General features: G+C 74.5%; 101 protein-coding genes, 3 tRNA genes and 1 riboswitch (2 of these 105 running past the window's edge). Of the genes, 43 read left to right on the top strand and 61 right to left on the bottom strand.

What is annotated here, in order from left to right; all coding sequences use genetic code 11:
• A protein-coding gene (locus MT994_RS15695) for a hypothetical protein (RefSeq protein WP_354807004.1) crosses the window boundary here: on the bottom strand, positions 1–3742 show its 5' portion. 296 nt of this gene lie to the left of the window's left edge; only the first 3742 of its 4038 coding nucleotides appear in the window; the start codon lies at positions 3740–3742; its stop codon lies off the left edge, out of view.
• 772 nt (positions 3743–4514) lie between these two features.
• Here MT994_RS15695 and MT994_RS15700 point away from each other — a divergent pair.
• A complete protein-coding gene (locus MT994_RS15700; RefSeq protein ID WP_354807005.1) occupies positions 4515–5582 on the top strand; it encodes a hypothetical protein in 1068 nt (355 codons plus the stop codon).
• 87 nt (positions 5583–5669) lie between these two features.
• On the opposite strand, the gene MT994_RS15705 is transcribed toward MT994_RS15700, so the two are convergent.
• A complete protein-coding gene (locus MT994_RS15705) occupies positions 5670–6266 on the bottom strand; it encodes a PAS and ANTAR domain-containing protein (protein WP_354807007.1) in 597 nt (198 codons plus the stop codon).
• A gap of 338 nt (positions 6267–6604) precedes the next feature.
• Between MT994_RS15705 and arr the strand changes: the two genes are divergently transcribed.
• The 3 genes from arr (at position 6605) to MT994_RS15720 (ending at position 8021) form a co-directional block, all read left to right on the top strand.
• Positions 6605–7015: an NAD(+)--rifampin ADP-ribosyltransferase gene (gene arr, locus MT994_RS15710; RefSeq protein WP_354807008.1), complete on the top strand. Its 411-nt coding sequence runs from the start codon at positions 6605–6607 to the stop codon at positions 7013–7015.
• Between the two features lie 191 nt (positions 7016–7206).
• Positions 7207–7674, top strand: coding sequence for a type II toxin-antitoxin system Phd/YefM family antitoxin (locus tag MT994_RS15715; RefSeq protein WP_354807009.1), 468 nt, complete (start codon positions 7207–7209; stop codon positions 7672–7674).
• Positions 7675–7676: 2 nt separating this feature from the next.
• Positions 7677–8021, top strand: a complete 345-nt coding sequence (locus MT994_RS15720) for a hypothetical protein (RefSeq protein ID WP_354807011.1) — start codon at positions 7677–7679, stop codon at positions 8019–8021.
• A 76-nt stretch (positions 8022–8097) separates the two neighbouring features.
• Here the strand turns inward: MT994_RS15720 and MT994_RS15725 are convergent.
• Positions 8098–8162, bottom strand: a tRNA-Arg gene (locus tag MT994_RS15725).
• A gap of 324 nt (positions 8163–8486) precedes the next feature.
• Here MT994_RS15725 and MT994_RS15730 point away from each other — a divergent pair.
• Positions 8487–10250: an AAA family ATPase gene (locus MT994_RS15730; RefSeq protein WP_354807013.1), complete on the top strand. Its 1764-nt coding sequence runs from the start codon at positions 8487–8489 to the stop codon at positions 10248–10250.
• A 513-nt stretch (positions 10251–10763) separates the two neighbouring features.
• On the opposite strand, the gene MT994_RS15735 is transcribed toward MT994_RS15730, so the two are convergent.
• Positions 10764–11962 (bottom strand): IS3 family transposase gene (locus tag MT994_RS15735; RefSeq protein WP_354807078.1). Its coding sequence is split into 2 segments (ribosomal slippage): positions 10764–11731 and positions 11731–11962, totalling 1200 coding nucleotides; the frame shifts between segments, so codons are not numbered across the junction.
• A gap of 50 nt (positions 11963–12012) precedes the next feature.
• Between MT994_RS15735 and MT994_RS15740 the strand changes: the two genes are divergently transcribed.
• Positions 12013–12522: a hypothetical protein gene (locus MT994_RS15740; RefSeq protein WP_354807014.1), complete on the top strand. Its 510-nt coding sequence runs from the start codon at positions 12013–12015 to the stop codon at positions 12520–12522.
• Positions 12523–12998: 476 nt separating this feature from the next.
• Here the strand turns inward: MT994_RS15740 and MT994_RS15745 are convergent, their stop codons facing one another.
• The 3 genes from MT994_RS15745 to MT994_RS15755 all read right to left on the bottom strand — a co-directional run bounded on the left by MT994_RS15745 (position 12999) and on the right by MT994_RS15755 (position 15503).
• Positions 12999–14126 carry a serine/threonine-protein kinase gene (locus tag MT994_RS15745; RefSeq protein WP_354807015.1) on the bottom strand — a complete coding sequence of 376 codons (1128 nt, stop codon included), beginning with the start codon at positions 14124–14126 and terminating at the stop codon, positions 12999–13001.
• Positions 14113–14586: a hypothetical protein gene (locus MT994_RS15750; protein WP_354807017.1), complete on the bottom strand. Its 474-nt coding sequence runs from the start codon at positions 14584–14586 to the stop codon at positions 14113–14115. The genes MT994_RS15745 and MT994_RS15750 overlap by 14 nt, the downstream gene beginning before the upstream one ends.
• A gap of 844 nt (positions 14587–15430) precedes the next feature.
• Positions 15431–15503, bottom strand: a tRNA-Arg gene (locus MT994_RS15755).
• 104 nt (positions 15504–15607) lie between these two features.
• Between MT994_RS15755 and MT994_RS15760 the strand changes: the two genes are divergently transcribed.
• Positions 15608–16612: a nucleoside hydrolase gene (locus MT994_RS15760; RefSeq protein WP_354807018.1), complete on the top strand. Its 1005-nt coding sequence runs from the start codon at positions 15608–15610 to the stop codon at positions 16610–16612.
• A 58-nt stretch (positions 16613–16670) separates the two neighbouring features.
• Here MT994_RS15760 and MT994_RS15765 read toward each other — a convergent pair whose 3' ends face one another.
• Together MT994_RS15765 and MT994_RS15770 are read right to left on the bottom strand one after the other, a co-directional pair.
• Entirely contained in the window at positions 16671–17219 is a 549-nt protein-coding gene (locus MT994_RS15765) for a dihydrofolate reductase (RefSeq protein ID WP_354807019.1), read from the bottom strand.
• Positions 17219–18013, bottom strand: a complete 795-nt coding sequence (locus MT994_RS15770; protein WP_211933931.1) for a thymidylate synthase — start codon at positions 18011–18013, stop codon at positions 17219–17221. The genes MT994_RS15765 and MT994_RS15770 overlap by 1 nt, the downstream gene beginning before the upstream one ends.
• A 268-nt stretch (positions 18014–18281) precedes the next feature.
• On the opposite strand from MT994_RS15770, the gene MT994_RS15775 reads away from it, so the two are divergent.
• Positions 18282–19703, top strand: a complete 1422-nt coding sequence (locus MT994_RS15775) for an FAD-dependent oxidoreductase (RefSeq protein WP_354807021.1) — start codon at positions 18282–18284, stop codon at positions 19701–19703.
• Between the two features lie 19 nt (positions 19704–19722).
• On the opposite strand, the gene MT994_RS15780 is transcribed toward MT994_RS15775, so the two are convergent.
• A complete protein-coding gene (locus tag MT994_RS15780; RefSeq protein WP_354807022.1) occupies positions 19723–20631 on the bottom strand; it encodes an RNA polymerase sigma-70 factor in 909 nt (302 codons plus the stop codon).
• Between the two features lie 53 nt (positions 20632–20684).
• A complete protein-coding gene (locus MT994_RS15785; protein WP_163188058.1) occupies positions 20685–21428 on the bottom strand; it encodes an SDR family oxidoreductase in 744 nt (247 codons plus the stop codon).
• A gap of 167 nt (positions 21429–21595) precedes the next feature.
• Here MT994_RS15785 and MT994_RS15790 point away from each other — a divergent pair, with 167 nt between their 5' ends.
• Genes MT994_RS15790 through MT994_RS15800 form a run of 3 tightly spaced genes read left to right on the top strand, consistent with a single transcriptional unit; the run spans position 21596 to position 23542 of the window.
• Positions 21596–22114, top strand: a complete 519-nt coding sequence (locus MT994_RS15790; RefSeq protein ID WP_081895945.1) for an OsmC family protein — start codon at positions 21596–21598, stop codon at positions 22112–22114.
• A gap of 22 nt (positions 22115–22136) precedes the next feature.
• A complete protein-coding gene (locus MT994_RS15795; protein ID WP_354807024.1) occupies positions 22137–23054 on the top strand; it encodes a hypothetical protein in 918 nt (305 codons plus the stop codon).
• Positions 23055–23065: 11 nt separating this feature from the next.
• The gene (locus MT994_RS15800; protein WP_051028110.1) at positions 23066–23542 is read left to right on the top strand and encodes an SRPBCC family protein; all 477 of its coding nucleotides are present in this window, start codon (positions 23066–23068) and stop codon (positions 23540–23542) included.
• 109 nt (positions 23543–23651) lie between these two features.
• Here the strand turns inward: MT994_RS15800 and MT994_RS15805 are convergent, their stop codons facing one another.
• Entirely contained in the window at positions 23652–24557 is a 906-nt protein-coding gene (locus MT994_RS15805; RefSeq protein WP_354807025.1) for a PadR family transcriptional regulator, read from the bottom strand.
• Between the two features lie 242 nt (positions 24558–24799).
• Between MT994_RS15805 and ddaH the strand changes: the two genes are divergently transcribed.
• The 5 genes from ddaH (at position 24800) to MT994_RS15830 (ending at position 30498) form a co-directional block, all read left to right on the top strand.
• Complete coding sequence (ddaH, locus tag MT994_RS15810) at positions 24800–25795, top strand: dimethylargininase (RefSeq protein ID WP_354807079.1); 996 nt, start codon at positions 24800–24802, stop codon at positions 25793–25795.
• On the top strand, positions 25792–27096 hold the full coding sequence (gene rocD, locus MT994_RS15815) for an ornithine--oxo-acid transaminase (protein WP_354807026.1): 1305 nt from the start codon (positions 25792–25794) through the stop codon (positions 27094–27096). Before ddaH ends, rocD begins: the two co-directional genes overlap by 4 nt.
• A 10-nt stretch (positions 27097–27106) precedes the next feature.
• Entirely contained in the window at positions 27107–28390 is a 1284-nt protein-coding gene (locus tag MT994_RS15820) for an aminotransferase class I/II-fold pyridoxal phosphate-dependent enzyme (RefSeq protein WP_354807027.1), read from the top strand.
• Between the two features lie 255 nt (positions 28391–28645).
• Positions 28646–29647, top strand: coding sequence for a daunorubicin resistance protein DrrA family ABC transporter ATP-binding protein (locus MT994_RS15825; RefSeq protein ID WP_034651234.1), 1002 nt, complete (start codon positions 28646–28648; stop codon positions 29645–29647).
• A complete protein-coding gene (locus MT994_RS15830; protein WP_051028222.1) occupies positions 29647–30498 on the top strand; it encodes an ABC transporter permease in 852 nt (283 codons plus the stop codon). Before MT994_RS15825 ends, MT994_RS15830 begins: the two co-directional genes overlap by 1 nt.
• A gap of 48 nt (positions 30499–30546) precedes the next feature.
• Here the strand turns inward: MT994_RS15830 and MT994_RS15835 are convergent, their stop codons facing one another.
• From MT994_RS15835 to MT994_RS15845, 3 genes are all read right to left on the bottom strand, one after another.
• Positions 30547–31494: a universal stress protein gene (locus MT994_RS15835; RefSeq protein ID WP_076406209.1), complete on the bottom strand. Its 948-nt coding sequence runs from the start codon at positions 31492–31494 to the stop codon at positions 30547–30549.
• A gap of 184 nt (positions 31495–31678) precedes the next feature.
• A complete protein-coding gene (locus MT994_RS15840; RefSeq protein ID WP_228485067.1) occupies positions 31679–32494 on the bottom strand; it encodes a C40 family peptidase in 816 nt (271 codons plus the stop codon).
• Position 32495: 1 nt separating this feature from the next.
• Positions 32496–32685: riboswitch (cyclic di-AMP (ydaO/yuaA leader) on the bottom strand.
• 137 nt (positions 32686–32822) lie between these two features.
• Positions 32823–33533, bottom strand: coding sequence for a metal-dependent transcriptional regulator (locus tag MT994_RS15845; RefSeq protein WP_021482469.1), 711 nt, complete (start codon positions 33531–33533; stop codon positions 32823–32825).
• Between the two features lie 246 nt (positions 33534–33779).
• Between MT994_RS15845 and serC the strand changes: the two genes are divergently transcribed.
• Positions 33780–34922 carry a phosphoserine transaminase gene (serC, locus tag MT994_RS15850; RefSeq protein ID WP_228485068.1) on the top strand — a complete coding sequence of 381 codons (1143 nt, stop codon included), beginning with the start codon at positions 33780–33782 and terminating at the stop codon, positions 34920–34922.
• Between the two features lie 94 nt (positions 34923–35016).
• Here serC and MT994_RS15855 read toward each other — a convergent pair whose 3' ends face one another.
• The 6 genes from MT994_RS15855 to MT994_RS15880 all read right to left on the bottom strand — a co-directional run bounded on the left by MT994_RS15855 (position 35017) and on the right by MT994_RS15880 (position 42186).
• Complete coding sequence (locus MT994_RS15855; RefSeq protein WP_061268052.1) at positions 35017–36363, bottom strand: MFS transporter; 1347 nt, start codon at positions 36361–36363, stop codon at positions 35017–35019.
• On the bottom strand, positions 36360–36818 hold the full coding sequence (locus MT994_RS15860; RefSeq protein ID WP_021483075.1) for a MarR family transcriptional regulator: 459 nt from the start codon (positions 36816–36818) through the stop codon (positions 36360–36362). The genes MT994_RS15855 and MT994_RS15860 overlap by 4 nt, the downstream gene beginning before the upstream one ends.
• A gap of 158 nt (positions 36819–36976) precedes the next feature.
• The gene (manA, locus tag MT994_RS15865) at positions 36977–38332 is read right to left on the bottom strand and encodes a mannose-6-phosphate isomerase, class I (RefSeq protein ID WP_354807029.1); all 1356 of its coding nucleotides are present in this window, start codon (positions 38330–38332) and stop codon (positions 36977–36979) included.
• 9 nt (positions 38333–38341) lie between these two features.
• Positions 38342–39817, bottom strand: coding sequence for an NCS2 family permease (locus MT994_RS15870; protein ID WP_034651820.1), 1476 nt, complete (start codon positions 39815–39817; stop codon positions 38342–38344).
• A gap of 85 nt (positions 39818–39902) precedes the next feature.
• Positions 39903–40631 carry a hypothetical protein gene (locus MT994_RS15875; RefSeq protein ID WP_354807031.1) on the bottom strand — a complete coding sequence of 243 codons (729 nt, stop codon included), beginning with the start codon at positions 40629–40631 and terminating at the stop codon, positions 39903–39905.
• Between the two features lie 40 nt (positions 40632–40671).
• Positions 40672–42186 carry a sugar transferase gene (locus tag MT994_RS15880; protein WP_354807033.1) on the bottom strand — a complete coding sequence of 505 codons (1515 nt, stop codon included), beginning with the start codon at positions 42184–42186 and terminating at the stop codon, positions 40672–40674.
• Between the two features lie 447 nt (positions 42187–42633).
• On the opposite strand from MT994_RS15880, the gene MT994_RS15885 reads away from it, so the two are divergent.
• Positions 42634–42897 carry a DUF2530 domain-containing protein gene (locus MT994_RS15885; protein ID WP_051028378.1) on the top strand — a complete coding sequence of 88 codons (264 nt, stop codon included), beginning with the start codon at positions 42634–42636 and terminating at the stop codon, positions 42895–42897.
• On the opposite strand, the gene MT994_RS15890 is transcribed toward MT994_RS15885, so the two are convergent.
• The 4 genes from MT994_RS15890 to MT994_RS15905 all read right to left on the bottom strand — a co-directional run bounded on the left by MT994_RS15890 (position 42873) and on the right by MT994_RS15905 (position 48402).
• The gene (locus MT994_RS15890; RefSeq protein WP_354807034.1) at positions 42873–46031 is read right to left on the bottom strand and encodes an ATP-binding protein; all 3159 of its coding nucleotides are present in this window, start codon (positions 46029–46031) and stop codon (positions 42873–42875) included. The genes MT994_RS15885 and MT994_RS15890 overlap by 25 nt on opposite strands.
• Positions 46028–47155, bottom strand: coding sequence for a DUF3027 domain-containing protein (locus tag MT994_RS15895; protein WP_354807036.1), 1128 nt, complete (start codon positions 47153–47155; stop codon positions 46028–46030). Before MT994_RS15895 ends, MT994_RS15890 begins: the two co-directional genes overlap by 4 nt.
• A 2-nt stretch (positions 47156–47157) precedes the next feature.
• Entirely contained in the window at positions 47158–47541 is a 384-nt protein-coding gene (locus MT994_RS15900) for a cold shock domain-containing protein (RefSeq protein WP_034651071.1), read from the bottom strand.
• Positions 47542–47673: 132 nt separating this feature from the next.
• Positions 47674–48402 (bottom strand): TetR/AcrR family transcriptional regulator, encoded by a 729-nt coding sequence (locus MT994_RS15905; RefSeq protein ID WP_354807037.1) that lies wholly within the window; start codon positions 48400–48402, stop codon positions 47674–47676.
• A 119-nt stretch (positions 48403–48521) separates the two neighbouring features.
• Here MT994_RS15905 and MT994_RS15910 point away from each other — a divergent pair, with 119 nt between their 5' ends.
• The 6 genes from MT994_RS15910 to MT994_RS15935 all read left to right on the top strand — a co-directional run bounded on the left by MT994_RS15910 (position 48522) and on the right by MT994_RS15935 (position 58023).
• The gene (locus tag MT994_RS15910; RefSeq protein WP_354807038.1) at positions 48522–49460 is read left to right on the top strand and encodes an NAD-dependent epimerase/dehydratase family protein; all 939 of its coding nucleotides are present in this window, start codon (positions 48522–48524) and stop codon (positions 49458–49460) included.
• A gap of 343 nt (positions 49461–49803) precedes the next feature.
• Positions 49804–50589, top strand: coding sequence for a hypothetical protein (locus MT994_RS15915; RefSeq protein WP_354807039.1), 786 nt, complete (start codon positions 49804–49806; stop codon positions 50587–50589).
• A gap of 115 nt (positions 50590–50704) precedes the next feature.
• Entirely contained in the window at positions 50705–53140 is a 2436-nt protein-coding gene (locus MT994_RS15920) for a helicase-associated domain-containing protein (RefSeq protein ID WP_354807040.1), read from the top strand.
• A 117-nt stretch (positions 53141–53257) separates the two neighbouring features.
• Complete coding sequence (locus tag MT994_RS15925) at positions 53258–54937, top strand: DNA repair helicase XPB (protein ID WP_076406186.1); 1680 nt, start codon at positions 53258–53260, stop codon at positions 54935–54937.
• A 156-nt stretch (positions 54938–55093) separates the two neighbouring features.
• The gene (locus MT994_RS15930) at positions 55094–57139 is read left to right on the top strand and encodes a TPM domain-containing protein (protein ID WP_354807041.1); all 2046 of its coding nucleotides are present in this window, start codon (positions 55094–55096) and stop codon (positions 57137–57139) included.
• Positions 57140–57219: 80 nt separating this feature from the next.
• The gene (locus tag MT994_RS15935; protein ID WP_051028097.1) at positions 57220–58023 is read left to right on the top strand and encodes a PspA/IM30 family protein; all 804 of its coding nucleotides are present in this window, start codon (positions 57220–57222) and stop codon (positions 58021–58023) included.
• 12 nt (positions 58024–58035) lie between these two features.
• Here MT994_RS15935 and MT994_RS15940 read toward each other — a convergent pair whose 3' ends face one another.
• Positions 58036–58794 carry a type 1 glutamine amidotransferase gene (locus MT994_RS15940; RefSeq protein WP_354807081.1) on the bottom strand — a complete coding sequence of 253 codons (759 nt, stop codon included), beginning with the start codon at positions 58792–58794 and terminating at the stop codon, positions 58036–58038.
• Positions 58795–58915: 121 nt separating this feature from the next.
• On the opposite strand from MT994_RS15940, the gene MT994_RS15945 reads away from it, so the two are divergent.
• Positions 58916–59515, top strand: coding sequence for an NYN domain-containing protein (locus MT994_RS15945; RefSeq protein WP_061268040.1), 600 nt, complete (start codon positions 58916–58918; stop codon positions 59513–59515).
• Positions 59516–59540: 25 nt separating this feature from the next.
• Here the strand turns inward: MT994_RS15945 and MT994_RS15950 are convergent, their stop codons facing one another.
• Positions 59541–60770, bottom strand: coding sequence for a winged helix DNA-binding domain-containing protein (locus tag MT994_RS15950; RefSeq protein ID WP_354807042.1), 1230 nt, complete (start codon positions 60768–60770; stop codon positions 59541–59543).
• A 132-nt stretch (positions 60771–60902) separates the two neighbouring features.
• On the opposite strand from MT994_RS15950, the gene MT994_RS15955 reads away from it, so the two are divergent.
• From MT994_RS15955 to MT994_RS15970, 4 genes are all read left to right on the top strand, one after another.
• The gene (locus tag MT994_RS15955; RefSeq protein ID WP_043654159.1) at positions 60903–61640 is read left to right on the top strand and encodes a response regulator transcription factor; all 738 of its coding nucleotides are present in this window, start codon (positions 60903–60905) and stop codon (positions 61638–61640) included.
• A complete protein-coding gene (locus tag MT994_RS15960; RefSeq protein ID WP_354807043.1) occupies positions 61637–63331 on the top strand; it encodes a HAMP domain-containing sensor histidine kinase in 1695 nt (564 codons plus the stop codon). The genes MT994_RS15955 and MT994_RS15960 overlap by 4 nt, the downstream gene beginning before the upstream one ends.
• 233 nt (positions 63332–63564) lie before the next feature.
• Positions 63565–64296 carry a hypothetical protein gene (locus MT994_RS15965; protein WP_021479889.1) on the top strand — a complete coding sequence of 244 codons (732 nt, stop codon included), beginning with the start codon at positions 63565–63567 and terminating at the stop codon, positions 64294–64296.
• 126 nt (positions 64297–64422) lie between these two features.
• Positions 64423–64716: a WXG100 family type VII secretion target gene (locus MT994_RS15970; RefSeq protein WP_021479890.1), complete on the top strand. Its 294-nt coding sequence runs from the start codon at positions 64423–64425 to the stop codon at positions 64714–64716.
• Positions 64717–64824: 108 nt separating this feature from the next.
• Here the strand turns inward: MT994_RS15970 and groL are convergent, their stop codons facing one another.
• The gene (groL, locus tag MT994_RS15975; protein ID WP_031315159.1) at positions 64825–66450 is read right to left on the bottom strand and encodes a chaperonin GroEL; all 1626 of its coding nucleotides are present in this window, start codon (positions 66448–66450) and stop codon (positions 64825–64827) included.
• Positions 66451–66748: 298 nt separating this feature from the next.
• On the opposite strand from groL, the gene MT994_RS15980 reads away from it, so the two are divergent.
• A complete protein-coding gene (locus MT994_RS15980; protein WP_354807045.1) occupies positions 66749–68209 on the top strand; it encodes a glycoside hydrolase family 15 in 1461 nt (486 codons plus the stop codon).
• Between the two features lie 46 nt (positions 68210–68255).
• On the opposite strand, the gene MT994_RS15985 is transcribed toward MT994_RS15980, so the two are convergent.
• The 4 genes from MT994_RS15985 to MT994_RS16000 form a co-directional block, all read right to left on the bottom strand.
• A complete protein-coding gene (locus MT994_RS15985; RefSeq protein WP_354807047.1) occupies positions 68256–69761 on the bottom strand; it encodes an NAD(P)/FAD-dependent oxidoreductase in 1506 nt (501 codons plus the stop codon).
• A 19-nt stretch (positions 69762–69780) separates the two neighbouring features.
• Complete coding sequence (locus tag MT994_RS15990) at positions 69781–69984, bottom strand: cold-shock protein (RefSeq protein ID WP_021482750.1); 204 nt, start codon at positions 69982–69984, stop codon at positions 69781–69783.
• 190 nt (positions 69985–70174) lie between these two features.
• Positions 70175–70822 carry a LytR C-terminal domain-containing protein gene (locus tag MT994_RS15995; RefSeq protein ID WP_061268034.1) on the bottom strand — a complete coding sequence of 216 codons (648 nt, stop codon included), beginning with the start codon at positions 70820–70822 and terminating at the stop codon, positions 70175–70177.
• A 79-nt stretch (positions 70823–70901) separates the two neighbouring features.
• The gene (locus tag MT994_RS16000) at positions 70902–71222 is read right to left on the bottom strand and encodes a DUF3263 domain-containing protein (protein WP_021482752.1); all 321 of its coding nucleotides are present in this window, start codon (positions 71220–71222) and stop codon (positions 70902–70904) included.
• 227 nt (positions 71223–71449) lie between these two features.
• Between MT994_RS16000 and MT994_RS16005 the strand changes: the two genes are divergently transcribed.
• A complete protein-coding gene (locus MT994_RS16005) occupies positions 71450–72109 on the top strand; it encodes a uracil-DNA glycosylase (protein WP_354807083.1) in 660 nt (219 codons plus the stop codon).
• A 174-nt stretch (positions 72110–72283) separates the two neighbouring features.
• Entirely contained in the window at positions 72284–73123 is an 840-nt protein-coding gene (locus MT994_RS16010; RefSeq protein WP_228485439.1) for an SGNH/GDSL hydrolase family protein, read from the top strand.
• Between the two features lie 141 nt (positions 73124–73264).
• Here the strand turns inward: MT994_RS16010 and MT994_RS16015 are convergent.
• From MT994_RS16015 to MT994_RS16030, 4 genes are all read right to left on the bottom strand, one after another.
• Positions 73265–73340 (bottom strand) — tRNA-Thr (locus MT994_RS16015).
• Positions 73341–73457: 117 nt separating this feature from the next.
• Positions 73458–74309: a thioredoxin domain-containing protein gene (locus tag MT994_RS16020; RefSeq protein WP_021483591.1), complete on the bottom strand. Its 852-nt coding sequence runs from the start codon at positions 74307–74309 to the stop codon at positions 73458–73460.
• Between the two features lie 89 nt (positions 74310–74398).
• Entirely contained in the window at positions 74399–74974 is a 576-nt protein-coding gene (locus tag MT994_RS16025) for a hypothetical protein (protein WP_354807048.1), read from the bottom strand.
• 55 nt (positions 74975–75029) lie between these two features.
• Positions 75030–76769: a serine/threonine-protein kinase gene (locus MT994_RS16030; protein WP_211932935.1), complete on the bottom strand. Its 1740-nt coding sequence runs from the start codon at positions 76767–76769 to the stop codon at positions 75030–75032.
• 216 nt (positions 76770–76985) lie between these two features.
• Here MT994_RS16030 and MT994_RS16035 point away from each other — a divergent pair, with 216 nt between their 5' ends.
• The 5 genes from MT994_RS16035 to MT994_RS16055 all read left to right on the top strand — a co-directional run bounded on the left by MT994_RS16035 (position 76986) and on the right by MT994_RS16055 (position 83943).
• The gene (locus MT994_RS16035; protein WP_354807050.1) at positions 76986–78464 is read left to right on the top strand and encodes a trehalose-6-phosphate synthase; all 1479 of its coding nucleotides are present in this window, start codon (positions 76986–76988) and stop codon (positions 78462–78464) included.
• Positions 78461–79315 (top strand): trehalose-phosphatase, encoded by an 855-nt coding sequence (otsB, locus tag MT994_RS16040; RefSeq protein ID WP_354807052.1) that lies wholly within the window; start codon positions 78461–78463, stop codon positions 79313–79315. Before MT994_RS16035 ends, otsB begins: the two co-directional genes overlap by 4 nt.
• Positions 79316–79593: 278 nt before the next feature.
• Positions 79594–80718 (top strand): sn-glycerol-3-phosphate ABC transporter ATP-binding protein UgpC, encoded by a 1125-nt coding sequence (gene ugpC, locus MT994_RS16045; RefSeq protein WP_021483311.1) that lies wholly within the window; start codon positions 79594–79596, stop codon positions 80716–80718.
• A gap of 215 nt (positions 80719–80933) precedes the next feature.
• Positions 80934–82607 carry a discoidin domain-containing protein gene (locus MT994_RS16050; protein ID WP_354807053.1) on the top strand — a complete coding sequence of 558 codons (1674 nt, stop codon included), beginning with the start codon at positions 80934–80936 and terminating at the stop codon, positions 82605–82607.
• Positions 82608–82698: 91 nt separating this feature from the next.
• The gene (locus MT994_RS16055) at positions 82699–83943 is read left to right on the top strand and encodes a DUF4032 domain-containing protein (protein WP_228485440.1); all 1245 of its coding nucleotides are present in this window, start codon (positions 82699–82701) and stop codon (positions 83941–83943) included.
• Between the two features lie 84 nt (positions 83944–84027).
• Here MT994_RS16055 and rlmB read toward each other — a convergent pair whose 3' ends face one another.
• The 3 genes from rlmB to MT994_RS16070 all read right to left on the bottom strand — a co-directional run bounded on the left by rlmB (position 84028) and on the right by MT994_RS16070 (position 88024).
• Positions 84028–85044, bottom strand: a complete 1017-nt coding sequence (rlmB, locus tag MT994_RS16060; RefSeq protein ID WP_354807054.1) for a 23S rRNA (guanosine(2251)-2'-O)-methyltransferase RlmB — start codon at positions 85042–85044, stop codon at positions 84028–84030.
• 207 nt (positions 85045–85251) lie between these two features.
• Positions 85252–86682 (bottom strand): cysteine--tRNA ligase, encoded by a 1431-nt coding sequence (cysS, locus tag MT994_RS16065; RefSeq protein ID WP_061269066.1) that lies wholly within the window; start codon positions 86680–86682, stop codon positions 85252–85254.
• 73 nt (positions 86683–86755) lie between these two features.
• Complete coding sequence (locus MT994_RS16070; protein ID WP_354807055.1) at positions 86756–88024, bottom strand: alanine racemase; 1269 nt, start codon at positions 88022–88024, stop codon at positions 86756–86758.
• Positions 88025–88068: 44 nt separating this feature from the next.
• Here MT994_RS16070 and MT994_RS16075 point away from each other — a divergent pair, with 44 nt between their 5' ends.
• Positions 88069–89478 carry a D-arabinono-1,4-lactone oxidase gene (locus MT994_RS16075; RefSeq protein ID WP_354807056.1) on the top strand — a complete coding sequence of 470 codons (1410 nt, stop codon included), beginning with the start codon at positions 88069–88071 and terminating at the stop codon, positions 89476–89478.
• 46 nt (positions 89479–89524) lie between these two features.
• On the opposite strand, the gene MT994_RS16080 is transcribed toward MT994_RS16075, so the two are convergent.
• A complete protein-coding gene (locus MT994_RS16080; protein ID WP_081599891.1) occupies positions 89525–90163 on the bottom strand; it encodes a TetR family transcriptional regulator in 639 nt (212 codons plus the stop codon).
• 157 nt (positions 90164–90320) lie between these two features.
• Here MT994_RS16080 and MT994_RS16085 point away from each other — a divergent pair, with 157 nt between their 5' ends.
• Positions 90321–90890, top strand: a complete 570-nt coding sequence (locus MT994_RS16085; protein ID WP_354807057.1) for an LpqN/LpqT family lipoprotein — start codon at positions 90321–90323, stop codon at positions 90888–90890.
• A 2-nt stretch (positions 90891–90892) separates the two neighbouring features.
• On the opposite strand, the gene ispF is transcribed toward MT994_RS16085, so the two are convergent.
• The 3 genes from ispF to MT994_RS16100 all read right to left on the bottom strand — a co-directional run bounded on the left by ispF (position 90893) and on the right by MT994_RS16100 (position 92792).
• On the bottom strand, positions 90893–91390 hold the full coding sequence (gene ispF, locus MT994_RS16090; protein WP_354807084.1) for a 2-C-methyl-D-erythritol 2,4-cyclodiphosphate synthase: 498 nt from the start codon (positions 91388–91390) through the stop codon (positions 90893–90895).
• 68 nt (positions 91391–91458) lie between these two features.
• Positions 91459–92205, bottom strand: coding sequence for a 2-C-methyl-D-erythritol 4-phosphate cytidylyltransferase (gene ispD / locus MT994_RS16095; protein WP_354807059.1), 747 nt, complete (start codon positions 92203–92205; stop codon positions 91459–91461).
• 104 nt (positions 92206–92309) lie between these two features.
• Positions 92310–92792 carry a CarD family transcriptional regulator gene (locus tag MT994_RS16100; RefSeq protein ID WP_031315710.1) on the bottom strand — a complete coding sequence of 161 codons (483 nt, stop codon included), beginning with the start codon at positions 92790–92792 and terminating at the stop codon, positions 92310–92312.
• A gap of 421 nt (positions 92793–93213) precedes the next feature.
• Between MT994_RS16100 and MT994_RS16105 the strand changes: the two genes are divergently transcribed.
• Positions 93214–93645 carry a hypothetical protein gene (locus tag MT994_RS16105; RefSeq protein WP_044144199.1) on the top strand — a complete coding sequence of 144 codons (432 nt, stop codon included), beginning with the start codon at positions 93214–93216 and terminating at the stop codon, positions 93643–93645.
• 107 nt (positions 93646–93752) lie between these two features.
• A complete protein-coding gene (locus MT994_RS16110) occupies positions 93753–94280 on the top strand; it encodes a septum formation family protein (RefSeq protein WP_021481982.1) in 528 nt (175 codons plus the stop codon).
• A gap of 96 nt (positions 94281–94376) precedes the next feature.
• On the opposite strand, the gene pstB is transcribed toward MT994_RS16110, so the two are convergent.
• The 6 genes from pstB to MT994_RS16140 all read right to left on the bottom strand — a co-directional run bounded on the left by pstB (position 94377) and on the right by MT994_RS16140 (position 100708).
• A complete protein-coding gene (pstB, locus tag MT994_RS16115) occupies positions 94377–95156 on the bottom strand; it encodes a phosphate ABC transporter ATP-binding protein PstB (protein WP_021481981.1) in 780 nt (259 codons plus the stop codon).
• A 15-nt stretch (positions 95157–95171) separates the two neighbouring features.
• Positions 95172–96155, bottom strand: a complete 984-nt coding sequence (gene pstA / locus MT994_RS16120) for a phosphate ABC transporter permease PstA (protein ID WP_354807060.1) — start codon at positions 96153–96155, stop codon at positions 95172–95174.
• Complete coding sequence (pstC, locus tag MT994_RS16125; RefSeq protein WP_082774769.1) at positions 96155–97180, bottom strand: phosphate ABC transporter permease subunit PstC; 1026 nt, start codon at positions 97178–97180, stop codon at positions 96155–96157. Before pstC ends, pstA begins: the two co-directional genes overlap by 1 nt.
• Positions 97181–97282: 102 nt before the next feature.
• Positions 97283–98422 carry a phosphate ABC transporter substrate-binding protein PstS gene (gene pstS, locus MT994_RS16130; protein ID WP_021483683.1) on the bottom strand — a complete coding sequence of 380 codons (1140 nt, stop codon included), beginning with the start codon at positions 98420–98422 and terminating at the stop codon, positions 97283–97285.
• Between the two features lie 277 nt (positions 98423–98699).
• Positions 98700–99404 carry a response regulator transcription factor gene (locus MT994_RS16135; RefSeq protein ID WP_076406159.1) on the bottom strand — a complete coding sequence of 235 codons (705 nt, stop codon included), beginning with the start codon at positions 99402–99404 and terminating at the stop codon, positions 98700–98702.
• A complete protein-coding gene (locus tag MT994_RS16140) occupies positions 99401–100708 on the bottom strand; it encodes an ATP-binding protein (RefSeq protein WP_354807061.1) in 1308 nt (435 codons plus the stop codon). Before MT994_RS16140 ends, MT994_RS16135 begins: the two co-directional genes overlap by 4 nt.
• Positions 100709–100927: 219 nt before the next feature.
• On the opposite strand from MT994_RS16140, the gene phoU reads away from it, so the two are divergent.
• On the top strand, positions 100928–101611 hold the full coding sequence (gene phoU / locus MT994_RS16145) for a phosphate signaling complex protein PhoU (RefSeq protein WP_354807062.1): 684 nt from the start codon (positions 100928–100930) through the stop codon (positions 101609–101611).
• Positions 101612–101704: 93 nt separating this feature from the next.
• Here the strand turns inward: phoU and MT994_RS16150 are convergent, their stop codons facing one another.
• The gene (locus MT994_RS16150) at positions 101705–102442 is read right to left on the bottom strand and encodes a phosphoglyceromutase (protein WP_021482508.1); all 738 of its coding nucleotides are present in this window, start codon (positions 102440–102442) and stop codon (positions 101705–101707) included.
• Positions 102443–102616: 174 nt separating this feature from the next.
• Here MT994_RS16150 and MT994_RS16155 point away from each other — a divergent pair, with 174 nt between their 5' ends.
• On the top strand, positions 102617–103057 hold the full coding sequence (locus MT994_RS16155) for a nitroreductase family deazaflavin-dependent oxidoreductase (RefSeq protein ID WP_043653402.1): 441 nt from the start codon (positions 102617–102619) through the stop codon (positions 103055–103057).
• A gap of 33 nt (positions 103058–103090) precedes the next feature.
• Here MT994_RS16155 and mshA read toward each other — a convergent pair whose 3' ends face one another.
• From mshA to MT994_RS16210, 11 genes are all read right to left on the bottom strand, one after another.
• Positions 103091–104347, bottom strand: a complete 1257-nt coding sequence (gene mshA / locus MT994_RS16160) for a D-inositol-3-phosphate glycosyltransferase (protein ID WP_354807085.1) — start codon at positions 104345–104347, stop codon at positions 103091–103093.
• A 69-nt stretch (positions 104348–104416) separates the two neighbouring features.
• On the bottom strand, positions 104417–105628 hold the full coding sequence (locus MT994_RS16165; protein ID WP_354807063.1) for a beta-propeller fold lactonase family protein: 1212 nt from the start codon (positions 105626–105628) through the stop codon (positions 104417–104419).
• A gap of 115 nt (positions 105629–105743) precedes the next feature.
• Entirely contained in the window at positions 105744–106085 is a 342-nt protein-coding gene (locus MT994_RS16170) for an Lsr2 family protein (protein WP_021483784.1), read from the bottom strand.
• Between the two features lie 172 nt (positions 106086–106257).
• Positions 106258–106437 carry a hypothetical protein gene (locus MT994_RS16175; RefSeq protein WP_021483783.1) on the bottom strand — a complete coding sequence of 60 codons (180 nt, stop codon included), beginning with the start codon at positions 106435–106437 and terminating at the stop codon, positions 106258–106260.
• Positions 106438–106463: 26 nt separating this feature from the next.
• The gene (gene lysS, locus MT994_RS16180; RefSeq protein WP_082774819.1) at positions 106464–107924 is read right to left on the bottom strand and encodes a lysine--tRNA ligase; all 1461 of its coding nucleotides are present in this window, start codon (positions 107922–107924) and stop codon (positions 106464–106466) included.
• 177 nt (positions 107925–108101) lie between these two features.
• Complete coding sequence (gene nadC, locus MT994_RS16185; protein ID WP_336244633.1) at positions 108102–109082, bottom strand: carboxylating nicotinate-nucleotide diphosphorylase; 981 nt, start codon at positions 109080–109082, stop codon at positions 108102–108104.
• A gap of 168 nt (positions 109083–109250) precedes the next feature.
• Positions 109251–110942 (bottom strand): L-aspartate oxidase, encoded by a 1692-nt coding sequence (locus MT994_RS16190; RefSeq protein WP_354807065.1) that lies wholly within the window; start codon positions 110940–110942, stop codon positions 109251–109253.
• A complete protein-coding gene (gene panD, locus MT994_RS16195; protein WP_354807086.1) occupies positions 110939–111397 on the bottom strand; it encodes an aspartate 1-decarboxylase in 459 nt (152 codons plus the stop codon). The genes MT994_RS16190 and panD overlap by 4 nt, the downstream gene beginning before the upstream one ends.
• Positions 111398–111450: 53 nt before the next feature.
• Positions 111451–112449 carry a pantoate--beta-alanine ligase gene (panC, locus tag MT994_RS16200; protein WP_354807066.1) on the bottom strand — a complete coding sequence of 333 codons (999 nt, stop codon included), beginning with the start codon at positions 112447–112449 and terminating at the stop codon, positions 111451–111453.
• A complete protein-coding gene (locus tag MT994_RS16205; protein ID WP_354807067.1) occupies positions 112446–113471 on the bottom strand; it encodes a DUF2520 domain-containing protein in 1026 nt (341 codons plus the stop codon). The genes panC and MT994_RS16205 overlap by 4 nt, the downstream gene beginning before the upstream one ends.
• A protein-coding gene (locus MT994_RS16210) for a PH domain-containing protein (protein WP_354807068.1) crosses the window boundary here: on the bottom strand, positions 113468–114908 show its 3' portion. The gene runs 98 nt beyond the window's last position; 1441 of the gene's 1539 nt are visible here — the last part of the coding sequence; its start codon lies beyond the right edge, outside the window — the gene reads right to left on this strand; its stop codon occupies positions 113468–113470. The genes MT994_RS16205 and MT994_RS16210 overlap by 4 nt, the downstream gene beginning before the upstream one ends.

The following is a 114908-nucleotide window of genomic DNA, read 5'->3' on the forward strand; positions in this document are numbered from 1 at the left end:
GGAGCTCGCCGGGCAGGTCCGGGTGGCCGACGACGAGCGGGATGCGGTCGCCGTCGCCGATGCCGTAGTCGGTCTCGACGACGAGCCCCGCGCGCCAGAGCCGCTCGGCGAGGTCCAGCACGAGCCGGTCGGGGCTGCCGCCGAGGTCGACGCCGTTGCCCAGCGTGACCTGGTCGGCGGCGCCGCTGCGCTGCTCGGCCAGGTCGAGCACCTCGGCGAGCAGCCGGGCACCCGCGCCGCGCAGTCGCTCGGGGTCGAGGTCGCCCGCCGTGAAGCACGAGACGACGTGGAGACGCCGGCGCGTCGCCCCGACGGCGTCGAGCAGCATGGCCTCGGCGCCCGGGGTGTTGAGGATGCCGAACCGGTGCAGCACGCGGCCGTGCGGGGTCTTCCCGAAGCCGACGGACAGCACGATCGTGTCGCGCACGAGCCCGGCGACGCCGGAGACGTCCGCGACGACGACCGGCTCCGCGCGGGCGCCGGAGAAGAACCCGGCGAGCGCCGGGTTCTGCCGGACCTCGACGAGGAGCGCGTCGCGGATGCGGTCGGCGTGCAGGGGCGTGACGGTGACGATCGCGAGGGACTCGTCCGGCCGGGTGAGCGCGTGCTCGATCGCGACCTCGACGACGCGGTCGACCTCGGCCTGCGTGCTCTCGACCGCGCCGGACGCCGTGTCGGGCATCCCGGCGCCGTCGACGACGTCGAGCTGGACGAGGACCTCCGCGCGCGGCAGCGGCGACGGGCGCAGGACGCCCGCGTAGCCGTGCTCGGCGAGGAACGTGGTGACGAACGGGTCGCGTCGCGAGCCGTCGGCGAGCAGCGCGACGGTGGGCAGGAGCTCGGCGAGCTCGCGGACGGTGTCCGTGGACGCCGCCCGCGGGTCGCCGACGGCGACGACCTGGCGCCCGCGCGCGAGCGCCGACAGCACGAGCTCGACGGGCGTGTGCTCGATCGCGTCGAGCACCACGAGGTCGACGGTGCGGGTCGCCGGCACGAGGTGCGGGACGAGCGTCGGGGTGGCGACGAGCACGGGGCGCAGCCGGCGTAGCACGGCGGGGTGCTGCTCCGCCGTCTCGCGCAGGCTCACGAGCCGGCCCTCGAGCAGCTCGGTGAAGAGGGCCTCCGCCTCGTCGCGGTGCTCGCGCATCGCGGTCCCGAGGTGGTCGCGGACCGCCGCCCGGACGGGCGCCGCGAGGGACGCGACGTGCGCGCGGTCGAGCTCGCGGAACCGGCGCGCGAGCGCGTCGAGGCCCGCGCCGTCCTGCCCGGCGAGCGCCTGGTCCTGCGCGAGGATCTGCTCGAACACCGAGCTCCACCAGGCGAGCTCCAGCTCGGGGCCCACCTCGTCCGCCTCGACGCGGCGTGCCGCGAGGTCGGTGAGGAGCTCGCCGAGGCCGAGGTCGGTGAGCCGGTGCTGGATCGCGGTCCGCGCCGGGAGCGCGTCGAGCGCGGCGGCGTCCTCCGCGAGCGCGTCGAGGCGGGCGGCGAGCGCGTCGAGCGGCATGTCGAGCAGCCCGCCGCCCGCGGGCGTGCCCGCGAGCACCGGCTCCAGCTCCTCGGCGTCGATGCGGACGGCCTCGTGCGTGTCCTCGATGGCCGACAGCCCTTCGGGCAGCACGGGCCAGCCGCCACGGGGGCACTGCTCCTGCCAGACGGCGCGCTGCGCCTGCACCTCGACGAGCGCGGCGTGCAGGTCGGGCACGCGGACGCCCGGCCGCACCATGTCGCGCGCCTGACGACGCAGCCGGCGACGCGCGAACCATCCCATCTCGATCCCGTGCTGCTCGCGCCACTGCTTCGACGCGGTCGCCTCCACCATGTCCTGCGCGGTGCGCTCGAAGATGAGCGGCTGGAACACGTCGAGCGTGCCCCGCATCCCGCCGAGCATGGTGAGCTGGTCGCCCCACTGGCGGAGCGTCGTCGCGGTCGTGAGCCCGGTACGCTCCGCGACCTGCTCGACCTGCGCGCGCAGCTGCGGCAGCGTGTGGGCGCGCAGCCGCTCCACGCGCACGAGGGCGTCGTGCGCCTCCTGCGGCGTGGTGAGCGCCGCGCCGTACCAGGGGGTCGACGTCGCGCGGGCGGTGAAGGCACCGAGCATCGCGGCCTCGCGCAGCTCGGCGGCGACCCGCTCGCGCTGCGGCCCGACGGCGAGCACGACCTCGGTCGTGAGCCGCACCCGCGTGTCCGGCGCCGGACGCTCGGCGGTGAGCCGCGCGAGGGCCTGGAGCGCGTCGTACGCCGACACGCCCCACGGGTCGCGCACGAGGTGCAGCGCCTCGATGTACCCCGCGAGCCGGGCGCGTGCACCGAGCAGGGCGTCGCGCGTGCGCACGAGGTCGTCGTCCTCGACCGGCTCCGGCTCGGTCGCCATCGCGGCGAGCAGCCGGTGGGAGGCGGTCTCGCGCCACGTCGGCTCCGGGGCGACGTCGAGCGCGAGCCCGTCGAGGCCCAGCGCGTCGAGGCGGGCCAGGAGCGCGTCCGCGGCGCGGCGGTGGCCGGGCACGTAGAGGACGTGGCGTCCCGACGCCGCGGCCTCGGCGACGACGGCGGCGAGCGTGCCCGCGACGTCGGACCCGGTGGGGGCGTCGACGAACAGGTGCGAGCCGCTCGCGAGGACGTCGACGACGTGCCGCTGGGACGGGTCGAGGTCGCCCGCGCCGCGCTCGAGCACGGGGTCGGCGTCGCCGACGCGCGGTGCCGGGAGGTCGGCCCGCAGCGCGGCGGCGGACCGCTCGTCCCCGGCGAGCGCCGCGACGACCTCGTGCCGCTCGAGCGCGGGCGCGAGCTCGTCGAGGTCGTCGACCAGCACCTGGCCCGGGTGCACGAACGTCCCGACGAGGACCCGGTGGGTGAGGTCGAAGTCGTCGAGGACCGCCTGCCCGAGGGCCGCGATCCGCCGGGTCGCGTCGCCCGGGTCGAAGCCCGCGCCGGTGAACGTGGACCGTGCCAGCGTCACGGGGTCGAGGAGCGCGCCGTGCGCCCGGAGCGTGCGCGCGAGGAGCGGGTTGATCTCGGCGGTGGGCTCGAGCGTGAGCTCGTAGTCCGTCTCGCCGTCGCCCCGGGGCGTGACGGTGAGCGGGCGCAGCAGGACGGGCGCGCGCACCGTCCGGGGCGCGGGCTCCTCCTCGGGGCCCGGCACGCCGTCGGACGGGTCGCCGGGGCGCGTGAGCAGCGCGTCGGCGGCGTCGGGTGCCGACGCCGCGGGCTCGACGTCCGTCGGGCCGCTCGCGTCGCCGTCGGCGGGCACCACCGTGGGCGGGCGGCCGGCGACGCGGGCGAGCGCCGCGACGTCGTCCTCGGCGAGGGGCGCCGTCGGGCTCTGGGTCCAGGTCGCCACGCCGATCGCGAGGTACGTCGGGGCGACGCCGTAGCGCTGCGCGTGCTCGGCGGCCCGCACGACGACGGCGCGCGCCCGTCGGCGGGCGGCGGGCAGGGAGCCGCCCTCCCGGAAGAGGTTGGACAACCGGGTCGGCCGCCCCGCGAAGAGCTGGGCGACGCCGGAGGGGTGCGCGGCGGTGAGGTCGACGACGGCGTCGCCGAGGAGGGAGACGTCGGCGAGCGACGACCCTCCGGCGAGCTCGACGAGCCCGGCGCGCCAGCGGGCGACCGCCTCGTCGACGAGGTCGGACGTCGTGGGCTCGGGCACGAGCACGGGGCGCGACGACGTCACGTCGGCGGCCTCGGCGTCGGGCCGGTCGGTCCCGCCGGGAGGGGTCGAGGGCAGCCGAGCAGGATCGGCCACGCTCCGGGCGGCTGAGCTGGTGCGGGCTGCGGCATTCACCCTCCGACGCTAACCGTCCGCCTCCCGCCGCTCGACGCGGCGCGCCGGGGAGGTCGCGACCCGCTGCGCCACACGGCGCCGGGCCGCGACCACACCCGGGCGCGGGCCGCCGCGAGAACGACGAACGGCCCCGGATCACGAGAATTCGTGTTCCGAGGCCGTCGTTTCCGGGCAATTCCGAGATGTTCTCCCGGAGAAGTGTGAAACAGCGCGCACCGCGCAGGGGGCAGGCGATGCGCGCTGTCGAGAACTATCTTGCACGGCGCGCAGCCCAGGCGTCAACACGGCCCGGGGCGCTGGACGCACGACCACCGGGCGAGCCGCACAAACGCCTGAGAACGACCTGGACGGGCGTCCACGAGGAGGCGCGGCATTCCGCGGATCCCGGGCTGCCGGGGCGCCGTCTCGGCGTGTGGCGCGGATCACATCACGCCCTGCCGGATGGCCACCGCACGGTCACGACGACCCTCGGCAGGATACGGCCCTCCCCCGCCGTGCGGCACGCAGGAGCGCCCTGCGACCCGGCGGGTGCGGCGTCCGACGACCTGACCGGCGGCGTCACAGGATCTTCCCGGTTCCTCTGAGGGCCGGGCACGGCCCCCGTGAGCGAGGTCCACACGGACGTCCTACCGTGGAAGGACGCCCGTGGCCCGACGCCGGTCCCTGGCGCGCGGCCGTCACGGCCGGTGGCGGCGGGCGGACCAGCCCGCCGACGACCGGAAACCAGCACCACGTGACCACGCCCTCCGAGAACCCCCGCCTCGACCGCGACGCCCCGCGCGTCCCGCGCGACGAGCCCGGCCCCGACGCCGGGCCCACCGCGGGACGCGCCACCGCGGAGCCGGCACCCGAGAAGGAGCGCGAGGCCCCCGCCCGCCTCTCGCTCACCCAGGTCATCGCGAGCGCGCTCGCCGCGGTGAGCACCACCGTGCTCCTGTCCTACTTCGGGACCGCCGGGACGATCATCGGCGCCGGCATCGCCAGCGCGCTGACCGTCGTCGCGAACTACGTCTACACGCGCTCGATCCAGAAGACGCGCGAGCAGCTCGTGCCCGTCGTCGGCAAGGTCGTGCAGGCCACCGCGGGCACGGGCACCACCCGTACCCGCACCACCACGGCGGTCGCGTCGGTGCCCCGCGGTGCCGTCGAGCCCGACGCGCGGGCGGACACCGTCGAGACGGCGGTGGCCACCGCCGTCGGCTCGGCAGGGGCCGACGGCGAGGCGGCCGAGGCGGACGGGGCGGACGACTCCGAGGGTGGCCAGAACCGCTGGCTGCGGCTGATCGACCGGTACGGGCGCGGCCGCGTGCTCACCGTGACGGCGCTCGCGCTGTTCGTCGCCGTGATGGGCGTGGTCCTCGTCGTCGAGCTCGTCCTCGGCAAGCCCCTCGCGGACGCCGTCCGCGGCGTCGAGGGGTCGGGGACGACGATCAGCCACCAGCGGACCCCGAGCACCGAGGACCCGGCGACGCCGGTGCCCAGCGGTCCCTCGCAGGACCCGTCGACCGTCCCGACCCCGGGCCCGAGCCCCTCGCCGTCGACGACGCCGTCCGACGAGCCGTCCACCACGCCCACGCCCACCCCGGAGCCGACCGTGGACCCCACCCCCGACCCGACGACGCCGGTGGAACCCGCCCCGACGCCCTCGCCGGGCCCGGGCGAGGGGGCCGGAGGCGCCGGGGGCACCGGCGGCGGTACCGAGTCCGAGGCGGAGACCGGCACCGGCGACGGGAGCACCGGGACCGCGCCGACGCCGTCGACGCCCGGCAGCGCGCCCGCCCCGACGCCCGCGTCGGCCTAGCCGGACACGGGCGACCCGAGCGCGTCCCCGCGCGAGAGAGCCCCGCACTCCCGTCCGGGAGCGCGGGGCTCTTCTCGTCTGCGGTGCCTACCGCAGGATCGCGTCGACGCGCTCGGCGCAGTCCCCGCCGGCGCGCCCCGCCTCGTCGACGACGACGGAGGCGAGCTCGCGCAGGCGGACGTTCTTGTCGTTCGAGACCTGCTTGAGGCGGGCGAACGCCTCGTCCGCGCTCACGCCGTGCGTGGCGATGAGGATGCCCTTCGCCTGCTCGATCGGGCCGCGGCCCTCAGCGGCCGCGGTGATGTCCCGGCGGGCACGCTCCTGCGCGCGCCCCGCCACCGTCGCCGTGATGTCGACGAAGTAGCCGAGCAGCTCGACGACCTCGCCGGACTCGCGGTCGCGGCGCCCCTGCCCCACGAGGACGACGTACCGCTCGACGCCGTGGGCGTCCATGATGCGGTGGACGCTCGAGAACGGCTCCCCCGTGGCCGCGGCGCGGTCGAGGACCGCACGCACGTGCTCACGGTCGTCGGGATGCTTGTGCGCCAGGACGAGCTCGGTGGTCGGCACCACGTCGCCCGGCTCGAAGCCATGGACCCGGTACGTCTCCGACGACCACCACCAGGTGCCGGTACCCAGGTCGAGGCGATACTGGCCGATCTTCTGTCCGGCTCCGCGGGTCAAGGAATGGTCGATGGCATGGTCGTCCACGGACATGTCGGTGCTCCGTCTTCTCCAGAGGATGAGGAGCCAGGTCCAGACTCAACCCTTCGACCGTACTCCCGAACCGGAGAAGGCGACAGGTGGCGAGCACAGGGAAACGGTTCTTAGGGTGTCCTTGCGGCCGAGGTGCCGCAGGGGGCACCGGCCCGTGAAGAAGTCCGCAGCCGGTGCACCTCTGGCTCGGGCGGCGCTAGGGCCGGACCGGACCGTGGCGCGGCGTAGGACCCCGGAGCATCGGGACCGCACGCGACCGGGACCGACCGCGCGGCCCGAGACACCGTGCTGTCTACGCTGAGCGGATGGACCAGGCGACGGACGAGGGGCCCTTCTTCCACGGGACGAAGGCCGACCTGCAGGCGGGCGACCTGCTGACCGCGGGCTTCCGGTCGAACTACCGGCCCGAGATCGCCATGAACCACGTCTACTTCACCGCGCTCGTCGGCGGAGCCGCGCTCGCCGCCGAACTCGCGGCCGGGGACGCCGCACCACGCGTCTACGAGGTCGAGCCGACCGGCCCGTTCGAGGACGACCCGAACGTCACCGACAAGAAGTTCCCGGGCAACCCCACGCGGTCCTACCGGAGCAGCGCACCCCTGCGGGTGGTCCGCGAGGTCGCCGAGTGGCCGCGGCTCAGCCCCGAGGAGCTCGCGAGCTGGCGCGCGCGCCTCGCGGCCCTGCGGACCGAGGAGCGCGGCGAGATCATCAACTAACGGCTCGGGGTCAGGGCGTGCGTCGGTGCCGAGCCGCGCCGTCGCGCCGCGGACGCCGGACGGGGCTTTGCCCGAGGCTGGGGCCCGAGGCGACGCCACGACGCTGACCGATCCGCTCTCCTTCCACTCCTGGGACCACTCCGTCCCACTCGCCCTTGCCGTTCAGAACTAGTTCTGAAATCATGGCGGGCATGAGTGCCTCCACTGTCGAGCAGCGCGTGAAGTTCTCCGACCTTTCGCGCGACAGCAAGGCCGTCGCCGCGGCAGCCGACCGCGGCCCGGTGACCATCACGCGCCGTGACGGCGACGAGCTCGTCCTCATGCGCAAGACCGAGGCCGACGCAGACCGCGCCGGGCTCGCCCTCGCCGCGCAGATCGTCGCCGTCGCCGTCTCGGACTGGCCCAGCTCGTTCGCGGCCCGTCTTCGGGACCCGTTCCCGTGGATGATCTTCCTCTCGGACGCCGAGCAGGAGGCGTTCGCCGACGAGCTCGTCCGCACCGCTCGCGCGTGCGCATCCGTGGCGCAGTTCGAACCGTTGTCGACGGTCATCCATGCATGGATGTCGACGGCGCAGGCCAAGGCAGCCGGCTGGGACCGCACCGAGTACGTGTGGCTCGACGAGCAGGTCGAGGTCGAGCGCCCCGACGGCGACGAGTGATCGTGCCCAAGGACGTCCAGGTCGAGCGGCCGACGAAACGCACCGAACACCGACTGGTCTTCGCCACCCAGCAGGCGCAGAAGGGCTGGCGCGACCTTCGCGCCACCAAGCTCAACGCACTGGCCGATGCCTGGGACGCCCTGACGCGTGACCCGGTCCGCAACGACCCGACGTGCCATCCGCTGAAGGGCGACCTCGCGACTGTCACCGTCCACGGTGTGGAGCACGTACGACGGCAGTACCAGCTCCCGGGCGGGGCACGACTGTGGTACTACGTGACCTCGGGTGCCCCGGGCACGGTCCACGTGCTCGACGTGCCCACGCACCACCCGAACGCCACGAAGTGACCGCACCGCCACGCGCACCGGGCCTCAGTGCGGGCAGTGTCAGACTCGCCGGACTCTGGACAGCGGTCCTGCTGGGTGCGCCCGGCCAGATTCGAACTGGCGACACCCGCTTTAGGAGCGCGGTGCTCTAGGCCGCGTCGCCGCAGGTCAGGGCACATGTGCTATAGCAGCGGGGGAGGCCTGGGGGAGCCCGAGAAACGCCAGACGTTTCCGCAGGCCACAGGGCAATCTAATACCACGAGTATCGGGTATATACCGCTCTCTACGCCAACACCGCACAACGGGCGATTTTCCTAGAAGCCACATCACGCCCATGTGTCTGCAACCGGCATGGGGTGTCTGGTCATGGTCTGGCAAGCGGGGTGCGCGTGTCGAACGTAAGCGCGTCATCGTCAAGCACGGGGGCACGGGTGAAACACTCTTCGCTGCGCACAGAAGCCACCTCGGTCCTGCTTAAATCACCGCATGGTCGTTCTCGTCGATGCCCCAAGGTTGGAGCTACCGCCGGTCACCATCACCTGGGGTGGCGTCTACCCCGGGAGCGCCAGGGCCGGTGACATGTTCTTCGAACCGGACTGGACCCCGGAAGTTCAGTTCCTGGTCGGGCGCAACGGTAGCGGCAAGACCCGCACAGCCAAGGCGATGACGAGCGCGATGCGCGGAGCGGGGAGAACGGTTCACTACCTGTCCGCCGACAGGCTCGCGGGAATCACCGCGTACTCCCCCGTCTCCACCGGTGTTGGAGCGTCCCCCAGAGAGTACGCAGGGGCGGGAACCGACGACAAGGCGAAGCAGCAGTCGAAGCAGGCCGCCGAGAGCTGGGGCACGGCCAACGACACCCTTCACGTCCTGCGCGAGCAGCCGGACACACTCCTTCGCCTAGCAGCCCTCGTCCGGCGGGCCTTCGGGCGTCGCATACGCCTGGAGGAGAAGTCCGGCTTCTTGGACCCCGTAGTCGAGCTCGACGGGCAGCAGTACAGCCTTCTGCGGGAAGAGGGGCACGGCCTGCGCGAACTGGTCATCCTGCTCACAGCGGTCTATCGCACCGACTGGGAACTGCTCCTAGTGGACGAGCCAGAGCTGCACCTACACCCGTCGCTGTCGCGCCTGTGGCTCCAAGAACTGCAAGCCGAGTGCCGCAGCTCTGGTCGCCGCGCGGTTGTCATCACCCACGAGCCGAGGCTCCTGACCCCGACGACCTGGGACGACATGACCGCGATCTGGGTGACCCAACCCCAGAAGGAGCCGACCAGGCTCGGCGCGAAGGTCCCCGCTGGTCGCAGGGCGGACGTCGAGCAGTCGTTGTCCGAGAACCCGCAGCTCGTCGGCGACCTGGTCTTCAGCCCGCGGCCGGTCCTCGTCGAAGGCGTCGGCGACGTCGCAGCGTTCACAACCACCGCCAGTAGAGTGTGCGCGAGAGAAGAAGCAGCACAGACCGACTTCATCGCCTGCGGTGGGAAGAGCAAGATCCCCCTGTGGTTGCGGATCGCCCGCGATGCAAACCTCGACGTGAGAGTCATCGCAGACCTGGACGCACTGTTCGACATAACCGTCAGGGCGGCCGTTGACCCGCTGCCACTGGTCAGACAGGCGTACGTTGACGCTTTTTATCTCTCCAAGGCGAGCACCTCCAAGGCTCTTCAGCCTGTGACTGAAGCGATCAACCAGGCTCAGCATGTTCCAGCGAACGACACCGAGCGCGCCCGGGCTGCTGCTGCACTCGACAAGCACTCCCCCGGCGGCAGGTGTCTCGATGCTGTCTTGAATGTGTGGCGCGATGCGGGGGTGTGGTTACACCCCAACGGGACCATCGAAGATGCCCTCGGTATGCCCGAGCATGCGAAGAGCGTGAACGAGCTTCGCAATGCGGCGGCAGCATCCGACGCACTGGCGGAAGCGGTCACATGGGCGGTGCATCGCAATGGCGCGGACATCGACCTGTTCGAGCTGTTGACTCTCGAGGTCGAACGTGTCGGCGCAGCGCTCCTCTCCGAGTTGCGGTTCTCAGCAGGGGCCATGTTGGACCGACCCGTCGGACCCACTGCCGCAACTGATGCGCGTCTGGTCTCCGTCGAGCACGTCAAGGACGGTGTTCACCGGCTGACCGTGCGCTCCCCCGCCCTGTACAAGGGCTACTGGGTGGAGATCGACCGGGGCAAGCCCGTCGCAGAGTGGAACCTCAACCCACCGGCACCATCTCCGCATGGTGGTGCTACCGGCGAAGCGTGAACCCGCAGGCACGCGACGCACCACACCCAGGCCACCTCTCCGGGTCTGTGAGCCGAAGGCGATTCGTGCCGCAGACCCGCGCCCTAAACAGGGAAGGCCTCCGCGGCCTTCGGCCTGGGGTGGACGTTACGGAGCTCATGCTAAGCGGCTGGGAGTTGGGGAACAAACCCACTTAGAGCCTGCGGCGAGATTCAGACCGGAGCGTGTTCAGAACCGGACGCGCTCCGGTCGATCAAGCTTCGCGGGATGGCCGGGAGGCACCAAGAGTTGAGTCAATGGGATCGGCTTGGCCCCCGGCACAGGGACGATAGTCACCGTTGGAAAACGCACTGTCATGGGGCGGCCGTTGTAGGCGTCATGGTCGAAAGTGCGGGCTTGATCGAGCACCCACCCCCAGTTCGGTACCTCTACTTGCGGACCAGACGCGCGGACAGCAGTGCCCGTCTTTTGGTCAACTAAGAACCAGCGGACCTTTGAGTCACCCCGGCGTTTCCGGGGACTGGGTTTCATGCGTCAAGCCGCTCCAGCTTGGCGTTGGTGGTGACTGTAGTAGGGCGCTTCGGCTTCGACCGGGGTGAGGTCGTCGATGGATCCGTGGGTGCGCTCGGTGTTGAACCAGTGGACCCAGTCCAGGGTGGCGGCCTCGACGTCGTCGAGGCCCTTCCAGGGGCCTTCGGGGCGGATGAGCTCGGTCTTGTAGAGCCCGATCTGGGACTCGGCCAGGGCGTTGTCGTACGCGTCCCCGACGGACCCGACCGATGCGTCGATGCCGTGGTCGATGAGGCGGTCGGTGAACGCGATCGAGGTGTACTGGCTGCCGGCGTCGGTGTGGTGGACCAGCCCGGACAGGTCCACCACTCCCTCGGTGCGCCGGGTCCACAGCGCCATCTCCAGGCAGTCCAATACCAGGTCGGTCCGCATCGATGTCGCTGCCCGCCAGCCCAGGATCCGGCGGGAGTGGACGTCGAAGACGAACGCGACGTAGACCATGCCCGACCAGGTCGGGACGTAGGTGAAGTCCGCGACCCACAACGTGTTGGGCGCGAACGCGGCGAAGTGCCGGTCGACCAGGTCGGCTGCACGGACCGTGGCCGGCTCCGGTGGCCTCACACGTCGCGCCTTGCCTCGCACCGCCCCGGTGATGCCGAGCTCGCCCATGAGGCGCTCCACGGTGCACCGGGCGATGTCGTGCCCGTCCCTGCGCAGTCGTAGCCACAGCTTCCTGGCGCCCAGGACCTGGCGCTTGGACCACTCCTCGAACACGACCTTTCGCAGCTGCTCATCGCGCACCGCCCGGCGCGAGGGGCAGCGACCTCGAGCCTCGTAGTACGTGGACGGGGCGATCTGGATGCCCTGCTCGCGCAGGACAGCGATGATCGGCTCGACTCCCCAACGCAGACCACCCACGGCGCGATCCTTGTGCGCCTCGATGAACGCCACTACCTGGTCTGTGGCCGGTCGAGCTCGGCCGCGAAGAAAGCCGACGCAGCTTTCAAGATCTCGTTCGCCCGCCGCAGCTCGGCGTTCTCGCGCCGCAACCGCTTGATCTCCGCCGACTCCTCGGACGTGATCCCGGGGCGCTGACCGGCATCGACCTGCCCGCGGCGCACCCACTGCCGCAACGTCTCGGCCGAACCGATCCCGAGCTTGTGCGCGACCTCGCGGATCGCTTCGTACTCCGTGCCGTAGTTCGGCCGCACCTCAGCGACCATCCGCACCGCACGCTCCCGCAACTCCGGCGGGTACTTCGAGGGGACGTGCCATGACCTTCATCCTTCCAAGGAATCAGGTCCCCGGACACGCCGGGGTGACTCACAGCCCCACCGGGGTTGTTCCTGCGTCAGGTGTCATCCCTACTGGCGGTGCGCTCTACGCCCCTTACGTGGGTGCTGATGGGACTATGTGGCTGGCCTTCTGGACCGGGACCCAGTGGCGCAACGACCGCCTGGGCTTCGCCGTCAAGACTGGCACAAGCCCGAGCGCCTACCTCGGAGCCAACGGGCAGATGTTCGTCTCCTACGTGGGCAGCGACGGTGTGCTCAACCTCGGCCAGTGGACGGGCACACAGTGGCGCGGCGACCGCCTAGGTGCTCAAGTGCTTCCCGGCACCAACCTGAGCGCCTACCTCGGAGCCAACGGACAGCACTACATCAACTACGTGGGCAGCGACGGGACCATGTGGCTGGCCTTCTGGACCGGGACCCAGTGGCGCAACGACCGCCTGGGCTTCGCCGTCAAGACTGGCACAAGCCCGAGCGCCTACCTCGGGTGACGCCTCACCTTCCCACCACCAGTCCACATCGAGCACGAGGTTATCGTTGAGGCGCACGGGGGATTGCCGGGGCGCCTCCCCTGTCCTGTTGGACCCTGCCCGTACATTAGGGTCATGCCTATGGGAGGTCTGCCAGATCTCCTGGTCGCCCTCATGGTGGCCGGGGACATCGATGCGCTCGACGCGCGCAACCCACGGTTAGCGCACTGCGCCATCAGCGCGTTAGCCGAGATCGACTCGGAAGCCTCCAGACGCGTGCTCGCACATTTTGATGTCGAGGTCCGGGTTACGCCTAACCCTGATGTCGGAGCCCGAGTGTCCGGTTTGACCGGTGCCACCTGGATCGCAGTCTCCCGAGGGATGCTCGAACCGCACGAGGCTGGTCATGATGCCTGGTTCACGGTGACCGAGTCGGCGCGTGCCCATGTGCACCTCCTGTCGATGTGTCTCGACCCGACTGAGGAGGACATCCTTCGTCACGTCGGGGCGGACTGGGCCTTCGCATCAACGCGTCGGAAGAAGCGGGCAAGGGCTGGGCGGTCACCAGCGTCGAAGCGATCCTTGAGCTGGGCGTAGTTCCGCCAGGGGCCGTTCGGGCGACGCCATCTCGCTGCGGCTTCGAGCTTTCCGGCGTCTCGACCGGACGCCAGTGTGGTGACAGTCACCTCAGTGACGCGCTGCGACTCGCGACGTGCTTCTGGCGGCCAATAGCCGATCCAGACGCCCTCATGGCCGTCGCCCGATGTTCTTGCCCAGTCCACGACCCGCAGGCTCTGAAGAGTGCGGAGCGCATCGGCCGCAGTCCTCGGCCGCTTCTCCGGGTCGACGTTACACATCGCCCGAATCGCGGTTGCGAGCGGCCTTGGAACCCAGAACTCGGGTTCGTACGAGCGGTCGTCAAGAGCCCGTTGCCCAGCGCCAAGGCGGGCGTCTACCGCAACTTCGTCGATGGTCTCGTAGGGGAATCGCCCGTTGAGCATCTCGATCATCATCACACCGACGGCATAGACGTCACCGAGTGCTGTGGTCACCCCCGCCGGGCCCGCTTCGGGTGCTTGGTAGAGGGGTGTGACCATCTGGCTTGACGCTCCGCCCGTAGACGGGTCTATGTACGCCGCACTTCCGAGGTCTGCCAGGCATCCGCGCCGTTTCCCGTCTTCCAGCAGCACGTTCGCAGGTTTGACGTCGCGGTGAACGAGCCCATGGACGGCGTGCATGTGGTGCAGTCCGTCGAGGACGTCGATCGCGATCTGCGTGGCCTGTCTGACGCTAAACCGATGCCCGTCGATCAGTGCCCCATAGACACTGCCCTCTTCGTAGTAGGGCATGACGAACGTGATCGCGCCGAGGCCGGACCATCGTGAGTCTGGGTCCCATTGCGCCTCGTTTACCGTTACGATTCGGTCGTGCCTGATCCTGTTGAGGAGCGCCGGTTCTGACGTTCGAACCGCCGAGTCTGGGGCCCCTATCGTTGCGATGGTCTTCTGGACCATTTCGCACTCGAAGACCTCGTGGTATGCCTTACGACACACCCCTTGGTTACCTTCGCCGATCGTTTGAAGGATGCGGTAGGTCGGGCGGGTCAAGTGGTCACCGAGGAGCATTCGACCCCTCCTGGGCTGCGAGGGCGGCCATGGCAGCGAGGTCCCGCTTACCTTTCCAGTAGGGGCTAAGCGGCTGCGGGAAGACCTTGGGGGCGTGGCTCGCCAGGCTTCCGGCCGACCCGAGGCTCAGTCGCGACTTTACGGACGCACGGCTCACATAGCTGCATGGAATGCTGAGGCGGGCGGCTGCGAGGGAGAGCAACACCTCGCCGGTGATTCGGTCTCGACTCTGCCGGAAGGTGAACTTGCCGTTGCCCTCGGGATCGAGCACGGAAACAGCCTCGGGCTTGAGTTCCTCGAGCACGCGGGTGCAGTCGTCGAGCAGCGCAACGAGCTGCTGTCCTCGCTCCAGACCTTCCCCCGCCACGAGCCGGTGCGGGTCGGAGTCACGAAGTTGTCCGTCCTCGATGACGGCGAGCCAGATTGTTGCGCCTGTCGCGCTGGCACCCAATGTGCGCATGCGCAGGATGCTATCAACATGCAGGCACGTGGATGTGCCGCCGGGACGGCATTCTGGCAAGTTGCTTCTCGATAGCGGCGACATGTTCCAGCTACCTGTGGAGCAGTGGAGCCATGGTCCGTCAGGCGGATCGGGCGGCCAGCGTGTGTCAGGCGCTTGCGGGTTCCGTGCGTGCTGACGCAAGAACCCCCAGCTGATCGAACGTGAGTTCGAGTGGTGGCGTAGGCTCGTGGGGTGGGTGAGCAGGACGACGCGCGGCGGTTGATCCGCCGCAAGGGTGACGACCGTGCTGGTGTGATGGCGTCCGCCCCGCGCCCGGACCAGCTGGAGGACCAGCCCTGGGCGCAGTGCAAGCCCCTGAACTAGGAGTCGCCCGGCAGGGCACCTGTTCGCCCCGTCGGGCGACCCCCCCGTCATCGTCAGACTCCTGTGGGAGACGCACGAGGAGCTATTGCCCACCAGGGCGATCAGATGGACCGATTCCCACGTGATGGTGGTGGTGAAGGCTCTGACTCCGCCGTACAACCAGCACGAGCTGGTGGTGTGGCTGCGGGTGGAGGACGTGTTCCGCACCATCCCGCGCAGACCACCTGCCAGGCCGTGACAGGTCCGCAGACCGCTCCCCCGCACCTCCCCCGACCCCCTGTGCGGTGCCTTGCTGGTGGGTGTTTGACACGCGCACCCGGCTCTCCCCCGGGGGAGGTTTGGGGGAGCCTCAGAAGTAACAAGTTTGTATAAGTGCAGCTCAGAGCGTCGCAGTTTGGAGCAGTTTCCTCCCCCGCCCGGGGAGCCACCAGAGCCAGGGTGTCAACAGAAAGTGCCTGTGACCTGCGGTTTTACTGTGTGCGCCTGGCCAGATTCGAACTGGCGACACCCGCTTTAGGAGAGCGGTGCTCTATCCCCTGAGCTACAGGCGCGTGGCCCCGGGTCAGGGCCGCAGCACAGCCTAGCCGTCACGGGCGCCCGGACGCGAAGCGCGCCGGAAGCCGCTCCGGTCCGGGGGACGCGCGAGGATGGGTCGATGTCCGCTCACGACCCGGCCCCCCTCGTCCCGCCCACCCCCGACTCCCGCACGACCCCGCCCCGCCGGATCGTCCTCGACTGCGACCCCGGCCACGACGACGCGATCGCGCTGCTCCTCGCGCACGGGAGCCCCGCCGTCGACCTGGTCGCGGTGACGACGGTCGCCGGGAACCAGACTCTCGAGAAGGTGACGCGGAACGCGCTCGCCGTCGCGGAGCTCGCGGGGATCGACGTCCCGGTCGCCGCCGGGTGCGACCGTCCGCTCGTCCGGCCCCGGATCGTCGCGCCGGACATCCACGGCGACTCGGGCATGGACGGGCCGGTGCTGCCCGACCCGCGCCGCGCCGTCGACGACCGGCACGCGGTGGACCTCATCATCGAGACGGTCCTGGCGGCCGAGCCGGGCGAGATCACGCTCGTCCCGACGGGCCCGCTGACGAACGTCGCGATGGCCGCGCGCAAGGAGCCGCGGATCGTGCCGCGCGTCCGCGAGGTGGTCCTCATGGGCGGCGGGTACCACGTGGGCAACCGGACGCCGGTCGCGGAGTTCAACGTCCTCGCGGACCCGGAGGCGGCGCACGTCGTGCTCACCGAGGCGTGGCCGGTGACGATGGTGGGTCTCGACCTCACGCACCAGGCCGTCGCGACGGCGGGCGTGCGCGACGGGATCGCCGCGCTCGGCACCGCCCCGGCCCGGTTCGTCGGCGAGCTGCTGGACTTCTACGGCACGACGTACCGCACGGCGCAGGGCTTCCCCTTCCCGCCCGTGCACGACCCGTGCGCGGTCGCGTACGTCGTCGACCCGTCGGTCATGACGACGCGCCGCGCGCCGCTGGACGTCGAGCTGCACGGCGGGCTGACGACCGGCATGACCGTCGCCGACCTGCGCGGCGACGAGCCCGGCCCGGAGGAGTGCCGCACGCAGGTCGCGGTCACCCTCGACCACGGCCGGTTCTGGGACCTCGTGCTGGACGCCCTGCGCCGCGTCGGCGACCCCGCCTGACCGCTGGGTGCGTGATCTCGTCGCGCTCGGACCGTGCGAGCGCGACGAATTCACGCACTCAGCGAGGGGGGCGGGTGTGGGTGACGACGCGGTAGCGCAGACCGGTGGACGACGTCGCCCACTCACCCGCGTTCACGGACCACCCGGCGGGGACCTCGGGGGCGAACGTGTCGCCGTCGACGACGGCGTCGATCTCCGTGACCACGCACCGGTCCGCCTCGGCGACCGTCGCGGCGTAGAGCTGGGCCCCGCCCATGACCCACACCTCGTCGGAGCCGCTCGTCCGGGCCGCGGTGCGCGCGGCCGCGAGCGCCGCGTCGACCGACCCGGCCACGCGCACGGGCGCGCCGCCGTCGCCCTCGGGGCGGCCGCCGTCGGGCACCCACGCCTCCTGGCGCGTGACGACGACGTTGAGGCGCCCCGGCAGGGGCCGGAACCGCGGCGGCAGCGAGTCCCACGTGCGGCGGCCCATGACCACGGGGTGGCCCGACGTGACGCGCCGGAAGTGCGCGAGGTCCTCGGGCAGGTGCCACGGCATGGTGCCGCCCGCGCCGATGACGGGCCGCCCGGCGGCGTCGCGCGCCTGGGCCCAGATCAGTCCGAGCATCAGACCGCGATCGGCGCCTTGATCGTCGGGTGGTGCTGGTACCCGACGACCTCGATGTCCTCGTACTCGTAGGCGTCGATCGAGTCGCGGGGCGCGAGGCGCAGCGTCGGGTACGGGTACGGCTCGCGCGTGAGCTGCTCGCGCACCTGCTCGACGTGGTTGTCATAGATGTGCACGTCGCCGCCGGTCCACACGAAGTCGCCGACCTCGAGGCCGGTCTGCGCGGCGACCATGTGGACGAGCAGCGCGTACGACGCGATGTTGAACGGCACGCCGAGGAAGAGGTCGGCCGAGCGCTGGTAGAGCTGGCACGAGAGCCGGCCGTCGGCCACGTAGAACTGGAAGAACGCGTGGCACGGCGGCAGCGCCATGTCCTCGATCTCCCCGACGTTCCACGCGGAGACGATGTGCCGCCGCGAGTCGGGGTTCGCCTTGATCTGCTCGATCACCTGCGCGACCTGGTCGACGTGGCGGCCGTCCGGCGTCGGCCACGAGCGCCACTGGACGCCGTAGACAGGGCCGAGCTCGCCGTCGGCGTCGGCCCACTCGTCCCAGATGCGCACGCCGCGCTCCTGGAGCCAGCGCACGTTCGAGTCGCCGCGCAGGAACCACAGCAGCTCGTACGCGACCGACTTGAGGTGCACGCGCTTGGTCGTGATCAGGGGGAAGCCCTGCGACAGGTCGAAGCGGAGCTGCCGCCCGAACACGCTGCGCGTGCCCGTCCCGGTGCGGTCGCCCTTGGGCGTCCCGTTCGCCAGGACGTCGCGCAGGAGGTCCTCGTACGGGGTGGGCACGGGCCCGGGCGCGCTGCCCGACGGCGCACGCTCGCACTCGGTCGCCACGGCAAGGGTCGAGGAGGGTGCGTCGGGGGCCACGGTCGCCAGTGTCGGTCGTCGCCACGGGGTGGGTCAAACACCGCGGCCGGCCAGTCCCCACGTCGACGGTCCGCGACCTCGCGGCCTCGCGGTCGGCGTGACGCACGTCATGTCACGCGACGACGTCCGGATCGGTCGGAGGGGTAGGGACGTCGGAGAGGCGCCCACAAGCACCAGGAGGCTCGTGATGGAACGGATCGTCGTCGTCGGCGGGGGCTACGCCGGGTTCACCGTGGCCCGGGAGCTCGAGCAGGACCTGCGGCGCGAGCTGCGGCGCGGCGAGGTCGAGCTCGTCCTGGTCGACCCCCGCCCGTACATGACCTATCAGCCGTTCCTGCCCGAGGTGGTCGCGGGCTCGGTCGAGGCACGCCACGCAGCGGTCTCGCACCGACGCCACCTGCGCCGGACGCGCCTCGTCGACGGCACGGTCACGCGCATCGACCACGCGGACCGCGCGGTCGTCGTGCAGCCCCGGTCCGGTCCGGCGTACCGGCTGCCGTACGGCACCGTGGTCGTCACCGCAGGCGCGGTGACGCGAGTCTTCCCCGTCCCGGGCGTCGCAGAGCACGCGATCGGCCTCAAGCACGTCGAGGAGGCCGTCGCCGTCCGAGACCGCCTGCTCACGTCGTTCGACCGTGCCGCGAGCCTGCCGCGGGGACCGGAGCGCGAGCGCCTGCTCACCGTGACGTTCGTCGGCGGCGGGTTCTCCGGGGTCGAGGGCTTCGCCGAGCTCCTGTCGCTCGCGCACGACCTCCTGCACCTCTACCCCGAGATCGCCGCGCCCGAGGTGCAGTTCCACCTCGTCGAGCGGAGCCCACGGATCCTGCCCGAGGTCACCGACCGCCCCGGCCGCTGGGTGGTCGGCCGGCTCGAGGCCCGCGGGGCGCACGTCCACCTGGGCGCCGGGCTCGAGTCGGCCGAGGGCGGCGTCGTCCGGCTCTCGACCGGGGAGGAGTTCGCCTCGGGCCTCCTCGTGTGGACGGCGGGGAACGCCGCGAACCCCGTCGTCGCGACGCACACCGACCTGCCCGTGGATGCTCGGGGGTACGTCGTCACGCGAGCGGACCTCCGGGTCGGCACCGGCGACGAGCTCGTCCCGGACGCCTGGGCCGCGGGAGACGGGGCAGCCGTGCCGGATCTCTCGACCGCCCGACCGGGTGCGCTCACCGTGCCCAACGCGCAGCACGCCGTGCGGCAGGGGCGACGCCTCGCGCGCAACCTGGTCGCCGTCCGACGTGGGCGCCGGACCCACCCCTACCGGCACGGCAGCCTCGGTGTCGTGGCGACGCTCGGGATCGGGACGGGCCTGTTCGAGTACCGCGGGCTCGTCGTGCGCGGCGCGCTCGCCTGGCTCGCGCACCGCGGGTACCACGTGCTCGCGATCCCCACCTGGGAGCGGAAGGTCCGGGTCCTGGCGGTCTGGCTGACGGCGGCGATCTTCGGACGCGACGTCGTCTCGCTCAGCGCCGTGCAGCGTCCGCGCGCCGCGTTCGTCGCAGGCGTGCCGCGGGCGGACGTCGGCTCCACCGAGGCGAGCACCGCCGGGCACGCCGACGCCGCGGCACGGGCTGCGGCGACGCACGGCGACGAGCCGGCCCGCGTCGCCTGAGGCGGTACGCGGCCGCGCGTCAGCCCACGGCCGCGTAGCCGCCGAGCTTCTCCGGGTTCACCTGGAGATACACGTGCTCGATCCCGCGCGCCGTCACGTCGAGCGACACCAGGGCGAACGGCGCGTCGTCGACGACGACGAGGAGCGCGGGGCGACCGTTCGCCTCGACGACGTGCACCACGGCGTCCGCCCAGTACTTGCGCCACACGTTGTCGAGGAACAGCGACACCCGCGCGAGCCCGACGAGCTCGACGCGCGACGCGTGCACCTTCCCGCCGCCGTCGGGGCGGGCGACCACGTCGTCGGCCAGGTACCGCTCGAAGCGGGCCAGGTCGCCGTCGTGCGCGGCGGCCACGAACTCGTCGAGCAGCCGACGGTGCTCTCCGGGGTCGACCGGGACCGCCGGGCGCGCGCCGAGCCGCTCCCGCGCCCGACGCGCGAGCTGCCGGGCGTTCGCCTCCGTCAGGCCGAGGATCTCCGCGACGCGCCGGTACGGGTAGTCGAACGCCTCGCGGAGCACGTAGACGGCGCGCTCGACCGGCGCGAGCCGTTCGAGGAGCACGAGGGTCGCGATCTCGAGCGCCTCGGCCCGCTCCGCGCCCAGGGCGGGGTCGTCCGAGGTGTCGACGGGCTCGGGGAGCCACGGACCCACGTACGTCTCGCGGCGCGCACGGGCGGACGTCGCGGCGTTGATCGCGAGCCGCGTCACCGTCGTCGTGAGGAACGCCGCCGGGTTCCGCACCACGGACCGGTCCGTGCCCTGCCAGCGGACCCACGCCTCCTGCACGACGTCCTCCGCCTCCGTCGCGCTGCCGAGCATGCGGTAGGCGATGCCGAAGAGCCGGGACCGGACGCTCAGGAACGCGTCGAGAGCCCCCTCGTCCTCCCGGACGACGGGGCTCTCGGGCGTTCGTGGGCCGAGACTCATGCAGCCACGCTACGACGCGGACCAGGCTCGCGCGGCCCTGCCGCACGACGACGTCACGCGACGCGCTCCGCGTGCTGCGCGAAGGTCGTGGCACCTCGCAGGGACTCCCCCCGGGGCACGAGCGCGTCCTCGACGAGCTGCGCCCCGAAGTAGGTCGCCTCCGGGTCCGCGACCACCTCCCGGTCGTCGCCCTGCGCCGCGAGCGCCTCGCGGACGAACTCGTCGAAGCGGAACCGCTCCGGCCCCGCGAGCTCGACGACGTCCGCGAGCGGCACACCCGTCGCGACGTCGGCCACGGTGCGCGCGACGTCCGCCGAGGCGACGGGCTGGAACGCGACGGGCGGGATATGCACCACGCCGTCGACGGTCGCGCCGTCCGCGATGGAGCGCGCGAACTCGAAGAACTGCGTCGCGCGCACGACCGACCACCCGTGCCCGGAAGCACGCACGAGCCGCTCCTGGGCGACCTTGGCCCGCAGATAGCCGGCGTCGGTCCGGTCCGTGCCGACGATCGACAGGACGACGTGGTGCCCGATCCCGGCGCGGGCCTCCGCGTCGAGGAGCGTGCGGGTGGACGTCTCGAAGAACCGCAGGACGTCGTCGTCCGCGAACGACGGCGAGTTCGACACGTCGACGACCACGTCCGAACCCGCGAGCGCCTCGTCGACACCCGCGCCGGACAACGTGTCCACGCCGGTGCTGGGCGCGGCGACGACCACCTCGTGCCCGGCGTCGCGCACGTCCTGCACGACCTGGCTCCCGATCAGCCCGGTGCCTCCGACGACGACGACTCTCATGATGTCTCCTCTCTCCGGCGCGGCGGGTGCCGCGCACCACTCTCACGACCGGACGACCGTCCGCGGTGTGACAGGCACGCGCGCGCGGGAATCGCGCGCGCCCGCCGCACGTTCCCCGGAGGGCGGACGCCCCGACGCCGCGACCCGACGAGTGCGAGGATTCACGCATGACGACGCAGCCTGCCGAGAACACCCTGAGCGCCGCCGACGAGGCCGCGCACGACGTCCCCGCGCCGTCGCCCGCCCCGGCCGACGCGCTGTGGGTCGAGCGCACGGGCACCCGCACGTACACGGGCCGGTCGGCGCGCGGCGCCGAGGTCTCGATCGGCCCGGCGAGCGAGGGTGCGGTGTTCACGCCCGGCGAGCTGCTGAAGATCGCCCTCGCGGCGTGCGCGGGCATGAGCACGGACCGCACGTTCGCCCGCCGCCTCGGCGACGACTACGCCGTGACGATCCACGTCCAGGGCGACAAGCTCCTCGAGGAGGAGCGGTACCCGAAGATCACGGGCACGTACGACATCGACCTCACGTCGCTCGACGACGACGCGCGCGACCGGCTCGTCACCGTCGCCGCGCGAGCGATCGACAAGGCGTGCACGGTAGGACGGACGGTCAAGGCCGGCGCCGAGGTCGAGTACCTGTTCCAGCCGGAGGGTGCCGGCCGCGAGGTCGAGACCCAGGACTGACCGCGGGATGACGGGAGGCGCCATGGCGTACCAGCAGGACCCCTCGAGAAGCCCCGTGCCGCGCGGCGGCGTGCCCGAGTACGGGACCCCGCCCCCGGACGCCGGGCGCAGGGACCTCTCGACGCAGGACGCGGTCGAGTGGTCCGCCTACCGGCCGACACCGCTGCTCGACGCCGCGCTCGACAAGGCGGTGACGATCCCGTCGCACGTCATCCGGGCGCACGTCGACTCGGTGCGCCGTCGCAACCCCGAGGCGAGCCCCGCGCAGATCGTCCGGATCCTCGAGCGCGAGTACCTGCTCGTCATCCAGACGGCGGGCGGCGCCGTCGGCGCGGCAGCCGCCTTCCCCGCGGTCGGGACGGGTGTGGGGATCGCGCTGACGTCGAGCGACGTCGCGACGTTCTTCGCGTCCTCGGCCGCGTTCGCGCTCGCGGTCGCGGACGTGCACGGCATCGCGGTGGACGACGTGGGCCGCCGTCGGGCGCTCCTGCTCGCGACCGTGCTCGGCGAGAAGGGCGCGCGCGACGTCGAGCGCGCGACCCAGGGGTCGGGCCTCGCGTGGGGCAAGGTGCTCCTGACGAGCATGCCCGCCGGGACGCTCGTCAAGGTCAACAAGGCGCTCGGCAACCGGTTCCTGCGCACCCAGCTCGCGAAGCAGTCCGGCCTCGCGCTCGGTCGGCTCGTGCCGTTCGGCGTCGGCGCCGTCGTGGGCGTGGCGGGGGCGCGGGCGCTCGGGCACGGCGTGATCGCCCAGTCGCGGCGCGCGTTCGGGCCGCCGCCGTCGGTGTTCGGCCGGCTCCTCGAGGTCGTGGAGTCGCCCGTGCAGGACGCGCCGCCGCGGCTCGTCCCCGTCCCCGAGGACGCGCAGCCGCGCCGCCGTCGTCGGCTGCTGCCGGGGCGGGGACGGCGCGACCGCTCCCCCGCCCGCGACGCCGAGTGACGACCCGGGGCGTGCGGCGCGTCGCCGTCGCGCGCGAGCTCGACGTCGACGCGTCCGTCGCGTTCGCGTGGGTCGCGGACCCGCGGACCCACCCGCGGTTCATCCCGCTCACCGTGATGACGACCCCGGCGGGCCGGGGCCCCGAGGTGGGCGACCGGTTCACCATGGTGAGCGGCCCGCTCGTCCGACGCACGGGCCGCGGCTTCCCGGACCGCATGGTCGTCGAGTCGCTCGACCGCCCGTCCGTGGCGGCGGGCCGCCCGGGCAGCACGCGGATCCGCAAGCTGGGACCGGCGCTGCTCGGCGACGCGGGCTTCGAGGTCGTGCCGCTCGGCACGGGCCGCTGCCGGGTCGTGTGGTGGGAGGAGGCGTACCTCGCCGGTCCCGTCCCCCGCGGGATCACGGCGCCCCTCGTCGGGGTCGCGCTGCGCGTCATGATGCACGTCTCGCTGCGCCGCCTCGACGCGCGCCTGCGCGCCCGCCGGTAGCCACGAGCGGCCCGGCTGCCGGGCCGCGCCCCGCGGACGCGACGGACCCGGGGCCCCACGGGACCGACCAGCGTCGGTACCGCGCGACCCCGGGTCCGGGGTGGTGGGTTCAGGCCGTCGGCTCGTCCTCCACCGGGGCGTCCTCCACCGAGGTGTCCTCCGTCGGGCTGCCCGACGACGCACGGTCGGTCGAGGTGTCGGGCACGGCCGGGCCCGCGAGGATCAGGTAGAGCTCACGACGCGTGCGCTCGAGGAGCTCCGCGGCGGCCGTCGTCTGCTCGTCGGTGCCGGTGCGGGCGACCTGGTGGACCGCCGCGGCCACGGCCTCGACGCCCGCGCGCAGCTCGCGCCGCGGGCGGCCGCCCCGACCGGCGGCGTCGGCGAACGGGTCGCCCAGCTCGTCGGCGTGCTCCGCGACGTACGCGGTGCCCGCCTCGGTGAGCGTCGCGAGGCGGCGCCCGCCGTCGGCCGAGAGCTCGACGAGCCCCTCGTCCTGGAGCAGGTTCAGGGCCGGGTAGACCGCGCCGGGGCTCGGGCGCCACTGGCCCTCGCTGCGCTCCGCGATCTCCTGGATCACCTGGTACCCGTGCATGGGCTGCTCGGCGAGGAGCAGCAGGACGGCGGCGCGGACGTCGCCGCGGCCGGCGCGCCCGGGGCCGCGACCGCGGCCCCCGTGGCGGCGACCGCCGTGACCGGGACCGAAGCCGGGCCCGCCCGGGCCGAACCCGGGGCCTCCCGGCCCGGGACCGAACCCGCGACGGTCGTCGGCCGGACCGCCGGGGCCGAAGCCCCGGCCGCCGTCGGCCGGTCCGCCGAACCCGCGCCCACCACCGCGGCGGGCTCCGCCGCGGCCACGGGGGCCGTCGCCGCGGAACCAGGCCGCGTCGTCGGGCACGGGCGGGAAGCCGTCGCGACGACGGCGGTCCGGGCGCGGCCCGGGTCGCTCGCCGGACGGCTGGGACATGTTCTGGACGTTCTCCGGGGTCTTGCCCCGGTGCTGGTGTGCGTGGTGCATGAGAGGTGTCTCCTGTACGTGGATGTTCGAGGGCTCCGGGTGATCCGCGGAGCGTGGCGGGCCGGTCCGGCCGCGCGGTCGTCGCGAGCCGCGTCTCGGGCTCAGCGATACGGTAACGATATATCGATAGAATATCGCTGTCAACACCCTTGCTGCTCGCGTGCCGTCCCAGGACGCGCACACCTCCCGGACGTACGCTGACTTCCAGCAGCCAACCGGCAGCCACCAGCAGCACCGGGCGCATCCCCCGTCCGGCACCCCCCCGGGCCGCACCACCCCGGCGGCCCGGCTCCCGCGAGGAGGCGGCGATGCGCCCAGGCCAGTCCCGGCACTACCTGATGTGCCGGCCGACGTACTTCACCGTCAGCTACGAGATCAACCCCTGGATGGACCGGCGCACACCGGTCGACACCGCGCTCGCGGTCGCGCAGTGGGAACGCCTGCGCGACACCTTCCGCGACCTCGGCCACACCGTCGAGACGATCGACCCCGTCCCCGGCCTGCCGGACATGGTCTACGCGGCCAACGGCGCGACCGTCGTCGACGGCCTCGTCTACTCCGCGCGCTTCGCCCACCCCGAGCGCGGGCCCGAGGGACCCGCCTACCTCAAGTGGTTCGCCGACCACGGGTACGTCACCCACCTGGCGGAGCACGTCAACGAGGGCGAGGGCGACCTGCTGCTGGCCGGCGACGTCGTGCTCGCCGGCACCGGTTTCCGCACCGAGCGCGCCGCGCACGCCGAGGCCGCGGCCCTGTGGGGCCGGGAGGTCGTGACGCTCGAGCTCGTGGACCCGCGGTTCTACCACCTGGACACGGCGCTCACCGTGCTGCGCGGCAACGAGGGCACCGCCGGCACCCGCGGGACCGGCGACGCCGTGCACCCCGACGACGGCACCCACCCCGCGCTCACCGGCCCGCCGGCCGTCGACGTCGTCTACCTGCCCGCCGCGTTCTCCCCCGCCGCGCAGGAGGTGCTGCGCGAGCGCTACCCCGACGCGCTCCTCGCGACCGAGGAGGACGCCGCCGTGCTCGGCCTCAACGCGGTGAGCGACGGGACGCACGTCGTGCACTCGCCGCGCGCGGGCCGGCTCGCCGCGGCGCTCCGCGAGCGCGGCTACGAGACGGTCGCGGCGGACACGTCGGAGCTGCTCCGCGGCGGCGGCGGGGCCAAGTGCTGCACGCTCGAGATCCGCGAGCCCGCCGTCCCCGCCCCGGCGCCGACCGGGAGCGCGTCGTGACCGCCCAGGAGGTCCGCGCGTCGGACGGCGGCACGGGCGCGAGCAGCGCCACCGGCCCGCTCGACGGCGACCGGCCCGCTGACGGCACCGGCGGCGGCGCGCTCGCGCACAACTACCACCCGCTGCCCGTCACGGTCGCGAGCGCCGAGGGGTCGTGGGTCACCGACGTGACCGGTCGCCGCTACCTCGACCTCCTCGCGGGGTACTCGGCGCTCAACTTCGGGCACCGGCACCCCGCGCTCGTCGACGCCGCCACGCGCCAGCTCGGCCGCGTCACGCTCACGTCGCGCGCGTTCGACCACGACCTCCTGCACCCGTTCGCCGAGGCGCTCGCGGCGCTCGTCGGGCCGCTCACCACGGGCGGGGCCGACTCCCTCGTCCTCCCGATGAACACGGGCGCGGAGGCCGTCGAGACCGCGATCAAGACGGCGCGCAAGTGGGGCTACGACGTCAAGGGCGTGCCCCCGGGCGAGGCGACGGTCGTCGTCGGCTCCGGGAACTTCCACGGCCGCACGACGACGATCGTGTCGTTCTCCGACGACCCCGACGCCCGGCGCGGGTTCGACCCGTACACGCCGGGGTTCCGGCTCGTGCCGTACGGCGACGTCGACGCGGTCGCCGCCGCGATCGACGACACGACCGTCGCCGTGCTCCTGGAGCCGGTGCAGGGCGAGTCGGGCGTCGTCGTGCCGCCCGACGACTACTGGCCGCGCCTGCGCGCGATCACGACCGCGCGGGACGTGCTCCTCGTGGCCGACGAGATCCAGTCCGGCCTCGGGCGCGCCGGGGCGACGCTCGCGACCGAGACGTGGGGCGTGCGGCCCGACCTCGTGACCCTCGGCAAGGCGCTCGGCGGTGGGATCGTGCCGGTCTCGGCCGTCGTCGGGCGGCGCGACGTGCTCGAGGTGCTCACGCCCGGGACGCACGGCAGCACGTTCGGCGGCAACCCGCTCGCGTGCGCGGTCGGGCTCGCGGTCGTCGATCTGCTGCGCACGGGCGAGCCGCAGCGACGCGCGCGCGAGCTCGGCGCCGGGTTCCAGGACCGGCTCACCGGGCTCGTCGACGCGGGCCTGCTCGACGGCGTCCGCGGCCTCGGCCTGTGGGCGGGCCTCGACCTCGACCCGGCGCGCGGGACGGGCCGCGACCTCTGCGAGGCGCTGCTCGCGCGCGGTGTCCTCGCCAAGGACACGCACGGCTCGACCATCCGCCTCGCTCCCCCGCTCACCATCACAGCCGAGGACCTCGAGACCGGGCTGTCCGCCCTGGAGGACGCCCTGACGGACCTTGCGCGGGGTCGGTAGAGTCCGGAGGGTGACCACGCCCGAGCCCACCGCACCCGGTACCACCACCCTCGCGTCGTCCCTCGACGACCTGCGTCGCGCGTACGCCGACCTGCAGGCGCTGGGGCTGAGGCTCGACCTCACGCGGGGCAAGCCCTCGGCCGAGCAGCTCGACCTCTCCGAGGCCCTGCTCGCGCTCCCGGGCGAGGGCGTGCACACGGACGCCGACGGCACGGACGTGCGCAACTACGGCGGCCTCGACGGGCTGCCCCAGCTCCGGCGCATCTTCGCCGAGCTGCTCGGCGTGCCCGTCGAGCAGCTCCTCGCGGGCGGCAACGCGAGCCTCACGCTCATGTACGACACGCTCGTGTACGCGACGCTCTTCGGCGTCCCCGGGTCCGAGCGCCCGTGGGGCCGCGAGGAGAAGGTCCGCTGGATCTGCCCCGTGCCCGGCTACGACCGCCACTTCTCCGTGTGCGAGGCGCTCGGCATCGAGATGGTCACCGTCCCCATGACGGCGGACGGCCCCGACGCCGCGGCCGTCGCCGCGCTCGTCGCCGACGACCCGACGATCAAGGGCATGTGGGTCGTGCCGACGTACGCGAACCCCGACGGCTCGGTCGTCACGGAGGAGGTCGCGCGGGCGCTCGTGTCCGTGCCCGCCGCCGCCCCCGACTTCCGCATCCTGTGGGACAACGCGTACGCCCTGCACCACCTCACCGACGACGAGGTCCGCAGCGCCGACGCGATCGCGCTCGCCGCCGAGGCCGGCCACCCGGACCGCGTGATCCTCTATGCCTCGACGTCGAAGATCACGTTCGCCGGCGCAGGCGTCGCGTTCCTCGCGTCGTCCCCCGGGAACGTCGCCTGGTACAAGAAGCACTTGTCCGCCCAGTCCATCGGCCCGGACAAGGTCAACCAGCTCCGGCACGCGCTGTTCTTCGGCGACGCCGACGGCGTGCGGGCCCACATGCGCAAGCACCGCGACATCATCGCCCCCAAGTTCGACGCCGTGACGAGCATCCTCGCCGACCGCCTCGGCGGCACGGGCGTGGCGTCGTGGACCGAGCCGAAGGGCGGCTACTTCGTCAGCCTCGAGGTCGTGCCGGGCACCGCGTCGCGCGTCGTCGAGCTCGCGAAGGGCGCCGGCATCGCGCTCACGCCCGCGGGCGCCCCGTTCCCCTACGGCAAGGACCCGGAGGACAAGGTCCTCCGCCTCGCCCCGACCCTCCCCCCGATCGAGGAGGTCCGCGTCGCGATGGACGGCGTCGCGACGTGCGTCCTCCTCGCGGCCGCGGAGCACGCCGCTCGGTAGAGGGCCCCGGACCCCCGCGAGGTAGAGCCTCCGGTCGCGAGAGAGAGCGCCCCGGGTTCTCCCTCGCGGCCGGAGGCTCTACCTCGTTCCGGCGCGTCTCTTCGCTCCTGGTGCATCGCGCTGGTCAGCGTCCCCTTCTCCGGCGCACGATGAGAGGGGTGCGCGACCGATGAGTTCTGCCGGCCCGGGCGGTCGGTGGGTGCGTGGGTGGCCCGGACGCTCCGGGCGGCCCGTCGGCAACGGCCAGGAGGGGACATGACCGAACCTGCACGCGGCGACCTCGCCGTCGAGGCGCGCGGCCTCGTCAAGCACTTCACGACCGGGAAGTCGGTGACCAAGGCGGTCGACGGCATCGACCTCCTCATCCCCGAGGGCACCGTGTTCGGCGTCCTCGGGCCGAACGGCGCGGGGAAGACGACCGCCGTCCGTATGCTCGCGACGCTCCTGCGCCCCGACGCGGGCACGGCGCGGGTCCTCGGCCACGACGTCGTGCACGACGCCGACAAGGTGCGGTCCGTCGTCGGGCTCACCGGGCAGTACGCGTCGGTGGACGAGGACCTCACGGGCACGGAGAACCTCGTCATGCTCGCGCGGCTGTACGGCTTCCTCGGCGGCACGGCACGCGGTCGCTCGGCCGAGCTGCTCGACGCGTTCGGGCTCGGGGACGCCGGCGACCGCCAGGTGAAGACGTACTCCGGCGGTATGCGGCGGCGCATCGACCTCGCGGCGAGCCTCGTCATGAGCCCGCGCGTCATCTTCCTCGACGAGCCGACCACCGGGCTCGACCCGCGCAGCCGCAACCAGGTGTGGGACATCGTGCGCGTGCTCGTCGCCGACGGCGCGACCGTGCTGCTCACGACCCAGTACCTCGAGGAGGCGGACCAGCTCGCCGACCGCATCGCCGTGATCGACCACGGCAAGGTCATCGCGGAGGGCACCGCCACCGAGCTCAAGCGGTCGGTGGGCGAGGGCGCGGTCCACCTGCGCCTCGCCGACGCGACGCAGCGGGGCCGGGCCGCGGAGGTCGTGGGTGCGCTGCTCGGCACGGACATCACGCTCGCGAACGACCCGTACGCGTTCACCGCGCGCGTGCCCGACGACGGCGCGGCGGACGTCGCGCGGATCCTGCCCGCCCTCGGCGACGAGGGGATCGTGGTGCCCGAGTTCACGCTGGGGCAGCCGAGCCTCGACGAGGTCTTCCTCGCGCTCACCGGCCAGCCCATGGACGACGACGAGACGATCGAGGAGGTGGCCTGATGGCCGCGGACCCCACGACCACCGCCGCGGAGCTGCGCGCCCCGGAGGCGAACGCGCTGCGCGCGGCGGTCGCGCTCGACCGGCGGCCGGACCGGCCGTCACCCGTCTCGGCGACCCTGACGTACACCTGGCGCGCGCTGCTGAAGATCAAGCACGTGCCCGAGCAGCTGTTCGACGTCACGGTCTCGCCGATCATCTTCACGCTGATGTTCACGTACCTGTTCGGCGGCGCGCTCGCCGGCGACGTGCAGAGCTACCTGCAGTTCCTGCTGCCCGGCATCCTCGTGCAGGCGGTGCTCTTCACGACGATCTACACGGGCTACACGATGAACACGGACATCAGCAAGGGCGTGTTCGACCGGTTCCGGTCGCTGCCCGTGTGGCGGCCCGCGCCGATCGTCGGCGCGCTGCTCGGCGACACCGTGCGCTACACGATCGCCTCGGTCGTGACCCTCGCGCTCGGCCTCGTGCTGGGCTTCCGCCCGCCGGGCGGCGTCGTCGGCGTGGTCCTGGGGATCGTGCTGCTGCTGGTGTTCGCGTTCGCGCTCAGCTGGGTGTTCACGGCGCTCGGGCTCGTGCTGCGTTCCCCCAACGCCGTCATGGGCACGTCGATGCTCGTGCTCATGCCGCTCACGTTCGCGTCGAACATCTTCGTCGACCCGTCGACGATGCCCGTCGTGCTGCAGCGCTTCGTCGACGTCAACCCGGTCACGCACCTCGTCACCGCGGTGCGCGGGCTCATGGCGGGCGAGCCTGCGACGGAGGGGATCGTGTGGGTCCTCGTGGCGTCCGTCGTCCTCACCGCGATCCTCGCCCCGATCACCATGCGGCTGTACCGCAACCGGAGCTGACCGCGCGCCGGGGCACCACGGGCCGTGGTGCCTCGGCGTGCCGGGGGCTCAGCCCTCCTGGGCCGCCGGTTCGTCGTCCTCGCACTTCTTGGTCACGACCATGACGGGGCACGCGGAGTGGTGCAGCACGGCCTGGCTCGTGGAGCCCAGCAGCAGGCCGCGGAACCCGCCCCGCCCGCGCGAGCCCACGACGATGAGATCGGACGCCGTGGAGAACTCCGTGAGGAGCTCCGCACCCGTGCCGTCGAGCACGATGCGCTTGATCGTCAGCCCGGGGTGCTCCGCCTCGTGGCGGTCGATGATGACGTTCAGCCCCTCGGTGACGTCGGCCAGGACCTGCTCGTGGTCGATCGACGCCGGCAGCCACGCGAGGAGGCCCGCACCGGCACCGACGGGGACGCCGGCGACCGCGACGAGCTCGGCGTCCCAGGCGCGGGCCTGACGGATCGCGTGCCGCAGCGCGATCTCCGCGGACGGCGACCCGTCCACCCCGACGACGATCCGGCGCAGGTCCCGCACCGGCGGCAGCTCCTGCGCGCCGCCCTCGTCGTCCTTCCCGCCCGCGCGGTACGGCACGACGACCGTCGGGCAGTGCGCGTGCGCGGGCAGCGCGGAGGAGACGGTGCCGAGCAGCCGCTCGGTGAAGCCGCCGCGCCCCCGCGTGCCGACGACGACGAGCGCGTGCTCGCGCGACATCTCGACGAGGACCCCCGCGGCGTCGCCGGTCGTGACGGTCGCCGTCGTGCGGACCCCGGCGCCCTCGGCGCGGGCGCGAGCCTCTTCCAGGACGGCGCGCGCGCCCTCCTGGATGGCCGAGTCGTCGAGGGCCGCGTAGCCGCCGTCGAGCGACGCCGCCGTGAACGACGGCAGCGAGTAGGTGCACACGATGTGGAGGGGCCACCCCACGCGCAGCGCGTACGCCGCCGCCCAGTCCAGGGCGTGGAGGCTCGGCGCCGAGCCGTCGACACCGACGAGGACGGATTCCGTGCGGGTCATGAGCGACTCTCCTCTCGACGGCCCGGTGCCATCGGACGACCAACCTAGCCGAGACCAGGCCCGGCCGTCCGTCTGCCACGAGTCACGAACACGTCAAGAATGCCACGAACCCCGCCCGCTCGCGCTGAGTGCGAGCGGACGGGGTTCGTGGCATTGACCGCGGGGGTCCTGATCGGGTGAGCGATCAGGCCACGCGGATGAAGGTGGGGTTCGACTGCCAGATCTGGCGGAACTGGACCGACTTCCCGGGACGCGGGGCGTCGATCATCATGTTGTCGCCCGCGTAGATGGCGATGTGGCCCGGCGTCCAGATGAGGTCACCCGGCTGCGCCTGGTCGCGCGACACCTTGGTGCCGACCGAACCCTGGGCGCCCGACGTGCGCGGCAGGTTGATGCCGACCTGCGCGTAGACGTAGCTGGTGAAGCCCGAGCAGTCGAAGCCGTCGGGGGTGGTGCCGCCGTAGACGTACGGGACGCCCACGTAGCGGGCCGCGATCGAGACGATCGACGAGCCGTAGGCCGACGCCGGGGCGCCGACGGAGGCCTCCTGCTGGGCCGAGGCCTGCGACTCGTCGGACGACGACTGCGTGGACTGGCGCTCCTGCGTGCGGCTCGTCTGCGTGGTGCGGACGGGCTCGGGCTCGGGCTCCGGCTCCGGCTCAGGGGCCGGGGTCACGGTGACCGGGGCCTCCTCGATGGTGAACGCCGCGTCGGCCGCGACGGTCACGGCTGGGGCGGCCTCGAGGGCCTGGCGGGCCTGCGCGGTGAGGGCGCTGAGGTCGACGGCGTTGAGCTTGCCGGACTCGTTGTCGACCGGGGCGGCCGTCGCGGGGGCGGCGGCGCCGATCATCGAGACGATGAGGCCGGAGGACGCGGCGACGACGGCGGTACGACGACCGACGCTCGACATCTGGTCCGATGCGGCCTGGGCGATGGTGCTGAGTGGCGTCACGGGACGCCGCGCCGCGCGGTGGCGGGCGCGAGTCGTGCTCACGGTCACTGTTGCCTCTCCTGGACGCCTGCGAGGTCAGCTGTCGGGTTCGGGTGGAAGAGTCACCCGGCCTGGCGGACCGGAGTCCGTCGGGCTTCACCCCAAGGGCGCTGTCTCCAGCACCCGGAAGTGGGTCCCCCGTCCCTGTCATCGGGTCGTCGTGGGCCTCTCGCGGTGACAGGGTTAGGCGTTCCGCGCGAGGTCTCCGCCAGATGGGTATCCCGACGGAGCAGGACGACCGTACAGGACCCCTCGGCAAAAGTCACGTTCCCATTACGACGGAACACGGCCCCTCGCATCGCCGCAGGTCACGGCGTTTCCCCCGGTGAACGGGCGGCTATCCGCGGGCGACGAAGAGGTGGCGCGCGACGTCGTCGGGCAGGTCGAGGACGACCGGCGCACCCTCTCCCTGCACGGTGACCCCGCCGGCCGGCGCCGGGCGCACCACGAGCGTGCGGCGCGGCAGCACCCCGGCCTGGGCGAACCGCGCGAGGAGCTCGACGTCGACCTGGACCGGCTCGGCGATCCGCTGGAGCACGACGCGCACCTCGCCGCCGCCGAGACCGTGCTGGGCGAGGTGGACGGGGAGCGACACGACGCCGTCGAGGAAGTCGACCTCCTCGAGCTGCTCCCCGAGCTCCGGCAGGCCCGGGATGGGGTTGCCGTACGGGTCGAAGTGCGGGTGGTCGAGCAGCCCGAGGAGCCGCTCCTCGACGAGCTCGCTCATCACGTGCTCCCAGCGGCACGCCTCGGTGTGCACGTACTCCCAGTCGAGCTTGATGACGTCCGTGAGGAGCCGCTCGGCGAGCCGGTGCTTGCGCATGACGCGCGTCGCCTTCTCGTGGCCCGCGGGCGTGAGCTCGAGGTGGCGGTCCCCCGTGACGACGACGAGCCCGTCGCGCTCCATGCGCGCGACCGTCTGCGACACCGTGGGCCCCGAGTGGCCGAGGCGCTCCGCGATGCGCGCGCGCAGCGGGACGATGCCCTCCTCCACGAGCTCGTAGATCGTCTTCAGATACATCTCGGTGGTATCGATCAGATCGGTCACGTCACGCTCCCAGTCGCTCGTCGGCTCGGGGCGCCCGGTCGTCGCTCCACGGGGCGCCTGCCCGCACCGGCGGGCCGCTGGGGGTCAGTCTATGGCGAGCCCGTGACCCGACCGCGGTGTCGTCCAGAGGCACCCGTGGTGCCTGGTGGCCCGCGCCTCCCCGCGGGCCCCGGCGCGGACCCTGCGGTGACGCACGGCCTGTGGACGAGGCTCCCGGGGTGCGCCGCGCGCGCGTAGGGTGACGCCGTGCCCGATCTCGCGAACACCTCGATCACGATCCCCTCGGACCTCCTGCCGGCCGACGGCCGCTTCGGGTCCGGGCCCTCCAAGGTCCGCGCCGCGCAGGTCCGGGCGCTGTCCGACGCCGGCACCTCCCTGCTGGGGACGTCCCACCGGCAGGCGCCCGTCCGGTCGCTCGTGCGCCGCACGCGCGAGGGCCTCGCCACGCTGTTCGCGCTGCCCGACGGCTACGAGGTCGTGCTCGGCAACGGCGGCTCCACGACGTTCTGGGACGTCGCGACGGCGTGCCTCGTCCGCTCGAAGGCGCAGCACGCAGCGTTCGGCGAGTTCGGCGCGAAGTTCGCCGCCGCGACGACCGCCGCACCCTTCCTGGAGCCGTCCCAGGTGATCTCGGCCCCTGCGGGGACCGTCGCGCTCCCGGAGCCCGCCGACGACGTCGACGTGCACGCGTGGCCGCACAACGAGACCTCGACCGGCGCGATGGCGCCCGTGCGCCGCGTCCCCGGCTCGCGCGAGCGCGGCGCGCTCACGCTCGTGGACGCCACGTCCGGCGCGGGCGCGATCCCCGTGGACGTCGCGGAGACCGACGTCTACTACTTCGCGCCGCAGAAGGTCTTCGGGTCGGACGGCGGCCTGTGGCTCGCGCTGTGCTCGCCCGACGCGCTCGCGCGCGCGGACGAGGTCGAGAGCAGCGGCACCCGCTGGCTCCCGGAGTCGCTGTCGCTGCGCACGGCCGCGGCGAACTCGCGCCAGGACCAGACGCTCAACACGCCCGCGATCGCGACGCTCGTCATGCTCGCGGAGCAGGTGGAGTGGCTCCTGGGCAACGGGGGCCTGGAGTGGGCCGCCGCCCGGTCCGCCGAGTCGGCCGCGCACCTCTACGGGTGGGCGGACTCGCGCGAGTGGGCGACGCCCTTCGTCGCGAACCCGGCGGAGCGGTCGACGGTCGTCGGCACGATCGACCTGGACGACGCGATCGACGCGACGACCGTCGTCGCCGCGCTGCGCGAGAACGGCGTGCTCGACGTCTTCCCGTACCGCAAGCTCGGCCGCAACCAGCTGCGCGTCGCCATGTTCCCGGCGATCGAGCCCGACGACGTCCGCGCCCTCACCGCGTGCGTGGACCACGTCGTCGACCACCTCGGCTGACGAGCGCGCCCGAGGTCCGCGCCCAGCACGAGGCCGGTGCCGCCCGGGAGACCGGGGCGGCACCGGCCTCGTGGCTCGGGCGGGAGTGGCGGCGTCAGGCCGCCCGGGCGGCCTCCTGCGCGTCCTCGGCCTCGATCCGCCGCCGCGCCTCGGCGCGTGCGGAGCGGTCGGTCGGGGTCCCGGCGTCGAGGTAGCGCACCACGAGGTGCGGGCGCTGCAGGACGCGGTACCGGACCTCGAGGTGCCAGTTGCGCACGGCCCAGACGGCGGCGCCCACCGCGACGAGCGCGGCGGTGATCGACCCGACGCCGATCGCCCAGCGCGGGCCCCACGCCTCGGCGATCCAGCCGACGAGCGGGGAGCCGACGGGCGTCGCACCGAGGAACACGATCATGTAGAGCGACATGACGCGCCCGCGCATGACGGGGTCCACGGACATCTGGATGGTCGAGTTGGCTGCGGTCATCATGGTGAGCGACGCGAGCCCCACGGGGATGCACGCGACGGCGAAGCTCGCGTACGTGGGCATGAGCGCCATGACCCCCGTGGCGACGGCGAACCCGAACGCGGACCCGATGACGAGCCGGACGCGCGGGCGCTCCCGGCGCGCGGCGAGCAGGGCCCCGGTGAGCGACCCGATCGCGAGGATGGACCCGAGGATCCCGTACTCCCCCGGCCCCATGCCGAACTCGACCTTCGCCATCATCGCGGACGTGAGCTGGAAGTTGAGCCCGAACGTCGACACGACGCCGACGACCACCATGATGACGATGATGTCCGTCCGTCCGCGCACGTACCGGATGCCCTCGCGGATCTGACCCTTCTCGCGCGGCGCGCTGGGCAGCACGTGGAGCTCGCGCGTGCGCATGTACAGCAGCGCGAGGATGGTCGCCCCGAAGGTCACGCCGTTGATGATGAACAGCCAGCCGGAACCGACGGCGGCGATGAGCAGCCCGGCGACGCCCGGGCCCACGAGGCGCGCCGCGTTGAACGACGCGCTGTTGAGCCCGACGGCGTTGGAGAGCTTGTCGGCGGGCACCATCTCGGCGACGAACGTCTGGCGCACGGGGTTGTCGAACGCCGAGACGACGCCGAGCAGGCCGGCGAACACGTAGACGTGCCACAGCTCGACGTTCCCGGACAGCACGAGCGCGCCGAGACCGAGCGCGAGCAGTCCCATCGCGCCCTGGGTGGCCATGAGGAGCCGACGGCGTGGCAGCCGGTCGGCGAGCAGGCCCGCCCACGCGGACAGGGCGAGCACGGGCGCGAACTGCAGCGCGGTGACGACGCCGACGGCGACGCCGGAGTTGTCGGTGAGGTCGCTGAGGACGAGCCAGTCCTGCGCGACGCGCTGCATCCAGGTGCCGACGTTCGCGACGAGCGCGGCGCCGAACCAGACGCGGTAGTTGTAGTACTGGAGGGAGGAGAACGTGGTGCTCATCGGGCGGCGATCCGGGTCAACAGCTCACTGGCGCGGGCCAAGGTCTCTCTTTCGTCAGGGGTGAGGGAGGACAGCTGCTGCGTGAGCCACGCGTCCCGGCGGCGCCGCGTCTCCTTGACCTCGCGCACGCCGGCGTCCGTGAGGCGCACGACGACCTGACGGCGGTCGCTCGCGTGCTCCCCCTTCTCGACGAGACCCATCTCGACGAGAGCGTTGACGGCGCGGGTCATCGACGGCGGCCGGACGCGCTCGTGCTCCGCGAGCTCGCTGGGCGACATGGCGCCGTGCTTGTGCAGGACGGTGAGGACGCCGAACCGCCCCTCGGGGAGGTCCGCCTCGCCGCGCTGGGCACGCAGCCGCCGGGAGATCCGGGTGAGCGCGACCCGCAGGTCGCCGCCGAGCGTCGCGGGCCGGTACTGGTTCCGGGTAGGAGCAGTGAGGTCCGCAGCAGGCATGATAGTTACCCTAACTCATTACCCTAGGTAAGGAAAGAGGTGCAGGTCACGTCCAGGGGCGCGCCGGAGAGGCACCACGCCTGGGCGCGGGCAGCGCCTCGGCAGGTGCCTGTCGCCCCTGCGGCGAGGACGCGAGGGCGGTCTGCCCGGCGGTCGGGTCAGGGCACGTAGGCGACGACGACGTCACCCTCGCCGTCCACGACGACGGCCCCCGTGCCGTGCGGGACGAACACGGACTGCCCGCGGACGAGCCGCGTCCCGGGCTCGGCCCCGGCGCCCGCGCGGGCGGCCGCGAGCGTCACCGCACCGTCCAGGCACAGCACGACGCGCGGACCGGCGGCGGGCAGCGGCACCGCGCCCGCGACCCGGCCGGCCCGGAGGGCGAACTCCGCGACGGGCGGGCGGTAGGCGACGAGGCCGGTGCCGTCGTCGACCAGCCGCGGTCGCGCGGCCGGACCGGGCGTGCACGTGGCGCACTCGAGCAGGGCGTCGACGTCGACGAGCTTGCTCGTCAGCCCGGCCCGCAGCACGTTGTCGGAGCTCGCCATGATCTCGACGGCGCACCCGGACAGGTACGCGTGCACGTGCCCCGACGGGACGAACATCGACTCCCCGGGCTCCAGGGTGACGCGGTTGAGCATGAGGGACACGACGGCGCCCGGGTCGCCCGGGTGCTGCTCCGCGAGCGCGAGGACGGTCGCGTCGGCGCGGCGCGACGTGCGCCGGCCCCCCGGCGCGGGCACCGCCGGCTCGCGCTCGGCCCGGGCGCGGACGGACGCGACGGTCAGCGCGAGGTCGGCCGCGACGTCGGGCTCCGCGCGGGCGTGGAGCGCGAGGGTGAACGCCTCCCGGACGCCCGCCTCGGTGGGGCGGGCGCGCAGGGTGTCGCGCATCCGTCCGGCGAGCGCGCCGTCGAGCCCGTCGAGCAGCTCGAGGATGCGCGCGGGTCGGCGGAACCCGGAGAGGCCCTCGAAGCGGGAGACCGCCACGACCATCTCGGGCTTGTGCTGGTCGTCGTGGAAGCTGCGCAGCGGCGAGTCGCGCGCGACGCCCTCCCGGTTCTCGCGGTTGAACCCGGCGCGCGCGAGGTGCGGGCGCGGGTGGACCTGCAGCGAGAGCGCACGGTCGGCGGCGAGCACCTTGAGGAGGTACGGCAGCCGGGGCCCGTACTGGTCGAGGACGCGCTGGCCCAGCACCCCCACCGGGTCCGCGCGCACCAGGTCCGCGAGCGTCGTGCCCGACGTCGTCTCCGCGCCCGGGTGCGACGTCCCGGCCGGGCGAGCGCCGCCGTCGGGCACGACGCGCGACGGCGCGAGCGGGTGCGCCCCCATCCACAGCTCGGCCGCCGGACGACCGTCCGGTACCACCCCCAGGAGGTCCTGGATCGCCGACGTCGAGCCCCAGTCGTACCGCTGGACGGTGTTCTCCAGCCGGTAGAACGCCGACGGACGAGCGCCGGGGAGGGCGTCGTCCACCGACACCTCCCCCGACCGCTCGTCCGCCGCGCTCGTCATGGGCCGAGCCTAGAGGCCCAGGGCGTCCCGGATGGGGCCGAGGAGGAAGTAGACGACGAACATCGCCGCCGCGACCCACATCAGCGGGTGGATCGCCCGGACCTTGCCGAGCGCGAGCTTGATGAGCACGAAGGCGAGGAAGCCCGCCCCGATGCCGTCCGCGATCGAGTAGGTGAACGGCATGACGATGATCGTGAGGAAGGCGGGGATGCCGATCTCGACGTTCTTCCAGGAGATGCCCGCGATCTGCGTCATCATGAGGAACCCGACGAAGACGAGCGCGGGCGCCGCGGCCTCGTAGGGGACGAGGGCGACGAGCGGCGACAGGAACGTCGCGAGCAGGAACGCGACACCCGTGACGACCGACGCGAGGCCCGTGCGGGCGCCCTCGCCGGCGCCCGTCGTCGACTCGACGAAGCTCGTGTTCGACGACACGGACCCGGCACCACCGGCCGCCGCGGCGATCGAGTCGACGACGAGGATCGCGCGCGAGCGCGGCGGGACGCCCTCGGCGTCGTTGAGGCGCGCCTCGGCGCCGACGGCGACCATCGTGCCCATCGAGTCGAAGAAGTCGGCGAGCAGGAGCGAGAACACCAGCAGGATCACGGTGACGGTCGCGATGTTCTGGAACGAGCCCAGGAGCGAGAACTGGCCGAGGAGGCCGAAGTCCGGGACCTGCACGACGCCGTCGAACGTGGGCGCGTTGAGGTTGAAGCCGTCCGGGTTCGAGCCGTCGGGGGCCTTCGCGCCGATGTGGAGCGTGTTCTCCAGCACGACGGCGAGCACGGTCGCCGTGAGGATCGCGACGAGCAGCGCGCCCTTGACCTTGCGCACCCACAGCACGATCGTCAGCACGAGGCCCACGACGAACACGAGGATCGGCCACGTGCCGAGGTTCCCGAGCGCGAGGAGCGTGCCGCTGCCCGCGGTGACGAAGCCCGCGTTGACGAGGCCGATCAGCGCGATGAACAGGCCGATGCCGACGCTGATGGCGGTCTTCAGCTCGAGCGGCACGGCCCGGAAGACGGCCTCGCGGAACCCGGTGAGCACGAGCACGAGGATGATGAGGCCCTCGATGACGACGAGGCCCATCGCGTCAGCCCACGTGACCCCGGGCAGCGACGCGATCGAGTACGCGACGACGGCGTTGAGGCCGAGCCCGGCCGCGAGACCGAGCGGGAAGTTCGCGAAGACGCCCATGGCGAGCGTCATGACGCCCGCGACGAGGGCGGTAGCCGCGGCGATCTTGCCGAAGTCCGGCTCGGCGCCCCCGCCGAGGAACTGGCCCGTGCCGTCCTGGACGGTCCCGATGATCAGCGGGTTCAGCACGATGATGTAGGCCATCGCGAAGAACGTCACGAGACCGCCGCGGATCTCGGTGCCGATCGTCGAGCCGCGCTCGGTGATCTTGAAGAAGCGGTCGATCGCGCCGCGCGCAGGCACGGGGGCGTGCTCGTCCTCACGGACGGAGGTGGGGGTGGACATGGGGAGAATGCTGCCAGAACCGTGTGACCGCGCGGTAACGCGCCGGACACGGTCGGGCATCGCCCGCCGGGGTCGTCCGTGCACGTCAGGCCGCGCCGACGGCGTCGAGCGCCGTCCGGGGTGTGCTCGACGCCACGTCCGCCGGCCCAGGCGCCGTCCCGTCGTGCGCGCGGGGCACGCCGTGACCGTGCCCGAGGGACTCGGCCGTCGCGAGGTCGGTGACGCTGCGCGGCGCGCCCGAGGCGAGCTGGACCGCGTGGAGCACGTCGAGGATCGCGTTCGCCCGCTCCCCGGCGGGGCCCGCGGGGACGCCGTGCACGACCCGGGCGGGGTGCAGGAGGTCGACGACGGCGTGGCCCGGCCGGTGCTCGTCGGGCACCCAGGCGACCGTGGCCGGGACGCCGTCCGCGGCGAGGCACGCGGCGAGCAGCGCGGCGGTGCCCGCGGGGACGCGGGCGCGCCCGACGACGAGGTCGCCGGGGCCGAGGTGCGGGGCGAGGCCGTCGAGCGCGTCCCGCAGCGTCGCGACGCGCGCCGCACCGCCGGCGTCGGGCGTGGCCCCGGCGCCGACGCAGAGCAGGTGCACGCGCGCACCGGCGACGGCCGTGCGGTCGGTCGTCGGGCGCAGGCGCCCGCTCACGAGGCCGAGCGCGAGGAGCCGGGGCAGCCGCGGCTCAGCGGTCCTCGGCGCGGAGCGGAGCGCGGCGAGCGCGCGCGGGTCCGGGTCGAGGAGCACGACCTCGTGCCCGGCGGCGGCGAGGCAGGCCGCGTGCAGGACGCCGCGGCGACCGCCTCCCGAGACCGAGACCCGCACGACGCACCTCCTCCTGCCCGCCCCGACACCCCGGCGGGCCTCAGTAGGCCCCGGAGCCGGAGAACACCGCGCGCGCCGTGCGCGCGAGGATGAGGAAGTCGCCGAACATCGTCCAGTTCTCCACGTAGTACACGTCGAGACGGACGCTCTCCTCCCACGACAGGTCCGACCGGCCGCCGACCTGCCACAGGCCCGTGAGACCCGGCTTGACCAGGAGCCGACGGCGGACCTTCTTCTCGTACTTCTGGACCTCGCGCGGCAGCGGGGGCCGCGGGCCGACGAGGCTCATGTCGCCGCGCAGGACGTTGAGGAGCTGCGGCAGCTCGTCGAGCGAGTAGCGGCGCAGCACCCGGCCGACGGGCGTCACGCGCGGGTCGTCGCGCATCTTGAACAGGAGGCCGGAGCCGTCGTTCTGCTCCTCGAGCTGCTCGACCTCGCGGTCGGCGCCCACGCGCATCGAGCGGAACTTGTACATCGAGAACGTGCGGCCGTTGCGCCCGACGCGCTCCTGGCGATAGAGGACGGGACCGCGGCTCGTGAGCCGGACCGCGAGCGCGACCGCGACGAGCACGGGCAGCGCGACGAGCGTGATGAGGGCCGCGCCCGTCCAGTCCACGACCGACTTCACGGCGAACTTGGGCCCCGTGAAGCGGGGCGCGTCCACGTGCAGGAGCGCGACGCTCTCGGCAGGCGTGATGGTGATGCGGGGGCCGGCGACGTCCGCGAGCTCCGCCGTGAGCATGAGGTCGACGCCGAACGGCTCGAGCTCCCAGCCCAGGCGGCGCACGACCTCGGCCGTGATGGCGTCCGAGCCGGAGACCGCGACGACGTCCGCGCCCACCCGGGTCGCGACCTCGCCCGCGTGCCGGAGCTCGCCGAGCACCGGGACGCCGTGGATCTCCTCGCCCGCCCCGAACCCGCCCGACGGGACGCACACGCCGACGACGCGGTAGCCCGACTCGTCGCGGGAGTTGAGGTCGCGGATGAGCCGCTCGGCCTGGTCGCGGTGCCCGATCGCGAGCACCGCGGACCGCATGCCGCCGTGGGCGCGCTGGCGGTGGAGCCACTGGCGCCACGCGTACCGGCCCGCGAGCAGCCCACCGAGGCCGAGGGGGAACGCGAACGCGAGGTAGCCCCGGGTCTCCGGGAAGCGGAGCAGGAAGGCGAGGACGGCGAGCACCGCGAAGAGGCGCCACGACGCGTCGAACACGCGGTGGTACTCGGTGGGCCCGCTGCCCATGACGCGGGGGTCGCGCGTCCGGCTGGCCACGAGGGACACGGACCAGGCGACGCCCACGAGCACGGACAGGACCACGTAGGGGACGCGGGCCCGGCTCACGGGCTCGTCGATCACGGCGTCCCAGCGCAGGAAGTAGGCGACCAGCACGGCCACGACGATCACCACCGTGTCGGTGACGAGCAGCCGGCGGCGGTAGGCGACCTCCCAGCCCTGCGCGGCGAACGCGGCCCGCGCGGCGCGGATGCGCGCCGCGGGCGACGCGGTGAGAAGGGTGCGCAGACCTCGTCTCGTGTCGTCGGTGACGCTGTGGGACATGCGTCCACCTCCGGTCGGCTCCACACCCTGCATGGCGACTCATCCTAGGTTCGAGAATGTGCGATAACGAGGGTTGACGAGGGCTTTCACCCGGGTGAGAAGGCGTTCCGGACGACTGCTGTCCGGAAGGTCCCGGGCCGCAGGATCCTGCGGTTCTCGCCGTGTCCGCGCGTCGTGAAGGAATTCACTGGACAGGTGTCCAGGTCTGACGTTCCGCCGCGCGCGACACTGGGTGCGGAGAAGTCGTGGAGGAGTGCCCGCCCGGATACCGGGGCGGTTCGAGCTGGACGGGCGACCACGAGCGGGAGAGCGTGGTGGGCCGCTTGCATCGTAGCGCGCGGTTGCGGGTGCTCCGGACGTGTGCTCACACCAGAGAGGAAGAGACGCAGGTCACGCCTGTGACGCGCCGTGGGGGTGAAAAAACCGGCGCGTCGCTACGATGCTCGGGTGCCCTCGGTCGTGACCCTCCTCCTCCACCCCGAACGCCGGCGCCCCGACCCGGCGCCCTGGCGGGTCGACCTGCGCGTCGTCATCCTCGCCGGCATGGCGCTCTGGACGGTCGCGCTCGTCGTGTGCGCCGTCCTGCTCGCCACCGGGACGCTCGCGCCCCGCGCGGTCGCGACGTGCGCCGTCGGGCTCGCGCTCGGCGCCCTCGGGCTCGGCTGGGAGCGGCGGAACCGGACCCGCTACCGCGCGTCCGCCGACGACTGAGGGTCGTCCCAGGCCGTCCGCGCCACCGCGCCCTGCGCCCCGCCCGGGTCGCGGAGCACCTCCTCGAGCACGTGCCGCACGCCGTAGCGCCCCGCGACGACGGCGAGCGCCGCCGCGAGCCCCGCCGGGCCGGTCGCGTGCACGACGACGTCCGCTCCCCCACGACCCTCGACCCACCACGGGACCGCGACCCCGCCGACGCGGAGGTCGTCGTGCCGTTCCCAGGTGCGTGGCAGGGGCGCACCGACGACGGCCACTACCTCGGCCGGGACGTCCTCGCGACGCCCGGCGGCGTCCGGCGCCGGAGCGGTACCGGCGACCGTCGCGACGTCGAGCAGGTCCGCGAGGTCGTCGACCAGGTCCCGTCCGGCGGGCACGAGCGGGCGCAGCGGGACCCACATCGGGTCCGCGGCCACCGCGACGTCATCGGCCGCCGCGACGACGACCGTCCCGCCGTGCAGCGCGGGTACCCGCGCGGGGGCCGGGTCGAGCCGCACGCCGCTCTCCGCCAGCGTCTCCAGGGCGCGCCACAGTGCCAGCGCGGCCGCGGCGTCGACCGGTGACCCGACGCGCGGCAGCCCGTCCAGCAGGTCGGCCCACTCCGCCGGATCGAGCTCGGCGAGGTCGTGCACGCCCCCGACGGCGGCGAGCGAGGCGTCGTCGAGCCCCGCCACCTCCGGCGGTGCCGGACGCAGGAACGCAGAGGCGGGGCCGCCGTCGAGCGCGAAGGGGCCGCCGAGCTCCTCGCGCAGCCACCACGCCGTGTACGACCGGGCCGACGCCGCGCGCCCGCCCTCCGCGCGCACGGGCGTCAGCAGCGCCTCCCGCGCCGCGGGGTCGCCCGCGAGCCGGGCGAGCACGTCGGGCCACGCGCCGTCGGCCACCGCGTCCAGGTCCGCGACGGCGAGCACGTCCCCCACGTACGCCTCGGGGCCGAGCGTCGCCGCGAGGTGCTCGAGGTACCCGGCCCAGTCGGAGAGCCAGCCCTCCGGCGCGTGCGGGTCCAGGTCGGGCTCGTCGTCGTCCGACGCGGGCGTGAGGACGTCGCGCACCCGCAGCACGGTCGGCCCCGCCGCCGCGCCCACCGCGCGCAGCGCCGGCTCGCCCCAGCGCGCGACGACCCCCGGGTCGACGACGTCGAGCCCGTCGAGCGCGTCCGCCGCCCAGGTGCCCGGCAGGGCGCAGCCGCGCGCGGGCGACCAGCCGCCGTCCGTCGTCGGGACCGGGAGCTCGCCCCACCAGAACGGCAGCACGTCGCCGGCCGGGTCCCGGACGTCGCGGAGCGCGGCGGCGACCAGCGCGAGCAGCCGCTCGACCTCCGCCGCGGGGTCGTCGCCCGCGTCGGCGGCGTCGGCGGCGGCGAGCACGCGCTCGCGCACCGCGCCGTCGGCGAGCACCGCGCGCAGGTCCGTCGCGCGCGCGCCCAGCCGCTCGAGCAGCGGGTGCGCAGCCCGCGGGTCGACGACGCGGAGACCGAGGTCGGCGGCGTCCCGCGCGTCGAGCGTCCCGCCGTCCATGCCGTCGTCCGTACCGTCGTCGAGGAGCAGGAGGCCGCGCGCCCCGCGCACGACCTGCCCATCGAGGAGCGGGACCGGGAGCGCGCCCAGCGCCTCGAGCACCGACCGGTCCCCCGCGTGCGGCGCGAGCGCGTCGTACAGCGCCCGCCATCGCTCGGGGTCGGCGACGAGCGGGAGGTCGTCCACGACGTCGGCCAGGTCCACGACCTGCGCCCCGAGCGACCGCGCGACCGCGCGCAGCGGGCCCGGCACGTCGACGAGGTGCGCCGCCCCGAGCTCGACGCGCACGCGCGCGTCGCCCACGTCCCCGGCGAGGACGCGCGCCTCGGCGGGGACGAGGAGCCGCCGCTCGGCCCGCTGCGGCGCACCGTGCTCGTCACGGTCCGCGAGGATCGACGGGCCTTCCCAGGTCTCGTCGAGCGAGAGGCCGGGCTGGTCGGGGGGCACGTCGAGCGGGAGGAGCGGCGTGCGGGCCAGGGCCGCCGTCGCCGCAGTGCGGACCCCCGCGTCGACCGCGCTCGCCGGCAGCCCGGTCGGGACGAGCGCGAGCACGTCGGCACCGCGGTCGGCCGCGAGCGACCCGAGGAGCGCCGCGAACGCGCGACCCGCCTCGTGCGCGACGTGATCCGTCACGGCACCGCGCGGGACGTGCCGGCGCGCGGGGTCGAGCGGGAACGTCGCGAGGAGCAGGGCCGGGAACGTGAGCCGCTCGTCCGTCGGGGTGGGGGCGTGCAGCACGGTCGGCGCCGCTGCGTCGTGGGGCAGGGCCCAGGTCACCGACCAGCGGTCCGCGCCGCGCTCCTCGACGGGACGGTCCGCGAGGAGCGCGGGGTCGAGCGTCCCCTCGCGCCGCAGCACCGTCCAGCGCTCGTCGACGTCCGCGACGCGGCGCTCCGCGACGCCGTCGCCCGCCACGACGACCTCCGTGAGCGCGGGCAGGGCGAGCAGCAGCGGGTCGCCGAGGTCCGCGAGCTCGGCCCGCACGGCGTCGAGCGCCGCGTCGTCGCGCAGCTCGACCTCGACCACCGTGTCGTACCCCGCCGGCACCTCGACATGCGCCGGGAACGGGAGGCGCAGCACCGGGAGCCGGTCGCCGCGCCCCGCGACCTCGGCGGCGAGGTCCGGGCGGTCCGCCACGACGTCGTCGAGCGCGACGCGCGTGCGGTCGAGCGAGAGCTCGACGGCGTGGTCTCCCGCGCCGACGCGCACGCGGTCCGCGACCGAGCGGACTGCCGCGAAGCCGACCCCGAAGCGCCCCACCGTGCGCGGGCCATCGGCTGCGCCCGCGCCCCGACCCGTGGCCGAGGCCCGCATCGCGACGAGCGACGCGACACCCGCCGCGTCGAGGGGCTCGCCCGTGTTGGCCGCGCGCAGCACCCAGTGCCCGTCGGGGTCGGACGGCGCGTGCAGGCTCAGCCGGAGGCGGCCGGGGACACCTGCGCGGACGGCGGCGTCGGCGGCGTTCTGCGCGAGCTCGACGACGACCCGCCCCCGGTACGACCCGTGGGCGTGGTCCTCCTCCGTGTTCGCGTCCTCGCGCAGGCGCGTCGGCGAGGACCGCCACGCCTCCAGGACCGCACGACGCAGCGCGGCCGTCCCGAAGACGTCCTGCGTCACTCCCGCGGCTCGTCCGGCGCGGCGTCGACGGCGGCGCCCGGCGCGGTCTCGGGCTCGTCCGGCGTGGCGTCGGGGTCAGAGGCGGTCTCCGCGTCGTCCGGCACGGCGTCGGGGACCGGGGCGGTCTCCGCCTCGTCCGGCGCGGCGTCCGGCTCGACGGCCACGGCCGCGGGGGCCTCCGGCGCGGTGTCGACGGGCGTCGGGGGGTCGGCCACCGGCGTCGGCTCGTCCTGCGCCGCCGGAACCGTCTCGTCCAGGGCGGTCTCGTCCGCGGCAGTGTCCGTCGGCGCGGCCCCGTCCCGGGCCGCCTCCTTCCGGGCGACCGCGGACTCGAGGAGCGTGACGATCTCGACGTGCAGCTCGTCGACGAGCGGGTCCGGGTCCGGCCACTCGCTGCGCTGCGGCTCGACGTCCGTCTCCGAGTGCGCGCCGCAGCCGTGGTCGAGGCTCACGACCTTGCCGTCGTCGGGCGACCACTCGTTCGCGCACACGCCGAAGACCTGGCCGAGGCTGCCCTGGAGCGGCACGAGGAAGCCGCACGACCCGCAGTCGGCCGCGGCGGCGACGGCGCCGCGCGTCGTCGGGCCGCGCGACCCGCGGTACCAGCGCTCCGCGGCCTCGTCACGGCCCTGCGGCGACAGCACGCGGGCACGCGCGAGCGCGAGCTCCTCGATCGCGACGGCGTCCTGCTCCTCGTCGCCCGTGGGCACGTAGCCGGGCTCGAGGCGCGGGTCGTCGGCGCGGAAGGGCAGCACGTCGCCCGGGCCGACGTCGCCCGGGCGCAGGCGCTCGGACCACGGGAGCCACGACGGCGCGAGCAGCGCACCGTCACCGGGCAGGAGCTCGACCTCGCACACGGTGGCCGTCCGGCCGCGCGGGACGCGCGCGAGCGTCACGGTCCAGTGCCAGCCGCGGTAGCCGCGCATCGTGCACGCGAACCGGTGGGAGATGAGCCGGTCCGCCTCGGCGACCGTCCCGAGGTGCTCGCCCACGTCCTCCGGGCTCTCGGCCACCTCCTGCGCCGCGGCGCGCGCGAGCTCGACCGCGCCCGTGAGCACGGCGTCCCGCGCCGCGCGTGCGGAGACTCCTCGGACGCGCTCCTCTGCGGCTGCCACGGCGGACATCGTCAGGCCTCGATCTCGTCCGCGACCGCGCGCAGGACCGCGGCGACCTTGGTGGCCTTGCCCTTCTCCGGGTAGCGGCCACGGCGCAGGCCGTTGCCGATCCCGTCGAGCTCCTTGATGAGGTCCTCCACGATGACCGCCATCTCGTCCGCCGAGCGACGCTTCGCCTTGACGACCGAGGGCGCCGGGTCGAGGAACGTGACGGCGAGCGCCTGCGGGCCACGGCGCCCGTCGGCGACGCCGAAGTCGACGCGAGCGCCCGGCTTGGGCGCGGGGGCGTCCGCGGGCAGCGCGGAGGCGTGCAGGAAGACCTCGCCGCCGTCGTCGTTGGCGATGAAGCCGAACCCGCGTTCGGTGTCGAACCACTTGACCTTGCCGGTGGGCACGTGGACCTCGTTCGTGCTCGTAGGAACCAGAACCCCCAGGTTACCGGCCACGCGGCGGCAAAGCCGCATCCATACCGCGGGCGAGCCCAGGGCGAGCCCGGACGACCGGCCGCGTCCCCGCCGTCGTCCCGGTCAGCGCGGGGCCGACCGCGGGACCACCCCGGCGTCCGCCCCGACTCGCAGCGCGACGGCGTCGAACCAGTCGGTGTAGTCGGCGACCGTGCGGTGGAGGTGGCCGAACAGCTCGAACGACACCGTGCCGAACAGGGTCGTCCACGCCATGAGCGTGCGCACGACGGCCTCGGGCGGGGCGTCGGGCGTCGTGAGCCCGCGGGCGCTCACGTACGCGACGGCGGGGGCGACGAGCGCGTCCGCGTCCCCGCCCGACGGCGGTGCGGGCGCCGGGCCCTCGCCGTCCGCCCAGGAGTCGGCGACGACCCGGACCAGGGTCCGCACGACGCGCGTCGCGGGCTCGACCGTGTCCTGCGGCGCCGCGTACCCCGGCACGGGGGTGCCGTAGAGCAGCCCGAACTCCCCGGGCCGCGCGACGCACCAGGTGCGCAGCGCGCGGCACGCGGCGAGCCAGCGGCCGGGCAGGTCGTCGCGCGCGACGGCGGCCTCCGCGGCCTCGACGGCGGCCCCGAGCTCGTCGTAGCACTCGACGAGGAGCGCGGTGAGCAGCGCGTCCCGGCTCGGGAAGTACCGGTAGACGGCGGACGACACCATGCCGACGTCGCGCGCGACGGCCCGCAGCGAGAGCGCGGCGGGCCCGTCGGCCACGAGCCGTGCGCGGGCGGCGTCGAGGATCTCGCGCGTGAGGGTCTCGCGCGCCAGGGCGCGTGCCGTCCGAGGTGCCGTCATGCCGCCAGGGTCCCAGACGAGAGCGCTGACCACCAACGAGAGCGGCGCTCTTGCTTTGTCGTGGCCGTCGTGCCAGGCTGCTGTCGAAACGAGAGCACTGCTCTCGGAAAGGAGCCCTCATGTCCAGCACCTCGTCCTCCGACGACCGGCACGTCGTCGTCGGCGCCGGCCCCGTCGGCCGCCACGTGGCCGCCGAGCTCGCGGCCCGCGGGTCGCACGTCACCGTCGTCACCCGCAGCGGACGCGGCACCGGGCTCGCTGGCGTCACGCACCTCGCGCTCGACGCGTCCGACGCCGACGCGCTCAGCCGTGCCGCGGACGGCGCCGCCGTGCTCTACAACTGCGCCAACCCCGGCGACTACACGCAGTGGGAGAAGGTCTGGCCGCCGCTCGCCGCCGCGCTGCTCACCACGGCGGAGCGGACGGGCGCGGTCTACGCGATCACGGGAAACCTCTACCCCTACGGGCCGGTCGACGGACCGATGGCCGAGAACCTGCCGGACGCCGCGACCGACCACAAGGGCGTCCTGCGGGCCCGGCTGTGGGCCGACGCCCTCGCCGCGCACCGCGCCGGCCGTGCGCGGGTCGTCGAGGTGCGCAGCTCCGACTTCGTCGGGCCCGGGGTGGGCACCAACGGCCACGTGTCGCGCGTCGTCCCCGCCGCGCTGCGCGGCCGGGCCGTCACGATGATCGGCCGCACCGACCTGCCCCACTCCTTCACCGACGTGCAGGACGCGGCGCGCACGCTCGTCGCGGCGGCCGCGGACCCGGGCGCCCTCGGCCGCACGTGGCACACCCCGAGCAACCCGGCGCGCACCCAGCGCGAGGCGCTGACCGACGTCCTCGCGAGCGTCGGGCGCCCCCCGGTCCGGGTGCGCTCGCTGCGCGGCCCCGGGCTCGCCGCCGCCGGGCTGTTCTCGCCGCTGCTGCGCGAGCTGCGCGACCTCGCCTACCAGTGGGAGCGCCCCTACGTCCTCGACGACACCGCGTCCCGCGACCGCTTCGGCATCGAGCCCACGCTCTGGGACGAGGTCTGCCGCCGGACCGCCCGCGGCTGACCACAGCGCGAGATCGGCACCTCTCGCCGAGGTCGGCGCTCTGCTGCGAGCTCGGCAGTCGCGACTACCGATGTCGACCGGACCTGCCGATCTCGGCGCCTCAGGTCGGCCCGTCGTCCACAGATCCGCCGACCACCGCACCGCGACCCGGCCAGGAGCGGCACGATCACGCCCCATGTCGAGACGAGAACCTGCGCTCCCGCTGCACCTCGCGCGCGAGCACCTCCCGGAAGAGGCCCGGCGACGTGTGACCCACGGCGAGTGGGAACGCGTGCGGCGCGGCGCCTACCGCGACGCGCTCCCGCCGGACTCGGCTCCGGCCACGGCCGCGCGAGGACTCGCGGTGGACCGCGCACGTGCCGTCGCCCGGAGCCTCCGTGCCGACCCGGTCGTGAGCCACGCGTCCGCGGCGCTCCTGCACGACCTGCCTCTGTGGGAGCTCCCGGCGACCACCCACGTGGTCCAGTCCTACCGCCGCTCGGGTTCCGCGGCACGGGACGTCACGCGGCACGTGGGCGAGGTCGCCGCCCACGACCGCACGACGGTCCTCGGCATCACCACGACCTCGCTGGTCCGCACCGTCGCCGACTGCCTGAGCACCATGCCCGCCCTCGACGGGCTCGTCGTCGTCGACGCGGCCCTCGCCCGGGGCGTCCGACGGTCGGACGTCACGGCCGTCCTCGACCGCCGGCCACGGGGTCGTGGGTCGCGCCGGTCTCGCCACGTGCTCGCGCTCGCGGACCCGGGCGCCGAGTCGGCCCGCGAGACCTGGCTCCGGTACGTCCTGCTGCGGACCGGGCTGCCCCGGCCGGAGACGCAGGTGGCGCTCCGCACCGAGGTCGGCGCGGTCCGGGTCGACCTCGGCTGGACGCGGTGGCGCCTGCTGCTGGAGTTCGACGGCCTCGTGAAGTACCGCTCCGGCCCCGCGGGCCTGGCGCCGCGTGCGGACCCGGGCCGTGTGCTGGTCCGGGAGAAGCTGCGGCAGGAGGCGATCGAGCGCACGGGGCACCGCCTCCTCCGCGTCACCTCCCGGGACCGTCCGGAGGACGTCGTGACGCGGGTGCTGCGGCACGTCCCGCCCGACGTCGTCCGTGGCCTGCGCGCCGATCCGTTCCTCCCGCCGCGGTGAGGTCGGCAACCGGGGACGAGATCGGCGGGTCCGGTCGGCGTCGGCAGTCCCGACTGCCGTTCTCGCACGCGAGCGCCGATCTCGTCCCACCCGGCTGGCGCGTAGCATCGGACGGATGGCCACCTCCCGGCCCGAGCGGGCTCCGACGTACAGCGAGTCGCTGCGCCAGCGCGACGACGACGCGCTGGTCGCCCTGCTCGCGGGGCGTCCCGACCTCGCCACGCCCTCCCCCTCGACGCTGCTCTCGCTCGCCGCGCGCGCGATGAACCGCACGAGCCTCGAGCGCGCGCTCGCCGGTCTCGACGAGCTGACGCTGCACGTGCTCGAGTCGGTGCTCGTGCTCGACTCGGTGGGCACGCCCGCGACGGCGGCCGCGGTCGCGCGCGCGACGGGGGTGGACCGTGCGTCGGTCACCGCGGCGCTCGCGCGCCTCGACGAGCTCGCGCTCGCGTGGTCGCCCGGCACGCGCTCGGCCAGGTTCCGCCCGGCGCCCGGGACGGCCGAGGTGCTCGGCCCGCACCCCGCAGGCCTGGGCCCGGTCTCCGGCGACGCCCCGGCACCGTCCGCCGTCCTGCCCGACGACGCACCCCCGGGCGCGCGCGCGATCCTCGACGCGCTCGCGTGGGGGCCGCCCGTGGGCGTCGCCCCGCGTTCCGACGCGTCGGCGCGCCGGGCGACCGCCTGGCTGGTCGAGCGGGGGTACCTGCGCGCGACCGACGAGCGGCACGTCGTCCTGCCACGCGAGGTCGGGCTCGCGCTGCGCGGCGGGCGCACCCACCGCGACGTGCGCACGACGCCGCCCGTGCCCGACGCGCGCGAGCTCCCCGCGGCGACGGTCGAGGCCGAGTCCGCGAGCGCCGGGCTGGAGGCGGTGCGCCTCGTCGCGCGCCTCGTGACGCACTGGACCGAGCACCCGCCCGGCGTCCTGCGCGCGGGCGGGCTCGGGGTGCGCGACCTGCGCCGCGCGGCCCTCGCCCTCGAGGTCGACGACGCGACGGCGGCCGCGGTCGTCGAGGTCGCCGCAGCGGCGGGCCTCGTGGCCGACGACGGCGACGACCCGCCCACGTTCGCCCCGACCCCGACGGCCGAGGACTGGCTCGACGACGACCTGGGCGACCGGTGGGCCGCGCTCGCGCGCGGGTGGTGGCGGTCGCGCCGCACGCCGTGGCTCGTCGGGAGCCGTGACGAGAGGGGCGCCCTGCGCGCCGCGCTCGACCCCGAGCTGTGGCGGCCCTGGGTCCCGCGGCTGCGTCGCTCGGTCCTCGACGTGCTCGCCCTCGCGCCCGAGCGGCCGCTCGGCCCGGCCGACGTCGTCGCGGTCCTGCGCTGGCGCACGCCGCGCGCGGTGCCGCCGGAGCAGGCCGTCGCGGGGCTGCTGCGCGAGGCCGCGCTGCTCGGCGTGACGGGCGCGGGCGCGCTCGCTCCCCCGGGCCGCGCGCTCGTCGCGGGCGACGACCCCGCGCCGTCGTCGGACCCCGTGGACCTGGGCGCCGCGTTCGAGGCCGTGCTCCCGCCCGAGGTGGACGACCTCCTGCTCCAGGGCGACCTCACCGGCATCGTGCCGGGCCGGCCCTCGCGCACGCTCGAGCGCCTCGTGGAGGTCGCGGCCGACGTCGAGTCGCGCGGCGCCGCGACCACGGTCCGGTTCACGCCGGAGTCGGTGCTGCGCGCGCTCGACCGGGGCGCGACGGCCGACGAGCTGCTCGCCGAGCTCGCGTCGCACTCCCGGACTCCCGTGCCCCAGCCGCTGGAATACCTGGTGCGCGACACCGCGCGTCGCCACGGGCGCGTGCGGGTCGGGACGGCGTCGTCGTACGTGCGCGCCGAGGACCCGGTGCTCCTCGCGGGCATCGCGGAGGACCCTGCGCTGCGCGGCCTCGGCCTGGTGCTCCTCGCGCCGACCGTGCTCGCGTCCGGTGCACCGGCCGGGGAGCTGCAGGACGCGCTGCGGGCGCGCGGCGTGCCGTCGGTCGTGGAGGGCCCGGACGGGCGCGTGCTCGTCGCGGACCGTGCGGGCCGTCGCGACCGGCCCGACGCCGCGGGCCCGGCTCGGCGAGGCCGGGCCGGGGCGGTCGTCGGCCGGCGCGGGAGCCGCGCCCGGACCGGCGTCGTCCCGGGCTCCGGGGCGCGGGTCGACGAGGCCCGGGACGGGGCCGGGCGTGGCGAGCAGCGGTTCACCGACCTCGTCGCCCGGCTGCGCGCCGCGGACGCGCGCTCGGCGGAGCAGGCCGGGTCCCGCGCGGCCGGCGGGGCACGCGCCGACGGCGACGGGTCGCGCCGGGGCGGGGGGACGTCGTCGGGCCGGGCGGGACGCGGGGACGACGGCCCCGAGGGAACAAGCGACCCGGTGGCGGCGTTGGGGCTGCTGCGCGAGGCGATCGCGGACGGCGCCATGGTGTGGCTCGAGGTCGTCGGGTCGACGGGCGCGCCGGACCGCCGCCGCGTGCGGCCCCTCACGCTCGACGCCGGACGGCTGCGCGCGCAGGACCCGGCACGCGACGCCGAGCTCACGGTCGCGGTCCACCGCATCGCGTCCGTGACCCCGGACTGACCCCGGCCCGCCCCCGCACTACCCCGGACCGGTCCCCGACCGACCCCGGACCACACCGGCCCGCCCGGCGACCGCCCGGACCGCACGACCCTCGGCCACCCACGGCAAGGAGAACGCATGACCGACGGACCTCTCATCGTCCAGAGCGACAAGTCGCTCCTGCTCGAGGTCGACCACCCCCGTGCCGACGACGCGCGGCGGGCGATCGCGCCGTTCGCCGAGCTCGAGCGCGCCCCGGAGCACGTCCACACGTACCGGCTCACGCCGCTCGGCCTGTGGAACGCGCGCGCGGCCGGGCACGACGCCGAGCAGGTCGTCAACACGCTCATCGAGTACTCGCGCTACCCGGTGCCGCACGCGCTGCTCATCGACGTCGCGGAGACCATGTCGCGGTACGGGCGGCTCACGCTCGCGCAGCACCCGACGCACGGGCTCGTGCTCGAGGCGACGGACCGCGCCGTCCTCGCCGAGGTGCTCAAGTCCAAGCGCACCGCCGGGCTGGTGGGCGACCGGATCGACGACACGACCGTCGTCGTGCACCCGTCCGAGCGCGGCCACCTCAAGCAGGTCCTCGTGAAGCTCGGCTGGCCCGCCGAGGACCTCGCGGGGTACGTCGACGGTGAGAAGCACGCCATCGCGCTCAGCCCGACGACGCCGCCGCGCGCCGAGGGCGAGGAGCCGAAGCCGTGGGAGATGCGCCCGTACCAGGCGCAGGCGGTGGACGGGTTCTGGCACGGCGGGAGCGGCGTCGTCGTGCTGCCGTGCGGCGCGGGCAAGACGATCGTCGGCGCGGGCGCGATGGCGAAGTCCGGGACGACGACGCTCATCCTCGTGACGAACACGGTGAGCGCGCGCCAGTGGCGCGACGAGCTCGTGCGGCGCACGACGCTCACCGAGGACGAGATCGGCGAGTACTCCGGCGCGCGCAAGGAGATCAAGCCCGTCACGATCGCGACCTACCAGGTGCTGACGACCAAGCGGAAGGGCGTGTACACGCACCTCGAGCTGCTCGACGCGCGCGACTGGGGCCTCGTCGTGTACGACGAGGTGCACCTGCTGCCCGCGCCGATCTTCCGCATGACGGCGGACCTGCAGGCGCGCCGCCGCCTCGGGCTCACCGCGACGCTCGTGCGCGAGGACGGCCGGGAGGACGAGGTGTTCTCGCTCATCGGGCCCAAGCGGTACGACGCCCCGTGGAAGGACATCGAGGCGCAGGGGTACATCGCACCCGCGGACTGCGTCGAGGTGCGCCTCACGCTGCCGGAGTCCGACCGCATGACGTACGCCGTCGCCGAGCCCGAGGACAAGTACCGGCTCGCCGCGACCGCCACCGGCAAGAACCGGGTCGTGGAGCAGATCGTCGCGCAGCACCCGGACGACCAGGTGCTCGTGATCGGCCAGTACCTCGACCAGCTCGAGGAGCTGTCGCAGCACCTCGACGCGCCGCTCATCACGGGCGCGACGACGGTCCGCGAGCGCCAGCGCCTGTTCGACGCGTTCCGCACGGGCGAGATCTCGCGGCTCGTCGTGTCGAAGGTCGCGAACTTCTCCATCGACCTGCCCGAGGCGTCCGTCGCGATCCAGGTCTCCGGGTCGTTCGGGTCGCGCCAGGAGGAGGCCCAGCGCCTCGGTCGCGTCATGCGCCCCAAGGCCGACGGCCGCACCGCCCACTTCTACGCCGTCGTCGCGCGCGACACGGTGGACCAGGACTTCGCGGCGCACCGCCAGCGGTTCCTGGCGGAGCAGGGGTACGCCTATCGCATCGTCGACGCGGAGGACCTGGGCGTCGTGCAGTGACGGGTGGGGGTCCCGCGACGTAGGAGCGCGGCACCCGCCCGGCACGGAACGACGCCCAGGGCCGACCGAGAGCACGAAGGACCTGGGCGTCGTGCGGTGACCGAGGGCCCCGCGGCACCGATTGCGGGTCCTGGGCGGCTGGGAAAGGATCGGGCCGTGAGCACGGCCGATCGCCCCTGGCACCCCCGCGCGGCCGGGGGACGCGGCGCCCGCGCGTTCCTCGCCCTCGTCGTCTCGACGCTCGTCGGGCTGCTGACGTGCGTCGCCCTCGTCGCCCCGGCGGGCCTCGCGCACGCCGTCCCGCCGATGGACGTGACGGACGAGATCACCGACCCGTCCGGCGTCCTCGGGGACCGCACGGACGACGTGCGCGCGGCGCTCGACCGCCTGGCCCAGGACACGGACCTGCAGCTCTTCGTCGTGTACGTGGACGACCTCGACGGCATGGACGGCGTCGACTGGGCGAACGCGACGGCGAACCAGTCGGGGCTGGGGGTCGACGACCTGCTGCTGGCCGTCGGGACGCAGGACCGGCGGTACGGGCTGTCGTACGACAACAACGTCCCGCTGTCGGATGCCGAGCTGGACCGGATCACGTCCGCCGTGGAGGACGAGCTGCGCGCCGACGACTGGGCGGGTGCGGCCATCGCGGCGGCCGAGGTGGCGCGTGGTGCGAGCCAGGGCTCGGGCGGCGTGTCGTGGTTCTGGGTCCTGCTCGTCGGCGGCGTGCTCGTGATCGTGGTCGTGGTGGTCGCCCGAGCGGCGGGACGACGACGCCGGGCCGCGACCGCCGTCGGGTCGGCGGGCGACCCGCTCGCGGCGCTGCCCACGGCCGAGCTGGACCGCCGCGCGAGCGCGGCCCTCGTGGCGATCGACGACGCCGTGAAGACGTCCGAGCAGGAGCTCGGCTTCGCGCAGGCGCAGTTCGGGATCGAGGCGACGCAGCAGTTCTCCGCCGCTCTCGCCGAGGGCAAGCAGCGGGTCGCGGAGGCGTTCGCGCTGCGCCAGCAGCTCGACGACGACCAGCCCGAGGCGGAGCCCCAGGCGCGGCAGATGATGGCGCGCATCGTCGCCCTGTGCGACGAGGTCGCGGACTCGCTCGACGCCCAGTCCCGCACGTTCGACGAGCTGCGCGACCTGCAGGCCCGCGCGCCGCAGGTGCTCGACGAGACCGACCAGCGCGCGACCGAGGTGCTCGCCCGCGTCGAGCCCGCGCGCACGACGCTCGAGGCGCTCGGGCGCACGTACCCGTCGACGGCGCTGGCGTCCGTCGCGCAGAACCCCGAGCAGGCGCAGGCGCTCCTCACGGGCGCGCGCGAGTCGGTGGCGCGCGGTCGGGAGGCGCTCGCCTCCAAGGACCGGGCGACGGCCGTCGCGCTCGCCCGGGCCGCGCAGAACGCGGTCGGGCAGGCGGTGACGCTGCTCGACGCCGTCGACCGCGCGGGCACCGACCTCGCCGAGTCCGGTCCACGCCTCGACCGGGGCGTCGCATCGATCACGTCCGACATCGCGGACGCGGGGCGGCTCGCCCCCGGGGATCCCACGGTCGCGCCCGCGCTCGCGGAGGCGCAGGCCGCCGTGGCGGTCGCCGGGGCCGCGCGCGACGGCGGCGACCCGCTCGCCGCGCTCCGTCGCCTCACGGACGCGGAGGCGGCGCTCGACGCCGTCCTCGCCCCGTTCCGCGAGCGTGCCGAGCAGGCGGCGCGTGCGAACGCGCTGCTGCGCGAGACCCTCGCGCGCGTCGACTCGCAGGTCCGCGCGACGAACGACTTCATCGAGACGCGGCGCGGCGCCGTCGGCCCGGAGGCGCGGACCCGGCTCGCGGAGGCGATCCGCCTGCTCGGCGACGCCCGCGCGCTCCAGCCGACCGACCCGGTCTCCGCGCTCCAGCGCGCGCAGCAGGCCGACGCGCAGGCGCAGTCCGCGGCGCAGCGCGCGCAGCAGGACGCGTCGAGCTGGCAGTCGTCCCAGGGTGGCGGTTTCGGCGGGGGTGGCGGCAGCAACGTCGGGGGCATGGTCCTCGGCGGGATCCTCCTCGACTCCATCCTCCGCGGCGGGGGCGGCGGCGGACGCTCCGGCGGGTTCGGCGGCGGCAGCTTCGGCGGCGGCTACGGGGGTGGCGGGTTCGGCGGCGGACGCTCCGGCGGACGGTCGGGCGGACGGTCGTCGGGCGGACGCTCCGGCCGCGGCGGACGCTTCTGAGCACGGGCGACACCTGACGCCCCGCACCACGGCACGACGGACACGACCAGCACCAGACGGCTCACCAGAGAGGGACGACCATGGCGGAGAAGCAGAGCATCTTCGGACGGATCGCGCAGCTCGCCCGCGCGAACATCAACGCGCTCCTGGACAGCGCCGAGGACCCGCAGAAGATGCTGGACCAGCTCGTGCGCGACTACACGAACAACATCGCCGAGGCGGAGCAGGCCGTCGCGCAGACCATCGGCAACCTGCGCCTCGCCGAGCAGGACTACAACGAGGACGTCGCCGCCGTCCAGGAGTGGGGCCAGAAGGCCGCGGCCGCGTCGGCGCAGGCCGACCGGTACCGCCAGCAGGGCGACGCCGCGAACGCCGACAAGTTCGACAACCTCGCGAAGATCGCGCTCGGCAAGCAGATCGCCGCCGAGAGCGAGGTCCGCCAGGCCGAGCCGCTCATCGCGTCGCAGCGCGAGTCGGTCGAGAAGCTCAAGTCCGGCCTCGCGATGATGAAGGACAAGCTCGGTCAGCTGAAGTCGAAGCGCGACTCGCTCGTGGCGCGGCAGAAGAGCGCGCAGGCGCAGCAGACCGTGCAGGGCGCGCTCAGCTCGATCAACGTGCTCGACCCGACGAGCGAGCTCTCCCGCTACGAGGAGATCGTCCGCCGCGAGGAGGCGCAGGCGCTCGGCCAGGCGGAGGTCGCCGCGTCGAGCATCGACGCCCAGTTCGCCGAGCTCGAGACGTCGGGCGAGGCCGTCGAGATCGAGGCCCGCCTCGCCGCGCTCAAGCAGGGTTCCGCCCCCGCCGCGCAGGTGTCGCCCACCCAGGTCACGCCCGCGATCGGTTCCGGGACGACCACCCAGGACGCCCCCTCGACCGACTGGTGACCTCGGACCGGGTCAGGCGGGGACGCGTCGTCGGCTGACCCGGACCGCGGTGACGAACGACTCCGCGAGCCGGCGCCCACCGTCGAGCAGCGCGGGGGCGTGCTCGTCGAACCCGGCGAGGGCCGCCGCGGCGTCGACGTCGTCGTACCGGTCGCACCAGGCCGCGAAGCCGGCGCGCGACGCCTCGGGGTGGAACTGGACGCCGAGCGCGGACCCGAGGCGGAACGCCTGGTAGGGGTACATGTTCGACGACGCGAGCCAGACGGCGCCGTCCGGGAGCTCGACGATCGCGTCGCCGTGCATGCTCGTCACGCAGCGCACCGGGTCGTCGCCGGTCGCGAGCGGCGCCAGCACCGGGTCGGTGTCTGCCTCGGCACGCCAGAAGACGCGGGTCGCGCCGACCTCGCGCCCGGGCGGGGCGGCGACCGCCACCTGTCCCCCGCCCGCGACGGCGAGGAGCTGCGCGCCGAGGCAGATCCCGAGCGTCGGGACGCCCTGCGTCGCGGCGGCGACGAGGGTCTCGCGCAGGGCGGGCAGCCACGTGGCGCGCGCGTCGTCGTACGCGGACACGTGGCCCCCGAGGACGACGAGGCCGTCGCCGAGCTCGTCGAGCCGGTCCGCGGCGGGGACGGGCTCGCCCTCGTGCGCGCGGACGACGCGGAGCTCCGCGTCGAGGAGGTCGGCGTAGGCGTCGAGCGTGACGTCCGGGGAGTTCTCGACGACCGTGAGCCGGACGGTCCCGGTCGCGGTCGTGGCGTCGGTGTCGTGCATGGTCACGAACCCTGACGGTACCCACTCGGGGGTGGAAGGACGCAAACACCCACGTCGTGGACAGTGCGGCGGGCGCACCGGGACGGAGCGCGGCGGGTCGCGCGCGGATAGGCTGACCGGCATGTCCGACCTCCAGACCTCCGACGGCCGAGCGCTGACGACGCCGCGCCGCACCTACCTCGTCGTCGACGGCGAGAACATCGACGCGACGCTCGGCATGAACGTCCTCGGCCACCGCCCCGCCCCGGAGGAGCGGCCGCGCTGGGACCGCATCGTCGACTTCGCGCGCCAGGCCTGGGGCCAGGACGTCACGCCCCTGTTCTTCCTCAACGCGTCGTCGGGCCAGATGCCGATGTCGTTCGTGCAGGCCCTGCTCGCGATGGGCTACCGCCCGATCCCGCTGTCGGGGTCGAGCAACGAGAAGGTCGTCGACATCGGTATCCAGCGCATGCTGGACGCGATCGCCGGCCAGCCCGGCGACGTGCTCCTCGCGAGCCACGACGGCGACTTCCTGCCCCAGGTCGAGACGCTGCTCGACGACAAGGACCGGCGCGTGGGCGTCCTCGCGTTCCGCGAGTTCGTCAACGTGCGCCTGACCGAGCTCACGGGCCGCGGTCTCGAGATCTTCGACCTCGAGGACCACGCGGGCGCGTTCACGGCCGTGCTGCCGCGCGTGCGGATCATTCCGCTCGACGAGTTCGACCCGATGCGCTACCTCTGACCGCCCGTACCGCGGGCTCCGTCGCTCACGCGTGGAGCTCGCGGTACAGCGGCGTCGGGAACGACGCCGTCACGCCGTCGCCGCCGAGGAGCCCGGCGATCCGCTCGGCCTCGGCCGCGACGGCCCGCTCGCCGTCGGCGCCGACGTCGTCGAGGAGCCGCCACGCGGGCTCGCCGCCCGGCCGCACGACCCAGGCCCCGACGATCCGCCCTTCCCACCAGACGGTCGCGCCCGCGTTGCCGATCGTGTCGAAGACGGCGGCCTTGTGCGCCCCGAGGTACCAGTCGCGCGCGGTCCAGCCCATCGTCGTCGGGTCGAGCGACGGCAGGAGCGCGACGTGGCCCTCGATCGGCACCTCGTCCGGGCCGGGCAGGTCCGTGCCCCGCAGCATGACGCCGGGGCGGGCGTCCTCGCCGCCCGCCGCACCGACCTCGACCTCCACTTCGACGACGTCGAGACCCGCGAGCGCCGCGCGCGTGTCGCGGCGGTTCCAGCCGGTCCACCACACGAGGTCCTCGACCGTCGCGGGCCCGAACACGTCGAGCCAGGCCCGCGCCAGCGCAGTGCGCGCCGCGGCCTCGTCGAGCACGGGGATGCCGCCGGGGAACCAGTCCTCGACGGGTGACCAGACGTGCCGGTTGGACGACCACGTGCCCCGCGGCTCGCCGCGCACCACCACGCCCTCGGCGGAGAGCAGCGAGAGCAGCGGGGACGTCATGGTGCGGCGCACGTCCCACGTCTTGGTGGTCGTGGGCAGGAACGCCGTGCGCAGCAGCGGCGCGGCCCGCGACAGGCTCGCGCCGTCGAGCGGGCCGTGCTCGGCGAGCGCCGCGTGCACCTGGGCCTCGACCGCGGCGAGGAAGGTCGCGGCGTCGTCGACGGGAGGGTCCGTGGGCAGGGTCGCGAGCTCCTTGAGCAGGCGGGTGCGCAGCCGTCGCGCGACGGCGAGGGCCGCCGCCGCGTGCACGACGGGCACCGTCTCGCGGCGCACGACGAACATCGTGCGTCGCATGGCGAGCACCTTGACGAGCGAGCGCCGCCGGAAGACGGCGTCCCGGACGTCGTCGAGCACGAGACCGGGGACCCGCGCGAGCACCGACAGGTAGACGCTCGGGGCGTCGGTCGCGTGCAGCGCGAGCAGCCGGTCGACGACGTCCTCCGGGCTCCGGGCCGCCGGTCTGCCGGGCAGGTCCGCGGCGAGCGCGAGCTGCTGCGCGACGAGCCGGCGCCGCCTCTGGTCCACCGTGATCCGCACGGCGGCCATCCTGCCCCGGGCCACCCACGCCCGCCCGCCCGCGTGCCGTGCCCGGCGCCGGCGTCGCGCCGGTGCCGCCGGGGTCGAGCACGTTCCCAGGCGTCTCCCAGACCGCGGGAGCACACTGGACGCATGAGCACCACCCCCGAGGCACGCCTCGTCGTCGTCGACGACGAGCCGAACATCCGCGAGCTGCTGGCCACGTCCCTGCGCTTCGCCGGGTTCGAGGTGCACGCCGCCGCGGACGGGCAGAGCGCCCTGCGGCTCGTGCGCGACGTCGAGCCCGACCTCGTCGTGCTCGACGTGATGCTCCCCGACATGGACGGGTTCACCGTGACCCGCCGCCTGCGCGAGAAGGGCCAGCACACGCCCGTCGTCTTCCTCACCGCGAAGGACGACACGCGCGACAAGGTCACGGGGCTCACCGTGGGCGGCGACGACTACGTGACGAAGCCCTTCAGCCTGGAGGAGGTCGTGGCGCGCATCCGGGCCGTGCTGCGCCGCACGCACGCCGAGCCGGTCGACGACGCGGTCCTGCGCTTCGCCGACCTCGAGATGGACGAGGACTCGCACGAGGTCCGCCGCGCCGGCGTCGACATCGACCTGTCCCCCACCGAGTTCAAGCTGCTGCGCTACCTCATGCTCAACGCGGGCCGCGTGCTGTCCAAGGCGCAGATCCTCGACCACGTGTGGCAGTACGACTGGGGCGGCGACGCGAACATCGTCGAGTCGTACATCTCCTACCTGCGCCGCAAGATCGACAACCTCACCGTGCCCGGCCCGGACGGCGAGCCCGTGGCCCTCCCGCCGCTCATCCACACCAAGCGCGGCGTCGGCTACCTGCTGCGCCAGCCGCCCGCGGCGTCATGACGGCCGGTCCCGACCGCACGACGGCCGGGTCCCCGCCGGTCCCGCCCCCTCCCCCGCCCCCCGGGGCGGTCTCGCAGCCCGGCCGCGCGGCATCGAACGAGCGCGCGGCGTCCGCACCCGTCCCCGACGGCCCGACGGCGGAGCGCCCCTTCGGCCGACCCGTCCCCACCGAGGGGTGGGGCTGGTTCGCGCGCGTGCCGCTGCGCGCGCGCCTCGTCGCGATCACCGTGCTCCTGCTCGCGGCCGGGCTCGGGTTGGCCTCGGCGGTCACGACGACCGTGGTGTCGAACTACCTCGTGCGCCAGGTGGACGCGCAGCTGGAACGCTCCGCGGAGGCCGTCGCGAACATCACGCTCAACGAGCGCGTGGGGGCGAGCTCTCAGCTGCCGAGCGACTACTTCGTCCTCGTGCGCCCCACCAACGGCGAAGAGGTCCCTCTTCGCTGGCCGCAGACCGTGTCCCTGTACGGGGTGCCCGAGATCCCCGCGATGTCCGACCCCGAGGTCGAGGCGAGCCTCGGCGCGCCGTTCACCGTCAGCTCCGAAGGTGGCGCCGAGCCCGCCAAGTGGCGCGTCGTGCCCTTCTTCTACGGGTCGAACGTGTCCAGCGCCCGCGAGGGGACCGCGTTCGTCGCCCTCCCGCTGACGGGCATCCACGAGACGGTCAAGGTGCTCGGTCGCGCGCTCGCGCTGTCCGCGCTGGGCATCGCGCTCGTCGGCGGCGCGGTCGCCTACCTCGCGGTCCATCGCGCGCTGCGCCCGCTGCGCGAGATCGAGGAGACGGCCGCCGACATCGCCGCGGGCGACTTGTCGCGTCGCGTGCGCCCCGCGCCGCCGACGACGGAGGTCGGCTCGCTCGCGGCGTCGCTCAACGCGATGCTCACCCAGATCGAGGAGGCGTTCGCCGTCCAGGAGGCGTCCGAGGAGCGGATGCGGCGCTTCGTCTCGGACGCGAGCCACGAGCTGCGCACGCCGCTCGCGACGATCCGCGGCTACGGCGAGCTGTACCGCATGGGCGCGCTCGACACCCCGGACAAGGTCGACGACACGATGGGCCGCATCGAGGACTCGGCGACCCGCATGGGCACGCTCGTCAACGACCTGCTCGCCCTCGCGCGGCTCGACGAGGGCCGGCCGCTGCGCCACGAGCCGGTCGACCTCGTCTCCCTCGCGCGGGACTCCGCACAGGACCTGCACGCGCTCGACCCCGCCCGCGACGTGCGGGTCGTCGGGCTCGCGCCGGGCGCGGACGCGCCGGCGTCGCTGCGCGTCGTGGGCGACGAGGACCGGCTGCGGCAGGTGCTCGCCAACCTCGTCGGGAACGTCGCGCGCCACACGCCGTCGGGCACGCCGGTGGAGATCGCGCTCGGCGCGGCGCCCGCCCCCCGGTCCGACGACGCGCCGTCGGGCGACGGCGCGGGCGGGAGCGGCGCCCCGGCCGGCGACGCCACACGCGACGTCGCGGTGCTCGAGGTCCGCGACCACGGCCCGGGCGTCCCGACGACCCAACGGGGCCGCCTGTTCGAGCGGTTCTACCGGGCGGACACGTCGCGCAACCGCTCGTCCGGCGGGTCCGGGCTCGGTCTGGCGATCGTCGCCGCGATCGTCGGGGCGCACCGCGGCCGCGTGTCGGTCCGTGAGACGCCAGGCGGCGGGCTCACCGTCCGCGTGGACCTCCCGCTCGGCTCCTGACGGCCTGTACCCCACCCGACCTGCGGGTTCGCGGGCGACCGTCCGCGACGTCGCGCGGGAGCCCGCCGGGGCGTCCCGACGCGCCGCCGACTGGGGCTACGATGGCGGGTCGTCCCGCGAGACCTAGGCTGAAGACGAGGCCGCGCGGCGACGCGGGGGCCTCCGCGCCGGGCAGCACGCCCGGCGACGACGACCTCCGTCCTGCTCGTCTCCGTCGAAGAAGGCTGAAGTTCATGGGCGTCAACAGCGCCGACGCACCGCAGTGGTTCCTCTCCTCGTTCGTCCGCAGCGCCCGGGGCGCCGGGGCGACCGCCCCGGACGACGAGATCCGCGCCGTCGGGCAGGGACTGCTCGACCGCTGGGACCAGCCGGGACGCCACTTCCACAACCTGCGCCACCTGGCCGACGTCCTGGGCCGGGTCGACGAGCTCTCGCAGGAGACGCACGACCCCGACCTCGTGCGCCTCGCGGCCTGGTACCACGGCGCCATCTTCGACGCGAAGGGCCGCGCGACCTACGCCAACAAGGGCGGCGAGGACGAGACTGCGAGCGCCGCGCTCGCCGTTGCCGAGCTCACGCGGCTCGGCGTCCCCGAGCCCGCGGTGCGGCGCGTCGCGCACCTCGTCAACGCGCTCGTCCGCCACGCCCCGGACGCCTCCGACTTCGACTGCGCGGTCCTGTGCGACGCCGACCTCGCGATGCTCGCGGCCGAGCCGCAGCGCTACAAGGAGTACCTCAAGGACGTGCGCGACGAGTACGCGCACATCCCCAAGCCCGACTACGTGCGCGCCCGCATCGCGATCCTCACGAAGCTGCTCGACCGGCGCACGCTCTTCTCGAGCCCGCTCGGCGCGGCCTGGGAGGAGGCCGCACGGCAGAACCTCGACGCGGAGCTCCAGCGCCTGCGCAAGGAGCAGGCCAAGCTCGCGGAGGCGTCGACGGCGTCCCCAGCCTCCGGCGCCTGAACCGCCGTCCACAGGCCTCACCTCCGCCCCTCCGGACCCGGGAGGTCCCGCCTACCGTCGTCGCCACGCCCCGGTGCTCATCGGGGCGACGGACGGCCCCCGGGCCGAGGGACGACGGAGGTTCGGATGAGCCGGTACGAGGTGGACAGCGCGCGCGTCGCGCAGGCGAGCGCCGCGGTGCACGGGTCGGTCACGGCGATCCGTGCGGAGGTCGGCGCCATGATGCGGCACCTCACGGACCTGCAGGCGTCGTGGCGCGGTGGGGCGGCGTCGTCGTTCACGGGCGTCATGGCGCAGTGGCAGACGACGCAGACCCAGGTCGAGGTCGCGCTCGACGACATCACGGCCGCGCTCGGCGCCGCCGCGCAGACCTACGCCGACGCCGAGTCGCAGGCCGCGCGCCTGTTCACGGCGCGGTAGACCCCGCCCGGGCGCTCTCTTCAGGGCACGACGAAGGCCGCCGGCCGGGCGAACCCGGCCGACGGCCTTCGGTGTCCTACGACTCCCCGTGAGGGGAGGCAGGTCGGCTCAGAAGTCCATGCCGCCCATGCCACCGGTCGGGTCGCCCGCGGGGGCAGCCTTCTCCGGCTTGTCGGCCACGACGGCCTCGGTCGTGAGGAACAGCGCCGCGATGGAGGCGGCGTTCTGCAGCGCGGAGCGCGTGACCTTGACCGGGTCGTTCACGCCGGCGGCGAGGAGGTCCTCGTACACACCGGTCGCGGCGTTGAGGCCCTGGCCCGACGGGAGGTTGCGCACCTTCTCCGCCACGACGCCACCCTCGAGGCCCGCGTTGACCGCGATCTGCTTGAGCGGGGCGTCGATCGCGGCGCGCACGATCTGCGCACCGGTCGCCTCGTCGCCCTCGAGCTCGAGCTTCTCGAACGCCACGGCACCGGCCTGGATGAGCGCGACGCCACCACCGGCGACGATGCCCTCCTCGACGGCAGCCTTCGCGTTGCGGACGGCGTCCTCGATGCGGTGCTTGCGCTCCTTGAGCTCGACCTCCGTCGCGGCACCCGCCTTGATGACGGCCACGCCGCCGGCGAGCTTCGCGAGGCGCTCCTGGAGCTTCTCGCGGTCGTAGTCGGAGTCCGACTTCTCGATCTCGCCACGGATCTGGTTGACGCGACCCTGGATCAGGTCGGCGTCGCCCGCGCCCTCGACGATCGTGGTCTCGTCCTTCGTGACGACGACCTTGCGCGCCTGGCCGAGCAGGTCCAGCGTCGCGTTCTCGAGCTTGAGGCCCACCGTCTCGGTGATGACCTGGCCGCCGGTGAGGATCGCGATGTCCTGGAGCATGGCCTTGCGGCGGTCGCCGAAGCCCGGGGCCTTGACGGCGACGGACTTGAACGTGCCACGGATCTTGTTGAGCACCAGGGTCGCGAGCGCCTCGCCCTCGACGTCCTCGGCGATGATGAGGAGCGAGCGGCCGGCCTTCATGACCTGGTCGAGGACCGGGAGCAGGTCCTTCACGTTCGAGATCTTGGACTCGACGATGAGGACGTACGGGTCCTCGAGCACGGCCTCCTGGCGCTCGGGGTCCGTCTCGAAGTAGCGCGCGAGGAAGCCCTTGTCGAAGCGCATGCCCTCGGTGAGCTCGAGCTCGAGGCCGAACGTGTTCGACTCCTCGACCGTGATGACGCCCTCCTTGCCCACCTTGTCGAGGGCCTCGGCGATGAGCTCGCCGATCGCGGGGTCGCCGGCGGAGATGGCGGCCGTGGCGGCGATCTCCTCCTTGGTCTCGATGTCCTTCGCGGCGTTGAGCAGCTGCTCCGTCACCGCGTCGACGGCCTTCTCGATGCCGCGCTTGACGGCGATCGGGTTGGCGCCGGCCGCGACGACGCGCAGGCCCTCGCGCACGAGCGCCTGGGCGAGCACGGTCGCGGTGGTCGTGCCGTCACCCGCGACGTCGTCGGTCTTCTTGGCGACCTCCTTGACGAGCTCCGCACCGATCTTCTCGTACGGGTCCTCGAGCTCGATCTCCTTGGCGATGGAGACGCCGTCGTTCGTGATGGTCGGCGCGCCCCACTTCTTGTCGAGCACGACGTTGCGGCCCTTGGGGCCGAGGGTGACCTTGACGGTGTCGGCGAGCGTGTTGAGCCCGCGCTCCATGCTCCGACGAGCCTCCTCGTCGAAGGCGATGATCTTGGCCATGGGGAATGATCCTCCGCTGGTGGCGTATGGCGGTCGGCCGGCGCCCGCGACGGACGGCCCACGACGGCGGCGTTCATGTCACGCCGCCAGGGCGGGCCTCACCTGTCGACCTGGTGGGTTGCGCCGCAGCCGCGTGAGCGGCTGCCTGCGCTGGTCACTTCTGTCACTCTCGTGACGAGAGTGCTAACGCCATTATTGGCACTCGCACGGTGCGAGTGCAAGACAGCGGCGCGCCACGCCGCCGCGTATCGCGAGGGGCGAAACCGCGCACCGCGCGGCTCGCTCTAGGATGCGCGGTGTGATCCGCGCAACACCGTCGTGGCGCCCCCTCGCAGCCCTGGCCGGCTTCGTGCTGGTCCCTGCCCTCGGTCTGACCGCCGCGACCGCGGTCGCGGCGCCCTCGGGCGAGCACATCGACCTCTACCAGGACGGCGTCGCGGTGACGACCGGGCCCGACGGCGGCCCCGCGGTGCTGCGCCTCGCGCCCGGCGTCGGCGCGACGTACCTCGAGGGCAGCCGCGTGCTCGACCCGGCGGCGCTCGACCCCGGCGCGCTCGCCGCGGGCGTCGACCCCGCGGACGGCGAGGCGGACCGGCTCGCGCAGGTCGCCGGGGCGCGCCTCGACGCGACGGCGCTCCTCGACCCCGGTCTCGCCCACCAGACCGCCACCGCGTCGCGGGCCTGGCTCGCGTCCGGCGTCGTACCGGGTGCGGGCGGCCCGTTCGCCGCGCTCGGCGAGGCGGCCCTGCTCGACCTGCGCGCCCTCACGCTCGACGACGGCGCCGCCCTCGCCGCGCCGTCGCCCAAGTGGCGCTACGTGTGGCCGCGCGACGCGTCGTTCACCGCGGCGGCGTTCGCACGCACCGGTCACGTCGACGACGCGCGCGCCGTCCTCGGCTTCCTCGCCCGGGTCCAGGAGGACGACGGCTCGTTCCACGCGCGCTACCTCCCCGACGGGTCGGGCGTCCCGGACGACCGGGGCATCCAGTCCGACGGCGTCGGCTGGGCCCTGTGGGCCGCGGACGTCGTGCTGGAGGAGACGCCCGCCGCGGACCGCGCCGAGGTGGCCGCCGAGCTGCGCCCGCTGGTCGACGCCGCGACGGACCACGCACTCGAGCTCGTCGACGGCGAGGACCCGCTGCCGCCGCCGTCGAGCGACTACTGGGAGGTCGAGCCCACGTCTCTCACGCTCGGGACCGCCGGTCCCCTGCTCGCGGGCCTGGAGGCCGCGGCGGACGTGTACGCGGCCGCGGGCGAGGCGCCGCGCGCGCACGAGGCGACCCTCGCTGCCGCCCGCCTGCGCATGGCGGTCGAGCGCTCGTTCGGGTCCCAGGGCTACCCGCGCCACGTCACCGGCGGCGCGCGCGACGCCTCGACGGCGTTCGTGCTGCCGCCCTTCCAGCCGGAGCCCCTCGCCGGCGCGGACGAGGCCTGGCGCACGTCCGTGCGCGAGATGCTGCGCCCGGCCGGCGGGCTCGCGCCGGGCGCGGGCTGGCGGGCCGACGGCATCTCGTGGACACCCCAGACCACGCTGTACGCGCTGGCGGCGGCGTCGTCGTCCGACCCCGAGGACCGCGCCGACGCCGAGGAGTGGCTCCGCTGGGTCGACGACCACCGCACCGCGTCCGGGGCCATCCCGGAGAAGGTCCTCGCCGACGGCTCGCCCGCCGCCGTCGCGCCGCTGTCGTGGAGCTCCGCGCTCGTCGTGCTCGCGCTCGTGGAGCTCGGCGCCCAGGGCACGCCGGGCGGCGCGGGCTGACGCTCCTCCTGGGCTCTCCCGGTCCGCTGCGGCCGGCGCGCCGGGGCTACCGGGTGGTCGCGCCGCTCGTCGCGACGGGCCCCAGGTCGGGCGCGTCACGCACGTCGAACTCGCGCCGCAGCACCCGTTGCGCGGCGTACCAGCCCCCGAGGCCGTGCACGCCCGGCCCGGGCGGCGTCGACGCCGAGCACAGGTAGACGCCCTCCAGCCCGACGGCGTAGGGGTCGAACCGGGGCGTGGGCCGCGCGACCATCTGCCACATGCTCACGGCGCCGCCCGCGATGTCGCCGCCCACGTAGCTCTCGTCGTGCGCCGCCATCTCCGCCGCGGGCACGCAGCGCGACGCCACGACGACGTCCCGGAAGCCCGGCGCGAACCGCTCGACCTGCGCGACGACGTCCTCCGTCACGTCGCGCGTCGACCCCGCGGGCACGTGCGCGTAGGTCCACAGCGGGCGCAGCCCGCCCGCCCCGCGCCCGGGGTCGACGACGGTCGGGTCGCTCACGAGCACCACGGGCCGGGCGGCGTGGCGACCAGCCGCGACGTCGGCCTCGCTGCGCGCCATCTCGGCGCGCGTCCCGCCGAGGTGCACGGTCCCCGCGCGCCCCACCTCCGGGTCGGCCCAGGGCACGGGCCCGGAGAGCACGAGGTCGACCTTCGCGGCGGCGTCGCCGTGCCGGAACCGGCGCAGCGCATCCTCCGCACGCGGCGGGAGCCGGTCCGCGAACACGTCGGCGACGACGCGCGGCGTCGTGTCGAACACGTAGGCACGGGCCCGCGGCAGGTCGGCGAACGAGCCGACCCGGTGGCCCGTGACGACGTCGCCGCCGTGGGCGCGCAGGTCGTCCTCGAGCGCGGCGACGATCGCGCCGGAGCCGCCGCGGGGCAGCGGCCAGCCGCCCGGAGCGTGGCCGAGCGAGGCCAGCAGCACCGCCGTCCCGGCCGCGGCGAGCGACGGGAGGCGCGAGATGGCGTGCGCCGCGACGCCCGTGAGGAGCGCGCCGGCCTCGTCGGTGCGGAAGCGCCGCGTCCACGCGGGGCTCCCCTGCTCCAGCACCGCCGCGCCGAACCGGGCCGTCACACCGGCGCCGCTCGGCGTGAGCACGCGCCCCGGCACCGAGCGCTTGTCACCGAGAGCGACCGCGACGACGTCGCGCCACCCCTCGGCGAGCGGGCCGAGCAAGGCGCGCCAGGCGGCGCCGTCGACCCCGAGCCGCTCGACCGTGCGCTCGAGGTCGTGATAGGCCACGCCCGCACGACCCCCGTCGAGGGGGTGGGCGTACGAGACCTCCGGCGCGAGCAGCTCCACGCCGCGCGCGCCGAGGTCGAACGCCTCGAAGAACGGCGAGGCCCACGCCATCGGGTGCACCGCCGAGCACACGTCGTGCACGACGCCGTCGGCCAGCCCGAGGTCGAGCGTGCGGGCCCCGCCGCCCGACGTCGGCTGCGCCTCCAGCACGCGCACGGAGAGACCGGCGCGTGCGAGGGTCACGGCGGCGGCCAGGCCGTTGGGGCCCGAACCGACGACGACGGCGTCGAGATCCTCCGTCACGCGACCCTCGGAGCCGGGCTCAGAGCGGCCGCACCTGCTCGGCCTGCGGGCCCTTGCTGCCCTGGCCGAGCTCGAACTCGACCTCCTGGCCCTCGTCGAGCGTGCGGTAGCCGTCCGTCTGGATCGCGCTGAAGTGCACGAAGAGGTCCTGCCCACCCGCTGCGGGCGTGATGAACCCGTAGCCCTTCTCGGCGTTGAACCACTTCACGGTCCCCTGAGCCATGTACGTCTCCTCGTGCATCGTCGCCCGCGAGGCGACCGCCGCCCCGTGGTAGCCCGAGCCTAGCCCGCAGGCGGCGTGCACGGAAGGTCGAACAGCAGGTCGCGATTCTCGGACTCCGGGCCGAACGAGCAGGTCACGCGGGTGCTGCCCTCGGATCGCGGAAGCTCCGCCGGACCGGGCGGACGAACCGTCAGCCGACCGGGGCGAGCTCCGACTTGACGATGACGACGACGTCGCCGGAGCGCAGCGTCTGCTGACTCACCTGCTCCGCGGGGATGCCGAGGATCGCGGCGACTGCGGCTGCGCTGTCAGCGCGGTCACCCGCGTACCAGACCGAGGTCACCGAGACGGCGTCGGGATCACCCTCGTAGTCGGCCGCCTCGACGTTCGTGAAGCCCTGGTCCGTCAGCGCGTCGCGCCCCTTGCCCGCTTCACCGCCGATGCCGCTGGCGTTCAGGACGCGCACGCTCGCCGACGGGTCGGCCGCCGCCATGAGCGTCGCGAGGTCCGGGGTCTCGGGCGTCTCCTCGGTCGCGGGCGGCTCCTCCGCAGCAGGGGGCTCCTCGGTCGCGGGCGGCTCCTCCGCCGCGGGCGGCTCCTCGGCCTCCGCGGGCGGCGGCTCCGTGGACTGCGCCTGCGGCGGGTCCTCCGTGGCACCGTTGTCGGACAGCAGCGCGACGCCCCCGTACGCGAGGCCGGCGAAGACGACGGCGACCAGCAGGAACGGCCACGTCTTGCTCCACCCGCTGCGCGGCGTGCGGTGCACCCCCACGGGCGCACCCTGCGGCGCGGGCGCGTCGAACTCGTCGGGCGCGTAGGGGTAGCGGCTCTTCGTCACGGCGACAGGGTAGCCCGGTCGGGGCTCTCGGCTAAACGCCCTGTTCGCCCGGACTTCACGCGGTGCCCGTCGTCCCGGGTCAGAGGCCCTCGAGCCGGCGCGCCGTGCGCGCCCGCTGCCGGGTGGACCGCATCCGCCGCAGGCGCTTGACGAGCATGGGGTCGTGCGCGAGCGCGGCCGGGGAGTCGATGAGCGCGTTGAGCACCTGGTAGTAGCGCGTCGCGGACATGTCGAACAGCTCGCGCACCGCCTGCTCCTTGGCGCCCGAGTACTTCCACCACTGCCGCTCGAACGCCAGGATCTCCTGGTCCCGCTCGCTCAGGCCCGACGCCGGCGCCTCCGAGGTGGTCGGGTCGCCGACCGCGTCGGGTCCGTCGAGCACGTACGCCGCCTCGCTCATCGTTCCCTCCTGCACTCTCTCGTCACCGGACCTGCGCACTCCCGCGCGCGGCCGCCTCTCAGCCTACGCACGAACCACACCCGTGTCATTCGTCCTCGCCGCACGCTGCGGACGTGCCGAGGACGCCGGTTAGGCTCGGGGCCGTGGAGAGCGCACCCGCCCAGCCCGTCGCCGTCGACCCGGTCGCGACCGCCTCGACGGCCGACCCCCGTCCGGCCCTCGCGAGCATCATGGCGCCCGACTGGGCCGAGGCCCTCGCGCCCGTCGAGCCGCAGCTGCACGCGCTCGGCGACTTCCTGCGCGCCGAGGTGGCGGCCGGACGGGAGTACCTCCCCGCGCCGTCGGCCATCCTCAACGCGTTCTCGCGCCCCCTGGCCGAGGTGCGGGTGCTCGTCGTCGGGCAGGACCCGTACCCCGCGCCCGGGCACCCGATGGGGCTGTCGTTCTCCGTGCAGCCGCACGTGCGCCCCGTGCCCCGCTCGCTCCAGAACATCTTCGCCGAGCTCGCGGACGACGTCGGCGCCCCGACCCCCGCGAACGGCGACCTGTCCGCGTGGAGCGACCAGGGCGTCATGCTCCTCAACAGGGTGCTCACGGTCCGGCCGGGCGAGCCCGGGTCGCACCGCGGCCAGGGCTGGGAGGCCGTCACCGAGGCGGCGATCCGCGCGCTCGTCGCGCGCGACGCCCCGCTCGTCGCGATCCTCTGGGGTCGCGACGCCGCGACCCTGCGCCCGATGCTCGGCGACACCCCCGTCGTCGCGAGCGCCCACCCGAGCCCGCTCTCCGCGCGCCGCGGGTTCTTCGGGTCGCGCCCGTTCTCGCGCGTCAACGAGCTCCTCGTCGCCCAGGGCGCCGCCCCCGTCGACTGGACCCTCCCCACCACCTGATCTCCGCCCGCCCCGGCCCCCGGCCCGCGGCCGAGCAGGTGGTCCTGGCTCGTCCGCGCCGCGTGACGCGCCAGGACCACCTGCTCGACCCGCCAGGATCGCCGGGTCGACGGCACGCCGCCCCGCAGGAGCAGAATGGGGCGGGTGACGACGCAGAACCCGACGACCACTCCCCTGGCCGGTGACACCGCCGACGCACGCCGACCCGACGACCCCGCTCCGCGCTGGACGAGCTACGTCGCGATCGGCGACTCGTTCACCGAGGGGCTGTGGGACCCGTACCCCGGCGAGGAGGACCACCAGCGAGGATGGGCCGACCTCCTCGCCCAGCACCTCGCGGCCCGGCGCGTCGCCGCCGGCGAGGACCCGCTGCGGTACGCGAACCTCGCCATCCGCGGGCGCAAGCTGCGCTCGATCCTCACGGAGCAGGTGCCGGCGGCGCTCGAGCTCCGGCCGGACCTCGTGAGCGTCATCGGCGGCGGCAACGACATCCTGCGGCCGAACGCCGACGTCGACCGCCTCGCGCGCAACCTCGAGCACGCTGTCTCGCGCCTGCGCGGCGCGGGGATCGACGTGCTCATGGCGACCGGCTTCGACGCCTCGCAGTCGCCGCTCGTCGGCCTCACGCGCCCGCGCGTCGGCGTGTACAACGCCCACATCTGGTCGATCGCGCGCCGACAGGGCGCGTACGTGCTGGACCTGTGGGGCATGCGCGCGCTCCAGGACTGGCGCGTGTGGTCGGAGGACCGCATCCACCTGACGCCCGCGGGGCACGCGCGGGTCGCCCAGGCGGCGCTCGTCGCGCTCGGCCAGGCGCCCGACGACGCCGCGTGGGACGACCCGCTGGCTCCCCTCCCGCCCGCGCCGGCTCTCGACCGCGCGCGGCAGAACGCGCAGTGGGTGCGCACGCACGTCGTGCCGTGGGCGCAGCGGCGGCTGCGCGGGACGTCGTCGGGCGACGGGCGGCTCCCCAAGGCACCCGAGCTCCTGCCCGTCCCGCTCGCCGACCGCTGAGCGCGGGCGACCTCGGCAGCACCTGCCGAGGTCGGCTCGCGCGACCACCGATCCGGGCAGCGGCTGCCGACCGACTGCTGACCCCGCGGTGCGCACCGGCACGACGACGCCCCCGGCTCCGTGGAGCCGGGGGCGTCGTGGTGGAGCCGCCTGTCGGATTCGAACCGACGACCGTTCGCTTACAAGGCGAGTGCTCTACCGGCTGAGCTAAGGCGGCGTTCCCGGGGCTGCCGGGCGAGCGAACAGACTACCTGCTCGCCCGGCGCGCCCCGGCCGGCGGCCCGTGCCGGTCGGGGGCGCGGGCCTGGCCGATCGGGTACCGGTGCGGTGCCGGTCAGCCCTGGGCGGCGGTGACGGCCTGCGGGAGCGCGTTCGGGTCGCTCCAGTTGCCGTCCCACCGCTCGCCGTTGATCGTGATCGTCGGCGTGCCGAACCCGCGCTCGCCGTGCAGCGACGTGTCCTGGTTCACCAGGCTCGACGCCGTCGCGACCCAGTCGCCGAACGTCTCGACGGCCGTCCCGTCCTCGATGCCGGCGGCGACGTCGGCGGGCACGCCCGCCTGCTCCGCGATGTCGGCGATCTGGGCGTCGGTCAGGGTCCCGCTGCCCTCCTGGGGCTGGTTCTGGAACATCGCGGTGTTGAAGTCGTTCATCGACTCGGGCGCGCGGTCGGCGACCCAGGCCGCCGCGGCGGCAGAACGCGTCGAGAACTGCTGCGACTGCGCGACGCGGTCGAGGATCGAGATCGGGTGCAGCACGACGGTCACGTCACCGGACTCGCGGAGCTGGTCGAGCGTCGCGCCGTTCGTCTCCTCGAACTGGCCGCAGATGGGGCACATGTAGTCGAGGTAGACCCCGACCTCGACGGCACCCTCGTTCTGCGTCCCGGCGGCGCCGTCCGCACCGATCGGGATGCCGCCGTCCTCGGCGTCGCTCGTGGCGGGGCTCGTGACGTCGGCGAGGTTGCCCGCCGCGACGGCGTCGATCGTCTTGTTCCGGTCGTTCATGGCCGGGATCCACACGGCGAGGAACACGCCGACGAGGACGAGGACGCCCGCGACGAGCGCTCCGATCGTGATGAGGCGGTTGCGCTTGTCGCGCTTGGCCTGCGCCTCGCGCAGCGCGAGCGCCTCCGCGCGCGCGGCCTCGCGGCGCTGGGCCTTGGTCTGGGTTTCGTTGCTGGGCATGGTCGTCCTCCGAGGGAGTGGCCGAGAGCTGGGGATGTGTCGGGGTGCGCGCCGACGGGGTCGCGCGGGCGGTGCGTCCGACGGCGTCGTCAGACGAGCGCGACCTGCGGGGGCCCGCGCCGGGTGCGCACCACCGCGTCGGCGAGGTGGTGCAGCGCGGTGGGGACGGCGTCGGGCACCGGGCGCACGACGCGGCGCGCGAGCCCGACGAGCGACCCCGCGGGGCGCAGCGCCCCCCGGAGCACGGCGCGCAGCGCACGCCCGGCCCCGGTCACGACGGCGCGGGAGCGCTCGTGCGCGCGCCGCGCCCACGCGGAGAGCCCCCACGCGACGGCAGCCGCCGCCGCGTGGGCCACGACGACGGGCAGCGCGAGCGCGCCCACGACGGTGACCACGGCGGCCGGGTCGCCCCCGAGCGCGGTGCCCGACGGGCAGTCCGGCGCCTCGTGGACGAGCGCGAGGTGCATCCCGGCGGCTCCCCACATCCCCGGCACCGTCACACACTGGTGCACGACGGCGTACCCGCGGTCGGCGAGGTGCGTCACCACGGCGGCGAGGAGGGTGAGGAGCAGGAGCGCGGGGCCGAGCAGACGGCCGGCTGCGGGCACGACGGACGTGCGCGTCACGCCGCGCGACAGGGCGCGCGGCACCGTCGTCCGGAGCACGGCGCCCATCCTACGCGCGCGGCCTGGCAGCGGGCTGGGAAGGGCCGGTGCCGGCTCAGCGCAGCGACGGCGGGCCGGGGAACGGCCACCACGTGACGCCCGGGTCGCCCGCGAGGAGCACGAGGGTCACGACGGTGAGCACGAGTCCCAGGCCGGCGAGGACGAGCGTCCCCGTGCGCCCGGGGGCGAGCCGCGCCAGCGCGGTCCGGGTCCCGTAGCGCGTGAGGTGCGTCAGGGGCCCCACCCAGGCCAGGGTCACCGCCGCGACCGCCGCGAGGCACAGCAGCACGGTCGTCACGACGGGCGCGTTGCCGCCGTCGGGCCCCTCGACGACGACCCAGCGGTCGGACTCGAGGAGCCACCACCCGGCCACGACCACGAGCACCGCGGCGCACGCCGCGACCAGGAGGGACGGGAGCGCGCCGACGAGCGCGCGCACGACGTACCAGGGCGACGCCGCGACCGCGCGCACCGTGTCCCGGGACGAGACGCCGCGCCGCTCGCGCCGCGCGTGCAGCGACTCGGTCGTCACGCCGACGACGCGCGCGAGCACGACGAGCACCGACAGCACGACGAACGCCACGCCGGGGTACGTCGCGCCGAGCAGCACGAGCGGCACGGCGAGCAGGAGCAGCGCGGTACGCCGCGCGGCGGGCACCGGGCGCACGTAGAGCGGTTCGCCGTCCTCGCCGAGGGGAGGGGCGCCGAGGTCGTCCATGAGGTCGTGCCCGACGGGGACGGCCATCGTGCGGCCGTCGTTGACCTGCGCCTGCGACGTGGGCAGGGGCGGCGGCACGACCTGGGCCTGGCCGGTCCACGCGGACGCGCCGGTCCACGCCTGGGCCCCCGTGCCGCCGGGCACGACGGCGACGGGCGGCACCACCTGCGTCGGTCCGGTGGGCGGCGCGACCACCTGGGTCGCGGGCGCGGCGTCGCCCGTGTCGGCCGCGTGCCGCAGGGCGGCCACGACCTCGGTCGGCCCGAGGCGCTGCGCCGGGTCGGCGTGCAGCGCACGACCGATCGCGTGCGCGGTGACGGGCCCCAGGCCGGCGAGGTCGGGGCGTCCGCTGCGGGCTCGGGCGAGCACGACGTCCGTCGGGCGCACGCCGAACGGCGCCCGTCCGGTGGCGGCGTAGGCGAGCAGGGCCGCCCACCCCCACCAGTCGGTGTCCACGCTGGGGGCCGCGCCCTCGAGCAGCTCGGGCGCCAGGTACCCCGGGGTGCCCATGACGAGGCCCGTGGACGTGACGCGCGCGTCCTCGAGCCCCTGGGCGATGCCGAAGTCGATGAGCACGGGTCCCCGGGAGGACACCATGACGTTGCTCGGCTTGAGGTCGCGGTGCACGACGCCGGCCGCGTGCACGGCCTCCAGCGCCGCGGCGAGCTGGTCGGCGAGCTCGTAGAGGTCCCAGGCGTCGAGCGGCCCTCCCTCGGCGATCTCGTCCTCGAGCGTGGGCCCGTCGACGAGCTCGGTGACGATGAACGCGTCCGGGCCGTCGAGCTCCACGTCGAGGATCTGCGCGACGGCGGGGTGCCGCAGGCGCTGGAGGGCGCGGGCCTCGCGACGCAGCCGTTCGCGGCCCTGCGCGGCGGCGTCGAGGTCGACGTGCGCGTGCAGGAGCTTGATCGCGACGAGGTTGCCGCCGCCGTCGTGCGCGCTGTGGACGGTGCCCATGGCGCCGGACCCGAGGCGCGCGCCGATGTGGTAGCCCCCGACCTCGCTGCCGGGGGCGGGTCCGCGCGACGGCCCCCCGGCGACGTTCCGCGCCTCGACGCGCTGCGTGGGCTCCTCCATGGTGACAAGGTAGCGGCAGTGGACGGGCCGGCGCTGGAGGGTGCGGCCCCGACGGGCCCGGTGGGCGACCCGGCCCGGGGCGGCGTCCGGCACGCGACCGGCACCGGACGACCCGTCCACGCGCCCGACGAGCGGACTACCCTGGGCCGCCCAGGCGCGATTCATCGAAGCTCAAGGAGAGGTCCATTGACAGGCAAAGAGGGATTCGATCTCGTCGTGGTGGCCAACCGGCTGCCCGTGGACTTCACGGTCGGCCCCGGCGGTGAGATCGAGTGGAAGCGGTCGCCCGGAGGCCTGGTCACGGCGCTCGAGCCCGTCATGCAGGCGTCCGACGGCGCCTGGGTCGGCTGGTCCGGCGCGCCCGACCTGGCGAGCGAGCCGTTCGACGCCGACGAGATGCGCCTCGTGCCCGTGACGCTCTCGGCCGACGAGATCGAGCGGTACTACGAGGGCTTCTCGAACGACACGCTCTGGCCGCTCTACCACGACGTCATCTCGCCGCCCACGTACCACCGCACGTGGTGGGACGCGTACCGCCGCGTCAACCAGCGCTTCGCCGACGCCGCCGTCGCGCAGGCGGCACCGGGCGCCGTCGTCTGGGTGCACGACTACCAGCTCCAGCTCGTGCCGCAGATGATCCGCGCCCAGCGCCCGGACGTGCGGATCGGGTTCTTCAACCACATCCCGTTCCCCCCGCTCGAGCTGTTCCAGCAGCTGCCGTGGCGCCGCCAGGTGATCGACGGCCTGCTGGGCGCGGACCTCGTGGGCTTCCAGCGCGCAGGCGACGCCGCGAACTTCATCCGCGCGGTGCGACGGCTGCGCGCCCACACGACGCGCGGGCCGATCATCACGGTCCCGGGCGAGGACGGGCGCGACCGCCACGTGCGCGCCGCCGCGTTCCCCATCTCGATCGACTCGCGCCGGTTCGACGAGCTCGCCCGCACGCCCGAGGTCCAGCAGCGCTCGCGCGAGATCCGCGCGGACCTCGGCGACCCGGACATCATGATGCTCGGCGTCGACCGCCTCGACTACACCAAGGGCATCCGGCACCGCATCAAGGCGTACGGCGAGCTGCTGCAGGACGGCCGCCTCGACGTCGAGCACGCCACGCTCGTCCAGGTCGCGAGCCCGAGCCGCGAGAACGTCGACGCCTACCAGGAGCTGCGCGAGCACGTCGAGGGCGCGGTCGGGCGGATCAACGGCGAGTACGCGGAGATCGGGCACGCCGCGATCCACTACCTGCACCACTCCTACCCGCCCGAGGAGATGGCCGCGCTGTACCTCGCGGCCGACGTCATGCTCGTCACGGCGCTGCGCGACGGCATGAACCTCGTCGCGAAGGAGTACGTCGCGGCCCGCTCGGACGACCGCGGGGTGCTCGTGCTCTCCGAGTTCACGGGCGCCGCCGACGAGCTCTCGTCCGGCGCGCTCCTCGTCAACCCGCACGACATCGACGGGATGAAGGACATCATCGTCGCGGCCGCGCACATGGACCACCGCGAGCAGCGCAAGCGCATGCGCCGGCTGCGTCGCAAGGTCCTCACCGACGACGTCGCACGGTGGTCCGAGTCGTTCCTCGGCGTCCTCACCGCGATGCCGTCGCGCGTGCCGCGCCGCCGCCCGGAGGACGACGAGCCGGGCGCACCGCAGGACGCCCGCCAGGGCGCCGACGAGCCCGCGGAGCAGGACGCGTGACCGCGACGCACCACCCCGCGCCCGTGCCCGGGCCGGTCGCCGACGCCGTGCGCGCCTTCGCGGCGGACGCGGACGGCGCACCCGCCGCGCGGCTCGTCGCGCTCGACTTCGACGGCACGCTCTCGCCGCTCGTCGACGACCCGCTCGCCGCGCGCATGGCGCCGTCCGCCCGGGCCGCCGTCGACCGGCTGGCCGCCGCGCTCGTCGGCACGACGACGCGCCTCGCCCTCGTCTCGGGCCGCAACCTCGCGGACCTCGCCGAGCGCAGCGAGCCGCCCGTCGGCACGTACCTCGTGGGCAGCCACGGCGCCGAGACCGGGCACGTGACCGAGGACGGGCTCGACGCCGTCCCGCTCGACCTCACTCCGGAGCAGGCGGATCACCTCGCCGCGCTGCGCGCGGGCATGGCCGAGGCCGTCGCGGGGCGGGAGGGCGCGTGGGTGCAGGAGAAGCCGAGCGCCGCCGTCCTGCACACGCGGCTCGCCTCGGCGGCGGACACGCAGGCCGCGGAGGACCTGGCCGACGCGGTGGCCGAGCGGCTCGGGCTGCACGCGATGCACGGGAAGGACGTCGTCGAGGTCGCGGTCGTCGAGACGTCGAAGGGCGAGGCGGTGGACCGGCTGCGGGACGTCGTCGGGCAGGACGCCGGGTGCCCCGACGCGCGCACGCGCGTGCTCTACGCGGGCGACGACACGACCGACGAGACGGCGTTCGCCGTGCTCGGCCCGGGCGACCTGGGCGTCAAGGTGGGCGACGGCGACACGCTCGCCGCACAGCGCGTGCCCGACGCCGACGGGCTCGCGGCGGTGCTCGACCTCCTCTCCGACCTCCTGGAGCGCCGGGAGGCCTGACCCCGGGCGGGGTCCGCCGGGCGCGCGCCCGGCGGACCCTGCCGCCCGCACCGAACCGCTACCGGATCGTGACCGACGCTGTGACGAAGCACTCAGGACCGGGAGTAGGATCGGGTCACGATGACGTCGGGTCCCCTGCCCGTTCCGGAGGGGGTCCGACTTCTTCTGTGTCGTCGAAGACACGCTCGTCCGCCATCGCGAACAGCTACGTCGACGTGGCACGTCACTGCACAACGGATCGTCCGGCACGTACCTGCCGGTGGAGGGATGTACCAGTCATGGCTACGGTCACCTACGACCACGCAACCCGCGTCTACCCCGGGACCGAGCGTCCTGCCGTGGACCAGCTCAACCTGCACATCGAGGACGGCGAGTTCCTCGTCCTCGTCGGCCCCTCGGGCTGCGGCAAGTCGACCTCGCTCCGCATGCTCGCGGGCCTCGAGGACGTCAACGGCGGACACATCTACATCGGCGACCGCGACGTCACGGACGTCCAGCCGAAGGACCGCGACATCGCGATGGTGTTCCAGAACTACGCGCTGTACCCGCACATGTCCGTCGCGGACAACATGGGCTTCGCACTGAAGATCGCCGGCACGCCGAAGGCGGAGATCCGCCAGCGCGTCGAGGAGGCCGCGAAGATCCTCGACCTCACCGAGTACCTCGACCGCAAGCCGAAGGCGCTCTCCGGTGGTCAGCGCCAGCGCGTCGCGATGGGCCGTGCGATCGTCCGTCAGCCGCAGGTGTTCCTCATGGACGAGCCGCTGTCGAACCTCGACGCCAAGCTCCGCGTCCAGACGCGCACCCAGATCGCGTCGCTCCAGCGCCGCCTCGGTGTCACGACGGTCTACGTCACGCACGACCAGACCGAGGCCCTCACCATGGGCGACCGCATCGCGGTCCTCAAGGACGGTCTGCTCCAGCAGGTCGGCACGCCGCGCGAGATGTACGACACGCCGGCCAACGTCTTCGTCGCGGGCTTCATCGGCTCGCCGGCGATGAACATCGGCACGTTCGCGGTCAACAACGGCGTCGCCGAGGTCGGCCCCGCGCGCATCGCGCTCGAGCGCGAGACGGCCGCCAAGATCACCGAGGCCGACAACGGCAAGGTGACGATCGGCTTCCGTCCCGAGGCGCTCGACGTCGTGTCGCAGGCCAACGAGGCCGCGTTCCCGGTCGAGGTCAACATCGTCGAGGAGCTCGGCTCCGACGCGTTCGTCTACGGCACGCTCAAGGGTGACCTGGCCTCGCAGGCCGACGTCCACTCGGGCGCCGGCGACAACCAGGTCATCGTCCGCGTCGACCCGCGCAACGTCCCGGCCAAGGGCGAGCGCATCTACGTGACGATCCGCCCGGGTCAGTCGCACGTCTTCGGTGCCGCCTCGGGTCAGCGCATCAGCTGACACCTCGCACCACCGCCGCAGGGCGGGTCCTCCCGGTCGGGAGGGCCCGCCCTGCGGCGTTCCGGGCTCGCGACGGCGAGGCACGCTCTCTCGCCGACCCGCCGGGTCCGTGCCCTTGACAGGGTCATGGGGGACCTCAAGACTGCTTTTGCACACACGACGCCAAAAGTCGTCTGTTCGTCACCCAAATCGACAACGCTGTCAATTGGAGCCTCATGCAGATCCCGTCCCTCTCCCCGCGCGCCCGGCGCGTCGGCGCGGCGCTGACCACCGCCGCGCTCGTCGCGACCGCGCTCGCCGCCGCGCCGGCCGTCGCAGCGCCCGTCGGGCCCGCGCCGTCCTCGGGTCCGTCGACCACCGCCGCCGTCACGTGCGACGCGGACGACGGCCTCCCCGACGCCAAGATCTCGATCCAGCTCTACACGCACGTGGGCGAGCTCGGCGGCTCGGGGACGCCGTCCCCCGAGACGCTCGACCGCGTGCTCGGCGAGGTGGCCGCGGCCGGGTTCACGAACGTCGAGCCGTACAACCAGCCCTACGCGATGCCCGTCGACGACTACCGGGCGATCCTCGACCGGCACGGCCTCCAGGTGTCGTCGAGCCACGGCAGCACGGACCGGGCCACGTGGCCCGAGACGGTGGCGTACGCCGTCGCGCTGGGCCAGGACTACATCGGGACCGGCGGCATGGCGGGCGGCTACGGCACCTACGACGAGGCGGTCGCCACCGCGGCGTACGTGAACGAGCTCGGGAAGTACGCGCACGAGAACGGCGCGAACAAGATCGTGCTGCACAACCACCAGAGCGAGTTCACCACGCGGTACACCCACCCGGAGACGGGCGAGACGGTCAGTGCCTGGGAGGTCATCGAGGAGAACACCGACCCGCGCTACGTCACGTTCGAGCTCGACGTCGGCTGGGCCGCCGACGCGGGCCTCGACGTCCCGGCGTGGATCGAGGAGCACGGGGACCGCATCGAGCTGCTCCACATCAAGGACGCCGTGAACGTCGACGCGCCGGGCGACATGCGGCAGGTCGCGCTCGGCCGCGGCGAGCTCGACCTCCCGGCGATCATCGCCGCGGCCGAGCCCTACGTCGAGTACTTCACCTACGAGTGGGACTGGGCGCCGTCGTTCGAGACCTCCGCGGAGTCCTACCAGTACCTGCGCTGCTTCCGGTCCGACGACGGGGGCGGGGAGGAGGACGAGGACTCGCTCGCCCTGGGCCGGCCGGTGACGGCCTCCAGCATCGACGAGGCCGGCCACGAGCCCGAGAAGGCGGTCGACGGCAACGCCGGGACCCGCTGGAGCAGCGCGTGGAGCGAGCCCGAGTGGATCGCGGTCGACCTCGGCGCGAGCTACGACCTGAGCCGCGTCGTCGTCGACTGGGAGACGGCGTACGGGTCGGGCTACGAGGTCCAGACGTCGCCCGACGGCGAGACCTGGACCACCGTCCGCACCGTCACCGACGGTGACGGCGGGTTCGACGACCTGGAGATCACCGGGACGGGCCGGCACGTGCGGCTCTACCTCACCGAGCGCGCGACGCAGTGGGGCTTCTCCCTCTACGAGCTCGAGGTCTACGGCGCACCGGCCGGACAGCTCGACCTCGACGTCGAGGTGCAGGCCCGCTGCCTCGCCGGCCAGGCGTACGTCGCCGTCCGGGCGACGAACGGCGAGGACCAGCCCGTCGACGTGACGCTCGCGACGCCGTACGGCACCCGCGAGGTCGCCGACGTCGCCCCGGGCGCGAACGCGTACCAGTCGTTCGCGGTGCGCTCCACCTCCGTCGAGAACGGGTCGGTGACCGTCACCGGCACCGCGACGGTCGACGGCGAGGACGTCACGTCGACGGTCGAGGTCGACCACGACGCGGTCGCCTGCGCCTGACCTGCGGCACCTCGTCGCGGGGCGGGTCCGACCTCACGGGTCGGGCCCGCCCCGCCCGGGCCCCACGACCATGGACAATGGACCCGTGACGGTGCACAACCTGCAGATCACCGCGTCGGCCCCCGACCCGGCGCTCCTCGACCTGCCCTGGGACGTCCCGCTCGAGGAGTGGCCGGCGGAGACGCTCGCCGCCCTCCCCCGCGGCATCTCGCGGCACATCGTGCGGTTCGTCCGCCTCTCCGGGCGGGTGATCGCGATCAAGGAGATCGGCGAGACGGTCGCGTACCGCGAGTACGAGCTGCTGCGGCAGCTCCGGCGGCTCGAGGTGCCGAGCGTCGTCCCGGTGGGCGTCATCACCGGGCGCCAGGACGCGCACGGCGAGCGGCTCGAGGCCGTGCTCATCACCGAGCACCTCCAGTTCTCGCTCCCCTACCGCGCGCTGTTCAGCCAGTCGCTGCGGCCGGACACGGCCACGCGCCTCATCGACGCGCTCGCCGTCCTCCTCGTGCGCCTGCACCTCGTGGGCTTCTACTGGGGCGACGTGTCGCTGTCGAACACGTTGTTCCGGCGCGACGCGGAGACGTTCGCCGCCTTCCTCGTGGACGCCGAGACGGGCGACCTGCACCGCGAGCTCTCCCCCGGCCAGCGCTCCTACGACGTCGACCTCGCGCGGACGAACATCATCGGCGAGCTCATGGACCTCGCCGCCGGCGAGCTGCTCGACGAGGACGTGGACGAGGTCGCGATCGGCGACGCGCTCGTCGCGCGCTACGAGGAGCTGTGGGAGGCGCTGACGACGTCCGAGTCGTTCGACGCGAACGAGCGGTGGCGCGTCGCGGCCCGCATCGAGCACCTCAACAACCTCGGGTTCGACGTCGACGAGCTCGCGATCACGACCGACATCGACGGCACGACCGTGCAGATCCAGCCGAAGGTCGTGGACGCGGGGCACCACTCGCGACGCCTGCTGCGCCTCACCGGCCTCGACGTGCAGGAGAACCAGGCCCGCCGTCTGCTCAACGACCTGGACTCGTTCCGCGCGGCGGCCGAGCGGCAGAACGACGACGAGGAGTTCGTCGCGCACGACTGGCTGAGCGGCGTGTTCGAGCCCACGATCCAGGCCGTGCCGCGGAACCTGCGCCGCAAGCTCGAGCCGGCGCAGCTCTTCCACGAGATCCTCGACCACCGCTGGTTCATCTCGGAGCGCGCCGGTCGCGACGTGCCGATGGCGGAGGCGACGCAGTCGTACGTGGAGAACGTCCTGCGCCACCGCCCGGACGAGAAGGCGATCCTCGGCCTCGCACCGGGCGAGAAGGACCCCGAGTACTACGGCTGACGGACGCGCGTCGCCCCGCCGTCCGAGGACCGGCGGGGCGACGCGGGCACCGCGTGGCGTTGTGTGCTGCCGGGCGTGCCGGCGTCAGGCCTCGCGCCGCAGGCGCGCGACCTCGTAGAGCGAGATGCCCGTCGCGACGGCGGCGTTGAGCGACTCCGTGTCCGACCCGATGGGGATCGACGCGACGACGTCGCACGCCTCGCGCACGAGGCGGGACAGGCCCTTGCCCTCCGACCCCGCGACGACGACGAGCGGCTCGGTGGCGAGCTCGAGGTCGCCGATCGCCGTGGTGCCGCCCGCGTCGAGCCCGACGACGAAGCACCCCGCCTTCTTCAGCTCACCGAGCGCGCGCACGAGGTTGGTCGCCCGCGCGACCGGGACGCGCGCGGCGGCACCCGCCGAGACCTTCCACGCGGACGCGGTGACGCCCGCGGCGCGGCGCTCGGGCACGAGGACGCCGTGCGCGCCGAACGCGCCCGCGGAGCGGAGCACCGCGCCGAGGTTGCGCGGGTCCGTGACGCCGTCGAGCGCGACGACGAGCGGCGGCCGCCCCGACTCCTCGGCGGCGTCGAGCAGGTCGTCGACGTCCGCGTACTCGTACGGCGGGACCTTGATCGCGACGCCCTGGTGCACGGCCCCGTCGGTGAGACGGTCGAGCTCGGGCTTGCCCACCTCGAGGAGGTCGTAGCCGCGGCCCGCGACGATGTCGACGATCTCGCGCGTGCGGTCGTCGGCGTCGAGGCGCGACGCGAGGTAGACCACCTCGACGGGGATGCGCGCGCGCAGCGCCTCCAGGACGGAGTTGCGACCCGCGACGACCTCCTGGACCGACCCGCGGCCCTTGGGGCCGCCGCCGCGCGAGGCCCCGCCGCGCGACGTGCCGGCACGCTCGGTACCGCGCGCCGCGCCACCGCGCCCGGTCGCGCGCTTCTCGTCGGCCACCTTGCGCTTGTGCGCCGCGTGGTAGACGCGGTCCTCCGCCTTCGGGGTCGGCCCGCGGCCCTCGAGGCCCTTGCGCCGCTGCCCGCCCGAGCCGACGGTCGCGCCCTTCTTGCTTCCGGGCTTGCGGGTCGCGCCGCGTCGTTGTGAGTTGCCAGCCATGGTGTACCGATCGTGTCGTCGTTCAGGTCAGTTCAGGTCAGTCCACGTCGGGTTCGGCACCCGGCGTGCGTGTCTCGCTCCTGGCTCCAGTGTCCCCCAGACACCTCGCCGAGGGGGAACCGTGGTCATCACCAGGGTTCTCCGCCGTGCTGCCGAAGCCCCACCGCGCGCGTCGGCGGTTCGCTCCCGACCGTCGTCCGGTGGGCGTCAGGCGAGGGTCCAGCGCGCGCCGTCGGCCGAGTCCTCGACCGCGACGCCCGCCGCGGCGAGCCGGTCGCGGATCGCGTCGGCCGTCGCGAAGTCCCGCGACGCGCGCGCCTCGGCCCGCGCCGCGAGCTCCGCGCCGACGACGGCGTCCAGCACCGCCGCGTAGCGCGAGTCGCCGCGGTCGGCCCACTGCGCGTCGCCCGGGTCGAGCCCGAGCACGTCGAGCATCGCGCGCACCGCCACGAGGTGGTGGCGCGCGACGGCGTCCGCGGCCGTCGTCCGGTCCGCGAGCGCCGCGTTGCCCGCGCGCAGGTGCTCGTGCACGACGGCGAGCGCCGCCGGCACGTTGAGGTCGTCGTCCATCGCCGCGGTGAAGGCGGTCGGGAGCTCGGCGTCGCGCACGTCGTCGACCTCGCCCACACGCTCGGTCGCCCGCTCGACGAAGCCCGCCAGCCGCTCCCACGTCGCCTCGGCCTCGACGACCGTGGCGGGGGTCCACTCGAGCATCGAGCGGTACTGCACGGACGCGAGCGCGTAGCGCAGCACGGCGGGGCTCGTGGTCGCCAGGACCTCGCGCACGAGCAGCCCGTTGCCGAGCGACTTGCTCATCTTGGCGCCGCCCTGGGTGACCCACGCGCTGTGCAGCCAGTGCTGCGCGAACCCGTAGCCCGCGGCGCGCGACTGGGCCTGCTCGTTCTCGTGGTGGGGGAAGCGCAGGTCGAGGCCGCCCCCGTGGAGGTCGAACGTGTCGCCGAGGTAGCGGCGCGCCATCGCGGAGCACTCGAGGTGCCAGCCCGGACGGCCGCGCCCGAACGGCGTGTCCCACGACGCGGTCTCCGGCTCGCCCGGCTTGGGGGCCTTCCACAGCGCGAAGTCGCGCGGGTCGCGCTTGGCGGCGGCCTCCTCGGCGTCGGCGGGGACGTCGTCGGGCACGGGGTTGAGGTCCTCGAGGCGCTGGTTGGTGAGCGCGCCGTACTCGGGCCAGGACCGCACGTCGAACCACACGTCGCCGGGGCCCGTGGTGTAGGCGTGGCCGCGTTCGACGAGGCGCTGCATGAGCTCGACCATGTCCGGGACGTGGCCCGTCGCGCGCGGCTCGTACGTGGGGGGCAGCACGCCCAGGGCGTCGTACGCGGCGGTGAACGCGCGCTCGTACGTCGCGGCCCAGGCCCACCAGGGCTCGCCCGCGTCGGCGGACTTCGCGAGGATCTTGTCGTCGATGTCGGTGACGTTGCGGATGAGCGTCACCCGCGCGCCCCCGCGCCGGAGCCAGCGCACGAGCACGTCGAACGCGACGGCCGAGCGCATGTGCCCGATGTGGGGGGCGGCCTGGACGGTGGCGCCGCACAGGTAGATGCCGACCTCGCCCGGGGTCAGGGGGACGAAGTCGCGCACGTCCCGCGTGGCGGTGTCGAACAGGCGAAGGGTCACGCCGCAAGGGTACCGGGGACGCACCGTCGCGGCCGAAGCGGCGCCGGGGCGACTCCCGTCCGTCCTCGCCGCGTCAGCCGAAGCTCTTGCCCTCCCCGCGGTACGTCGGGACGACGTCGACCACCTCGTCGCCTCGCACGAGGTGCACGCGGTCGAACCGCTCCATGGCCTCGCCGGCCTTGCCGTGGCGGAACCAGACGCGGTCCCCCACGCCCAGGTCGGGCGCCCCGGCGGCCCCGCGCGACCGGTGCAGCGGCGTCTGCACCTCGCCCGCGCCCTCGCGGCCCGTGAGCGACCATCCCGGCGTCACGACCCGCGGCAGCCGGCTGCGGGTCGCCGGGCCGGACGCGACGTACCCGCCGCCGAACGCCGTCGCCCAGCCCGGGCCCGGGACGCGCACGACGTCGAGGCCGAAGAACGCCGACGGCCGGGGCCGGAACGCGCGGTACTCGTCGAACAGGCCCGGGACGTACAGGCCCGACCCGGCCGTCACCTCGGTCACGACCGCGTCGGCGGACGACGTCTCGAGCGACCCCGTCCCGCCCGAGTTCACGAGCTCGAGGTCGTGCCCGACGACGTCCCGCACCGCCGCGACGACCTCGCCGCGCCGCTCTCCCAGCTCGAGCACCGAGAGCCGCTTGACCGCGCGGACGGCGAGGCTGGAGTCCGGCATTCCGGCGACCTGCGCCTCGTAGAACATGAGGCCCCGCAGCGCGAGACCGGGCGTCGAGACGACCCGGGCGGCGAGCGACGCGACGTCGCGCGCACCGTGCAGGGGCGAGCGGCGCGTGCCCAGGTGGACCGTCACGAGACCGAGGCCCACGCGCAGCGACGCGTCCACGTCGAGGCACACCCGCACGGGCGGCTCGTCCCCGGCGCCGGTCTCGGCGAGCGCGTGGCGCACGAGCTCCAGGTGCGCGGCGTCGTCGACCATGAGCGTGACCTCGCGCCGGCCGGCCTCGTGGCGGGCGAGCGCCGCGAGCGCCCCGCGGTCGACCGACGGGTAGCCCACGAGGACGTCGCGGACGCCCGACTCGACGAGCCACAGCGCCTCGCGCACCGAGTACGCCATGACGCCCTGGAAGCCCCGCTCGCCCGCGCGCGCGACGAGCGAGCGCACCCGCACGGACTTCGACGCGACCCGCACGGGGACCCCGCCCGCGCGCGCGAGCAGCTCGTCGGCGTTGGCGTCGAACCGGTCGAGGTCGACGACGGCGAGCGGGCCGTCGAGCGCCGCGGTCGCGCGGGTCAGGCGGGCCAGGAGCGACGGCGTCGCGCCCCGCTCGTCACCGTCCTGCGGGCCCGCGCCCTGGTCCGCCCCCGGTGCCGTGTGGGTCGTCATGGGGAGAACGTACGCCACCCGCCGGGCGTGAGACAGTACGACCTGTGAGCAGCGACGACGCCCTCTCCTGGACCAACTGGGCCCGCACGGCCTCCGCGACGCCGCGCCGTCGGGCCTCGCCGCGCGACGAGGCGGAGCTGGGCGGCCTCGTCGCCCGCGCCGCGGCGGAGGGCATGCCCGTCCGCGCGGTGGGTGCCGGGCACTCGTTCACCCCGGCCGCGGTCACGGACGGCCTCCTGCTCGACCTCGACCGGCTCAGCCTCGTCGAGCGCATCGCGCGCGGCGGGGCGGACGGCACCGACGGCGACGCGATCCTCGTGACCGTCGGGGCGGGCATCCGCCTGCACCGGCTCAACGAGGCCCTCGCCGCCGCGGGGCTCGCGATGCGCAACCTCGGGGACATCGACCGGCAGTCGGTCGCGGGCGCGATCTCGACGGGCACCCACGGCACCGGGGCACGCCTCGGCGGCCTCGCGACACAGGTGCGCGGCGTCCGCGTCGTGGGGGCCGACGGCGAGGTGCGCGAGGCGTCGCCCGCGCACGAGCCGGGCCTGTTCGAGGTCAGCCGGCTCGGGCTGGGGGTCACGGGCATCCTGTCCGCGGTGACGCTCGAGGTGGTCCCGGCGTTCCTCCTGCGCGCGCAGGAGGAGCCGTGGCCGCTCGACCGCGTGCTCGAACGGCTCGGCACGCCCGACGACCCCGACGGGCTCGTCGGCGGCAACGACCACTTCGAGTTCTACTGGTTCCCCCACACCCGCCGGGCGCTGACCAAGCGCAACAACCGCCTCGCGCCCGACGAGGAGGCCGTCGAGCTCGAGCGGCTGCGCACCACGGGCCCCGGGCCGGTCGCGCGGGCGCGCACGTGGGTCGACGAGGAGCTCCTGTCGAACGGCGCGTTCGAGCTCGTGAACCGGCTCGCGACCGCGGTCCCGCGCGTCACGCCGCGCCTCAACGCCGTCTCCGCGCGGGCGCTCGCGCCGCGCACGTACGTCGCGCCGTCGCACCACGTGTTCGTCACGTCGCGCCGCGTCCGCTTCCGCGAGATGGAGTACGCCGTGCCGCGCGAGCACCTCGTCGACGTGCTGTCGAGCATCGACGCGTGGCTGGACCGGTCCGGCGAGCACGTGCCGTTCCCCGTCGAGGTCCGGTTCGCGGCGCCCGACGACGTGTGGCTCTCCACGGCCCACGGTCGCGAGACCGCCTACGTCGCCGTGCACCAGTACGCGCGCCTGCCGCACGAGCGGTACTTCGACGCCGTCGAGCGCATCGTCGCCGAGGTCGGGGGCCGCCCGCACTGGGGCAAGATGCACGGCCTGGCGGCGGACCGGTTCCGGGAGCTCTACCCGCGGTTCGACGACGCCGTCGCCGTCCGCGACGCGACGGACCCCGAGGGCGTGTTCGCGAACGGCTACACCGACCGCGTGCTCGGCCCGGCCCCGGCCGCGCGGCGCTGACCGGCGACGTCCCGGACCCGCCAGGGGACGGGACGTCGTCCGCCCGTCAGGGGACGGGCTCGGGACCGTGCTCCCGCACCGGCGAGCCGTCGGGCCGCACCATCATCGACAGCACGTACTCCGCGAGCGCGTGGAAGCTGCGGACCGCCGTCTCGTCGTCCTGCTCGACGAGCCACGCGATCTCGATCCCGTCGATGTACCCCGCGACGACCCGGGACAGGAACCCCATGTCCATCGTGTAGCTGACGTTCCCCCGCTCGGCCACGTTCTCGAGGAACCCGCGCGTCATCGCCCAGGTCTGCTCGAGGTGCGTGTGCGCGACGGAGCGCAGCGCGCGGCTGCGCACGCCCGCCGTCGCGAACTCGAACGTGAGGAGCCGCATGTGACGACGCGGCGTCAGCCCGCTCCACAGGCCGTCGGCGGCGGCGTGGGCGAGCGCCACGACGTCGCCCTCGACGTCGAGCGCGGACCGGACGGGCTCGGAGGCCACGAGCGCGAGGCTGTTGCCCATGGCCTGGAGGAGCTCGTCCTTGTCCTCGAAGCAGTAGTGCACGACGCCGAGCGAGACCCCGGCCTCGGCCGCGACGCCGCGGATGGTCACGGCCTCGACGCCCTCGCGGACGGCGATGGTCATCGCGGCGTCGACGAGCTGGGCTCGGCGTTCCTCGACGGACATTCGGTTCATGTGCGATTCATCCCATGTGTCGTTCTTGGGAAAGTCAAACACATCGATGCGCTTCCAGCGATCGTAGAGGCAGGTGGCGGGCCTGGCACGCCGGACGGGAGCGGGCGAGAATGACGAGCCGGACCAGCCCCGGCCCCACCCCCGACGAAGGACTCCCGTGCCCCGACCGCGCCTGCCCCGCTCCCCCTGGACGCTCGCCCTCACGGCGGCCGTCGCGCTCGCCCTCGCGGGCTGCGGCGGGCCCGAGGACGCCTCGGGCGGCACGGAGCCGGTCGTGCACGACGTCCCCGAGATCCCGGTCCAGGTGACCGCGCCCCCGGGCTGGGAGCGCGGCACCCGCGACGGCGCGTTCCTGCTGCGCGCGCCGAGCGGCACCGGTTCCGAGGACTTCCGGGCGAACGTCGTCGTCACCGGCAAGCAGTCGGCGCAGACCGTCGACGAGGCGGGCGCCGCGACGACGGCGGCGGTCGCCTCGATCCCCGGCTGGGTGCCCGACCCCGACGGGCAGGGCCCCACGACCCTCGCCGGGCTGCCCGCCTACCGCGTGGCCGGGACGTACGACGCGGCGGGCACCGCCGTCGCGCAGGAGATCGTGGCCGTGCGGACGGGCGACGGGCCGGGCGCGTGGGTCGTCGACCTCACGGCGTCGTACGCCGTCGACGACGCCGACGGCGCCGCGCAGGCGCGCGCGATCCTCGAGAGCGTCCAGGTCGCGCCCGCGGGCTGACGTCAGGCGGGCGGCGCGACCCGGACCACGAGGGCCGTGGCGACCGCCGCGACGCCCTCGCCGCGCCCGGTGAGGCCCAGCCCGTCCGTCGTGGTCGCCGTGAGGGTCACCGGGGCGCCCGCAGCCGCCCCGAGCGCCGCCTCCGCCTCCGCGCGGCGCGGCCCGAGGCGCGGCCGGTTGCCGATCACCTGGACGGCCACGTTCCCGATCTCGAACCCCGCGGCCCGCACCCGGCGCGCGGCCTCCGCGAGCAGGCTCGCACCGCTCGCGCCCGCCCACTCGGGCGCGCTCGTGCCGAAGTTCGAGCCGAGGTCGCCGAGGCCGGTGGCCGAGAAGAGCGCGTCCGCGGCGGCGTGCGCCGCGACGTCGGCGTCGGAGTGCCCGGCGAGCCCGCGCTCGCCCGGCCAGTGCAGACCGCCCAGCCACAGCGGTCGCTCCTCGCCCTCGGGCGCGAACGCGTGGACGTCCACCCCGACGCCCGTGCGCGGGAGCGCCGGGATGGGGCCCGCGGCGGCCGGTGCGGTGGTGGGCGTCTCGGCCGACGTCCCGGTGGAGCCTGCAGGAGTGGTCATCGGTCCTCCCGGAGCGTGAGCGCCGCGACCCGCAGGTCGTGCGCGGTGGTGATCTTGGCCGCCGCGGCGTCGCCGGGCACCACGTGGACCGGGACGCCGAGCGCCTCGACCAGCCCGGCGTCGTCGGTCGCGGCGACGGACTCGTCGTCCGCGCGGTGCGCCGCTACCGCGTGCGCGCGGGCCAGGAGCTCGCCCTCGAACCCCTGCGGGGTCTGGACGGCGCGCAGCGCGCTCCGGTCGACCGTCTCGACGACGGGCTCCGCGCCGGACGCGTCTCCCGCGCCCGCGGGGGCCACGCGCTTGATCGTGTCCGTGACGGGGAGCCCCGGCACGACGGCCCCGTGGCCCGCGCGCACGGCCGCGACGACGCGGCGGACCAGCGACGGCGGCGCGAGGGGCCGTGCGGCGTCGTGGACGAGCACGACGTCGGCGGGCACGTCGCCCTCCGAGAGGTCGCGGCCGGCTCGGAGACCGGCCGCCACGGAGGCCTGACGGGTCCCCGCGCCCTCGACCACCCGGACCGGCCGGTCGACCGCGGGGTCGTCGGCCAGGAGCGTCGCGACGTGGTCGCGCAGCCCGGGCGGCGCGGTCACGACGAGCGCGTCCACGACCCCGGACGCGCACAGCCGCCGGGCAGCGTGCGCCACGAGCGGGAGGCCGTCGAGCTCGACGAGGGCCTTGGGCAGGTCCAGCCCGAGGCGGGTCCCGGAGCCTGCGGCGGTGAGGACGGCGAGAGTCGGCACGCGCACACGCTACCGGGCACGACGACGGGGAGGGCGCCGTCCGTACGGACGGCGCCCTCCCCGGTGGTCTGTGGCGCTGACTGCGCGGGCCGCGGCCCGGGACGTCAGGAGGCGAGCACCTCGTCGAGGATCGCCTCGGCCTTGTCCTCCTCGGTGTGCTCGGCCAGCGCGAGCTCCGAGACGAGGATCTGCCGTGCCTTCGAGAGCATGCGCTTCTCGCCGGCGGACAGACCGCGGTCGGCGTCGCGGCGGGAGAGGTCGCGCACGACCTCGGCGACCTTGATCACGTCGCCCGACGCGAGCTTCTCGAGGTTCGCCTTGTACCGGCGCGACCAGTTGGTCGGCTCCTCGGTGTAGGGTGCACGAAGCACCTCGAACACGCGGTCGAGACCCTCCTGGCCGACGACGTCACGCACGCCGACGAGGTCGACGTTCTCGGCTGGGACTTCGATGGTCAGGTCGCCCTGCGCGACCTTGAGCTTGAGGTAGATCTTGTCCTCTCCGCGGATGGTGCGCGTCTTGATCTCCTCGATCAGTGCGGCTCCGTGGTGCGGGTAGACAACGGTCTCGCCTACTGTGAACGTCATCTGCAGATGTCCCCTTTCGCGGTGGTCCACCTTACCACGCGGAAGGGCGGAAATCCGAGCCCCTGCGCCCCTTGACAAGCCCGTCACCAGCACGTTCGCCCAGGTCAGAGCCGTGTCAGCGCGCCTGACGAATCTCGAGGAGGGGCCCCATCGGCCCCTTGCGAGCGCCCCGCGGGCCCTTTCAGGACCCCCACCTCGCACGACGCCCACCGTCCCGGCGCCCCCGGAGCCACGTGACGCCGCTCACGCCACGGTCGCGAGCCGGCCGTTCCGGCCGCCCTCGCCCTCCCGACGCACTAGGCTGGGCGCGGAATCCCGTCCCCCTTCTTGCAGCCCTGGAGTGCACGTGACCCGCATCCCGACCCCCCGAGCCTCGACCCGTGCGGAGTCCCGAGCGACCGGCCGTGCGCGCGCCTGGGCCGTGCCCCTCCTGGTCGCCGGTGTGGCCCTCGCGTCCGCCTGCTCCCCCATCGAGACGAACCGCCCGTACTCCCCCTCCGACGGCCTGCGGGTCGACCTCACCAGCGAGCTGCGCGGGCTCAACCTGCTCGTCGTGAGCGCGGAGGACGGCGAGCCGGGCGCCCTCGTCGGGGCCTTCGCCAACGACTCGACGGAGGACGTGGAGTTCGACGTGACGCCCGAGGGCGGCGCGCCGGTGACGATCCCCGTCGCGGCCGGCGAGACGGTCTACCTCGGCGCCGAGGACGGCTTCGACGCGCAGATCGGCCGCGTCGACGCGGAGCCGGGTGCGATGCTGCCCGTCACCGTGAGCGCGACGACGGGCGAGGAGCAGACCCTCTCCCTCCCCGTCCTCGACGGCACCCTCGAGGAGTACGCGCACCTCCTGCCGTGAGCGCGCAGGTCGCGCCGGAGATCGGCTCGGCTCGTGTCATCGCCCGGCGCTAGCCTTCGCGTGCCGCCCCACCACCCTGGTCGGGGCCTCGTACCGAAGGAACCCTGGTGACCCTCCCCCGCTCCACCCGCCGGCCGCTCGTCCTCGTCGTGAGCGCCGTCGCCCTCGCCCTGACCGCGTCGGGCTGCGGCGCGATCCTCGACGAGATCTCCGGACCCGCCGACGCCCAGCGCGACGAGCCCGGCGGCGAGGTGACCGAGGCGTCGGACGCCGACGTCTTCTCGGTCCAGGTCGGCGACTGCATCGTCTCCTCGAAGCTGGACGACGCGGACCTGGTCGAGTCCGTGCCCGTCGTGCCGTGCTCGGAGCCGCACGACGCCGAGGTCTACGCCGAGACCGAGCTCCCCGCGGGCGACTACCCCGGTGACGAGGCCGTGACCACGAGCGCCGAGGAGTTCTGCTACGGCGCGTTCGAGCCGTTCGTGGGGCTCCCCTACGAGGAGTCGGCGCACGAGTACTGGTACTTCACGCCGCGCGCGGACGGCTGGAACCGGCAGGGCGACCGCGTGGTCCAGTGCGTCCTCGACACGAACGGCACCGACGTCACGGGCTCGCTCCAGGGCAGCGCCACCTGATCTCCTGATCCGTCCCGCACGCCCGACGGCGCCCCTCCCCGCGCGGGGAAGGGCGCCGTCGGGCGTCGGGCCGGGGCCGTGACGGACGGGCTCAGGTCACCCGAAGCGGCCGGAGATGTAGTCCTCGGTGGCCTGCTGCGTGGGCGAGGAGAACATCGTCGCGGTGTCGTCCATCTCGATGAGGCGCCCGGGCTTGCCGGTGCCCGCGATGTTGAAGAACGCGGTGCGATCGCTCACGCGCGCCGCCTGCTGCATGTTGTGCGTGACGATGACGATCGTGTACTCGTCCTTGAGCTCGGCGATGAGGTCCTCGATCGCGAGCGTGGAGATCGGGTCGAGCGCCGAGCACGGCTCGTCCATGAGGAGCACCTGGGGCTTGACGGCGATCGCGCGCGCGATGCACAGGCGCTGCTGCTGGCCGCCGGAGAGGCCCGAGCCCGGGCGGTCGAGGCGGTCCTTCACCTCGTTCCACAGGTTCGCGCCGCGCAGCGACGACTCGACGAGGTCCTCGGCGTCGGACTTCGAGATGCGCTTGTTGTTGAGCTTCACCCCCGCGAGCACGTTCTCCTTGATGGACATCGTGGGGAACGGGTTCGGCCGCTGGAAGACCATGCCGACCTGGCGGCGGACGGCGACCGGGTCGACGTCGTCGCCGTAGAGGTCGACGCCCTCCATCGCGACGGTCCCCTCGACGCGCGCGCCGGGGATCACCTCGTGCATGCGGTTGAGCGTCCGCAGGAACGTCGACTTGCCGCAGCCGGACGGGCCGATGAAGGCCGTCACGGACTGGGGTTCGATCGTCATGCCGACGTCCTGCACCGCGAGGAAGTCGCCGTAGTAGATGTTGAGGTCCTTGACGTCGATGCGCTGTGCCATCGGGGCTGTCCTGTTCTAGCGGAGGGTCTTGGGCGCGAACCAGCGGGTGACGAGTCGCCCGACGAGGTTGAGCAGCATGACGATGAGGATCAGCGTCAGGGCGGCCGCCCAGGCCCGGTCGTAGTTGATGTCGGGGAGGCACACGGCGTCGGTGACGTTGCTGCAGGGCACCAGGCCCTGGCTGTACTGCCGGTAGACGTACACCGGGAGCGTCATCATGCGGCCCTCGAAGAGGTTGCCGTTGATCGAGTCGACGACGCCGACCGTGATGAGGAGCGGCGCGGTCTCGCCGATGACGCGCGCGACGGCGAGCATGACGCCCGTCGTGATGCCGGCGATCGACGTGCGGAGCACGACCCGCACGACCGTGAGCCACTTGGGCACGCCGAGCGCGTAGGCGGCCTCGCGCAGCTCGTTCGGCACGAGCCGGAGCATCTCCTCGCACGAGCGCACGACGACCGGGATCATGAGGACGGACAGCGCGACCGAGCCGACGATGCCCATGCGCACCCCCGGCCCGAACAGCACCGCGAAGAGCGCGTACGCGAAGAGGCCCGCGACGATCGACGGGATGCCGGTCATGACGTCGACGAAGAACGTCACCGCGCGCGCGAGCGGCCCGCGCCCGTACTCGACGAGGTAGACCGCGGCGAGCAGGCCGATCGGCACCGAGATCACCGCGGCGCCGAGCGTGATGAGCAGCGTGCCGAGGATCGCGTGGTAGATGCCGCCCGCGTCCATGCCGCCGAAGACGCCGCGCATGGAGTGCGTGAGGAAGTAGACGTCGAACCGCTCCATGCCGTGCACGACGACGGTCCATGCGACGGACACGAGGGGCACCATCGCGAGGGCGAACGCGCCCCACATGAGGACCGTCATGGTGCGGTCCTTGCGGCGGCGTCCGGCGTCCGCGCCGCGCAGGAGCGCGCGCACGGACGCGGTGCGCTCCGGGTCCGGTGCGGAGGCCCCGCGCGCGGGGCTGGTGCTGAGGGCGCTCATCAGTTGGCTCCCGAGAAGTCCTTGCGCCGCGCGACGATCGCGCGGGCGCCCATGTTGACGAGCAGGGTGATGACGAACAGCGCGAGGCCCGTCGCGATGAGGGCGCTCACCCCGAGCGGGTTCGCCTCGGGGAAGTCCGCCGCGATGTTCGCGGCGATCGTCTGCTGCTGCCCCGCCTGCAGGATCTTGAACGAGTAGAGGAGCCCGGGCGAGAGGATCATGAGCACGGCCATCGTCTCGCCGAGCGCGCGCCCGAGGCCGAGCATCGCGGCCGAGATGACGCCCGACCGCCCGAACGGGATGACCGCGGTGCGGATCATCTCCCAGCGCGTCGCACCGAGGGCGAGCGCGGCCTCCTCGTGGAGCTTCGGCGTCTGGAGGAACACCTCGCGGCTCACGGCCGTGATGATCGGCAGGATCATCACGGCGAGCACGAGCGCGACGGTGAGCAGGACGCGACCGGTCGGCGACGCCGGGCCGGCGAACAGCGGGAACCACCCGAGGGTGTCGGCGAGCCAGGACCACACCGGCACGACGACCGGCGGGAGGACGAGCGAGCCCCACAGGCCGTAGACGACGCTGGGGATCGCCGCGAGCAGGTCGACGACGTAGCCCAGGGTCGAGGCGAGCCGGCGGGGCGCGTAGTGGGAGATGAACAGCGCGATGCCCATCGCGACGGGTGTCGCGAGCACGAGCGAGAGCGCCGCCGCGAGCAGCGTGCCGAAGATCAGCGGCCCCACGAACGACAGCAGCGACGCGCCCTCGGGGAACCACGCGACCTGCTCGCTCAGCTCGGCCCCGCCCGCGCTGAGCGCGGGCCACGCCCGCAGCAGCAGGAAGATCGCGACCGCGGCCAGCACGGCGAGGATGAGCGCGCCGGCGCCCGTCGCGGTCCAGCGGAACGCGCGGTTCACACCACGGTCGCTGTTGCGGGCGCGGCGGCGCGAGGTGCCCGCGCGTCGCACGGGCTCGGACGAGCCGCCCGGCGCGGGGCCCGGCGTCGTGGGTGGGGCTGTGGTGGTCACTCTCGTGCTCCCGGTGTGCTGTCCTGCGGCGTACGGTCTGGTCGCGGGTCGGGGGCGACGGGGCCCGCAGGCCCCGCCGCCCCCCCCGGCGCCCGGCGGTCGTCAGCCGGCGGCGCCGACCGTGATGGCCTCGACGGCCGCGTGGACGTCCGTGCGCAGGTCCTCCGAGATCGGCGCGCTGCCCGCGGCCGACGCGGAGGCCGACTGGCCCTCCTCGCTCGAGACGTAGGTGAGGAACGCCTTGACGAGGTCGCCCGTCGCCTCGTCCTCGTAGTTGAGGCACGCCACCGCGTACGAGACGAGCACCAGCGGGTAGGCGCCGGCCTCGGTCGTGGTGCGGTCCAGCTCGACCGCGATGTCGTGCTCGTGCCGGCCCTCGACGCGCGGCGACGCGTCGACGACCTTGGCCGCGGCCTCCGGGGAGTAGGCGACCCACTCCTCGCCGACCTTGATCTTCGCGGTGCCGAGGTCGCCGGCCTTCGAGGCGTCGGCGTAGCCGATCGTGCCCTCGCCGCCCTGGACGGTCTGCACGACGCCGGACGTGCCCTGCGCGGACTCGCCGCCCTGCGTCGGCCAGTCGCCGCTCGGCTCGTGGCCCCACGCGTCGCCCGCGGTCGCGGCGAGGTACTCGGTGAAGTTCTCGGTGGTGCCCGACTCGTCGGAGCGGTGGACGGGCGTGATCGCCACGTCGGGGAGCGTCGCGTCAGGGTTGTCGGCGGCGATCTCCGGCGCGTTCCACTGCGTGATGGTGCCGTTGAAGATGCCCGCGATCGTGGCCGGGGCGAGGTTCAGCTCGGCGACCTCCGGCAGGTTGTAGATGATCGCGATCGGGCTGACGTAGACGGGGAGGTCGATCGCGCCGTCGGGGCCGCACACGGCCTGCGACTGGGTGATCTCCTCCTCCTTGAGCACCGCGTCGGAGCCGGCGAACGCGACGCCGCCCTCGAGGAACTGGGTGCGGCCACCGCCGGAGCCGACCGGGTCGTAGTTGACCGTGACGTCGGGGTTCGCGCTCTGGAACCCGGCGCGCCACGCCTCCATGGCGGACTCCTGCGAGCTCGCGCCCGCACCGTTGAGCTCACCGCTGAGGTCGCTCGCGGTCTCGGACGAGCCCTCGGAGGAACCACCGGTGGAGCCGTCGGCGCCGCCGACGGGGTCGTCCGACCCGCACGCGGCGAGGGTCAGGGCGAGCGCGCCGACCGCGACGGCGGATCCTGCACGGGAGAATCGGCTGAGCTTCACTCTTCGTTCCATCCTGTTCACGCGTCTCGTGCCACCAGCGAGCGCCGGTGACGATCCCGACGCTAGGAGCGCCGGGTGACGCGTTCCCCGAGAGCGGGTGAACGACGGATGAACAGTGCACAGACCTTCCGTGCCGGGCTGCCGGCTCGCGCGGCGGGCCCCGCGGCGTCGGACGACGACGGCCCCGGTGCGTCCGCGAGGGACGCACCGGGGCCGTCGTGCCGGCAGTCGCGCCGGTCGTTCGTGCCGGACGGGACCGCCGGACGGGACCGTCGGGTCAGGCCTGCCCGACGCCGTCGGCGATCTTGTAGCCGAGGCCCCGCACCGTGAGGAGGTAGCGCGGGCTCGCGGGCTCGGGCTCGATCTTCGACCGGATGCGCTTGACGTGGACGTCGAGGGTCTTGGTGTCCCCCACGTAGTCCGTGCCCCACACCCGGTCGATGAGCTGCCCGCGCGTGAGCACGCGACCGGCGTTGCGCAGGAGCAGCTCGAGGAGCTCGAACTCCTTGAGCGGGAACGGCACGACCTCGCCGTCCACGCTCACGGTGTGCCGCTCGACGTCCATGCGGACGGGGCCGACCTCGAGCGCGCTCTCCGCGACCGGTTCGGCGCCGGCCTCCCCGCCCTTGCGCCGCAGCACGGCGCGCACGCGGGCGAGCAGCTCGCGGAACGAGTACGGCTTGGTCACGTAGTCGTCCGCGCCCAGCTCCAGGCCCACGACCTTGTCGATCTCCGAGTCCTTCGCCGTGAGCATGATGACGGGGACGTCGCCACGCTGGCGCAGCTCCCGGCACACCTCCGTGCCGCTCAGGCCGGGGAGCATGAGGTCGAGCAGGACGAGGTCCGCGCCGTCGGCGTCGTACCGCTCCAGCGCCTCCGTGCCCGTCGCCGCCTCGACGACGTCGAAGCCCTCGCGCCGCAGCTGGTACGTCAGCGGGTCGCGGTACGACTCCTCGTCCTCCACCACCAGGATGCGCGTCACGCGCCTACCTCCTTGTTCCGTGCGCCCGCGTCCGGGGCGCCGTCGTCCGACGCGTGCTCGTGCGGCACACGCTCGTGCTCGTCCGGTGCGCGACCCTCCGTCGCGTGCCCGTCGGGTGCCTGCTCGGCCACCCGGTCGGTCACCGCGCCGCGCGTCCGCGCGGCCGGGACGTTCGCCGCCGGGATGCGGAGCGTGAAGGTCGACCCGCGGCCCGGCTCGGACCACATCGTCACCTCGCCGCCGTGGTCGGCGGCGACGTGCTTGACGATGCTCAGCCCGAGGCCGGTGCCCCCGGTGTCGCGCGAGCGCGCCGGGTCGACGCGGTAGAACCGCTCGAAGACCCGCGCCTGCTCGTCGGCCGCGATCCCGATGCCCTGGTCCACGACGGCGATCTCGACGAGGTCGCCCGACCGCGTCACGCCGACGCCGACGCGCGTGTTCTCGCCCGAGTAGGCCACCGCGTTGTCGAGGAGGTTGCGCACCGCGGTGACGAGCAGGTTGTGGTCGCCGTAGACCGCGGCGTCCAGCTCGCCGCCCGTCGTGAGCACGATGCCCTTGCCCTGCGCGGTCGTGCGGGCGCGGTCGACGGCCTCCTCGACCACGCCGCGCACCGGCACGACCGTCACCTCCTGCAGGGCTCCCGCGACCTGGAGCCGCGACAGCTCGATGATCTCCTGCACGAGCGCGGACAGGCGCGTCGCCTCGGACTGCATGCGTGCGGCGAACCGGCGCACCGCCACCGGGTCGTCCGCGGCGTCCTGGACGGTCTCCGCGAGCAGCGCGAGCGCGCCCACCGGCGTCTTCAGCTCGTGGGACACGTTGACGACGAAGTCGCGGCGGATCGCCTCGACGCGCCGCGCCTCCGTCCGGTCCTCCGCGAGCACGAGCACGTGGTGCGGGCCCACCTGGGCCACGCGCACCTGGAGCATCACCGTGCCCCGGCCGACGGGACCGCGCGGGAGCTCGAGCTCCTCGTCGCGGATCACGCCGTCCCGGCGCACGTCGTCGATCATGTCGCGGATCGCGGCGTGCGCGATCGCGTCCCCGCGCACGACCCCCAGCGCGTACGCGGGCGGGCTGGCCCGCACGACCTCCCCCTCGCCGTCGAGCACGACGGCGGCGGACCGCAGCACGGCCAGCACCCGGACGAGTCCCTCGTCGAGCTCCGGCGCGGTCTCCTCGCGCGCGGCGCGCTGCTGCCGCTCGCTCACGCGGAACGCGATCGCGGCGATCACGCCGACGACGATGCCCACGACACCGGCGAGCAGCACGGTCACGCCCTCGATCAGACTCTCGGCTTGCACCCGTCCAGCGTACGGTCGCGCGCGCTCCCTCCCGGCCCTGCCGGCCCCTGGGCGGGCCCGAGCCGCCAAGAGTTCACCTGACGGCGCACTGGTGTTCACCGGCCGGTCGACCACGCCTGCGAGCGTGTCAGGAGCCGACGGCGTGCCCGGGCGCCTCCCGGCGCGTCGGGGCGCACGCCGTCACGGACCGGACCGACCGGTCACGACGAGAGGGAAGCGATGCGGGAGATCTTCGAGGCCGAGCTGAAGCAGGTCGGCGACGACCTGGCCGAGATGAGCCGGCTGGTGGAGTCGGCCGTGAACCGCGCCGGGCAGGCGCTCCTCACGGCGGACCTGCAGCTCGCGCAGTCGGTGATCGGCGACGACCACACGATCGACGCCCTCGAGCGCGAGCTCGACGAGCGCTGCGTGCTGCTGCTCGCGCAGCAGCAGCCCGTCGCGACCGACCTGCGGGTCGTCGTCAGCGCGCTGCGCATGAGCGCCACCCTGGAGCGCATGGGCGACCTCGCGCGCCACATCGCGCAGGTCGCACGCGGCCGCTACCCGGGCCGCGCGATCGAGCCGTCGCTGCACCGCACGTTCGAGCAGATGCACGACGCCGCCGTCCGCGTGGCGCGGCGCACGACCACGCTCCTCACGACGCGCGACCTCACCGTCGCCGCGAACATCGAGCGTGACGACGACCTGCTCGACAAGCTGCACCAGGACACGTTCAGCGCGCTGCTCGACGGCACGTGGACGGGCACGCCGCAGGAGACGGTCGACGTCACGCTCGTGGGCCGCTACTACGAGCGCTTCGGCGACCACGGGGTGTCGATCGCCAAGCGCGTGACGTACCTCGTGACCGGCGAGTTCGCCGACGACCGCGGCGCACCCGCGGGCAGCACGCGCGCGACCGCCTGACCCGCCGCCGGGAGCGCCCGCTCGACCGGCGCAGACGACCGTGGCCCGTCCGGATCTCCGGACGGGCCACGGTCGTGCGGGGGGTGGGGCCGGTCAGCGGCCCTGGTTCGCGACCGCTGCGGCGGCCTCGGCGGCGGCCTCGGGGTCGAGGTAGCGGCCGCCCTTCGTGACGGGCTTGAGGTCCTCGTCGAGCTCGTAGAGCAGCGGGATGCCGGTCGGGATGTTGAGCGCGGCGATGTCCTCGTCGGAGATGCCGTCGAGGTGCTTGACGATCGCGCGCAGCGAGTTGCCGTGCGCGGCGACCAGGACGGTCTTGCCCGCCTTGAGGTCGGGGACGACCTCGCCGTCCCAGTACGGCAGGGCGCGCTCGAGCACGTCCTTGAGACACTCGGTGCGCACGACGGGGGCGTCGGCGTAGCGCGGGTCCGTGTCCTGCGAGAACTCGGAGCCGAGCTCGATCTCGGGCGGCGGGACGTCGTAGGAGCGGCGCCAGAGCATGAACTGCTCCTCGCCGAACTCCTCGAGGGTCTGCTTCTTGTTCTTGCCCTGGAGCGCACCGTAGTGCCGCTCGTTGAGGCGCCAGGACCGCTTCACGGGGATCCAGTGGCGGTCGGCCGCGTCGAGCGCGAGGTTCGCCGTCGTGATGGCGCGGCGCAGGAGCGAGGTGTGCACGACGTCGGGCAGGACGCCGGCCTCCGTGAGGAGCTGACCGCCGCGCTTCGCCTCCTCGGTGCCCTTCTCCGACAGGGCGACGTCCACCCAGCCGGTGAACAGGTTCTTGGCGTTCCATTCGCTCTCGCCGTGGCGGAGCAGCACGAGGGTGTAGGTCATGCCTCCATCCTGCCGCACGGCCCGGCGCCGCGGCACGCGCGTCCCACGTGGTGGTGACCGTCGCCGCGCGGCGTGGGACGAAGGTCCGGCCGTCCCGGGCCGCCCGAGCAGCGCCGCGCCACGGCCGGGGGCGCGGCCGGGAATCAGCGCGCCGTCGCGCACGTTCTCTCCCGCATGCCGATCGACGGAGAGTACGCACCGAGCCCGAGCACCTGGTCCCGCGAGCAGGCGGAGGCCTACGAGTCGTCCGGCGGGACGCGCAGCACGACCATGAACGGGATGCCCGTCGTCGTCCTCACGACGCTCGGGCGCCGCAGCGGCAAGGTCCGCAAGACCCCGCTCATGCGCGTCGAGCACGACGGCGCGTACGCGGTCGTCGCGTCGCTCGGCGGCGCGCCGAAGCACCCGGTCTGGTACCTCAACGTGCTCGCGCACCCGCGGGTCGAGCTGCAGGACGGCACCGAGCGCCACGACTACGTCGCGCGCGAGGTCCACGGCGAGGAGAAGGCGCTGTGGTGGGAGCGCGCGGTCGCGGCCTACCCGCCGTACGCCGACTACCAGGAGAAGACGTCGCGGGAGATCCCCGTCCTCGTGCTGGAGCGCGCGGACGACTGAGCCCGGCGTGACCCCGCGTACCGGTCCGCGCGGTCAGCGCGCCGCGCGGACCTTCTTCGCCTGCGCGTAGACGTCGAGCATCCGGACCGCCGCGACGTCCCACCCGAACCGCTCCCCCGCGCGTCGGGCGCCCTCGCCGAGGGTCGCGAGGCGGGCGTCGTCGGCGAGCAGGTCCGCGAGGAAGCGCGCCCAGGTCTCCGGGTCGTGGTCGGGCACGAGGACGCCGGAGACCTGGTCCTCCACCACGGTCCGCAGCCCGCCGACGGCGGCCGCGACCACGGGCGTGCCGCTCGCCTCCGCCTCGGCCGCGACGAGCCCGAACGTCTCGTTGTGCGAGGGGACGGCGACGACGTCGGCCGCCCGGTACCAGCGCACGAGCTCGTCGCGCGGGACGGGCGGGCGGACGACGAGCCGGTCGCTCACGCCCACCTGGTAGGCGAGGGCCTCGAGCTCGCGGACGGCCGTCGGGCGGCCGCTGGGGCCACCGAGCACGACGAGCGTCGGCACGGGCTCCCCGCGCGCGGCGAGGACGCCGAGCGCTCGGACGAGCACGTCCGGGCCCTTGAGCGGCTGCACGCGCCCGGCGAAGAGGACGAGGCCGCCGTCCACCGGCAGGCCCAGGTCGGCCTGCAGCGCGCGCCGCCGCTCGCGGCGCGCCCGGGCGTCGCCGGTCGTGGCGCCCGGCGCCGGGGAGAACAGCTCGAGGTCCACGCCCGGCGGCACGACGTGCACGCGCGCCGGGTCGGCCGCGTAGTCGCGCACGAGGTCCTGCGCCTCCGCGTCCGTGCTCGCGACGAGCGCGTCCGCCTCCGCGACGACCTGCTCCTCGCCGATGATGCGCCCGAGCGGCTCGGGCGCGTCACCCGGCGCGAGCGCCGCGTTCTTCACGCGCGCGAGCGTGTGCATGGTGTGGACGAGCGGGACGTCCCAGCGGTCGGCGGCGAGCCACCCGACCTGCCCCGAGAGCCAGTAGTGCGTGTGCACGACGTCGTACCAGCCCTCGCGATGCCGGGCCTCGGCCCGGAGCACCCCGGCCGTGAACGCGCAGAGCTGGCCCGGGAGGTCGTTCTTGTCGAGCCCCTCGAAGGGCCCGGCGGCGACGTGGCGCACCGTCACGCCGTCGGACACCTCGACCACGGGCGGCTGGCTCGACGCCGTCGCGCGCGTGAAAATCTCGACCTGCGCGCCGCGGCGCGCGAGCGCGTGCGCGAGCTCGGTGACGTACACGTTCATGCCGCCCGCGTCGCCGGTGCCCGGCTGGTCGAGCGGCGACGTGTGCACCGAGAGCATCGCGACCCGCAGCGGGTCCGACGGGTCGGGGGCGGTTCCGCCCGGCAGGTCGAGCGTCGTCACGGCGGGTCAGGCCTCCACGACGCACGCCGGGGCCGGGAGCGCGAGCACGTCGAGCACCTGGGCGGCGCCGTCCGAGCGGCGCACGCGCAGGAGCGCGAGGTTCGACGTCGGGGCGTCCGGGCCGGCCACGGCGGGCCGCTCGACGAGCGGGTCGTCGTTCTGGTTCGCCACGACGACGAGGTCGTGCAGGGGCGCGTCGGAGTCCCCCTGGTCGGCCTCGGCGCCCGACCCCGCGCAGGTCGCGGCCCCGAGGATCGCGAAGTGGCGCGGCCACGCGCCGCCCACGGGCGAGTCGGCGAGGTGACGCAGCGTGGGCACGCCGCCGTCCGGCCCCGGCTCGACCGCGTGCACCGCGAGCACGTCGGCGCCGCGCACCGCGGCGAGGACACGCGTGCCGTCCGCCGTGACCGCGACGTGCGAGGGGTAGTTCCCGCCGTCGGCCGGAGCGGCGGCGTGCGTGACGTCGTAGCGCGCGACGACGTCATAGGTGCGCACGCCGTCCGGCCCGTCCACCGGGGAGAGCAGGAACAGCGCCGGGTCGAGCTCGCCGACGACGACGAGGTGCCCCGACGGCAGCGCCGCGAGGTGGCGCGGGCCCGTGCCGGGCGGGAAGGTCGCGACGACGCGGGCCGTCGAGCCGTCGGGCGCGGCCGGGTCGTGCCGGCGCAGCTCGTCGGTGCCGAGGTCGACGACGAGCACCGCGCCGCTGCCGTCGTCCGCCGCGCCGAGGTGCGCGAGGGGCGCGACGAAGTGCGCGTGCGGCCCCTCCTGGCGGTCGGCGACCGGGCCGGTCCCCGCGTGCCCGTGCCGGCGCGGGCCGGCGTCGGGCGGGCTCGTCTCGAACGCGCCGTCGTCCGTCGTCGGCACGACCGTGAGGACGCCGTCGCCGTAGTTGGCGACGAGCACGTCACCGCTCACGGCGACGTGGCACGGGTACGAGCCGCCCGTGGCGACCGGGCCACCCCGGGGGGTGAGGGCGCCGTCGGGCCCGACGGCGAACGCCGAGACGGAGCCGGCCTCCGTCTCCCCCACCGCGTAGAGCGTGTCACCGTCGAGCGCCAGGAACGACGGCGACCCCGACGCGGCGGCGAGCGTGCCGCCCCCGAAGGAGCCGGTGCCCGCGGCCGGGTCGACGTCGAGCTCGACGCGCCACACGCCCTCCGCGCCGCTCGGGTGCGGGTAGGTGCCGATCCAGAGGGCGCGGGTCGCGGAGGTCATGCCCCGAGCCTAGTTCTCCGCGCGGGCGGCTCGGCACGAGCGCCCCGGCGCACGAGAAGGGCGCCCGGCCGACGTGTCGTCGGCCGGGCGCCCCGGTGCTCGGTGAGACGACGCGTCAGTGCGCGGCGTCGTACGCGGTCTGGATCTCCTGGGAGATGCGCCCGCGGTCGTTGACCGTGTAGCCGTTGGCACGGGCCCACTCGCGGACCTCGGTCGCACGGGCCGAGCCGGACGAACGACCGCCGCCGCTGCGGCGGGCCGGCCGGGCCGAGCTCGTGCGGGACGAGACCTTGCGCGCGTTGCCGACCCACGACGCAAAGGCGTCGCGCAGCTCTTGGGCATTCTTCGTGCTGAGGTCGATCTCGTAGGAGACGCCGTCGAGTGCGAACGTGACGGTCTCGTCGGCCGCACCCCCGTCGAGATCGTCGACGAGAATTACCTGGACTTTCTGGGCCACTGTGGTTTCCTCACGCTTCACAGGAATTGCTGTCGTCGTCAGGATGCCACCGCGAATGGTGAGCGTCAATTGAACACGCCGCGCCGACGGAACGTGCGCACCGTACCTGACGGGCAATTCTTGGACGGCGGTCCATCATTTCGGGACGCCGCCCGACGGCCTTCCGCGGAGATCAGGAGTCGTGCGCGGGAGCAGCATTCCCGCGCGCGGCGGATTCCTGTTCCGCGTCGAGGCGCGCCAGCGCGGCGCGCTCGTTGCGGTCCGCGCGCACGATCGCGCGCATCGCGACATAGAAGAGCACGCCGACGCCGATCGACGGGATCAGCGCCGCGAGGGTGGGCCAGATGTCCATGCTGTCGGTCCTAGTTCTCGGCCGCGCTACTGCGCGGGCTTCACGAGCGGGAAGAGGATGGTCTCGCGGATGCCGAGACCGGTGAGCGCCATGAGCAGGCGGTCGATGCCCAGGCCCATCCCGCCGGACGGGGGCATCGCGTACTCCATCGCGGTGAGGAAGTCCTCGTCGATGCGCATGGCCTCCTCGTCACCGGCCGCGGCGAGCAGGGCCTGCGCCTCGAACCGCTGCCGCTGGACCACCGGGTCCACGAGCTCGGAGTACGCCGTCGCGAGCTCGACGCCGCGCACGTAGAGGTCCCACTTCTCGACCTGCCCGCGCACCGTGCGGTGGTCGCGCGTCAGCGGCGAGGTCTCGACCGGGAAGTCCCGCACGAACGTCGGTGCGACCAGATGGTCTCCCACGAGGTGCTCCCACAGGCCTTCGACGAGCTTTCCGTGATTGACGTTCTTCGGGTCGAAGGAGAGCTCGTGCTTGTCCGCGAACGCCCGCAGCGTCTCGACCGACGTCTCGGGGGTGATGTGCTCGCCCAGCGCGTCCGAGAGCGAGTCGTACATCTTCAGCTGGGTCCATTCCCCGCCGAGGTCGTACTCCGTGCCGTCGGCGAGCGTCACGAGCGTCGTGCCGAGAGCGTCCTGCGCGGCGCGCTGCACGAGGTTCTGGGTGAGCACGGCCATCGTGTCGTAGTCGCCGTAGGCCTCGTACGCCTCGAGCATCGCGAATTCCGGCGAGTGCGTGGAGTCCACGCCCTCGTTGCGGAAGTTGCGGTTGATCTCGAACACCTTCTCGACGCCCCCGACGGCCGCGCGCTTGAGGAACAGCTCGGGCGCGATGCGCAGGAACAGGTCGATGTCGAACGCATTCATGTGCGTCTCGAACTGGCGCGCGGCGGCACCCTCCGGACGCGTCTGGAGCATCGGGGTCTCGACCTCGACGAAACCGCGCTCCCAGAAGTTCTCGCGGATCGAGCGCACGACGGCGGCGCGCAGGCGCACGGTGTCCCGCGCCGCCGGGCGGGCGATGAGGTCGACGTAGCGCTGGCGCACGCGCGCCTCCTCCGAGAGCTCCTTGTGGAGCACCGGGAGGGGACGCAGCGCCTTCGCGGCGATCTGCCACGCGTCCGCGAACACGCTCAGCTCGCCGCGGCGCGAGCTGATGACGCGGCCGTGCGCGAACAGGTGGTCGCCGAGGTCGACGTCGGACTTGAACGCCGCGAGGGACTCCTCCCCGACGACCGCCTGGCTGAGCATGACCTGCAGGCGGTTCCCCTCGCCGTCCTGCAGCGTGGCGAAGCACAGCTTGCCGGTGTTGCGCAGGAACACCACGCGGCCGGCGACGCCGACCTCGTCCTGCGTCTCCTCGCCCGTCTCCAGGTGCGCGTACGCGGCACGGACCTCGGCGATCGTGGTCGTGCGCGGCACCGAGACGGGGTAGGGCTCGTCGCCGCGCGCGAGGATCCGCTCGCGCTTCTCGCGGCGGACCTGCATCTGCTCGGGCACGTCGTCGACGTGGTCCTCGGGCTCGGGCACGGCAGGAGAGGGGGTTCCGGCGGGGGAGGTCACCCCTGGATTCTACCGACGCTCCCGCGTCCCCGAGATAGAGCCGTGGTCGCGCGAGGTAGAGCCGTGGTCGTGACCAGGGCTCTACCTCGCGGGACCGGGCCTCTACCTCGCGGGACCGGGGCTCTCCCTCGGCGGGAGGGTGGGGAGGAGGTCGAGCGCGAGGTCGAGGATCGGGGCCGAGTGGGTGAGCGCGCCGACGGACAGGTAGTCGACGCCGGTGCCCGCGACCTCGCGCGCGCGGTCCAGCGTGAGGTTGCCCGTCGCCTCGAGCTCCACCTTCGCCGGGACGCCGTCGGTCCCCTCGCGTGCCCGCACGGCCGCGACCGTGTCGGCGAGCACCGGCGTCGGCATGTTGTCCAGGAGCAGGAAGTCGGCGCCCGCCGACAGCGCCTCGAGCGCCTGCGCCGTGGTGTCGGCCTCGACCTGCACGAGCACGTCGGGGAACGCCTGGCGGATCGCCTCGATCGCGGCGCTCACCGACCCCGCGGCCACGACGTGGTTGTCCTTGACCATCGCGACGTCGTAGAGGCCCATGCGCTTGTTCGTGCCGCCGCCCGCGCGGACCGCGTACTTCTCGAGCGCGCGCAGCCCGGGGGTCGTCTTGCGCGTGTCGAGCACCTGGGCGCCGGTGCCGGCGAGCTCGCGCGCCCAGGCGCGCGCCGCCGTCGCGACCCCCGACGCGCGGCTCGCGAGGTTGAGCAGCGTGCGCTCCGCCGTGAGCAGCACCTGGACGGGACCGGTCAGGGCGGCGAGGACGCGGCCGCGGCCCACGGCCTCGCCGTCGGACGCGACGAACGTCACCTCGACGGGCGGGAGGCCGAACCGCTCCGCGACCTGGCGCGTCACCTCCTCGACCACCACGAGGCCCGCGACGACCCCGTCCGCGCGGGACACGAGGTGCGCGGTCCCGGTGGCCGACGTCGGCACCGTCGCCTGGGTGGTCACGTCGCGCCCGGGCACGGGGCCCAGGTCCTCGTCGAGCGCCCGGGCGACGGTCTCGGCGATCCACGCCGGGTCGAGCCCGGGCTCCACGCGGGACGGGACGGCGGGCGGCGCTCCGCCGTCGGCGGGACGGGCGGGCACGGGCTCGGCAGGGCTGCTCACGGTCCCCCACGCTATCCGCTCGCGTGCCCGCAGCGCGCCGGTGCCCGGCGGCTCCCGGCCGCCGCCCGCCCACGCCGTCGCGCAGGACCGCGGTCGCGCGGGCCCGCGGTCGTGCAGGCCCGCGGTCGCGAGGTCGCGCGCCGCGCCTCAGCGGACGAGCAGGGTCCCGTCCGCGCCGAGCGAGACGAGCACACGCCGCTCCCACGCGGGGTCGCTCGCCGGGAAGTCGGTGCGGAAGTGGCCGCCGCGGCTCTCGGTGCGCAGCGCCGCCGCGGCGGTGAGCGCCGTCGCGACCTGGTGCACGTTCGTCGTCTCCCACTCCGCGGCCTGCGGCTGCGCGACGACGTCGCTCGCCTCGTGCGCGTCGGTGCGCACCGCGGCGAGGCGGGCGGCGGCGGCCGCGAGCCCGTCGCCGTCGCGCAGGACGCCCGGGCCCGCGGAGGCGATCGACTGGATGCGCGAGCGCGCGGCCGCCGCCACGAGGGCCGACGGTCCGGGGCGGCCGACGGGCTCGCCCACCTCGAGCTCGCCCGCGGCCACCCGCTCCGTGATCTGCCGCGCCGCGCGGTGGGCGAACACGAGCCCCTCGAGCAGCGAGTTCGACGCGAGGCGGTTCGCGCCGTGCACGCCCGTGCACGCGACCTCGCCGATCGCGTAGAGGCCGTCGACGGTGGAACGACCGTGCAGGTCCGTCACGACGCCGCCCGAGTGGTAGTGCTGGGCGGGCGCCACGGGGACGGGCTCCTCGGTCCAGTCGAGCCCGTTCTCGGCGAGCCGCTCGGTGATCGTCGGGAAGCGCGCGCGCAGGAACTCGGCGCCGAGGTGCCGCGCGTCGAGCAGCACGTGGTCCGAGCCGGTCGCGGCCATCTGCCGCACGATCGCGTGCGCGACGACGTCGCGCGGCGCGAGCTCGGCCATGGGGTGCTGCGCGGGCATGAACCGGTGGCCGTCGGTGTCGAGGAGGATCGCGCCCTCGCCGCGCACGGCCTCGGAGATGAGCGGGAGCTGCCCCTTGGCGCCGAGGCCGAGCCACAGCACCGTGGGGTGGAACTGCACGAACTCGAGGTCGCCGAGCGTCGCGCCCGCGCGCAGCGCCGCGGCGATGCCGTCGCCCGTGGCCTGCGGCGGGTTGGTCGACGAGCGGAACACCTGCCCCACCCCCCCGGTCGCGAGCACGACGGCGCGCGCGAGGACCGCACCGACGCCGTCGCGCGAGCCCTCGCCGCGCACGTGGAGGGTCACGCCGCACGCGCGGGGAGCGCGGTCGCCCGAGCCGTCGGTCGTCAGCACGTCGAGCACGAGCGCGTTCTCGATGACCTCGATGCCCGGGTCGCGTCGCACGGCCTCGAGCTGCGCGACGAGCGCGCGCGAGATCTCCGCGCCCGTGGCGTCGCCGCCCGCGTGCGCGATCCGGTCGGCGTGGTGCCCGCCCTCGCGCGTGAGGGCGATGTCGCCGTTCGCCGCCCGATCGAAGTTCGCGCCGCGCGCGACGAGCTCGCGCACGCGCGCGGGGCCCTCGGTGACGAGCACCTCGACGGCCGCTGGGTCGCACACGCCGGCGCCCGCGACGAGCGTGTCCGCGAGGTGCGCCTCGGGCGAGTCCTCGGGGTCGAGCGCGGCCGCGATGCCGCCCTGCGCCCAGACCGTCGACCCGGACGACAGCTCGCCCTTGGTGACGAGCAGGACGTGGGGCACGCGCGTGCGCAGCTCGAGCGCGGCGGTGAGCCCGGCGATGCCCGAGCCGACGACCACGACGTCCGCCGTCGTCGTCCACCCCGGTGCGGGGGCGGCGAGGGACCGGGCGAGGTGGGGCGCGGACGCCCCGCCGGCCCGGGTCACGCGGGGCGCACCGCGGAGGCCACGCCGCCGTCGTCGACCGCGCCGCGGAACGGGGCGAACGGCAGGCCGCTCGCCTCGAGGCCGTGGCCCGCGGGCACGAGCCCGGGCTCGTCGGAGAGCTCGACGATGCGGTTCTGCTCGTCCACGAAGACGACGTTCGGCAGGTAGGTGCGCGCGTCGGCGTCGTCGAGCATGCCGTAGGCGATGAGGATGACGACGTCGCCCGGACTCACGAGGTGCGCGGCGGCGCCGTTGATGCAGATCTGGCCCGCACCACGCTCGCCCGGGATGACGTACGTCGTCAGGCGCGCGCCGTTGGTGACGTCCACGACGTCGACCTGCTGGCCCGGGTAGAGGTCCGCGCCGTCGAGCAGGTCGGCGTCCACGGTGATCGAGCCGACGTAGTGCAGGTCGGCCTGCGTCACCGTCGCGCGGTGGATCTTGCCGATCATCATGGGTCGCTGCAGCGACGCCGGACGTCGCGGCGGGCTCGGCGGGGTCTGCGCGGTCACGCGGTTCCTCCAGGTGCGGGGGCACGGCCCGCGGGGTCCGCCGCCCGGGTCGCGGGCGGCACGATCTCGACGGCCGTGTTGTCGATGAGACGCGTGGTGCCCACGCGTGCCGCGACCAGGAGGAGCCCGGGGCCGACGGCGCCGGGCGCCAGGTCCTCCACGGTAGCGGGATCGACGAGCACCACGTAATCGACGTCAACGCCGTCGGTGGCCTCCAGGATTCCCCGCGCGGCGGCGAGCACGGACGGCGCGCCCTCCCCCGCGGCCGCGGCGTCCCGCCCGGCGCGCAGCGCGCGGCTCAGCGCGAGCGCGTGCTCGTGCTCGGCCGGGGAGAGGTACGCGTTGCGCGACGACCGCGCGAGGCCGTCCGCCTCGCGCACGGTCTCGACCGCCAGGACCTCCACGTCGAGGTCGAGGTCGGCGACCATGCGGCGCACCGCGAGCAGCTGCTGCGCGTCCTTCGCGCCGAACACGGCGACGTCCGGGCGCACGAGGTGGAGCAGCTTGAGCACGACCGTGAGCACGCCGTCGAAGTGCCCGGGCCGCGACGCGCCCTCCAGCACCGTCCCGATGCGCCCCGACGTCACCCGCACGATCGGGCCGTCGGCCGAGCCCAGGTCGGGGTAGAGCTCGTCGACGGGCGGCGCGAACACGACGTCGACCGCCGCGTCCGGGCCCGCCGCGGCGAGCAGCGCCACGTCGGCCGCGACGTCGCGCGGGTAGCGCTCGTAGTCCTCGCCGGAGCCGAACTGCAGCGGGTTGACGAAGTCCGTCACGACGACCTGGCCGTCGGGTCCCGCCTCCGCGCGCGCCCGGCGCACGAGCTCGAGGTGCCCGGCGTGCAGCGCACCCATGGTCATGACGACGACGCGGCGTCCGTGCGGGTGCTCGGCGCGCCACGCGTCGAGCGCGGTGCGCAGCGCGGCGCGCGTCGTCACGACGGCCGGGGTGCCCGGTGCGGGGGGCCCGGCGTCCGGGCGGGGGGTGCTCGTCATGCTCGTCCTTCGTCGTGCGGGTCCTGCGGGTCGGGCCTGTCCTGCTGGTCGTGCCGGCCCTGCGGGTCGGGCACGGGCGCGTCGAGCGCGTCGAGGAGCTCGCGGGCCGCGCGCTCGCCGAGCCGGCCGCCCGCGAGCGCGCGGTGCGTCGCGGCGCGGCTCAGCGCCCGGTACGACGGCGGCACGTCCACCGCGTCGCTCGTCGCGGCGAGGGCGTCCAGGGCGGCGAGGTGCTCGCGGACGGTGCCGACGTCGCCCCGCGCCACCGGCCCGGTGAGCCCGAGGAGCGCCCCGGCGCCCGCGCCCGTCCCCGACTCGGCACCCGCGTCGGCGCCCCGCGTCGCGCCGTCGAGGGCGGCCGCGAGGAGCGGCGCGAGCGCGCGCCCGGGCTGGTCGACGCCCGCGGCCTCGAGCGCCTGCGCGGCCTGCGCGACGAGCACGACGAGGTGGTTCGCGCCGTGCGCGAGGGCCGCGTGGTAGAGCCCGCGCGACTCCTCCGCGACGACGACCGGCTCCCCGCCGAGCTCGACGACGAGCGCCTGCCCGATCGGCAGGACCGGGCCGGGCGCGGTGACGGCGAACGTCGTGCCCTCCAGCCGCGCGAGGTCGAGCGACGTGCCGGTGAACGTCATGGCGGGGTGCAGCGCGAGCGGGATGGCTCCGGCGGCGCGCGCCGGGTCGAGGACGGCCGTGCCGTAGCGGCCCGACGTGTGCACGACGATCTGGCCGGGCTGCCACGCCCCCGTGTCGGCGAGGCCGCGGACCAGGGCCGGGAGCGCGTCGTCGGGCACGGCGAGGAGCACGAGCTCGGCGCGCTCCACGACCTGCGGGACCTCGAGGACGGGCACCCCCGCGAGGAGCGTCTCGATGCGGTCGCGCGACGCGTCGGACACGCCGCTCGCGCCCACGACCGCGTGGCCGACGGCGCGCAGGGCGCTGCCGAGGACCGCCCCGACGCGACCGGCCCCGACGACGCCGACCCCGAGCCGCCCGGGGCGGCGACCGCCGTCCGCGGCGCTCACGCGTTCTCCTCGAGCGGGACGTCGTCGCGGCGCATCCAGAGCTCCGGCCCCGCGTGCGCGCGGGCCTCGCGGGCGCGCTCGGCCTGGGTGTCGAGGAGGCGGGCGGCGTCGCCCGCGTCGAGGTGCCGCACCTGGGGCGAGACCGGCCCGGGCGTCGAGTGCACGGTGAACGACGCGACGTCGAGCCGGCGCTGCAGCGGGCCCTGCTCGAGCCCGAGCGACTGGGTGCGCTCGTGGGGCACGACGACGAGGGTGCGGAAGACGCGCCCGCCGCGCAGCAGGAGGGCGCGGTCGGTGACGCTGAAGCCGTTCCGCCGCCACGCGACGAGGTCCAGGAGGCGCGCACGGCGCGGGGACGCGACGAAGTGCTGCCCGGCGTCGAGCCCGGACAGGCCCTCGTCGAGCAGGCCGCGGGGGTCGGGCGTGCCGAGGTCCGGCAGCACGAGCCACAGGGCCGCGAGCGCCTCGTCGCGCGTGCCGACGGGCAGGAGCACGCTCGTGCTGTCCGTCCCGTCGGTGCTGACGCCGTACCCCGCGACGTTGACGTCGACGCGCCACCAGTCGGGCCCGCGCCAGAACGGGCCCTGCCGCAGCCGCACGGCCTGGACGCGACCGGGCGGGATCGTCTGCGAGCGGGTCTCCAGCAGGCCGTGGCGCAGGCGGATGCCGTCGGGCGAGATGGCGGACCGGAAGCCGAACTCGCCCGTGAACCGGGAGAACAGGAACCCGCCGAAGCCGAGCACGGCGGGCAGCGCGCTGAACAGGATCCCGATCTCGCGCGTGCCGACGACGACGCCCGCGATGCCGAGCACACCGAGGACGAGGCCGACCGTCGCGCCGGACCGCAGGAGCGAGGCGACGAGCCGACCCGGCCCGACGGCGGTCACGGGCTGCTCGGGCGCTTCGGCGACGAACGCCGGCGCGTCCGCCCCGGGCGCCTGGACGTCCCCGGCCGGCGCCCCGACGGCGCCGGGAGCACCCGGGACCGCGGTCGCACCCGGGGCGCCGGGCGCCGTCGCGGCGGCCGGGCGCTCGCGCGCGACCCGAAGGCCCGCGGCGCGCGCGAGGAGGTCGTTGCGCAGCCGGTTCGCCTCTGCCTCCTTGAGGAAGCCGAGCTTCACGCCCGAGTCCGCTCCCCCGGCGACCTCGAGCTTGAGCTCCGCGAGCCCGAAGAACCGGGCCAGGAGCGGCTGCACGACGTCGACCGCCTGGAGCCGGTCGAGGCGCGCCTTGCGCTGCTGCCGGAACAGCACGCCCGTGCGCAGGTGCACCGACTCGTCGTCGACCGCGTAGCTCGTCATGCGCCACGCGACCGCCGAGTACCCGAGCCCCACGAGCCCCACCACGAGGATGCCGAGGAGGATCATCCACCAGCGGTCGCCCTCGAGGAGGTTCTCCCCCTCGGGCAGCCCGTTGAGCGTCTGCTGGCCGACGACG

This window comes from Cellulosimicrobium sp. MI9406 (assembly GCF_040595865.1).
Classification (GTDB): domain Bacteria; phylum Actinomycetota; class Actinomycetes; order Actinomycetales; family Cellulomonadaceae; genus Cellulosimicrobium; species Cellulosimicrobium funkei.

Bases quoted from the DNA above. Each gene is read 5' to 3' on its own strand.
- MT994_RS15860 (WP_021483075.1), bottom strand. From the start codon at position 36,818: ATGCCTGCTGCGGACCTCACTGCTCCTACCCGGAACCAGTACCGGCCC.
- MT994_RS15785 (WP_163188058.1), bottom strand. From the start codon at position 21,428: ATGAGAGTCGTCGTCGTCGGAGGCACCGGGCTGATCGGGAGCCAGGTC.
- panD (WP_354807086.1), bottom strand. From the start codon at position 111,397: ATGATGATCGGCAAGATCCACCGCGCGACGGTGACGCAGGCCGACCTG.
- MT994_RS16165 (WP_354807063.1), bottom strand. From the start codon at position 105,628: ATGACCTCCGCGACCCGCGCCCTCTGGATCGGCACCTACCCGCACCCG.
- phoU (WP_354807062.1), top strand. From the start codon at position 100,928: ATGCGGGAGATCTTCGAGGCCGAGCTGAAGCAGGTCGGCGACGACCTG.
- MT994_RS15830 (WP_051028222.1), top strand. From the start codon at position 29,647: ATGGCCGCGGACCCCACGACCACCGCCGCGGAGCTGCGCGCCCCGGAG.
- MT994_RS15855 (WP_061268052.1), bottom strand. From the start codon at position 36,363: ATGAGCACCACGTTCTCCTCCCTCCAGTACTACAACTACCGCGTCTGG.
- panC (WP_354807066.1), bottom strand. From the start codon at position 112,449: ATGACGAGCACCCCCCGCCCGGACGCCGGGCCCCCCGCACCGGGCACC.
- MT994_RS16080 (WP_081599891.1), bottom strand. From the start codon at position 90,163: ATGAACCGAATGTCCGTCGAGGAACGCCGAGCCCAGCTCGTCGACGCC.
- MT994_RS15925 (WP_076406186.1), top strand. From the start codon at position 53,258: ATGACCGACGGACCTCTCATCGTCCAGAGCGACAAGTCGCTCCTGCTC.
- MT994_RS16050 (WP_354807053.1), top strand. From the start codon at position 80,934: ATGCAGATCCCGTCCCTCTCCCCGCGCGCCCGGCGCGTCGGCGCGGCG.
- MT994_RS15790 (WP_081895945.1), top strand. From the start codon at position 21,596: ATGACGACGCAGCCTGCCGAGAACACCCTGAGCGCCGCCGACGAGGCC.
- MT994_RS15965 (WP_021479889.1), top strand. From the start codon at position 63,565: ATGGGCGTCAACAGCGCCGACGCACCGCAGTGGTTCCTCTCCTCGTTC.
- pstB (WP_021481981.1), bottom strand. From the start codon at position 95,156: ATGGCACAGCGCATCGACGTCAAGGACCTCAACATCTACTACGGCGAC.
- MT994_RS15780 (WP_354807022.1), bottom strand. From the start codon at position 20,631: ATGAGTCTCGGCCCACGAACGCCCGAGAGCCCCGTCGTCCGGGAGGAC.
- MT994_RS15945 (WP_061268040.1), top strand. From the start codon at position 58,916: ATGTCCGACCTCCAGACCTCCGACGGCCGAGCGCTGACGACGCCGCGC.
- MT994_RS16020 (WP_021483591.1), bottom strand. From the start codon at position 74,309: ATGCCCAGCAACGAAACCCAGACCAAGGCCCAGCGCCGCGAGGCCGCG.
- MT994_RS15750 (WP_354807017.1), bottom strand. From the start codon at position 14,586: ATGCGCACATTGGGTGCCAGCGCGACAGGCGCAACAATCTGGCTCGCC.
- MT994_RS16150 (WP_021482508.1), bottom strand. From the start codon at position 102,442: ATGACCTACACCCTCGTGCTGCTCCGCCACGGCGAGAGCGAATGGAAC.
- rlmB (WP_354807054.1), bottom strand. From the start codon at position 85,044: ATGGCTGGCAACTCACAACGACGCGGCGCGACCCGCAAGCCCGGAAGC.
- MT994_RS16070 (WP_354807055.1), bottom strand. From the start codon at position 88,024: ATGACGACCCACACGGCACCGGGGGCGGACCAGGGCGCGGGCCCGCAG.
- manA (WP_354807029.1), bottom strand. From the start codon at position 38,332: ATGACGAGCGCGGCGGACGAGCGGTCGGGGGAGGTGTCGGTGGACGAC.
- MT994_RS15775 (WP_354807021.1), top strand. From the start codon at position 18,282: ATGGAACGGATCGTCGTCGTCGGCGGGGGCTACGCCGGGTTCACCGTG.
- MT994_RS15835 (WP_076406209.1), bottom strand. From the start codon at position 31,494: ATGACCCGCACGGAATCCGTCCTCGTCGGTGTCGACGGCTCGGCGCCG.
- MT994_RS15880 (WP_354807033.1), bottom strand. From the start codon at position 42,186: ATGTCCCACAGCGTCACCGACGACACGAGACGAGGTCTGCGCACCCTT.
- MT994_RS15805 (WP_354807025.1), bottom strand. From the start codon at position 24,557: ATGCACCACGCACACCAGCACCGGGGCAAGACCCCGGAGAACGTCCAG.
- MT994_RS15940 (WP_354807081.1), bottom strand. From the start codon at position 58,794: ATGCACGACACCGACGCCACGACCGCGACCGGGACCGTCCGGCTCACG.
- MT994_RS15910 (WP_354807038.1), top strand. From the start codon at position 48,522: ATGTCCAGCACCTCGTCCTCCGACGACCGGCACGTCGTCGTCGGCGCC.
- MT994_RS15970 (WP_021479890.1), top strand. From the start codon at position 64,423: ATGAGCCGGTACGAGGTGGACAGCGCGCGCGTCGCGCAGGCGAGCGCC.
- MT994_RS15715 (WP_354807009.1), top strand. From the start codon at position 7,207: ATGAGTGCCTCCACTGTCGAGCAGCGCGTGAAGTTCTCCGACCTTTCG.
- MT994_RS16155 (WP_043653402.1), top strand. From the start codon at position 102,617: ATGCCGATCGACGGAGAGTACGCACCGAGCCCGAGCACCTGGTCCCGC.
- MT994_RS15905 (WP_354807037.1), bottom strand. From the start codon at position 48,402: ATGACGGCACCTCGGACGGCACGCGCCCTGGCGCGCGAGACCCTCACG.
- MT994_RS15935 (WP_051028097.1), top strand. From the start codon at position 57,220: ATGGCGGAGAAGCAGAGCATCTTCGGACGGATCGCGCAGCTCGCCCGC.
- MT994_RS15740 (WP_354807014.1), top strand. From the start codon at position 12,013: ATGACCTTCATCCTTCCAAGGAATCAGGTCCCCGGACACGCCGGGGTG.
- MT994_RS15730 (WP_354807013.1), top strand. From the start codon at position 8,487: ATGGTCGTTCTCGTCGATGCCCCAAGGTTGGAGCTACCGCCGGTCACC.
- MT994_RS16000 (WP_021482752.1), bottom strand. From the start codon at position 71,222: ATGAGCGAGGCGGCGTACGTGCTCGACGGACCCGACGCGGTCGGCGAC.
- MT994_RS15895 (WP_354807036.1), bottom strand. From the start codon at position 47,155: ATGTCCGCCGTGGCAGCCGCAGAGGAGCGCGTCCGAGGAGTCTCCGCA.
- MT994_RS15920 (WP_354807040.1), top strand. From the start codon at position 50,705: ATGGCCACCTCCCGGCCCGAGCGGGCTCCGACGTACAGCGAGTCGCTG.
- pstA (WP_354807060.1), bottom strand. From the start codon at position 96,155: ATGAGCGCCCTCAGCACCAGCCCCGCGCGCGGGGCCTCCGCACCGGAC.
- MT994_RS16030 (WP_211932935.1), bottom strand. From the start codon at position 76,769: ATGGAGGAGCCCACGCAGCGCGTCGAGGCGCGGAACGTCGCCGGGGGG.
- groL (WP_031315159.1), bottom strand. From the start codon at position 66,450: ATGGCCAAGATCATCGCCTTCGACGAGGAGGCTCGTCGGAGCATGGAG.
- MT994_RS15990 (WP_021482750.1), bottom strand. From the start codon at position 69,984: ATGGCTCAGGGGACCGTGAAGTGGTTCAACGCCGAGAAGGGCTACGGG.
- ugpC (WP_021483311.1), top strand. From the start codon at position 79,594: ATGGCTACGGTCACCTACGACCACGCAACCCGCGTCTACCCCGGGACC.
- lysS (WP_082774819.1), bottom strand. From the start codon at position 107,924: ATGCAGGTCCGCCGCGAGAAGCGCGAGCGGATCCTCGCGCGCGGCGAC.
- MT994_RS15870 (WP_034651820.1), bottom strand. From the start codon at position 39,817: ATGTCCACCCCCACCTCCGTCCGTGAGGACGAGCACGCCCCCGTGCCT.
- mshA (WP_354807085.1), bottom strand. From the start codon at position 104,347: ATGCTCTCGGTGCACACGTCGCCGCTCGACCAGCCGGGCACCGGCGAC.
- MT994_RS15795 (WP_354807024.1), top strand. From the start codon at position 22,137: ATGGCGTACCAGCAGGACCCCTCGAGAAGCCCCGTGCCGCGCGGCGGC.
- MT994_RS16175 (WP_021483783.1), bottom strand. From the start codon at position 106,437: ATGGACATCTGGCCCACCCTCGCGGCGCTGATCCCGTCGATCGGCGTC.
- MT994_RS16100 (WP_031315710.1), bottom strand. From the start codon at position 92,792: ATGACGTTCACAGTAGGCGAGACCGTTGTCTACCCGCACCACGGAGCC.
- MT994_RS15765 (WP_354807019.1), bottom strand. From the start codon at position 17,219: ATGCTCGGACTGATCTGGGCCCAGGCGCGCGACGCCGCCGGGCGGCCC.
- MT994_RS15745 (WP_354807015.1), bottom strand. From the start codon at position 14,126: ATGCTCCTCGGTGACCACTTGACCCGCCCGACCTACCGCATCCTTCAA.
- MT994_RS15760 (WP_354807018.1), top strand. From the start codon at position 15,608: ATGTCCGCTCACGACCCGGCCCCCCTCGTCCCGCCCACCCCCGACTCC.
- MT994_RS15825 (WP_034651234.1), top strand. From the start codon at position 28,646: ATGACCGAACCTGCACGCGGCGACCTCGCCGTCGAGGCGCGCGGCCTC.
- MT994_RS15955 (WP_043654159.1), top strand. From the start codon at position 60,903: ATGAGCACCACCCCCGAGGCACGCCTCGTCGTCGTCGACGACGAGCCG.
- MT994_RS15960 (WP_354807043.1), top strand. From the start codon at position 61,637: ATGACGGCCGGTCCCGACCGCACGACGGCCGGGTCCCCGCCGGTCCCG.
- arr (WP_354807008.1), top strand. From the start codon at position 6,605: ATGGACCAGGCGACGGACGAGGGGCCCTTCTTCCACGGGACGAAGGCC.